Here is a 111,948-nt window from a genome sequence, read left to right on the forward strand (position 1 = left end):
TCCAGCACCGTGTCGTCCAGGTCCACTTCGGCGTATCGCAGCTTCAGCGTGGCTGTCGATGCCCAGCGCACACGTCTCAGGTTCACCTTGCGGGCCGCGATCTCCAGCGTCACCGGCGCACCGAACACCGCTCCGTACAGAAGAACGGTTCCGCCGCTCACCAACGGCCCAAGACGTGAGGCTTCTACGAACCGTGCCTTCAAGAACTTTGCGTCACCGGAGACGGTCACCATGTCGAACCGGGCGATGCTGTAGAAGACCCCTTCGGTGAAGCTGGCGTCACTGTGGAAGACCGCCCCCGTAAAGAGGGCCTCTTTGGCGAAGACCGCCTCGTCGAAGACGGCGTCGAAGTCGAAGGCGGTCTTGTAAAAGATAGCGTGGCCGGTGAAGGCGGCCTTCTTGAAGTTGGTGTTGCTGTGGAAAGTAGCCTCGTCGAAGCCGGCGCTGAGGGCGAAGGTGACACCCTCGAAGCCGGCGTAGCCGCTGAAGGCTGCCCTCATGAATTCGGCGCGGCTGTCGAAGATAGCCCCTTCGAAGTCGGCGTAAGTGGTGAAGCTAGCTGTGCCGAACCGGGCGGCTCCAGCGAAAGTAGCCCCCCTGAATCTGGCGTGGTCGGTGAAGGTGGCACCTTCGAAGTCGGCGTTGCGAGCGAAAGTAGCCCCGTTGAACCGCGAGCTGCCGGTGAAGGTTGTCTCGTTGAAGTCGGCGTTGCGGGTGAAGACGGCTCCGACGAAGTCGGCATCGCGGGTGAAGACCGCCTCGCCGAACCGGGCGTCGCCGGTGAAGACCGCCTCATCGAAGCTGGCGTTGCCGGTGAAGACCGCGTCATCGAACCGGGCGTCGCCGGTGAAGACCGCGCCATTGAAGATGGCTTTGCCGAGTCGGGCATGCCCCGTAGTGCCGTCGGTCAGAGCATCGAGTAGTTGTTCCCCCAGGTCCGGGGTGAAGGGGGTGCCGCGGTGGTCGATGTCAGCGCCAGGGACCAGATCGCTCAAATAGGCATCGCGGTGGGTCTCCTCCAAGTGCGCCAGGCACACGGTGTGTCCAGTGACATGGACTCCCCTGCAGCCCACCGGGTCGCCCGTGGGATCGGCGCCCCGCCCGCAGTACGGCCAGTGCGGGGCGGTTGGCTGAGCGGAACTCGGATGCGTCATGCTCCAAAGACGCCACCAACGCATTTATCAGTTGCCGTCTTCAGACAGCTTCCCGGTCACGACCGGGGCGACGGCTCTCCCGGAACGACCTCGCGTGCGGAGGGCGTGTCGAGGACAACCTGTCGTTCGTCACCAGCAAGCCCACTCCCCCGCGTTACGACCTTCGCCCCGAACCGGCCTGGCCGGCTCGGCCGTGTTTGAGAAGTTGCTGGTGTGCTGGGTGGGTCGTCCGGGGAAGTCGCGGGCGGCCATCCAGATGGTCAGGTCGCGGGTGATCCGACCGATGCTGGTCTCGGTGGCGACGTCGTGTTCGCGGCGGGTGGTGTCGCGTCGGACGACCTCGTAGCCACCGTCCAAGACCGCGACCCCCTCAACCCTCTGACCTGATCGCGGCCAGGATGACATGCGGGGCCGTCACTCCCGGCGGGTCACAGGCGTTCGTTGATCGCGGCGATGAGGACTGTTGCTTCGAAGCGGACAGCGAGCTTGTCGAACCGGGTGGCCACCGCCCGGTTCCGCTTCAGCCGGTTGATGCCGCACTCCACAGCATGCCGGTCCTTGTAGTCCTCACGGTCGAAAGCCGGCGGCCGCCCGCCGGCCGTGCCGCGGCGCTTGCGGTGTCCTGCCTGATCGGCAGGTTCCGGAATCGTGCAGCGGATTCCCCACCGCCGCAGACAGGCACGGTTCGCGCGTGCCAAATAGGCCTTGTCGCCACGGACCCGCGACGGACTAACTCGTGGCCGGAGGCCCGACGCCGGCGAACAACGGTGGACGAGCGCGGACGTCCGCGGACCATTAGCGCAGGTAAATGCCGCTCCAGCGCAGGGTAACGCCCCTGCCCGAGGTGCTTTGGGACGAAGCGGTCGTGGGTTGAAGTCCCGTCACCCCCAACAGCAGAAGCAGATCAGGGCCGGGCTTCCTCGTCGGGAGGGCGGTCCTGAGGCGTTTTCGCGGGTGGTAGTGGTGGGGTGCTGTGGCCGTCTTCAGCGGGCGTGGGGGCGTGGGGCGAGGCCCGTGAGGTTTTGGGGGGTCATTGTGTTGCGGTCCTGGGGGGTGCGGCCCAGGGCGAATTGGGGCCAGATTCCTGCCACTTGGTGGCGGCTGCGTTCGCTCCATTCTCTTGCTGGGGTGCTCCTCGTCTTGTAGTAGTTGAGCGCGTAGCCGCCGGAGTGGATGCGGAGCAGGCAGAAGCCGCCCGGGTACTCCTTGACCGCGCCGACCTCCTGGAGCGTTACGCCGGGGGCCTGGGGGGCGACGGAGCGTTTGTTGCGGTGGGTGTGGCCCGCGTGGTGGAGGAAGACTCCCGGCGCCGCCGCGTAGCTCTCCAGGATCGACCGGGCCTGGCGTCTGTTCAGGCGTTGGCCGCTCGTCACCGGGAACGGTGAGTGCGGTACGGCCAAGGGGTGGTGGCCGAACAGGACCGTGGGCTGGTCCTTGTGCTCTCTCAAGCCGGCCCGGAGCCAGGACAGTTGCTCTTCGGAGAGGCCGCCGGCGTCGCCGCCGTTGCCCGGCTTGTCGTAGGTGTCCAGGCCGACCACGCGCAGACCGTGCAGGTCGCGGGAGAAGTACGTGGGCCCGTCGCCCTCGAAGAAGCCGTCGCGGAAGGAGTCGTGGGCTCCGGGGCGGTCGTGGTTCCCCCGGGCCACGAAGTAGTCCTCGCCGTGGGTGCCGAACCCGTCCAGGATCTCCTTCGCCCTGCCCAGGTCCACCGCCCCGCCCCTGGCTGAGATGTCCCCCGCGGCCAGCAGATAGTCCGCCCCGCGCCGGGCCGCGTCCTCCACCAGGGCCCGGCTCATCACCTCCGGGTACGGGGCGAGGCCCGGGCTCTGCGCAATGCCCCGCAGCAGGGGGACGCCCGCGATCCGGCCCGCGGTGGTCTCCCCGAGGTGGAGGTCGTTGCAGAGCGCGATCGAGAACAGATAGCGGCCCGGCGGGGGTTGGGGGGTGGTGAAGGAGTACGGTCCGGCCGAGCCGAGTCCGTACGGAGAGGTGCCCACCGCGTTGCCCGAGACGAGGTGCAGCGGGGTGGGCGTGGCCGCGCTGCCGCGGGAGCGGGCGCGGTAGTAGTAGGTCTGGCCCGGTTCGAGGCCGGTCAGTTCCACGTAGTGGTACGCGCCGAGGCCCTCCTCCACCGCGGTGCGGTCCAGCCGGGCGGGATGCGTGCCGTAGACGACCTCGCCCTCGGTGGTGGCGGGGAGCATGCGGCCGAGGCCGTCGTCGGTTCCGGGGACGCCCGTGTACCAGGTGACGACGGCGCTGTCCTCGGTGAGCGTGACCAGTTCCAGGTTCACGGCCTTCACCGCGTCGAGGTCCCGGCGGCGGGCGGTTCCCTTCTCGTGGCGGGAGTCGAGGGCGGCCACCAGCGAGGCGGAGGCGATGACCGCGGCCCAGTGGAGGAGTTCCTGTCGGGTGGAGCGACAGCAGCGCATGACTCCGGGGTGCCCGTCAGGCATGAACGCCCGAGAAGCTTCCGTGGGCAGCGTCGCGTATGCGCGATGACATCTCCTTCCGGCCACCGTGCCGCCCGGCCACCCGGCCGACCGCGGGTGTCGCCCCCCGGGTGTCGTCCCCTGACATCGCCCCGTACCGCCGGCGTCGCGGACGCCGCGCTCAGCGCGACCAGCCGCGTCAGGCTTCGCGGTCCGTGAGTCCCGTTGCCGTCAAAGTGAGGTGCTGGACCAGTACCTCCGCCGCCGTGTCCGCGTCGCGCGCGAGCGCCGCCTCCTCGAGCCGGCGGTGTTCGACGACGCCGTCCCGGTCGGGGTTGCGCCGCGCCGACCAGCGGCGGGCCAGTTCGCTCGCGGTCCACATCCGGTCGAAGGTCTCCAGCAGTACGGGGTTCCCGCAGCCGTCCAGCAGGGTGCGGTGGAAGACCCGGTGCGCCTCGGCCCACTCGTCGCTGTAGTACTCCCCCTCGTCCGGCAGATACACCGGCGTACGCGTCAGTCGGTGGTGGGCCGCCCGTACACGGGACTCCCAGTCGATGTCCCCGCGCTCGACGGACATACGCAGCAGGACCGGCTCAATGGTCCGGCGGGCCTCCGCGATCTCCTGCCAGCGGTGGTCGGAGAAGGCCGGGACCGCGAAGCCGCGGTTGGGCAGCCGTTCGGCGAGACCCTCGCCCACCAGGCGTACGAGTGCCTCGCGTACGACGGCCAGGCTGACGCCCTGTTCCCTGGCGAGGTCCTGGGGCTTGAGGGCGTCACTGGGGGCGTAACTCCCGCGCATGATCGCGTCGCGCAGATGCGCGTACACCTGCTCGGAGAGCATCTGCTTCCCGGGCGAGGCCGGGGTGTGGGTCGTCTGCGGCATGCCGCCATCGTAGACGATCCAAGCGATAATCGATTATCTCTGTTATCGTCGATTCATCGGCGGCGCTCCTTCACGGAGCCGCCACCCTTCCCCCGAAAGGAACGGCCCTGATGCGCCCCAACGACCCCTTCGCCCGCCTCCCCGAGGCGGCCTCCTTCACCGTCACCAGCACCACCGTCACCGACGGCGCCGCGTGGGCGCCCGAGCAGCACGCCTCCGGCACCCCCGGCGGCAAGGACATATCTCCTCAACTGTCCTGGTACGGCGCCCCGGACGGCACCAAGAGCTACGCCGTCACCGTCTACGACCCCGACGCCCCCACCGGCTCCGGGTTCTGGCACTGGGCGGTCGCCGACATCCCCGCCACCGTCACCCAGCTGCCCGAGGGCGCCGGCGACGACAGCGGTACGGGCCTGCCCGAGGGCGCCTTCCAACTGCCCAACGACGCCCGCGCCGCCCGCTTCATCGGCGCCGCCCCGCCGGCCGGGCACGGCCCGCACCGCTACTTCGTCGTGGTGCACGCCCTGGACGTCGAGTCCATCGGCGTCCCGGCCGACGCCACCCCGGCCGTCCTCGGCTTCACGATGAGCGGCCACATCCTCGGACGGGCGGTCCTGACCGCCACCGCCGAAACCAGCGCCGAGGCCGCCGCCGAAACCACGGAGGGGACCGGCACCGAAACCATCGCCGAAACCACCCCGGGGACTCCCGTCTGACGGAGCCGCTCGCGCGCCGGCGAACCGGCGGCCTCCCCCTCAGTTCCGGATCTCGGGCGAACACGCGCGTCACAGCTTGTAACTTGAGCGTGACACGCAAGAGTTGGCCTCGCCGGCCAGCCGCCCGAAGGAGCCGACGTGGCCGATGAAGCGTTCAGCATCGACAAGAGACCGCTGCGCGATCTGTTGCAGCAGGTCGAGGTCGGCAAGGCCCAACTCCCCGAGTTCCAGCGCGGCTGGGTGTGGCCCTACCCCAACATCGCGAGTCTTCTGGCATCGATCTCGCTGAGCTATCCCGTCGGCACGGTCATGCTGCTCAAGGCCGGCGGCGACGTCCGGTTCAAGTACCGGCCGATCGAGGGAGCCACCCCTGTCGGTGAGCCCGAGCCGGACTCGCTGGTGCTCGACGGGCAGCAGCGGCTGACCTCGCTGTTCCAGTCCCTGAAGCTCAAGGGCCCGGTGATCACACAGGACTTGCGGAAACAGCGGGTGTCGGGGTGGTTCTACGTCGACATGGTCCAGGCCCTCGACGAGAACGGCGACCGCGAGGACGCCATCCGCTTCCTGCCCGAGTCCCGGAAAGTGGTCAACTTCCGGGGCGAGGTCATCGAGGACTACTCGACCCCCGAGCGGGAGTACGAGGCCCATCTCTTCCCGCTCCACGCGGTGTTCGACGGCGGCGACTGGGGAGACGAGTTCACCGATCACTGGGACGGCGACAAGGTCAAGCGCAAGCTGTGGCGCGAGTTCAACAAGGAATTCGTCCGGCCCTTCGACCTCTACCACGTCCCGGTCATCGAGCTGGGTCAGGAGACCCCGCGCCAGGCCGTGTGCCAGGTGTTCGAGAAGGTGAACACCGGCGGGGTCACCCTGACCGTCTTCGAGCTGCTGACCGCCACGTACGCCGCCGACGAGTTCGATCTGCGCGACCACTGGGAACAGAAGTGCCGCGCGGCGTGGAAGGCACCCGAGTACCGCATCCTGCGCGAGGTCTCCAACACCGACTTCCTCCAGGCCGTCACCCTGCTGGCCACGGCCAGGCGGCGCGGGGACGAGGCCGCGCGCGGGACGGAGGAGGAGCGGCTGCCGCGTATCGGATGCAAGCGCAAGGACATGCTCGCCCTGTCGCTGGAGGACTACGTACGCTTCGCGCCGTCCGTCATCGCCGGATTCAAAACCGCGGCAAAATTCCTCCACCAGCAGTTCCTCTTCGACACCAAGTTCCTGCCGTACGGCACGCAGTTGATACCACTGGCCGCGATCCTGGCCCTCGCCGGGGATACGGCGCAGAGCGCGGGCGCCCAGCAGAAGCTGGCCCGGTGGTACTGGTGCGGGGTGTTCGGGGAGCTGTACGGCGGCTCGACCGAGACCCGCTTCAGCCAGGATCTGCCCGATGTCGTCGACTGGATCCGTGACGACGCCGCCGAGCCCCGGACGGTCACCGCCGCGCAGTTCGCGCCGGGGCGCCTGCTGACCCTCCGTACGCGTAACAGCGCCGCCTACAAGGGGATTTACGCGCTCCTGCTCAAGGCGGGCGCGAGGGACTGGCGCACCGGGGAGAAGGCCGAGGTGATCGGGTACTTCGACGAGTCCGTGGACATCCACCACATCTTCCCCAAGACCTGGTGCGACAAGGCCGGTTACGAGCCCACCGTCTACAACTCCATCGTGAACAAGACCCCGTTGACCGCTCGCACCAACCGGATCATCGGAGGCGCCGCCCCTTCCGACTATCTGGAGCGCCTGGAGAAGACGGCGGAGACCGCCCGTGAGGGCGTCGCCGAGCGCATCCGTTCCCACCTGGCGCACCCGGACCTCATGGCCGCCGACGACTTCGACGGGTTCTTCGCCGCCCGCAGGGCGGCGCTGCTCGGCAGCATCTCGGCCGCGATGGGGAAGGCGATCCTGGACGACGAGTCGGCCGCGGGTGATCCGGGGATCAGCCTGGACGTATCGGACGACACCGACGATCTCTGACCACGGCGCGGCGTGATGTGGCGTGGTGTCCGGCCCGAGCGCAGGGGCCAACTCGGCCCGTTGCCGATACCGCTGACCGACACGACCGGAGGGCCGGCGGGCCGGGCCGACCCGCCTCATGTCCCCGTCGCGCGCTCCACCGCCCGCAGGACCGCCGCCCACGGGACTTCGCGGGCCGGAGGAGCTGCCTGAGGCTCGTGGAGGGGCCAGACGTCCGGGCCCTCGACCAGGTGGACGCCGGCCCGGCGGAGTGTGGCGAGGTGGCCGGGCCAGGCCGGGTGGCGCGCGTGGGCCGCGTTGATGTGCGGGAAGACGATCACCGGCACGCCCGGGGTGCCCAGGGCCTCGGTGAGATGGGTGAGGGCCTGGTTGTCGGCGATGCCCAGGGCGAGTTTGGCGACGGTGTTGGCCGTCGCCGGGGCGGCCACGAAGCAGTCCACCGGCGGGTGCGGGCGGGGATCCGTGGGAAGCCTGGACCGGTCGCGGACCGGCAGGCCGGTCAGGGCCTCCAGACGGGCCGACTCGCCGCTCTCCCCCAGCCATCGGCCCGCGGTCGGGGTGAGGGTCACCGCCACCTGCCAGCCGAGGGCCGTCGCGGGCTCGACCAGCCCGGTACGGAGCGACCTCACCCCGCCCGCCGCCGACGCCACCACTCCAAGGACCCCGCGCGCCGCCCGTACTCCGCTCATCGCCACAGTCTCGCAGGACTGGGGGGACTTCTCCGGGGCACACGGTCGGCAACGACCCAACCACCGTCATTCCGGGTTTGGTTGTCCTTACGTCCGCATAATCGTCAGGAGAGAGCAAATGCTTGCAATAGCGGCGGCTGTGGTCTTTTTCATCGCCTTCATCATCAACGCCACCGAGACGTCGACCGACATCATCTTCCGTACGCCGAGTCTCATGCTCATCGGATTCACCCTCATCTCCCTGCACCTGGCCGGTGTCGGAGCCGGGTGGCAGGCACGCGGGCGCCGACGCTGACGAGCGGGCGCACGCTGGCGGACACGGGCAGGCACGGCAGGCACGGCAGGCACAGGCGAGCACGCGTCCACGGGCGTCAGACCGTTCAAGCCGCGTAACGCCAGAAGTCCCGCAGCAGCGTCGACGGGACCGGGCCGCCCGCCTCCAACTGCGTGAGCAGGATGGTCACCAGGCCCGTGGACGGCGTGATGTGGGCCGCCGTCCCCGTACCGCCGACCCAGCCGTAGCGCCCCGGCACATTCCAGGGGTCGATCGCCTCCACGTCCACCGAGCCCCCGAATCCCCACCCCTGGCCCTCCAGGAACAACGCGCCCGCCTCCCGCTGCGCCCGGGTGAGATGGTCCGTGGTCAACTGCCTGACGGACGCGGGCGACAGCAGCGTACGGTCGCCCGCCCTGCCCTCCGCGAGGAGCATCCGCGCGAAGGCGTACCAGTCGTCCACGGTCGAGACCAGACCGCCGGCGCCGGACGGGAAGGGCGGCACCACGCTCCACTGGCCGTCGGGGGTGTCGATCAGTTCGAGGCCGCCGTCCTCGCCCTTCCGGTAGTAGTGGGGCACCCGGTCGCGCTTGGGGGCCGGCACCTCGAATCCCGTGTCCACCATGCCGAGCGGTTCGAACAGCCGCTCCGCCAGGAACTCCGGCAGGCTCCGGCCCGTGACCCTCGCGATCAGCACACCGAGGATGTCGGACCCGGTGTTGTAGAGCCAGCCTTCGCCCGGCTGGTGCAGCATCGGGATACGGGACAGCGCCGCCGTCCACGCGTCCGGCGCCGGGACGTGCTGCGGCTGCGGAGGCCCCTGTCGCAGCTCGGAGAACAGCGGGGCGACCGCCGGCAGCGAGAAGTCGGACGGGAAGCCGTGGCCGTTGCGGAAGGTGAGCAGATCGGCGACCGTGATCGGCCTGACGGCCGGTACCACGTCGTCGACGGGGCTCCCGGGTGTCCGTACGACCATCGGTTTCGCCAGTTCGGGCAGCCATTCGTCGACCGGGTCGTCCAGGGCGACACGGCCGTCCTCGACCAGCATCAGGACGGCGACCGCGACGATCGGCTTGGTGATCGAGGCGATACGGAAGATCGAGTCCCTGGTCAGCGGGGCGGTGCCGGCGGCGTCGGCCGAGCCGACGTGCGCCAGCTCGATACGGTCGCCCCGGGCCACCATGGCCACGGCGCCCGGCAGCGGGCCCTCGCTCACATGGGCCTTCAGCAGGTCGTGCAGAGTGGTCGCGCCGGTTGCCATGGGTTCGCCTTCCCGTCGGTCGGAGGTCGGATCTGTTCGAGCGGTGGTGCCGGTGAAGCGGTGTCCACCGGTGAAGCACTGATCACCGGTGGAGCAGTGGTCACGCGTGAAGCGACGGTTACTCCTGAAGCGGTGGTCACTGATGAAGAAGACTGCCGACGAGGCACCGACTCATCGGTCCGACGACAGAATTCCCCCGCGCCCGTCAGCGCTTACGCAGACGCAGCGACGTCCAGCTCGCGTCCGCCGTCCAGCCGCCGTCGACCGGCAGGGCGGTGCCGTTGACGAAGCCGCTGCGCGCCGGGTCCGCGAGGAAGGCCACCGCCTGCGCGATGTCGCCCGGCGCCGCGAACCGCCCCATCGGCACCCGCTCCACGATGTCCTCGTCCGTGTAGCCGCCGGACGCCTGGTCGGCGGCGTCCATCTCCGTCTTCACCCACCCCGGACAGACCGCGTTGACCCGTACGCCCCGGCCTCCCCACTCACCGGCGAGCGTGCGGGTGAGTCCGATCAGACCGTGCTTGCTCGCGTTGTACGCGGCGCGGTCGGAGACCCCGTGCAGTCCCGCGATCGACGCGATGTTGACGATCGAGCCGCCGCCCGCGGCGAGCATCGGCAGGCCCAGGGCGCGCGACAGCAGGAAGGGGCCGGTGAGATTGACGTCCAGGACCCGCCGCCACTGGTCGGCCGTGGTCTCCTCGGCCGGTACGAGCAGTGACACACCCGCGTTGTTGACGAGCACGTCCACCCGGCCGAAGGCTTCCTGGACCTGGTCGGCGAGCCGGGTCGCGTACGCCTCGGAGGCGACGTCCCCGACGACGGCCGCCGCCCGCGCCCCGGCCGCGCGCACGGCGGCGAGGGTGTCCACCGGGTCCACGATGTCGGCCAGGACCAGTGCGTAGCCCTCCCCCGCCAGGGCATCGGCCACCCGTCGGCCGATGCCCTGCGCCGCGCCCGTCACCACGGCGACCCGTCCCGGGCCGGCGCTCGCCCCCGCCCCCGGTCCCGTGCCCCTGCCGGTGCCCGTACCCGTATCCGTACCCGTATCTGCGTCCCGCGCGAATTCAGTCATGCGCCCAGCCTGGACCCCCTCGGCCCGTGATCAGCCGCCTTCGACCGGATATCCGCGCCGTCCGAGCAATGACCGCACGGTCGTACGGTTAGTACACTCGGCATATGACAGCCACCAGCACCGACGGACGCATCGCGCGGGGGAACCAGACCCGCCAACTGATCCTGAAGCACACCGTCCGGATCGCCTCGGTCGAGGGTCTCGGGGGGCTGTCGCTCGGCCGGCTGGCCGGTGAGCTGGAGCTGAGCAAGAGCGGGGTGTTCGCGCTGTTCGGCTCGAAGGAGGAGCTTCAGCTCGCCACCGTGCGCGCCGCCGCCGAGGTGTACATCGACCATGTCGTACGTCCCGTCCTCGACATGCCCGCCGGGCTCGCCCGGGTCCGCCGACTCTGCGACGGATGGCTCTCCTACTCGGAGAACCGGGTCTTCCCCGGCGGCTGCTTCTTCTACTCGGTCTCGGCGGAGTACGACGCCCGCGAGGGCAAGGTCCACGACGCGGTGGCCAAGGCCCGGCTCGACTGGGTCGCCTTCGTGAGCCGGAACATCGAGGAGGCCAAGGAGGCGGGCGAGGTACGGGAGGACACCGACGTCCCCCAGCTCACCTTCGAACTCGTCGCGCTCCTCGAAGGCGCCAACGCCGAATCGGTCCTGCACGACGACTTCAGCTGCTACGCCAAGGCCGCGAAGGGCGTCCTCAGCCGGCTGCGGGCTGTGGCGACCGATCCGGCCGCGCCGTCGCTCGCGCCGACCGCTCCCGCACCGTCCCCCGCTCCTGCTCCCGCTCCTGATGCCGCTCCCGCTCCCTGACCACGAAGTCCCTTACGGTGGCCACGACTTGAGGCGCGTCCAGGATCCGCCGATGGCCCAGCCCGCGTGTGACGACCAACTCCGCGCGGTCACCCAGCACTTCGGCGAGCGTGCGCGAGTGGACGGGATCGATCATCTCGTCGTCCTCGTCGTGGACGACCAGGACCGCCTGCGGACCCGCCTCGGCGGCCGTACGCGGGACCGAGAAGCGCGCCCAGATGTCCCCCTCGCCGGGGAACAACTCCCGCTCGATACGGCTCCGAAGCTCCACGTTCAGCCGTGCCCGCAGCCCGAGCAGCGCACAGAACCGGTCCACCAGGAAGGCGAATTCGGGTACCCCGCTGATCGCGACGATCCGCTCCGTCCGCAGATCGCCGCCCCGGAGGGCGAGACAGGTCGCGGTGACGCCCAGCGAGTGGGCCACGACCATCTCGAACGGTCCGTGCTCCGCGTCCAGCGCCTTGATGATGTCGCGCAGATCGACGACCGTCATCCGCTCGCCGGTGGCGTCGCCGTGACCGGGCGCGTCGAAGGCGACCGGGCTGAGGCCGAGGTCCAGCAACTCGGTGACCATCGGGGCGAAACGCGCGCCACGTGACTCCCAGCCGTGCACCAGCAGCACCGGGCGTCTGCCCGTGCCCCATCGGTAACTGACCGCCCTTTCCCCGCCGATGGCGATCCCGCCCACCTCGGCGCGGTCCATCACCGGGCGCTGTTCGGGCCGGAGACGGCTGCGGCCGCGCGGATTACGGAAGAGCCGGAAGGCGGCCTTTCCGGCGAGCCCCGGTGACACGTAGGACAGGCTGTTCAGGGCCGTACCGACAGTTGTCATGGCGAAGCGCATGCCAGGTTCTCCTCGTTGGCCGGGGTAGAGCGACGGACGGGCGACGGACGAAGCGGTGCAACGCATGCGAAGCGATGCGACACATGCACGCGACGCGCAAGACATTAGCACGATCGTTCGGCTAGTTTTATTGAGAAACTGAACGTACGGTCGTGCTTAAGATGCCGCACCGGCGAACCCATCACACCCCGGAGGGCGGGACCACCACATGGGGCCCAATCAGGAGTTCAAGAACGAGCTGGATCTCCTCATCGACCACCATCTGCTCCCCTGCGGAGACGACGTGCTCCTGCGCCACGACCGCGCCGTGGCCCTGGAGACCGTACGCATCCTGGAGCAGGCCGGTCCGGCCGACTGGGAGCGCCCGACCCCCTGCGCGCGCTGGAACCTGCGCGCGCTCGTGTCCCACATGGCCGGCCAGAACGTGGGCTTCGCCGCGGCGGCGGACGGCGACGGCGCCGACCCGCGCCACTGGCAACCGCTGCCGCTCGGCGACGGCGACAGCCCTGTCGCCGCCTACCGGACCACGGTCGGGCTCGTCCTTGCGTCCTTCGCCCGGGCCGGCACCGCGGCACGCCGCTTCGACCTCCCCGAGATCAGCGTCTCCAGGCGTTTCCCCGCCACCGTCGCCATCGGATTCCACTTCCTGGACTACGCCGTCCACGCCTGGGACCTCGCCAGAGCCATCGGCCTCGACTGGCGGCCGGACGACGAGATCGCGGAGGCGGCCCTCGCGCTCGCACGCCTCGTGCCGGACGACGGGAGGCGGCTCGAACCGGGCGCGGCGTTCAGCCCCGCGCGGACAGGGGGTGCCGATCCCGCACGGCCCTTCGACCTCGTCCTGACCACGCTCGGCAGATCTCCCGGCTGGACCCCGTAGGACCTGCCCGGAGACGCAGAATGGGGCGTATGACTGAGAAGAACGCCCACCACCAGCCCGAACACCCGACGGAGCCCGCAGCGGCACCCGACTGGGAGAAGCGCTTCCGGGCGCCCCGCGTCTCGCTGCCCGAGTGGGCCGAGGACGCGCCCGACCGGTCGCTGTTCGTGTCCAACGCGACGGGCACGTACGAGCTGTACGCGTGGGACCGCGCCACCGGCGCCCAGCGGCAGGTCACCGACCGCCCCAACGGCACCATGGACGGCGTGCTGACCCCGGACGGCCGGTGGATCTGGTGGTTCGACGACACCGACGGCGACGAGTTCGGTGTCTGGAGGCGGCAGCCGTTCGACCCCGCGACGGCCGGCACCGAGGCGGACGCCACGCCCGCGGCCCCGGGGACCGGCACCACGCCGAGGGCCGCCGGGACCGGGACCACCCCCGAGCGCGACAGCCGCGACGAGCCCGCCGCCCCGGGCATCCCCCCGGCCTACCCCAGCGGTCTCGCGCTCGGCCGGGACGGGACGGCCGTCGTCGGCTGCTCCACCGACGAGGACGGATCCACGATCCATGTCCTCGCCCCCGGCGGCACCCCGGTCGAGATCTACCGCCACCGCGAGTCGGCCGGCGTGGGCGACCTGTCGCACGACGGCACGCTCATCGCCGTCGAGCACACCGAGCACGGCGACGCGATGCACTCCGCGCTGCGCGTGGTCCGGCCGGACGGCACGACGGTCGCCGAGCTGGACGACACCCGGGGCGGCAAGGTCGAACTGGGCCTGTCCGTCCTCGGTTTCGCGCCGGTCGACGGCGACACCCGCCTTCTCGTCGGGCACCAGCGGCGCGGGCGCTGGGAGCCGGTCGTGTGGGACGTGGCCTCCGGCGAGGAGACCGATCTGGCGATCGAGCTGCCCGGGGACGTATCGGCCGAGTGGTATCCGGACGGGTCCGCGCTGCTGATCGTGCACAGCTTCGAGGCGCGCAGCGAGCTGTGGCGCTACGACCTCGCCACCCGCTCGCTGATCGAGGTCGAGACGCCCGCCGGGACGGTGTCGGAGGCGACGGCCAGGCCCGACGGCTCGGTGGAGTATCTGTGGTCGTCGGCGGCGCACCCGCCGGTCGTACGGTCCACGACGGGCGCTGTTGTGCTCGACCCGCCGGGGGCGAAGGCGCCGGAGTCCGTGCCGGTGACGGACGTGTGGGTGGAGGGTCCGGGCGGCCGGATCCACGCGCTGGTGCAGCGGCCGGCCGGCGAGGGGCCGTTCCCGACGGTGTTCGAGATCCACGGCGGGCCGACCGCGCACGACCGGGACTCCTTCACGGCGGGCCCGGCGGCCTGGGTGGACCACGGCTTCGCGGTCGTACGCGTCAACTACCGCGGCTCGACCGGCTACGGCCGCGAGTGGACGGACGCCCTCAAGCACCGCGTCGGCCTGATCGAGCTGGAGGACATCGCGGCGGTCCGCGAGTGGGCGGTGTCGTCGTCCCTCGCCGACCCGGCGAGGCTCGTTCTCTCCGGCGGCTCGTGGGGCGGGTATCTGACGCTGCTGGGTCTCGGCACCCAGCCGGACGCGTGGGCGGTGGGGGTGGCGGCCGTACCGGTGGCGGACTACGTCACGGCGTACCACGACGAGATGGAGGCGCTGAAGTCCATGGACCGCACGCTGCTCGGGGGTACGCCCGAGGAGGTCCCGGAGCGGTACGAGGCGTCGTCGCCGCTCACCTATGTGGACGCGGTGCGCGCGCCGGTGTACATCTCGGCGGGCCTGAACGACCCGCGCTGCCCGATCCAGCAGGTGGAGAACTATGTGAACCGGCTGGCGGCACGCGGGGCGGCGCACGAGGTGTACCGGTACGACGCCGGCCACGGCTCCCTCGTGGTCGAGGAGCGGATCAAGCAGGTCCGGCTGGAGCTGGACTTCGCGGCGCGCCATCTCCGCTGAGCCCTCTCGCCGGGCGCCGGCGGGGCCGCGCGCACGGCCCCGTCCGGCGCCCGTGCGCGAACCCGCCCCCGGGGCCCGCGCGGGCGCTGCGTACCGTAGAGGGGTGTACCGGTTCCTGCTGACGCCCCGCTGGTGGGGCATCAATGTCTTCGTGCTGCTCGCCATCCCCTTCTGCGTCTTCATGGGGACCTGGCAACTCGGCCGTTTCGAGGACCGCGTCGATTCGCACCGGAGCGCCGAGGACGCGCCCGATCCGGCGAAGCGGGCCGCGGCGCCGTTGGCGGATCTGCTGCCTGTCGACCAGAAGACCTCGGGCCGGCACGCCACGGCGACCGGCAAGTACGCGGACCAACTCGTCGTCCCGAACCGGGAGTTGGACGAGAAGTCCGGCTCGTACGTGCTGGCGCTGCTGCGGACCGACGGTGGCAAGGCGCTGCCCGTCGTACGGGGCTGGCTGCCGGCCGGCAAGGCCGTACCGCCCGCCCCGGAGGGCGAGGTCAGCGTCACCGGCGCGCTCCAGGCGCCGGAGAACTCGGGCACCGACGGCGCCGACTCCCGCGGCGGGCTGCCGGCCGGTCAGGTCGGCATCATCAGCGGGGCGTCGCTGGTCAACATCGTGCCGTACGCGGTGTACGACGCCTGGGTCACGGTCACCGAGCCCGAGGCGGGTCTCACGCCCGTACCGGCGCGGGCTCCGCAGGGCACCGGGCTGGACCTGAAGGCGTTCCAGAACCTCGGGTACACGGGCGAGTGGTTCGTCTTCGTCGCCTTCGTGCTCTTCATGTGGTTCCGGCTGTTCCGGCGCGAGACCGAGGCGGTCAGGGACCGCGCGCTGGGTCTGGAGACGGCCGCGTAAGCGCTGTCGCCCCCGGCCGGTGCCAGGCGGTGGACCGCCCCCGAGCCCCTCGGGCGGGTTCTACGACGCTTCCAGCACACCCGTCCGGTAGATCGTCCCGGCGCACGCGTTGTCGATCGTCGTCGCCGCCGGCTCCGAACCGGCCTCCGGCGTGTGCACGACATCGATGCTGCCGTCCTCGGGCGCCCCGTCGTCGGTGCCGAGCTGCGGCTCGGGCTCCATCGGCGTCGATCCGGTGCCGTTGGTCGCTCCGCCCGTCTCGCCCTCCGTGGGCGAGGGGTCCGGTGACGGCTCCTCGGTCGGGCAGGTGTCGGTCGGCACGAAGGCGAACATGACCTCGTACGCCCCCGAGGGCGGCAGGACCAGGCTGGTCGCCTCCAGCGAGGGGTCGGGCAGACCGTCGGCCGGGTCGCCCGCGGTGTGGTCCAGCACTTCGATCTTGCTGGGGTCCGCGGCGCCCGTGGCCTGGAACTCGACCGATCCGTGACCGCTGACCGAGCAGTCGGAGCCGGAGACGTTGGAGATGCGGAACCTGCCGTAGACCGTGCCGTTGGCCTGCGGTTCGCCGGACTCCGAGCTCACGACGAGCTGGCCAGCGTCACAGGTGTCGGTGGCGCTGGTGAAGCTGCTCTCGGGGTCGTTGTCGATACCACCGGTCGTACCGCCGGTGGTCCCGTCGAGGCCCGTCTCGGGCGAGTCCTCGTCGCCGGGACTGCTCTGCTGGTCGTCGGCCGTGCCTGAGGGGTCGGAGCCCTCCTTCTCACTGTCCTTCGGGCCGCCGTCGGAGCCGGTGCCGCCCTGGACCTGCTCCCCGTGGCCCACGTTGAAAGACTTGCCGTCCGACGAGCCGCCGGTGCCGGCGACATGGACGAAGGCGGGCACGGCCGTACCGAACAGCAGCGCCGCCGCCGCGACACCGACGACGGCCTGGCGCTTGCGCGCGCGCCTCGCGGGCACGGCCCTGCGCAGATGGTCGAGGGCTCCGGGCGAGGGCTCGATCTCCTGGACGGCGCCGTGCAGCAGCCGGCGCAGCGCCAACTCGTCGGGGATGCCCCCGTCGTCGGCGTCACCGTCGCCGGCGCCCGCTCCTCCTCCGACACGGCCGAAGATCGCCGTGAGGGGCTGGGGCGGCGCCGCCTCCGTCTGCCGCGTCACGTCCGTCCGCTGGGTCTCATCCGTTCGGGGGGCGCTGTCGGCCGCGCCTTCCGCGCCCCGCGTGCCGTCGGCCACACTGTGCAGGTCTCCGCCCGGTTCTTCTTCCGGCCCGTGGTTCACAGTTCCATTTCCAGTCGACTCGCTTGTCGGACCGTCCGGCCCCTCCGGCCTTCCGTGGTCCTGGTCGTGCTCGTGCCCGTTCATGCCGTGGCCTCCATGGCGATACGCAGCGCCGCGATGCCTCGCGAGCCGTACGCCTTCACCGAGCCCAGGGATATGCCGAGCGTCTCGGAGACCTGCGCCTCCGTCATGTCGGCGAAGTAGCGCAGCACCAGTACCTCGCGCTGGCGGCGCTGGAGGCCGCGCATCGCCTTGATCAGCGCGTCGCGCTCCAGCAGGTCGTACGCGCCCTCCTCGGCGCTCGCCATGTCGGGCATCGGCTTCGAGAGGAGCTTCAGCCCGAGGATGCGGCGGCGCAGCGCGGAGCGCGACAGATTGACGACCGTCTGGCGCAGATACGCCAGGGTCTTCTCCGGTTCGCGTACGCGGTTGCGCGCCGAGTGCACGCGTATGAAGGCCTCCTGGACGACGTCCTCGCAGGAGGCGGTGTCGTCCAGGAGCAGTGCCGCGAGGCCGAGCAGTGAGCGGTAGTGCTGTCGGTAGGTCTCGGTCAGATGGTCGACGGTGGTACCTGCGGCCATCGCTTCGTCAGCGCTGTCGCGCCGGTCCGGGATGCCGGCCGGGCGTGCCGCCGGCATGGGAGCGATCACCGGCATACCACCGGGCACGCGGGCCCGACGGCCCGGCCGCACCGAAGTGCCGCGAACCGGGACGACCGCTGTGAAATCGAGAACCTCTGCCACGCCTGTTGGACACGCTGCCCCCGCCCAGGGTTGTACGCGTTCGCCACCACATTTGACGATGCACCAATTACCCTCATGCGTAACCGTTCTCCCCCAGATGCCCCTTTTGTCAACGACACCACGGAGGGGCGACCGCATAGACGCTTCCGGTCAACCGTCGGTTGCGACAAGTCGAATGAGCATCGTCCGCCACCGGAACACCCCAGTTCAAGTGGGACTGATCGGCGATTTGCTCACAGGGCGTTCACACACTCTACAAAGCCTCGGACGGCCGGCCCGGGCGGGCGCCCGCTCAATTCCGCGCGGGCCTCCGGCCGTCGGTTCAGCCCATCACGACACCCCGGGCGCCGTCCACGCGCCCCGGTCTACGCGCGGGTGAATTCCCGCGCCACGGCCTCCGCGATCTGCGCGGTGTTCAGGGCCGCGCCCTTACGGAGGTTGTCCCCGCACACGAACAGCTCCAGCGCCCGCTCGTCGTCCAGCGAGCGCCGCACCCGCCCCACCCAGGTCGGATCGGTCCCCACCACGTCCGCAGGTGTCGGGAAGTCGCCCGCCGCCGGGTTGTCGAACAGCACCACACCCGGCGAGGTCGCGAGGATCTCGTGCGCCCTGGCGACCGTGACCGCGCCCTCGAAGCGCGCGTGCACGGCGAGCGAGTGCGTGGTGATCACCGGCACGTGCACACACGTCACCGCGACCTTCAGATCGGGCAGGTCGAGGATCTTCCGGCTCTCCTCCCGGATCGCCATCTCCTCGGACGACCAGCCGTCCTCCATGAGCGATCCCGCCCACGGCACGACGTTGAGCGCCAGCGGCCCGCCGAAGGGCCCGGTGATGTCGCCGACCGCCCGCCGTACGTCGCCGGGGTTGGTCCCCAGCTCCGTGCCGGCCACGACCGACAGCTGCCGGCGCAGCGCCGTGACGCCGTCCTGTCCCGCCCCGCTGACCGCCTGGTACGAGGAGACGACCAGCTCGCGCACCCCGAACTCGGCGTGCAGCGAGCCGACCGCGACGATCATCGAGAGCGTGGCACACCCCGGACTCGCGACGATGCCGCGCGGGCGCAGCCGTACGGCGTGCGGATTGAGCTCGGGCACCACCAGCGGTACGTCGTCGTCCATCCGGAACGCGGCGGACGCGTCCACCACGACGGCGCCCTGGGAGACCGCGACGGGTGCCCACTGGGCGGACACCGCGTCCGGTACGAGGAACAGCGCCACGTCCACGCCCTGGAGCGCGGCCTCGGTGAGCGCCACGACCTCGGTCTCCTCGCCCCGTACGGTCAGCTTGCGGCCGACCGCGCGGGGCGAGGCGAGAAGGCGGATCTCGCCCCAGACGTCCGCGTGCTGCGACAGGATCTGGAGCATGACGGCGCCGACGCCCCCGGTCGCGCCCACGACCGCGAGCGTCGGGCGGCCGTTCATCGGCCCGCGCTTCCCGGATTCCCGCTCATCGCCCGGTGCCTCCGTAGACCACGGCCTCGTCCGTCTCGCTGTCGAGCCCGAAGGCGGTGTGCACCGCGCGCACGGCCTCGTTGACATCGTCCGCACGGGTGACGACCGAGATACGGATCTCGGAGGTCGAGATGAGTTCGATGTTCACGTTCGCCTCGGACAGCGCCTCGAAGAAACTGGCCGTGACACCCGGGTTCGTCTTCATACCGGCGCCGACGAGCGAGATCTTGCCGATCTGGTCGTCGTAGCGCAGCGAGTCGAAGCCGATCGTGCCCTTGGCCCTCTCCAGGGCGTCGATGGCCTTGCGGCCCTCGGTCTTGGGGAGGGTGAAGGAGATGTCGGTCAGCCCGGTGGAAGCGGCCGACACGTTCTGTACGACCATGTCGATGTTGATCTCCGCGTTCGCGATGGAACGGAAGATCGCCGCGGCCTCCCCGGGCTTGTCGGGGACACCGACGACCGTGATCTTGGCCTCGGAGACGTCGTGGGCGACTCCGGAGATGATGGCGTGCTCCACCTGCTGGTCCCCTTGCGGCTCGTTGCTGACCCAGGTGCCGCGCAGTCCGGAGAAGGACGAGCGGACATGGATCGGGATGTTGTATCGGCGTGCGTACTCGACGCAGCGGTGCAGCAGCACCTTGGAGCCGGACGCCGCCAGCTCCAGCATGTCCTCGATGGAGATCCAGTCGATCTTCCGGGCCTTCGGGACGACGCGCGGGTCGGCCGTGAAGACACCGTCCACGTCCGTGTAGATCTCACAGACCTCGGCGTCCAGCGCGGCGGCGAGGGCGACGGCCGTGGTGTCCGAACCGCCCCTGCCGAGGGTGGTGATGTCCTTCTTGTCCTGGGACACACCCTGGAATCCGGCGACGATGGCGATGTTGCCCTCGTCGAGTGCCGTACGGATACGGCCCGGCGTGACATCGATGATGCGCGCCTTGTTGTGCACCGAGTCGGTGATGACGCCGGCCTGGCTGCCGGTGAACGACTGGGCCTCGTGGCCCAGGCTTTTGATCGCCATGGCCAGCAGCGCCATGGAGATGCGCTCTCCGGAGGTCAACAGCATGTCCAGTTCCCGACCCGCGGGGATCGGGGACACCTGTTCGGCGAGGTCGGTCAGCTCGTCCGTCGTGTCGCCCATCGCCGATACCACGACGACCACTTGGTGGCCGTTTTTCTTGGCATCGACGATTCTCTTGGCAACGCGCTTGATGCCTTCGGCATCGGCAACGGAGGAGCCTCCGTACTTCTGCACGACAAGGCCCACGTGCGCTCCTCGTTCACTCATGCCGCAGTCGTTCATCACTGCGGTCGGCTCAGTCTAACGAGCAGCCGCATTCCGCTTGGGAGATATCGCATCGTGAGACACCCGGCTCACACCGTGATCGTTCCGGAAGTCGTTCGCGAGGTCGCCCGGTAAGCGTTGCGGCTGTCCGGTGGACATGCATGCCCGGTATGGGGCGGTCCACGCCGAACGTGGGCCGGGTCACACGACGATCACGCCCGGTTGGACCTGTTCCCCTTCGGCATCCGCTTCCGCTTACGCCTGTGCGCCGTCCGTTCGGTTCGGGGGATCAGCCGCCGAGCCCGGGGATCCGCCAGAGGGAACCGCCGGCGCCGAGGTCGGTGGCGTACGCGTCGCCCCGCTCGTCCATCGTGAAACCGGCGGTGTTCAGGCCCCGGATGTTCGCGAAGTGGACCTTCTCGCGGGTGGCCGGATCCAGCCGGGTCACCTGGTCCGCCACGGCGAAGTAGACCTGCCCGTCGGGACCGACGGAGATCGACGTCGGCTCGTACGTCTCCGAGGCCAGGGTCTCGGTGGCGCCGGTGGCCAGCTCCGTACGCAGCACCCGCCCGGCCATCATGTCGGCGGTGTACGCGTTGCCCCTGCCGTCGAGCGCGATGCCCTGCGACAGCCCGAGCCGCTCGGCGACGACGCGGGGGGCGCCGCTCTCGCGCACCTCCACCAACCGCCCCTCGTTCCCGCTGACATAGGTGCTGCCGCTCGCGCCGTCGTGGACGACGGCCTGGAGCGCGCCGAGCCCGGAGGCGAGGACCTGCCGGGCGCCGGTGCCGAGATCCACGCGCTGGAGGCTCCCGCCGAAGTCGACGACGTACGCGCGGGAGCCGTGGACGTCGATCCCCCGGAGGTTGCCGAGACCGCGCGCGACGACGGTGGACGTGCCGGAGGCGAGGTCCACCTCGCGCAGGTCGCCGTTCTGGTACGTGACGTACGCGCCGCCCTGCCCGTCGGGGGCGACCCGGACGGATTCACCGAGTCCGCTCGCGAGGCGCACACAGGCGGCGGAGGGGCAGGCGATCGTGGCGGGGGCGGCCTTCACGGCGACGTTCACGGCCGGGATCGTGGTGGCGTTCGCGGGGAGGCTGCCGACCGCCGCGAGCCCGCCGGCGGCGACGGCGCCGGCGACGACGCACTGGATGATCTTTCCGAACATGGGGGCCTCCGTAAAAACTCCGATGAACGCCAACGAACGCCGACAGAGGCGTCATTAGGGCTATACGGAGGAAGAGGGCCACAGGTTCAACGCCCGGCGGGCGAAGGCGAGTTCGGTGCGGTGCACGGCGTGGAACAGACCCCCGCGCCGGTGGCGGTCGCGGGCGCGCCGGGGGGCTCGGCCCTCAGGAGCGCACCAGGAGCAGCGCGATGTCGTCGCTGCTCCTGGGCACCACCGTCTCCTCGGCCCGTTTGACGAGGGCGTCCGCGAGGATGTCGAGCGGCGCGTCCCCCGCCTGTTCCAGCTGCTCGGCGAGGCCGTCGATACCAAGCCCGAGGTCGACGCCGGGCCGCTCCACGAGACCGTCGGTGTAGAGGGCGAGCAGGCTGCCGGGCGGCATCGGCAGTTCGACCGACTCGAAGGGCGCGTCCTCCTCCACGCCGAGGAGCAGCCCCGGCGGCAGGTCGACGACCTCGGCGCGGTGGTCGGGGTGGCGCAGGATCGGCGGTGGATGACCGGCGGAGGCCAGCACGACCCGCTGCGCCGGCAGGTCGATGTGCGCGTAGAGGCAGCTGCAGAACATGCTGCCGCTCAGCTCGATCAGCAACCGGTTCGTACGGGCGAAGATCTCCTCGGGGGGCGCGCCCACCCTGGCGTGGGTGTGCACGGCGGTGCGGATCTGGCCCATGAGGGCCGCCGCCTGGACGCTGTGGCCCTGGACGTCGCCGATCACCCCCGCCAGGGACCCCTCGCCGAAGTCGATCAGGTCGTAGAAGTCGCCGCCGACGTCCAGGGCGTGCGTCGCGGGAAGGTATCTCGCGGCGACCTCCAGACCCGGTACCTCGGGCAGGCGGCGCGGCAGCAGCCCGTCCTGGAGGCCGCGCGCCACGTTGGCGTTGACGTCGTAGAGCCGGGCCCGCTCCAGCGCCTGCGCGATCATCCCGGCCAGCGAGGTCAGCTCCGCGCGTTCGTCCGCGGCGAAGACGTGCGGTTCGTCGTATCCCAGCACCCAGCAGCCGAAGGTGCCGCTGGAGACCGTCAGGGGGAGGAAGGCGAACGCCGCCATGGCGCGGTAGTGCTGGTACTGGGGGAAGTCGCGCACCAGCTCACGGTTGTCGGGGTGGAAGCGGGGGACGCCGGTCTCCATGGTCCGTACCCCCTCGGTCCGGGTGGCCAGCGGCAGACCGTCGAAGAACTCCCGCATCCGGGGCGGGAACCCGCGCGAGCCGATCACCCGCAGCCGGCCCTCGTCGGCGGTCAGCAGGGCCAGGCCCTGGGCGTTGAGGGCCGGTCTCATATGTTCGACCAGCGACTCGGTCACCTGTCTCACCCCCGACGCCTCCGTGAGCGCGGAGGTCAGATGCAGCAGGCGGAAGAGGGTGTCGGTGGTGGTCGGGGCGGCGGCCAGCCTGTCCTCCGACTGCTGGGGCGCCCCGGTCGCGCTGTTCACGGGCCTGATCCGCACGCTGATGCCGGTGTCGTCCGGGTAGAGGAGGACCGACAGCTGGGCGCCGTCCGGCCGGCTGGCGGCGAAGCCCGTGGGCTCGCGGCTCATGAAGGCCGAGAGGTAGGCCGTGTCGTGGGCGGGGTCGGCCAGCCAGGGCAGCACATCACCGACCTCGGCACCCAGCAGTTCGTCCGCGTCGCGGCCGAGCAGCCGGGCCGCCCGGGTGGAGACGAACGTCATCCGGCCGAGGAGGTCGAGCGAGACGATCCCTTCGGTGAAGCGCTCCGTGAGCGCCACCGCGTGCCCCTGGTCCGGGACGGGCGGCGGCTCCTGCGCGAGGACCGGCTCGTCCCTCGGGCGCACCGGATGCCCCTGGTCGGCGGCCTCCTTCAGCGTCCGCGCCATCAGCTCCCCGGCCTCGCCGGTGATCGCCAGGTCGGCGGCGGACAGCTCGCCGTGGCTGCCGGGCCAGAACAGCTGCATGACCCCCCAGCAGAATCCGCCGGCCACCAGCGGTACGGCGTAGACGCCCACCGAGTACGGGAACACGAGCGCGGTGTGGGGGAAGCGGCGCGCCATGTCCTCCTGGTCGGTGATGAGGACGGGCTCGTGGGACCTGGCCGCCTCGGCCGCCGGCACCGGCGCCGCCAGCGCCATGTACGACCACGGCTTGGCGAGCCTCGTGGGCCCCCCGATCACGGAGGTCATCTGGAGCACCTGCTGCTCCGGGACGTGCAGGAAGAGGTTCCCCACATGCGCTCCCAGGGCCCGCGCGGTCTGGTCGAACGCGTCGTCGAGGCGCGCCGCAGCCTCGCGTGCCACGGCGCTCTCCTCGTCTCCGTGCACGGTTGTACCGCCCTGAGTCCTCACCTGGGATATGTCTGCTTTACCGGACTATGAGTCCTTTTCGACGCTACAGGAGCGGGCCTGATGCCGGTACCGGTCGCATCACGACGTACTGCACGTACTGGACGTGGCGTACTGGACGTGACGCGCTGGACGCGACGTGCTGGACGGCACCCTCGCGGGAGCCGCCCCGGCCACCGGCAGGGCTCAGGACGCCTCGGCGGCCTTCTTGATGCGCTCGCCGAACGCGGGGGCGTCCTTGCGGGCCCCGCCGAGGGCCAGGCCCACCAGCAGTTTCCCGACGCCGTGGCCCTCCAGGACGTTGAAGAGCCGCACCCGCGTCCTGCCGTCCGGGAGCTCCTCCACGTCGTAGCCACCCTCGCTGGACGTCACCAAGTTCTTCGACGTCTCCGTCCAGCGGATTCTGGTCGGGGCTTCCAACTCGGTGATCCGCAGGTCGCGTTGGGTCTTCATCCCCGCGTCCTTCACCGTGCTGTGGAAGACCGTGCCGACGACCGTGGGGCCCGCCGGCTCCTTGGTGATCTTCTGTACCCGGGGACTGAACTCCCGGTCGTTCGTGCCCTCCGCCAGATACGCGAAGACCTCCCCGACCGGTCGGTCGATCTCGACAATGGTCTCGAACTGTCCGCTCACAACTGTTCACCCCTCGCTGAGTAAAGAAAGGTGCTCAGTCAACCCTGTCCCCGTCGGGAGTCCCGCGCCACTCGAGTCGGTCTGAGCCGCCCCCCGGGGCGCTACGCCGGGTCCGCCACCTTGCGCATGCCCAGGGTGCCCAGCTCCTCCGCCATCACCCGGCCCGCCTCCTCCGCCAGCGCGTCCTCGCCCAGGTCCTGGTCCGTGTCCAGGCCGTCCAGGGCCGGGAGCGGCTGGTCAAGACGGACGTGGGCCACCAGGGACTGGAGGGCGCGGAGGGCGGCCGAGGCCGTGGAGCCCCAGTTGGAGAAGTACGAGAACTGCCACCACCAGAGCGCCTCGGTCGTACGGCCCGCGCGGTAGTGCGCCATGCCGTGCCGCAGGTCGGCGACGATGTCGGCCAGGTCGTCGGAGATCCGGCACGGGACCGGCGCCTTGCGGGGCTCGTACGGGTCGAAGACCTCCGAGTAGACGTCGATCGGCTCCAGCATCACCGCGAAGCGCTCGCGCAGATCGTCGACGTCCGGCTCCGGGCCCAGGTCGGGCTCGTACCGCTCGTCCGGGAGGATGTCCTCGTGCGCGCCCAACCGGCCCCCGGCCAGGAGCAGTTGGGAGACTTCGAGCAGCAGGAAGGGCACGGCGCTGTCGGGCTCGTCGCCCTTCGCCACCTCGGTGACCGCGACGATGAAGCTCTCGACCTGGTCGGCGATCTGGACCGCGAAGTCGTCCGGGTCCTGCGTGGTGGAGTGCAGCGTTGCGTCAGACATCGAGCAGTCGTCTCCCCTCGAAGGCACGCCCCAGCGTGACCTCGTCGGCATATTCCAGGTCGCCCCCCACGGGCAGACCGCTGGCAAGGCGCGTGACCCGCAGGCCCATCGGTTTGATCATGCGGGCGAGGTACGTGGCCGTGGCCTCGCCCTCCAGGTTGGGATCGGTGGCCAGGATCAGTTCGGTGACCGTACCGTCGGCGAGACGGGCCAGCAGCTCACGGACCCGCAGATCGTCGGGGCCCACACCCTCGATGGGGCTGATCGCGCCGCCGAGCACGTGATACCTGCCGCGGAACTCGCGGGTGCGCTCGATGGCGACGACGTCCTTGGGCTCCTCGACCACGCAGATGACCGTCAGGTCGCGGCGCGCGTCGCGACAGATGCCGCACAGCTCCTCCTGCGCCACATTGCCGCACACCGCGCAGAAGCGGACCTTGTCCTTCACTTCGAGCAGGGAGTGCGCGAGGCGGCGGACGTCGGTCGGCTCCGCCTGGAGGATGTGGAAGGCGATCCGCTGCGCGCTCTTGGGACCGACGCCGGGCAGTCTGCCCAGTTCGTCGATGAGGTCCTGGACCACGCCTTCGTACAACGGTCTGCCTTTCCTGATGCTCCGAGGTGCGTATGGAAGTCGTTGATTCCTGCCGCTCGTACGGTAGTTGCCGGGCCGCCCCGCTAGAAGGGCATCCCCGGCATCCCGCCGAGACCCTGGGCGAGCGGGCCGAGCTTCTCCTGCTGGAGCTGCTGCGCGTTCTCGTTCGCCGCCTGGACGGCGGCGATGACGAGATCGGCGAGCGTCTCCGTGTCTTCGGGATCGACCGCCTTGGGGTCGATGACAAGCCCGCGCAGCTCCCCGGAGCCGTTGACGGTGGCCTTCACGAGACCGCCGCCCGACTGGCCGTCGACCTCGGTCGCGGCCAGTTCTTCCTGGGCCGCCGCGAGGTCCTGCTGCATCTTCTGGGCCTGCTGGAGGATCTCCTGCATGTTGGGCTGGCCACCACCGGGAATCACGGTCGCTCCTGGCAAATCGACGTCGGTTGTTCGGCAGGTCGAGCCTACGTGGTCACCACGGTGGCCGCCCTCCCCCACGGGAACGAACTCTTTCGGGTGAGAGTGCCCGCCTCCTCTACCTGATCACGGGGCCCGTGCGGTGGAAGCGCCGGGAATCCGGGCGCACGGCCCACCATTCGGCGGTAGGAAGTGCGGTACGCGTCAGCGTGCGCGTCCATCCCGTCAGCACCTCCGTCCACCTCGACCCCGTTCTCGTTCCCGTCCCCCGTTCCCGCCCCCGTCCATGTCATTCCGACTCTCGTCATGACGTCTCCACATCTCCATCTTCCACTCAGTCGTGCAGCTACGCAGAGGAGTGCCCCGGTGAGCCAGCCGGACATGCAGCCCGGGGGGCCGGCCCGGGACGAGGACGTGCCGCAGGGCGCGCCGGGGCCCGCGCCGGCGCCCCTGCCGACGCCCGCGCCGGGAGGCACCGCCGGGGGCCCGCTCGCCGAGACCTTCCCCGCCGGCGACTGGAACGAGCCCGCCCGGCGGCTCGACGAGCTGTACCGGTGGGCGGAGGCGGACGCGCTGCGCACGATCGCCCGCTACCGCGCGGAGCGCGTGGTCAAGCGCCGCTGCGCACGCGCCCTGCGCGCCCTGACGGCGCTCGGCGTGGTCGTGGGCGCCGCGCTGCCGCTGCTGGACCTGACGGAGGTGCTGGGCGGGACCGCGACGGGGTGGGGGTATCTGTCCCTGCTGCTGGCCGCGGCCTGTCTGGGCTGCGACCGGTACTTCGGGGTGACGTCGGGCTGGATGCGGAACGTCGCGACAGCGCAGGCGGTGCAGCGGCGGCTCCAGACGCTCCAGTACGACTGGGCGTCGGAGTGCGTACGGGAGGTGCTCGGCCCGACGGACGGCACGGCCGGCGAGGCGGCGGAGCGGTGCCTGGGGGTGCTGCGGCGGTTCTCGGAGGACGTCACGGAGCTGGTACGGGCGGAGACGGCGGACTGGATGGTGGAGTACCGGTCCGCGCCCGCGCCGCCGGTGACGCGGCTGTCGGCGCCGGGCGCCACGGGGTTCACGGCGCGTGCGGACGGCGGGGGAGCTCCGCCGGGCCGCTTCCCGCTGCCGCCCGGCACCCGCCCGAACATGCCCCGGCAGCGGCCCCCGGACGTCCGGTAGTGGCGTGAACTGCGGAGCCGCGGGCCGACGCGCGCCGGACGGGCCCTGTGCCCGCCCGGCGCCCGCCTCAGCTGAAGATGATCATGGAGCCCTGGCCGAGGCTCCGCGTCGCCGCCGCGTGCAGACCCAGCCAGACGTGACGCTCGCGGGCGAACGGACTGTCGTCGTACGGGATCGGCCCCGCCGGCTCCTCCAGGGACGTGGGACCCTGTGGCGGCGCCGGCGCGGTCGGGGGATTGGCCGGGTCGATACCGATCGCCGGGGCCACCAGTTCCAGCTCGCGCAGCAGCCCCTGCGTCGAGCCCAGCGGGCCGCCGCCCGCGAGGAGTTCCTCGTTGGAGAGCGGAGACGCGTAGTCCACGGGGACGTACGCGCCCGCGTGGTCGTAGTGCCAGACCAGATGTGACTGCTGGGCCGTCGCCTCGAACATCTCCAGCAACTGCTCGTAGTCACCGCCCAGTTCACCCACGGGCGTCACCGCGAGACCGCAGATCTGGAGCAGATACGCCCGGCGCAGGAAGTGCAGCGCGTCGTAGTCGAATCCGGCGACGGGCGCGACATCTCCGGAGAGACCCGGCATATAGGCGAAGACGGGAACGGATGGCAGCCCGGCGTCGCCGAGTGCCTTGTCGTAGGCCGCGATCTCTTCGGCGAAGGGATTGTCGGGGCTGTAGCACAGCACATCGACGAGGGGGACCAACCACAGGTCACAGGCCAAGGGAGGCTCGCTCTCCAACGAGTTCGAACGGATTCCTTCGGATGATTGGAATGCTTCGGTTTCCATCTGTTCCGTCAGGTTCGTACAGGTACGTACGTACCAGCCGTCGGGCCAGCGTAATGCGGCGGACGCGATCAGCGAAGACGACCGGCACCACCGGCACCGCCCGGCCGGTACCACCGGCGCCCTCCGTTCTCAGCGAGCCGTCGGCATGTCCCATACCCACGCTCCCCCCAATCGCTGCCCCGGCCGCCCCACCAGTTTCGTCACGACCTCGTACAGCGCCGCGTCGTTGTCCTGCGGGGCGAGCACCAGCACGCCCGCCTTCCAGAACGACAGGTCGAGCTTGGCCTGGGCGCGCCAACTCGGGCCGATCTCCGGGATACGGGCGCCGTAACGGATGTCGCGCAGCAGGTTGGAGGTGTAGCGCGGCGCGGCGCCGTAGATACCCATCCGCTCCGGTCCCCAGGGCCCGTTGAAGTACCCGTCGGGCATGGAGAAGCCGAAGCCGGTCGCCGACTGCCAGTGCAGTGCCTCCGCCTCGGCCGGACTCGGCAGGGGTACGGGGACGACGCTCTCGCCCTCGCCGACGTAGTCCCGGTACATGCCGTCCGTGATGAACCGCGGCACGTCCGGCCGCTCCCGTACCGGCTGCGGCGTCGGCAGGATCGGCAGCAGCGCGACGGCGATCGCGGCCAGTCCCACCGTCCGGTGCGTACGGGGTTCGAGGTCCGCCATCCGTTCCGCGGCGAGGGCGAGGAGCATGCCGAGCGCCGGGGCGCAGATCATCGCCACCCGTGACTCGATGACCGATTCAAAGAGGGGCTGATGCGCCAGCGCGCGCCACGGTCCGGTCAGCACCACGTCCGTGAACGGGATCCGGATCCTCTGCCCCATCGACAGCAGGGCGGCCACGAGCACGGTGCCCGTCAGCGCCTTCACCAGCGCCGAACGCCACAGCCACACCACGATCCCGAAGGCGAGCGCGGTCAACGGCCAGCCGTAGAAGGCGTTCTGCTCGGTACGGTTCAGGGCGAGCGTGTCCGCGCGCGACTCGTCGCCGAGCAGCGCGCGGCCCGAGAACTCCAGGAAGGCGAGCGGGCTGTTCCCGGCGTTGTCGCCGTGCAGAACGCTGTGGTAGCTCTGCGGGCCGAAGAACTGCCAGTACAGCGGGAACGCCACCAGCGGCAGACACACCGCCAGCGCCACCCCGAGCCCGCGCAGCAGCGGTCGCAGCGCGGCGCGCGCGACGTCCGGGCGGACGAGCGCGTACGCCCCGGCGAAGATCAGCATCCCCATCGCCGCGAGCAGCAGCGGCTCTTCGCCGAGGAAGATCTGGTACGTCACGAAGAGCCCGAGCAGCGCTCCGTCCCGTACGACGTGCCGGCCTCCGTCGGCGGCCTCGCACAGCCGCAGCGCCCGGTCGATGATCACCGGGACCATGAAGAGCACGAGGAAGTTGGGGTGGGCGGTGCCGTGCGACATCATCGGCGGCGCGAACGCGGCGAGCGCGGCGCCGAGCGCCGCCGCCGGGCGGACGCGGGTGAGCCGGCGCACGAACAGCCAGTACCAGGCGACGGCGGTCGCCGTCAGGCCGAGCGTGAGGACCAGTGCCCAGGTCACCGTCGGGCCGAGGAGAAGGGTGACGGGGGTCAGCGGGACGGACAGCCCGAGCATGACCGTGTTCGCCATCAGATTCACCCCGTCGGGAAAGCCCTGGTACGTGGTGAAGAGCGGGTTGCGCAGATGTGTGACGTTGTCGGCGGTGACGGCGAAGAACCATTCCCACTGGTTCTGGTCCTGCATCGAGTCGGCGAGATACGCGTGGTCCAGGTCGGCCCACAGGCCCTTGTAGAGAAGGACGGACGCGAGGAGGAAGAAGGAGGCCACGGCGAGATCCACCGGGCGTACGCGGGTGCGCAGCCGTACGAGCTCCAGCAGTACGCGGCCGTAGTCCACGGGCCGCACCTTCGAACCGGACTGGTGCGACCAGCGCACCGGCACCTCGGCGACGGGCCAGCCGGCGCGGCGGAAGTGGCGCAGGATCTCGACGTCTATGCCCCAGCCGTCGAGACGGGAGGCCTCGAAGGCGGCACGCGCCTTGTCGCCGTCGAAGAGTTTGAAGCCGCACTGGGTGTCGTACACGCCGCGGACGGCGACGAGCCGTATGAGGCGGTTGCCGAGCCGGCCGAGCCACTCGCGCAGCGGGCGCTGGTGCACGTCGATGCGGGAGCCGGGGAGGGCGCGGGAGCCGATCACGGCGGCGGGAGGATACGCGGGGCCGGTGCCGTCGCCCTCGTACGCCCGGTCCTCGTCGTCTCGCTCGTGCGGGCCGTCGTCTCCGTCGGCGCTGTCGTCCTCGTGCGCGCCGTGGGCGCTGTCGGCGCTTTCGGCGCTGTCCTCCTCGTACGCCCGGTCGCGGCCGTCGTCGCAGCCCTCCGCGAGCAGCGCGTCCAGCCTGTCCAGTTCCTCGATCGGCGTCGCCAGATCCGCGTCCGTGACCAGGACCCGCCGGCCGTACGACGCGAGGACGCCCAGCCGCAGCGCGTGCCCCTTGCCGCGGTTCTCCTCGCTCGTCAGCACATGGATACGGGGCTCGTCCGCCGCGGCCTCCGCCGCGACCGCGCCGGTGCCGTCCGTCGACCCGTCGTCGACGACGATCAGCTCCCAGTCGCCCCAGCGCTCCGGGTCGGCGCGCAGATGCGCGCGGATCGCGTCGAGGGTGGGCCGCAGCCGGTGCTCCTCGTTGTACGCGGGGACGACGACGCTCAGGTCCGCCGCGGCGCGAACCGCGCCCGGTACGCGGGCCGCGGACGGCGCGCCGGGCGTACGCGGCGCGCCCGGACCGGAACCCGCACGCGGCCCCGGCCCGCCTCCGCTCATCACGTACCCGCTCACCTCCGCGGACGTCCCAACTCCGGATCGAGCCGGTCCGCCCACGCCAGCAGGTGCGCGTGGCAGTTGTCGACGACCTCGCGCGCGGCGTCCGCGTCGCCGAGGGTGATCGCGTCGACCAGCTGCTCGTGTCCGTTCCAGAGCCAGTCGCGGCAGGCGTCGTCGGCGCGCAGGAACGGCACGGAGAACACCCACGCCTGGACCCGCATCCGGTGCAGGAAGTCACAGATGTACTGATTGGCGACGAGCGTCGTCAGCTCCCGCCAGAACCGCAGGTCGTACCCGATCAGGATGTCCAGGTCCCCGCCCTTGGCCGCCCGCGCGGCCTCCTCGGCCCGGCGCCGTACGGACACCAGCGCCTCGGAGTTCACCCGCCCGAGCCCGCTCGCCGCGATACGCCGGAAGATGCCGTCCGCGACCAGCGAGCGCGCCTCGACCATGGCGCGGAAGTCGGCGACGCTGAACTGGTGGACGTGGAAGCCGCGGTGCTGGTCGGAGTCGAGCAGTCCCTGTGCGCTGAGGTCGACGAGCGCCTCCCGCACGGGGGTCGCCGACACGCCGTACTGCTCGGCGATGTGCTTGACGGTGAACTCCTCGCCCGGGAGCAAACGCCCTGCCAACACCTCGTCACGCAGTGCGTCCGCGATCTGTTGCCGCAGGGTGTTGCGGGTCACAGCTCCGCTGGCGGGCATTGGTTTTCGTCCCCTCATCCGGCTTCGCACACCTTAAGGCAGGGATGCGCAGGGGCCCTCGCGACCGCCCGGTGCCCGCCGGGCGCTGGCGGCACGGGGGTCCGGGTGGGCGCCGCGGGGCGCGGCGTCCCCTTCCCGTACCGCCGTCATGACGTGGTCGGGCGGCCCGGCGATCACCGGTCCCGCCCGGCGGCGGTGGCAGCGGCCGCCGGCTCCCGGCCGCCGGCCGGCCGCGCGGCGCCGGGGACGAGCGGTGCGCCCGTCCCGTCCGCGCGGCCGGCACCACCGGTCGCCGGGTCCTCCGCCTACCGTGTGTGCTCGTCGGCCACGGCCAGCGCCGCGTCCAGGATCGCCAGCCCCTCCTTCGCCTCCGCCTCGGTGACGGTGCACGGCGGCACCGCGTGCGTACGGTTCATGTTCACGAAGGGCCAGAGCCCGTTCTTCTTGCACGCGGCGGCGAAGGCGGCCATCGGCGCGTTCGCCTCGCCCACGGCGTTGTACGGCACGAGCGGCTCGCGCGTCTCCTTGTCCCGTACGAGGTCGAGCGCCCAGAACACACCGTGGCCGCGCACCTCGCCCACCGACGGGTGCCGGTCGGCCAGTTCGCGCAGACCGGGGCCGAGGACGTTCTCCCCGATGTGCGCCGCGTGCTCGACGATCTTCTCGTCGGCCATCACCCGCAGCGTCGCGACGGCGGCGGCGCAGGCGAGCGGGTGGCCGGAGTAGGTGAGACCGCCGGGGTAGGGGCGGGTGGCGAAGGTGTCGGCGATGGCGGCGGAGATCGCGACGCCGCCGAGCGGTACGTAGCCGGAGTTGACGCCCTTGGCGAACGTCAGCAGGTCGGGCACGACGTCGTAGAGGTCGGCGGCGAACCATTCGCCGGTACGGCCGAAGCCCGCCATGACCTCGTCCAGGATGAAGACGATGCCGTGCCGGTCGCACAGCTCCCGTACGCCGGCGAGATATCCGGGCGGCGGCGTCATGATGCCGGCCGTGCCCGGGATGGTCTCCAGGATGATCGCGGCGACGGTCCCCGGCCCCTCGAAGGCGATGGTCGCCTCCAGGTGTTCGAGGGCGCGCGCGCACTCCTCGGCCTCGGTGGTGGCGTAGAAGGGAGAGCGGTAGAGGAAGGGGGCCCAGAAGTGGACGACCCCGGCGTTGCCGGTGTCGGACGCCCAACGGCGCGGGTCCCCGGTCAGGTTGATCGCCGTGGTGGTGCCGCCGTGGTAGGAGCGGTACGCGGAGAGCACCTTGGGGCGGCCGGTGTGCAGCCGGGCCATCCGTACGGCGTTCTCGACGGCCTCGGCGCCGCCGTTCGTGAAGAAGATCTTGTCAAGGTCACCGGGGGTGCGCTCGGCGATGAGGCGTGCGGCCTCGGAGCGTACGTCGATGGCGAAAGCGGGAGCGAAGGTGGTGAGTCTGGCCGCCTGCTCCTGGATGGCGGAGACGACGACGGGGTGCTGGTAGCCGATGTTGGTAAAGACGAGACCGCTGGTGAAGTCGAGATAGCGGTTGCCGTCGTAGTCCCAGAAGTACGAGCCGTCGGCGCCGGCGACGGCGAGCGGGTCGATCACCTCCTGCGCGGACCAGGAGTGGAACACGTGCGCACGGTCGGCGGCCTTGACGGCGGCCCCGGCCTTCGGGTCGACATTGCCAACAGGGTTGACGTCGAGGTGAGGGGTCATGCGAACAGCGTAGAGAGCGGCGGGCGGGGGCGGGAGCGAACACGATGTCTGGTGTTGCTGGTGTGACTCGGCAGACTGTCGCCCCGCCCGTACCGCCGCCTCACTGGATTGACAGCACGCTGTCGACATGACAGGCTGCTGTCATATAGCCGAGGAGGCCACCATGACCGGCAGGACCGTTTACCTCGCCGTGTACGACACCCTCGCCGACTGGGAGACCGGCTACGCCACCGCGCACCTCACCCAGCACGGCTTCACCGTGCGCACCGTCGGGCCCACCGCCGACGCCGTCACCACCATGGGCGGGCTGCGCGTCGAGCCCGATGTCGCCCTGGACCAGGTCGGCGAGCCGGGCGACACGGCGGTGTTCATCCTCCCCGGCGCCTCCCTCTGGGACACCGGGGACGACCTGGCGCCGTTCGCCCGCGCCGCCGGGCGCTTCCTGGGGCTGGGCCTCCCCGTCGCCGCGATCTGCGGGGCGACGGCCGGGCTCGCCCGTGAGGGGCTGCTGGACGACCGGGCGCACACCAGCGCCGTCGCCCAGTACCTGGACGCCACCGGATATCAGGGCGGCGGGCACTACCGCGAGGCGGACGCGGTCACGGACGGCAATCTGATCACGGCGGGCCCGACCGAGCCCGTCGCGTTCGCCCGCGAGATCTTCGCGCTGCTGGGTGTGTACGAGGGCGAGAAACTGGACGCCTGGTACCGGCTGTTCAAGAACTCGGACCCGAGCGCGTACGAGATCCTCCACTCATGAGCCGGGCGGAGCCCGAGCCGGCCGCGGGGACCGGCTCCCCGGAGCTGCTGAGCAGGACCGCGCTCGGCGTCTTCCGGCTGAACGGCCAATTCCTCTCCGTGGCGGAGGAGTTGGCCGCCCCGGCGGGTCTGACGGCGGCCTGGTGGCAGGTCCTCGGAGCCGTACTGCCCGCGCCGCTGCCCGTCTCCGGGATCGCCCGCGAGATGGGCATCACCCGGCAGAGCGTGCAGCGGATCGCGGATCTGCTGGTCGAGCGCGGACTCGCGGCGTACGAGCCGAACCCCGCCCACCGGCGGGCGAAGCTGCTCGCCCCGACCGAGGAGGGACGGGCGGCGATCCACGAGATCACCCCCGGTCACGCGGCCCTCGCCCGGCGGCTCACGGACGAACTGGGCGCGGAGGGCTTCGCCGAGACCGTACGGGTGCTGGAGCGGCTGTCCCGGGCGATGGACGCGCTGGGCTCACGGCCGGGGTGAGCGGCCCGGCTCCCCCGGGGGGCCGGGAACCGGACGGGCCCGTACGTCAGTCTTCCTGCGTACGGGCCCGTTCCGGTCCGTGCGCCGTGGGGCCGCCTCTCGCTCCGATCGACGGGTGACCGCGGGTCCGCCACCGACCGCGCGAGGCGGCGAACCCGGCACTATCCTCGGCGCGTTGGGCTTGTGCATCTTCTTGTGCATCGCTTGTGCATCGTTGGGGGAGGGCCGTACGGCCATGGAGAAGCTGGCTGCAGGAGATCCACAGCGCATCGGCGCGTACCGGTTGCTGGCCCGCCTCGGTGCCGGGGGCATGGGGCAGGTCTATCTGGCGCGCTCGGACCGGGGCCGTACGGTCGCGGTCAAGCTCGTACGCAGGGAACTCGCCGAACAGGACGAGTTCCGCGACAGGTTCCGGCTGGAGGTCGCCGCGGCCCGGCGGGTCGGCGGCGCCTGGACCGCGCCGGTCCTCGACGCGAACACGGAGGCGCCGGTGCCGTGGGTCGCCACGGGGTACGTCGCCGGGCCCGCGCTCCAGGACATCGTGTCGGGTCCGCACGGGCCGCTGCCCGCGCGCTCGGTCCGGATACTCGGCTCCGGTCTCGCCCACGCCCTCCAGGACATCCACAGCGCCGGCCTGATCCACCGCGATCTGAAGCCGTCCAACGTCCTCGTCACCATCGAGGGCCCGAAGGTCATCGACTTCGGGATCGCCCGCGCGCTGGAGTCGGTCACCGACGCCGGGCTGACGCGGACCGGGGGGCTTGTCGGGTCGCCCGGCTTCATGGCGCCGGAGCAGGTGCGCGGCACGGCGGTCACGCCCGCGTGCGACGTGTTCTGCCTGGGCTCGGTGCTGATGTACGCGGCGACGGGGCGGCTCCCGTTCGGCACCGCGGACACCGCCGTGCACGTGCTGATGTTCCGCATCGCGCAGGAGGACCCGGACCTGTCCGAACTCCCGGAGGGGCTGCGGGAGTTGGTGGGCGACTGCCTGAAGAAGGACCCGGCGGAGCGGCCGACCCCGGCGCAGATCCTGGCCCGGGTCGGCGAACCGGACGAGGACGAGCCCTGGCTGCCGGGCCCGCTCCTCGCCCAACTGGGCACGGACGCGGTGCACTTGCTGGACCACGAGGAGCCCGGGTCCCGTACGGAACTGGCGTTCTCGAAGCCGGCGGGCCCACCGGAGAGCCCCTCGGAGCCCCCCGGTGCGGAGCCGCCGCCCGGACCGCCCCCGCCCGGGGGCCCCGGCACGGGCGGCGGGAGCGCGGTGCACGGGATGGCCACGATGGTCAGCACGCCGTCCCCCGAGGGTCCGCCCCCGCAGCCGGCACCGGGCCCGTACCAGACACCGCCGCCCCCGCCCCAGCAGTACGGCTACCCCCAGCCCCAACCACCGCAGCAGTCCCAGCAGTACGGCTATCCCCAGCCCGGCCAGCCCCCTCTCCCCCCGTGGGGCGCCACACCCCCCTACGGCCCGGCGCCCGCCGGCTACGGCCACCCCTCGCCGTACGGTCCCACTCCCGCCTACGGCCCGGCGCCCGTCCCCCGGCCCGAGCCCCCGCGCCGGGGCGGTCGCGGCACGGTCGCGCTCATCGCCGTCGCGGTGATCGTCGCGCTGGCGGCGGGCGGCTCGGTGTATGCGTTCATGGACAGCGGCAGCGAGAAGAACGAGCCGTCGAACAACCAGGCGGGGGGCTCGGCCGACGACAGGGCCTCGGCGGACGACACCACCCCGTCCGACGACGCGCCTCCCACCAGCCAGTCCCCCTCCTCCTCGCCCTCCGAGGACGCCGGCCCCGGGGACGTACCCAAGAAGTACCTCGGCGCCTGGTCCGGCACGATCGACGGCGCCACGGGGCGCAACACCCGCGAACTCTCCATCCGGCAGGGCAAGGTGGGCGACACCGTGCTCGTACTGACGGCGGAGGGACCGACCGACACCGGCGGCACCTACCACTGCGTCTTCGAGGCACCGCTCGGCGAGGCCCCGCCCAGTGGCCCCCTGAAGATCGGCCCGTCCACGGTCACGACCGGCCGCCCGATGTCCTCCTGCACCCCGGGCGCGTCGACAGAACTGACGATCCTCCCGGACGGCCGCCTCCGCCGCGTGACCACGGCGAACGGCGAATCGGTGACCTACACGAAGGCCGGCTGACCGCCCCTCGACGGCCCACCGCTCCCGCCTGCCGGCACATTTACCTATAGGGTTTAGGTAAGTGCATAATCGACTTAGGCACGCGAGCAGAGGGCAGACGAGGAGACGCATGTCGCCACGCGCAGGACTGAGTACCGAACGTCTGGTCACGGCCGGGGCCGAGTTGGCCGATGAGGTCGGATTCGAGCAGGTGACCGTCTCGGCGCTCGCCCGGCAGTTCGATGTCAAGGTCGCGAGTCTGTACTCGCACGTGAAGAGCTCCCAGGACCTCAAGACCAGGATCGCGCTGCTCTCGCTGGAGGAGATGGCCGACCGGCTCGCCACGGCTCTCGCCGGGCGCGCGGGCAAGGACGCCCTCGCCGCCTTCGCGAACGTCTACCGCGACTACGCCCGCGAGCATCCCGGCCGGTACACCGCGGCCCGGCTGACGCTGGACGCGGAGACGGCCGCCGCCAGCGCCGGGCCCCGGCATGCCCGGATGACACGCGCGATCCTGCGCGGGTACGACCTGACGGAGCCGGACCAGACACACGCCGTACGGCTCCTGGGCAGCGTCTTCCACGGCTACATCAGCCTGGAGACGGCCGGCGGCTTCAGCCACAGCGCGCCCGACACACGCGAGACATGGGTGTGGATCGTGGACCGCCTCGACGCGCTGCTCCGCACCTGGACCGCGCCGGCCCCCGACCGCGCGCCCCGATCGAGAGAGTGAGCCCGACCATGAACACCCCGCACGACGGCTGGACCACCACCCCCCTCACCGCCGGCATCCTGCGGGGCGCCGTCGATCTGGAGCACACCGCGCACGGCGTCCTGCCGCACCGTCTGCCCGCCTGGGCCCGCGCCCAGAGCGCCGGCACGGACCTGGCCATGGTGGAGAACCAGCCCTCCGGCGTCCGGCTCGCCTTCCGCACCCGGGCCACCGCCGTGGAACTGGACGCGCTGCCCACCAAGCGGGTCTACGTGGGCGCCCCGCCCCGCCCCGACGGTGTGTACGACCTGCTCGTCGACGGCCGCCCGGCGGGCCGGGCCACGGTGCCGGGCGGCAACACCCTGACCGTCGACATGACGGCGGGGACCACCGAGCAGAAGCCGGGCCCGCCCGGCACCGTCCGCTTCGACGGCCTGCCCGACGGTGAGAAGGACGTCGAGATCTGGCTCCCGCACAACGAGACCACCGAGCTCCTCGCCCTGCGCACGGACGCGCCCGTCGAGCCCGTGCCGGACTCGGGCCGCCCGGTGTGGCTGCACCACGGCAGCTCGATCAGCCACGGCTCCGACGCGGCGAGCCCCACCACGACCTGGCCCGCGGTCGCCGCCCGGTCCGGCGGTGTGGACCTGATCAATCTGGGCTTCGGCGGCAACGCCCTGCTCGACCCCTTCACCGCCCGTACGATGCGGGACACCCCGGCCGATCTGATCAGCCTCAAGATCGGCATCAATCTGGTCAACGCCGATCTGATGCGGCTGCGCGCCTTCGCTCCCGCCGTCCACGGCTTCCTCGACACCATTCGCGAGGGCCACCCCACGGCACCGCTGCTGGTCGTCTCGCCGACCTACTGCCGTATCCACGAGGACACCCCGGGCCCCGCCGCCCCGGACTTCTCCGCGATGAGCGACGGGCAGCTGAGGTTCCTGGCGACGGGCGACCCCGCGGAGCGCGCGAGCGGGAAGCTGACGCTGAACGTCATCCGGGACGAGCTGGCCCGGATCGTACGGCAGCGCGCCGCCGACGATCCGAACCTGCGCCTCCTGGACGGCCGGGAGCTGTACGGCGAGGCGGACTACGCCGAGACGCCCCTCCCGGACGAGCTGCACCCGGACGCCGCGACCCACCGCCTCATCGGCGAACGCTTCGCCCGGCTGGCCTTCACACCGGCTGTGCTGAACCCGGCGCGCTGAGGCGCCGACCCCGGGACCCGGCCCCCCGGGACCCGGGACCCGGCGCCGGACGTCGGCCTTGAGGCCTCGGCCGACGGGGCGGCTCAGCTCAGCTGCCCCGTCGGCATCAGCGTCAGCTGCTGGAAGTTCACCCGCGCCGGCAGCCCCGCCAGATACCCGACCGCGCCCGCCACATCCTCCGGCGTGAGCCACTCCAGCGAGTCGCGGACCCCGTCCAGCCACTCCAGCGCGCCATCGTCCGTGACATGGGTCTGTAGCTCGGTCTTGACCAGCCCCGGCTCCAGCGTCGACACGCGTACGTTCTTCGGCCCCAGCTCCACCCGCAGATTGCGGGACATGTGGGTGACGTACGCCTTGGTGCCCGTGTAGACGGCGAAGTTGGTGTAGATGTTCTGCGCGCCGATCGACGACGTGTTGATGAGGTCGGCGACGCCCTTCTCGGCGGCGGCCCGCACCAACTGCGGCACGAACGCGCCGATGACATACATCAGCCCACTGACGTTGACGTCTATCTGCCGCTGCCACAGCTCCGTGGTCCGCTCCTCGATCGGCGCGGGCAGCATCACCCCGGCGTTGTTGAACAGCAGGTCGGCGCCGCCGAGTTCGGCCTCGACCCGGTCGGCGGCGGCCTGTACGGCGTCGGGGTCGCTCACATCGGCGGCGACGGCGATCGCGGTGCCGGCGTTCTTCCCGATCCGGGCGACGAGGTCCGTCAGCCGGTCCGCCCGCCGGGCGAGAACGGCGACCGACGCGCCCAGTTCGGCCAGGTGCTCGGCGGTCGCGGCGCCGATGCCGCTGGAGCCGCCGGTGACGACGGCGACGCGTCCGGCCAGGGGCTTGGTGTTCGTGGACATGGCTGTGCCTTTCCGGAAGAAGGGAGAGGGCCGGCCGGCTCGTCCGCTCCGGCCCTTCTCCAGAACACCACCGCGATCGCCCGCCTCGGCCGCCGTAACAGGCCCTGCCCAGGCAGGTACCGGCAGGACCCCCCACACCCCGCCCGCCACCCCGGCGAGCACCGACACTGGAGACATGGACCGCAGGACACGCACCACCCGGGGCACCGAACTGGCCGACTTCCTCCGCTCGCGCCGCGCCCGCATCACGCCCGACGAGGCCGGCCTCCCCACCGACGGCCGTACGCGCCGCGTGCCCGGCCTGCGCCGTGACGAGACCGCCCGCCTCGCCGGGGTCAGCACCGAGTACTACACCCGCCTCGAACAGGGCCGGGCCACCAACCCCTCCCCCGAGGTCGTCGACGCCCTGGCCCGCGCGCTGCGCCTGAGCACCGACGAGCGCGAACACCTCACCGACCTCGTCGCCCGGCCCACCCCCGCCCGCCACACACCCGTGGCCCCGCAGCGGGTCCGCCCCGGCCTGCATCTGATGCTCCAGACGCTCGACCACGTACCGGCCTTCGTCCTCGGCCGCCGTACTGACGTCCTGGCCTCCAACCGGCTGGCCCGCGCGGTCGTCACCGACTTCGACGCGATGCCCGCCACGCGCCGTAACATCGCCCGCTACTACCTCCTGGACCCGGACGCCCGCGAACGCGTCGGCAACTGGGAGCAGATGGCCTCCGAGACGGTGGCCATGCTCCGCCTCGAAGCGGGCCGCTTCCCGAAGGACCGCCAGCTCGCCGACCTCGTGGGCGAACTGACGCTGCGCTGCCGGGAGTTCACCGGCTGGTGGAACGACCACCGCGTCCTGCGCCGTACGCACGGCGCCAAGCACTACCGCCACCCGCTCGTCGGCGATCTGCACTTCAGTTACGAGGCGCTCCAGCCGCCCGGCGACACGGACAAGACCCTGTGCGTCTACAACGTCGAGCCCGGCTCCCCCTCCGCCGAGGCGCTCCGTCTCCTCGACAGCTGGACGGCACCGCAGCACGCGGACCCGGTCCCGGACACCTCCAGCCCCTGACCTCCGGGGCCTCCGGGCCCCCTGCCAAGGCGCATCCTCGGGCCCCCGACCCGGGCGCCCGCCCCCCATACCCGATGCCCGGCACCCATCGGCGGCGCACACGGCGCAGGGGGCGCAAGACGGCGCACACGGCGTATACGCCGCACGCCGTTCGGGTCGGGCTTCGGGACCATCCGGGTGTGCGACCGGTCGCGCCTCAGGGGGCGGACGCCGGGCCTATCGATGATCAGGTGCGGTCCCGCGAGGACGGGTCCGCACCATCACGAGAGGACTTTCCATGCGCCCTAGTCGCGCTCTCCTGACCGCCGCCCTCACCGCCGGTCTCGCAATCACCCCCCTGGCCGCCGCCGCCGCGCCCGTCCAGGAGAACCCGTCCGTTCTGAGCTGGGGCGCCGGCCGTACCGGCCAGCTCGGCAACGGCGCCATGAAGGACAGCTCCACGCCGGTCCCCGTCACCTCCCTCGTCCGCGGCGACGTCGAGCGCATCTCGGCCGGCGGCACCTCGTCGTCCGACTCCTTCGCGCTCGCCCTCACCGACGAGTCCGTCAAGGCCTGGGGCCACAACGGCTCCGGTCAGCTCGGCAACGGCGGCCGCACCAACCGCAACGTCCCGACCGCCGTGTCGCGCCTGACGGACATCAAGGACATCGCCGCGGGCGGCGAGCACGCTCTCGCGGTGGACGGCAACGGCCGCGTGTTCTCGTGGGGTGACAACAACTACGGCCAGCTCGGCAACAACCGTACGGGCGACATGCGCGCCGTCCCGGACGCGATCAAGGGCATGCCCAAGGTCAAGCAGGTCTCCGCGGGCTGCGACTTCAGCCTCGCGCTGACCGAGAACGGCGACGTGTACGCCTGGGGCCGCGGCGTCTACGGCCAGCTCGGCAGCGGCAACCGCGCCACCAGCTCCGTACCGCGCCAGATCAAGGGCCTGCGGAACGTCTCCGAGATCGACGCCGGCTGTCACCACGCGCTCGCGCTGACCGCCGACAAGACGGTCAAGTCGTGGGGCAACAACGCGTCCGGCCAGCTGGGCGACTCCTCCACGAAGAGCAGCGTCCTGCCGGTCGAGGTCGACTGGATCCGGGACGTCACGGACATCGAGGCCGGCGCCAACCACAACTACGCCATGACCGACGACGGCAAGGTCTGGGGCTGGGGCAACAACCAGAACAACCAGCTCCTGGAGGCCGACCCGGCCGCCAAGGACAACCGCCGGTTCACCAACCGCACCGCGCCCATCGACATCCCGCGCCTCGAAGGCGCCCAGCAGGTCGCGGCCGGTGCCCAGCACGGCATCGCCGTCTTCGGCGAGGACGTCTTCGCCTGGGGCCACAACACCGAGGGCCAGCTCGGCAACAGCAGCACCACGTCCAGCATGCAGTCGGTCCACACGCTGAACACCAACCCGGCCGTCCAGCACGTCGCCGCCTCCCTCGGCGGGAACACGAGCTACGCGTACTGATCCCCCTGATCCACCGGGACCAGGCATGACTCCGGCCCTGTGCGGTGACCGTGAAGGTCACCGCACAGGGCCGTACGTACGTTTCCAACCGGTCAGGGAACCTGCTTCACCTCGATGACCTTGTACTCCTTGCCACCGATGACCTTGACCGACTCGCCCGTCTTCACGAACTTGCCGCCGCGCGGGATGAGGACCTCCGACTCCGCGCCCTCGTAGCGGGACAGGGGGTCGATGTTGCGCCCGTTGTCCGTGGTGATCTCCATGATCACGTTCTCGCCCTCCCGGCCGTTGGCCTTCGCGTTCTGCGCGGCGCGGTCGGCCTTCGCCGGGTCGGTGGACGTACTGAGGTACTCGGGCATCTCGATCTCTTCACCGTTGGCGTACCTCTCCAGCATCTCGTCCGTCATGAACGTGCCCCGGTGGAACGTCCCGCTGACGGGCGGCAGATGCTCCAGCGCCTTGTCCATCTTCTCGATGAACTTCGGGACGGAGTTCTTACGGCTGCCGGGGATGCCCTGACCGCGCAGGTACTTGTTCGCGTCCTCGGCCCAGGAGCCGGTGTAGTCGGCGACGATGAGCGCGTCCTCCGCGGTGAAGTCCTTTGTCAGCGGGTTCTTCTTGGCGATCTCCTCGACCTTCTCGGACCACGTCTTCCTGTCGTACTCGCTGTACTTCGGAACGTCGTCCAGGGCGGTCATCGGGTTCTTGACCGGGCAGCCCTTGAGGTGCGGGGGCTTCGGCTTCGTCGGCGGCTTGTCCTTCGGGTCGTCCTTGACCGGCGGAGGAGGCGGGTCGCTGAGGCCGAGGGCGTTGCTGATCTGGTTCTCGATGTCCTGGTACGTGTCGACACCGGCCATGGCACCCGCGGAGAGCGACATCGCCATCTCGGCGGCGGAGTTGTCCCCGGGGGCCGCGAGGAGTACGGAGCCGCTGCCGCCGGCCCGGAAGACGACGGGGTTACGCGTACCTGCCGAGGCGAGCGTGTAGCGCCCGTCGCCCGCGGCGCCGGTGGTCACCGGTCCGAAGTAGGCGACGTTGGTGTTCTCGCAGTCGTCCTTCTTGTCGTCCTGGTCGTCCTTGTCCTTGTCGTCCTCGTCGTTGTCGTCCTTGTCCTTGTCCTTGTCGTCCTCGTCCTTGGTGTCGTCCTTGTCCTTGTCCTTGTCGTCGTCCGGCTTGGGCCTCTCGGTGCAGTACTGGGTCATGCCCCAGGGAGCCATGACCGGATTGCAGACGGTCTCGACCTCTTCTTCGCCGTCGTCATCGCCGTCGTTGTCGTTCTCCGAGCCGCCGTCGGAACCACCGTCGGAGCCACCGCCGCTGGAACCGCCACCGTCCGAGCCACCGCCGTCCGAACCGCCGCCATCGGAGCCACCGCCGTCCGAACCGCCACCGTCCGAACCACCGCCGTCGGAACCACCGCCGTCGGAGCCACCGCCGCTGGAACCACCGCCGTCGGAGCCACCGCCGTCCGAACCGCCTGTGCCTGTCTCGGTGCAGTGCTGGGTTATGCCCCAGGGGGCCATGACCGGATTGCACTCGACGCCGTCGTCGTCCTCGCCGCCCGAACCACCGTCGGAGCCACCCCCGCTGGAGCCACCGCCGTCGGAGCCACCGCCGTCCGAACCGCCGCCGTCGGAACCACCACCGTCAGACCCGCCACCGTCGGAACCCCCGCCGTCAGAGCCTCCACCATCGGAACCACCACCGTCAGACCCGCCACCGTCGGAGCCGCCGTTGTCCGAACCACCGTTGTCCGAACCACCGTTGTCCGAACCACCGTTGTCGGAACCACCGTCGGAACCCCCGCCGTCAGAGCCTCCACCATCGGAACCGCCGCCATCAGACCCACCGCCGTCGGAGCCGCCGTTGTCCGAACCACCGTTGTCGGACCCGCCATCGGACCCACCACCGTCCGACCCACCGCCGTCGGAACCACCGTTATCCGAACCACCGTTGTCGGAACCGCCGTCGGACCCACCACCGTCAGAGCCACCGCCGTCTGACCCACCACCATCAGAACCACCGTTGTCCGACCCGCCGTCCGAACCGCCGCCATCAGAGCCACCGCCGTCCGAACCGCCACCGTCCGAACCACCGTTGTCCGACCCGCCACCGTCCGAACCACCGTTGTCCGACCCGCCGTCCGAACCGCCGCCATCGGAACCGCCGTCGTCCCCGCCGCCGCCGTTGTCCCCGCCACCGTCGGACTCACCACCGTCGGAGTCCCCACCGTCGGAGTCGCCGCCACCGCCGTTGTCACCCCCGCCGTCGGACTCGCCTCCGCCCGACTCCCCGCCGCCCCCGGCAACCGAGTCGCTCTCGCACTCACCGCCGAGGATGTTGCAGACCGCGGTCTGGAGACCGTTCGCGATCTGGGGTCCCACGCCCGTGAGAACAAGCGCGCCGATGATCAGAGCGACCACGCCGACCATGCCCGCGTACTCGACCGTCGACTGACCGCGGTTCCGCCGCCACCCGATCATGTGCGGAATCGACGGGACCGCGCGGCGCAGCCGCTCGCTCGTCCAACGCGGCCTCACGGCCCGCTGCTCCGCCGGCAGTTCGAACCACGTCCGGCTCGCACCCACACTCACCAGCCCCAACAGGAGCCCCGGCAGCAGCAGTTGGCTGACCCCGCGCGCCGAACCGCCGTACAGATTCACGACGCTGCCGACCAGCAGCCATGCCTGGAGACCGATCAACGCCAGCCAGACGACCTTCCCACCGGTCCAGAGACGCCGCGCCAGGATTACGGCGGCGACGCCCGGCGCCGTCGCGTAGAGCGCGGCAAGGGTGAGGGCTGGCGTGATGTGGCTGCCGAGCTCCAGCAGGGAGCTGAGTACGCCGAAGGCACCCAGCACCGTGAGCGCGAACATCAGGTACAGCAGGATGCGCGTCGCGGCGAGCGATCTCGGCAGCTCCCAGCGGCGCTGGGGCATCCCGACCTCGATCGCCAGGCCCTGTGAGTCCAACAACGGAAACCCCTCCGCCAATCTGCTGAAGATCCGGCCCAGGTGTCCACCCGCGGCGCGTCCCTCGGAACGCTACGGAGGGGCGAGACCCAATCCGAAGGGTCCACGGACCCACCGCGGGCCCAACCGGAACAGGGGCCACCGGGCCGTGGAATCCACCGCCCCGGTGGTGGTCATGGGCCCAGCCAGGAGGCCCACGACGCGTCGCGCCGGGCTTCAGCAGGTCTCGCCCATCCCGAACGACATCGGGTGACCGAACAGCGCGGCTGCCGCGTTCCGCAGGATCGCCGGATGGACGAAGCGCTCGGGGTGCGAAGGGGGGCAGTACCAGAACAGCGGCCAGGTCTCACCACCGAGCGCCGGCACCGGTACGTAACTCACGGTCCCGCTCACGGAATTGAACCGGGTCACCCCGGGCGCCCAGACTCGGTTCGCGGTGCTTCCGGGCGGGAGATAGAAATACACCGCCCGCAGCCCGTTCGATTCCGTCGCGATCGGACCGGGATCACCTGCCGTGATCGAGTCCATCATGTCCGCGAGCCGGCGCCCTTCGTCCCCGTCGACGCGTACGGCGTCGAACAGCACCCCCGCTTTTCGGAGCTGGAATCCCGTCTTGGGGAGCCAGTGCTGCGTTGAACGCTCATTCTCTGTATTCACGCGGACATTCTGCGTAATCACCGCTAGCGTTTTCCATGGCGGCACGGGAGCCGTCGGACAGGGGTTGACCTGCGACAACTCCCGTTACGTGAGGTCGAATTCCGGCGAGATCAGTTGTGACCGGTTGAGTCCGGTCGAGTCGAAATGGTGGTCGCAATGGCGCGAGCGGAGAACAAGGTAACGGCCGGCCCGGCAACGCGATTGGTGGCGGACATCGCCCGCGCGATGCGGTTGGCGAAGGGAATGACGCAGGAACAGGTGGGCACGGAATCCGGCTTCTCGGCGGCGGCCGTGAGCGCGATGGAGACCTGCGCGCAGCCGGCGAGCGACGAGATGCTGGTGGCCCTGGGGCGGGTGCTGGGCGACGACATCGTCTTCGAGCGGGCGCGGGAGTACGTACGACTGGACAAGTACCCCGAGCAGTTCAAGAACTACGTGCTGCTGGAGCAGAAGGCGGTGGGCCTCTGTCTGTACGCGACGCTGGTGGTCCATGGCCTGTTCCAGACGGAGGCGTACGCACGGGCGTTGATCGGTGGCGGATACCCGCCGTTGCCCGACCATCGGGTGGAGGAACTGGTCGAAGTGCGGATGGCGCGGAAGGCACTGTTCGACCGGGAGCCGATGGCGCTGATCGAGCTGATCGTGGAGGAGTCGGTACTGCGTCGGACAATCGGCGACGAGGAGGTCATGCGCGGCCAGCTTTCGTACTTGGCGGAGTGCGCGAAGCGCCGTAACGTAACGCTGCAAGTGCTCCCGCTTGATTGCGGCTTGGGCGGCGAATACGCAGGCGCCCGAGGCGGGATGACACTGGTCGAGACCCCGGAGCACGACCGTCTGGTCTATCTGGAACCGCAGGACGAGAGCCTGCTGATCTCCGACCCCGCAAAGGTGAGCACCTACACCCAGCGTTATGCGAAGATCCGATCACAGGCCCTGGGGCCGCGCGAATCACTGGGCCTCATCGAACGGTTGGCGGGAGAACAGGAATGACCAGCACCCTGCGGTGGTTCAAGTCCAGCTACAGCGACAGCGGTGGCGGCAACTGCGTCGAGATCGCCTTCGACTGGCACAAGTCCAGCTACAGCAGCGACAGCGGCGGCGAGTGCGTCGAGGTGGCCACCTGCCCCCACGCCGTCCACGTCCGCGACTCGAAGGTCATCGAAGGCCCCACCTTCGCCGTGGCCCCGACCGCCTGGGCGACGTTCCTCACCTGGGCCGAGTAACCACCGACGACCTGGCGGCCGGGCGCGCCCACGCCCGACCGCCGTTTCGTCGTCGGTTCGTTCGCTCAGTCCAGGTCCACGCACAGGACAAGCAGGCACAGACCGGCATCGTCCGTCGGTTCCTCGGTGGTGGGAGGCGGGTTCTCCGGGGTCGGTTCCGTCGGCTTGTTCGGCTGCTGGCTCGGGGTTTCGGCCGTGGGCGGCGGGGAGTCCGGCGTCTCCGGCGAGGCGGACGACTCCGGCTGCGTCTGGGTGTCCCCGGAGGAACGCGACTCCTCCCCGTCCGACGTCTGCGGTGAGCTCTCGCGCTTCGCGGGCGCGTCCACCGGCGTGATCGCGGTCGCGCTGCCCGGCGCGTTGGCGTCCTTCGCGTCCTTGGAGTCCTTGGACGCGCGGCCCGTTCCGCGCTCCGCGTGCTTCGGGTCGTGCGTGCGCTGCCGCTCGGCCTCCGGCTCCGAGCCGGCGTCGACGGAGCCGCCCGAGGACGTCGACGGGGCCGTCACCGGTTCCGGCGTCGTGGACGCCTGGGCCTGGCTGGCGGAGGGCCGGGACGACGGCATGAACGCGAGGGTCAGACCACCGCCGACGAGGGCGACCGTCGACGCCACGACCGCCCGGCGCCGCTGCTTCTTCCAGTCCGCCAGCCGGCGCCGGCGCGCCGCGCGGCCGGTCGCCGAGCGGGTCGCGGGACCTACCGGCGCGTCGGCGGGCACGGCGACGTCCCCGCCCGGGTCGGAGAAGCCGGGGAACGCGTCGAACTCCCGCGTGTGCGAGATCTCGGACACCGCGGCGACGGTAGCCGGAGCGAGCTGGAGTTGTGAGCCGGTGGGTGCGATGTCGGGGGCGTAGGCACCACAACCGGGGCAGACGAAAACCCCGTTGAGCGTCCGACGGCACGTAGAGCAGTAGTCCATCCGCGATCTTTCTGTGCTGACTGTGCCGCCTGGAAGCCGACGACCTGTCTCAATTTCGCACTCAGGATCGAGCGCGCAACAACCTAACGGTTCCTGCGGGAGACCGTGCGAACCCCATGTGGCGCTCCTGCGAAGATCGCGAAACCGTGCACGGCCGACGGTCACCGCCCGCGCCTCGAAATGTGGTGTTCCGGCCGTCCGGCCACCTACACCTTCGTGAACTTCTCCAGCCCTCGTTGAACGGCAAATGCCATGCGGGGAACGGCTGGTGAACATCCGTCACCAAACCTCTGCGCTGTACTCCCGTCCGCCGAATCCCCACCTACCGTCACCTCACGGGGTCGGAGAGTGCCGGGGGGCAGCAGATCATGGAGTGGTTCAGCGGAGAGAACGTATTTGCGATCCTGGCCATGGTGCTGGGTGTTCTGACGTCTGCGGGGCAGGTCTGGTACGAGCGCCGGGCGCCGAGCAGCAAGCGGATCGGCTACCGCGTCCAGATGGACACGGCCATCGGCCACGACGCTCCCACCGGTGAGTCGAACGTACGGCTCGGGCTCTTCGACGACGATCCCGACATGGCCGACGCGACGCTCGTACTGCTGCGTCTGGAGAACGACGGCTCGCAGCCCATCACGCCGGAGGACTACACGTCGCCCAACACCCACGGTCTGACCGTCAGGTTCGCGCACCGCAGGATCAAGGCCGTGGCTGTCACCGTGCCGTCGGACGACGCCGATCTGATGGAGAACTTCACCCGCCTCAGGGGCTTCCACGAGTCGGGCGACCGGCTCACCGTTCCGAAGATCCACCTCAACAAGGGCAAGCACTTCAAGCTGCTCGTGCTGCTGACCGGCGGCAAGGTGGGCGACGAGGTCACGGTCAGCGGCGGGATCTCCGGCGGGAAGGTGGCCGTCAACCGGGCCGTCACGCTCGACGAGGCCCCGCCCAAGTTCAGCCGTCCGGCCCGCCTCATCACGGTGCTGCTGACGGCCTGCCTGATCGCGCTCTCCACGATCGTCATCGTGCGCGGCGACGGTCACTCCGGCCCGATGGGCTGCGAGAAGGGCACGCTGACCGTCACCGGATCGACGGCGTTCGCGCCCGTGGCCGAGAAGTTGGCGACGGCGTACGAGAAGGACTGCCCGGGCTCGACCATCGAGGTGGACGCCAACGGCAGCGCCGCCGGGGTGCGCGAACTGGACACCGGCGCCTCGAAGGCTGTCCTGACCCTCTCCGACGGGGAGAAGGCCGTGGGGTTCCCGGAACTGGAGGAACACCGCGTCGCGGTCTCCGTGTTCACGCTGGTGGTCCACGACGACGTGCCGTTCAAGGGGCTCAGGACCGCACAGGTGAAGGACATCTACAGCGGCAAGGTGAAGAACTGGAACCAGGTCGAGGGCCCCGACGGCAAGCGCGGACCGGACCTGCCGATCAAGCTCATCAGCCGCTCGGACGGCTCGGGCACCCGCGGCATCTTCGAGCGCAAGATCCTCTTGGGCGACGAGGAGCGGCAGGAGGTCCATACCGTCAACGACTGCCGTCAGAAGGTCGACCCGGCGCAGCGGACGTTCCGCTGCGAACTCGACTCCACGCAGCAGGTGCTCGACACGGTGAAGGATGTCGAGGGCGCGATCGGCTACAGCGAGCTGCGCTCCAGCACGGGTGTGGACGGTCTGCACCATCTCTCGCTGGACGAGCAGGCGCCCTCGGTGGACGACATCGAGAAGAGCGACTATCCGTTCCGGGAGATCGAGTACGGCTACACCTACGGCCAGCCGGAGCCCGAGACCCTGGCGTCCAGCTTCCTCAACTACATGATCCGCACGGGCGGAACGGACGTGGTCCGCGCAGAGGGCCACATGCCGTGCAGCAAGCCGGAGGCCGTGAAGATCTGCGCGGAGGGCTAGGGGGTCCCTCGTGAAAGTCCCGTCGGCATGACTTCGCCCCGGCAGCCGTCCGGCGGCCGGGGCGGGGTCGCGACGCGATGCGGGTGCTACAGGAACGAGTTGATCTGGATCGTCTCCGTGCGGCCCGGGCCCACGCCGATCGCCGAGATCGGGGCTCCCGACATCTCCTCCAGCGCCTTCACATAAGCCTGCGCGTTCTTCGGGAGGTCGTCGAAGGTCTTCGCCCTGCTGATGTCCTCCGTCCAGCCGGGCAGGTACTCGTAGACCGGGGTGGCGTGGTGGAAGTCGCTCTGGCTGTACGGGAGTTCCTCGACGCGCCTGCCGTCGATCTCGTACGCCACGCACACCGGGATGCGCTCCCAGCCGGTCAGCACGTCCAGCTTGGTGAGGAAGAAGTCCGTCAGGCCGTTGACCCGGGTCGCGTAGCGGGCGATCACCGCGTCGAACCAGCCGCAGCGGCGGTCGCGGCCCGTCGTCACGCCGCGCTCGCCGCCGATGCGGCGCAGCGCCTCGCCGTCCTCGTCGAGCAGTTCCGTCGGGAAGGGGCCCGCGCCGACGCGGGTGGTGTAGGCCTTGAGGATGCCGATGACCCGGCTGATCTTCGTGGGGCCGACGCCGGAGCCCGTACAGGCGCCGCCCGCCGTCGGGTTGGACGAGGTCACGAAGGGATACGTGCCGTGGTCGACGTCCAGGAGGGTGCCCTGGCCGCCCTCGAAGAGGACGACCTTTCCGGCGTCGATCGCGTCGTTGAGGACGAGCGTCGTGTCACTGACGTAGGGGCGCAGCTTGTCCGCGTAGCCGAGCAGCTCCTCGACGATCTTGCCGGCCTCTATGGCGCGCCGGTTGTAGAGCTTGGCGAGGATCTGGTTCTTGAAGTCGAGGGCCGCGTCGACCTTCTGGGTCAGGATCGACTCGTCGTACAGGTCCTGGACTCGGATACCGACCCGGTTGATCTTGTCGGCGTACGTCGGCCCGATGCCACGGCCCGTCGTGCCGATCTTCCGGGAGCCGAGGAACCGTTCCGTCACCTTGTCCATGGTGGTGTGGTACGACGTGATCAGATGGGCGTTCCCGCTGATCAGCAGTTTCGACGTGTCGACGCCGCGGTCGTTGAGCCCACTCAGCTCGGAGAGCAGGACGGCCGGGTCGATGACAACGCCGTTGCCGATCACCGGCGTGCAGTCAGGCGAGAGGATTCCGGAAGGGAGGAGATGCAGCGCGTATTTCTGGTCGCCTACGACGACGGTGTGGCCGGCGTTGTTGCCGCCCTGGTAACGCACCACATAGTCCACGGATCCACCGAGCAGGTCGGTGGCCTTTCCCTTGCCTTCGTCACCCCACTGAGCACCGAGCAGCACAAGTGCGGGCACAGGCGTACACCCCTTCCGGGCGGGGCATGTCCAAGGCCAGGGGACGCACATACGTAGGACGCACGCGTGACAGATCGCACGACGCTGTACGACGCAGCCTGAGCCGTCGGACCGGTTGCCCCGGAATAGACCAAGCCCCTGGCGCAATAGCGCAAGGGGCTCTTGCACAAAGATGCTACCCGAGGAAGGACCGAGGTGTCGGCTCCAGAGCCCGCCGAGAACGGTGCCCAGCAGCTTCTGGTGGTCATCGACCCGGTCGCGCGCCGGACCGACGGCGAATCAGTGCGTATCGCGAAAGACGTGTTGAGCGCGGGTGCGACGGCGAAGATCTGTCTGCCCGACGGCCCCGCGGAGTTCGCGCGGGTGCTGGCCCGCAGAGGCTCACGGCGGCCGGTGGTGGTCGGCGACGACCGCGCGCTGCTGCGGACGGTCGCCCTGCTGCACCGGGAGCGCGAGCTGGCCGCGGGCGCGCTGTCGCTGGTGCCGGTCGGGGTGTCGGTCGACCTGGCGCGCTCGCTCGGTGTGCCGACGGGGGCCGTCGCGGCGGCGCGGGCGGTGCTCGACGGGGTCGTACGGCGGCTGGACCTGCTGGTCGACGACAGCGACGGCGTGGTGCTGGGGGATCTGCGGATCCCGGCGCCGCCACCGGCGGCGGGCGGCAGGGCGGGGCGGGGTGAGGGGGCGGGCGGCTCGTCCGTCTGGCACACCTGCCGGTCCCTGGTCCGGACGCTGGTCAAGCCCGTTCCGCAGGTGCTGGCCGTGCACACGCACCGTCTGCGGGTGGAGGCGGACGGCGTGGTGCTGAGCGATCTGGACGAGCCGGTCGAGGCCGTGACCGTACGGTCGGTGGGCGGGCGTGCGGAGATCGTGATCCGTACGAGCGCCTCGGCCGAGCCGATCACGGCGAGCGCGCTCTCGGTGACGGTCTCGGGCGCCGACTTCCGCTACCGGGCCGACGCCGCCTTGACGGGGCCCGTGCGGACGCGGACCTGGACGCTGCGGGCGGGGGCGTGGGGGCTGACACTGCCCTCGACCTTCAGCCCGGCCGGCGGCCTTCAGCCGGGGCGGTGAGCGAGGACCGGCCGTTGAGCGAGGACCGGCCGTTGAGCGAGGGCCGGCCGTTGAGCGAGGGCCGGCCGTTGAGCGAGCAGGGCCGGCCCCGGCTCGGCGGACCTCTCAGTCGCGGATGTGTTCCGCGCGGTAGGTCTTCCAGCGAGCCATCATCGAATCGAACTGCTCCTCCAGGAACAGGAAGAACTGGAGCGTCTCGTTGATCCGGCGCCCCTGCGGGGTGTCGATCCCGAAGAAGGCGACCCCCTCGCGCATCGTCTCCTGCCAGCGCCTGAGCATGATGTCGCGGTTGGTCAGCGTCTCGTACCATTGGTTGTCGAGGACCCGGTAGCGCTCGCGGCGCGAGCCCGGCTCTCGTTCGCGGGTGACCATGTTGACGTTGGCCTGGGAGAGATAGCGGACCGCGCCGGAGACGGCGGCCGGGCTGACCTGCAACTGCTCGCCGAGCTCGGCGGAGCTCATGACCCCCTTCTCGGAGGCGAGCAGCGCCACGAAGACCCTGGCCGGCATGCGCGCCATACCGGCCTCCGTCAGCTGGGCCGCGAAGGCTTCGACGAACTGGGAGACGGCGGCCTCGTCACGATCACTCCTGTGTTCGTGTCCCGTGTCACGGCTCTCGTCACGGCCGTCTTCCTGCCGCCGCTCGCTCATGTGCTGACCTCAGTCTCTGTCTCTGTGCGCCTGGCGTCCCGGTCCTGTCGACGCCCGACACAAGTCTACCGAGCCCCTTTTATACGATTCCTTAACTTCACAAGTTTCTGAAAGAAGCGTACGTTCAGAACCATGAAGAAGGCAATCACCGTCGCCGGACTGCACAAGTCGTTCGGTCGGACGCACGCACTGGACGGCCTCGACCTCTCCGTCGACTCCGGCGAGGTCCACGGCTTCCTCGGCCCCAACGGCGCCGGCAAGTCGACCACCATCCGCGTCCTGCTCGGGCTGCTGCGCGCCGACTCCGGCGCCGCCCAGCTGCTCGGGAAAGATCCGTGGAAGGACGCCGTCGCCCTGCACCGGCGGCTCGCCTACGTACCCGGTGACGTCGAACTGTGGCCGAACCTCACCGGCGGCGAGGCCATCGACCTGCTCTCCACACTGCGCGGGGGACTGGACCGGCGGCGCCGGGACGAGCTCGTCGAACGCTTCGACCTCGACCCCACCAAGAAGGGCCGCGCCTACTCCAAGGGCAACCGGCAGAAGGTCGCCATCGTCGCCGCGCTCGCCTCCAACGCCGAACTGCTGCTCCTGGACGAGCCCACGGCCGGACTCGACCCGCTGATGGAGGTCGTCTTCCAGGACGTCATCACGCAGGCGAAGGAGGACGGCAAGACGGTACTGCTCTCCAGCCACATCCTCGCCCAGGTCGAGAAGCTCTGTGACCGCGTCAGCATCATCCGCCTCGGGAAGAACGTGCAGTCCGGCACGCTCGGCGAGATGCGGCACCTGACCCGTACGACGGTGGAGGCCGAGACCGAGCGCACGGCCACCGGGCTCGACACCCTGCCCGGCGTCCACGGGGTGCGGCTGACCGACCGCAGGGTGCACTTCGCCGTCGACGGCGCGCACCTCGACGCCGCGATCCGCAAGCTCGGCGAGTTCGGCATCCGGTCCCTCATCAGCCACCCGCCGACCCTCGAAGAGCTGATGCTGCGTCATTACGGGGACGAGCTGGCCGCCAACGGCCACTCCGCGAACGCCGACGACTTCGAGGACCCGGCCGCCGGCCCCGGCGCCGTGGCACCGGCCGGCGGCGGCAGTGGCACGGGCGGGGTCGCCCGATGACCGCCGTCACCGCGCCCGCGGCCGGCCGCACATCCGCGCCGGCCGAATCCGGCGGCGCCTTCGCCGGCACCGGGACCCTGATCCGCTTCGGGCTGCGGCGCGACCGCGTCCGTATCCCCGTCTGGGTGCTGGCCCTCGCCCTCGGCTGTCTGACCTCGTCGAGCAAGTTCGAGACCCTGTACAGCACGGCGGAGGACCGCGCCAACGCGGTCGACTCCATGGACAGCCCCGCCGCGCTCGCCATGACCGGCCCGCGCCACTATCTGAGCGACTACAACATCGGCTCGATGATGGGCCACCAGCTGATCGGCTTCATGGCCGTCCTGGTCGGTCTCATGAGCGTCCTGATCATCACCAGGCACACCCGCAACGAGGAGGAGACCGGCCGCGCCGAGCTGATCCGCTCCACCGTCGTCGGGCACCACGCCCAGCTCGCGTCCGCGCTGGTCGTCGCCACGGTCGCCAACCTCGTACTCGCCGTCCTGCTGGCGCTCGGCGCCCTGTCGACCGGCGGCGAGGGGGTCACCACCGGCGGGGCGCTGCTGTTCGGCCTCTCGCTCGCCGCCGTGGGCCTCGTCTTCGCGGGCGTCGCCGCCATCACCGTCCAGATCACCGCCCACACCCGGGGCGCGTCCGGCATGGCGCTCGCCGCGATCGGCGTCGCCTACGTGCTGCGCGCCTCCGGCGACGTGGGCAACGACGCGCTGTCCTGGCTCTCCCCGATCGGCTGGGCCCAGCGGACGTACGTCTTCGTCGACAACCGCTGGTGGCCCCTGCTGCTCTGTCTGGTCCTCGCCGGGCTGACCGCCGCCACCGGCTTCACCCTGAGCACCCGGCGCGACGTCGGCGCGGGGCTGCGCTCCGCCGGACTCGGCCGCCGTACGGCCTCCGACGCGCTCACCCATCCCCTCGGCTTCGCGCTGCGACTGCACCGGGGGACGCTGCTGGGCTTCGCCGCCGGGCTGTTCGTGATGGGCGTGATGTACGGCTCCATCCTGGGCGACGCCGAGGACATGCTGAAGGACGTCGACGAGATCCAGGACGCCCTGGCGAAGGCCGGCGGCTCGTCGATCGCCGAGTCGTTCGCGGCTTTGGTGATGGTCGTCATCGCCGTGGTCGCCGCCGTGTACGTGGTGATGGCCACGCTCCGGCCGCGCGCCGAGGAGAACGCGGGGCGCGCCGAACCGGTGCTGGCCACCGGTCTCTCCCGCGACCGCTGGGTGGGCAGCCATGTGGCCGTCTCGCTGGCGGGCGGCACCGCGCTGCTGCTCCTCGCCGGTCTCGGCTTCGGCATCGCGGGCGCGGGCTCCACCGGCGACGGGGGACTCGTCCTGCGGCTGACCGGCGCCGCCCTCGCCTACGCCCCCGCGCTGTGGGTGACGGTCGGGGTGGCCGTCGTGCTCTTCGGCTGGTACCCCCGCGCGGGCTCCGCCGCCTGGGCCGTGCCCGTCTACGCGTTCGTGGTCGGGTATCTCGGCCCGATCCTCGATCTCCCGGACTGGTTGAACAACCTGTCTCCCTTCGGCCATGTGCCCCAGCTCCCCGCCGCCGACATGAGCTGGACCCCGATGGCCGTACTCACCGCCGTCGCGGCGGGCCTGATCTGGCTGGGGCTCGCGGGCTTCCGCCGCCGGGACCTGGAGACCAAGTGACGGCCGGGCCCTCCCCCGGCCCCCGGGGCGGGCCCGGCGACCCAGGTGTGACGCCCTCCCCCGGGGAGGGCGTCACACCTCCACCAGCAGCTCCTTCATCCCCCGGATCACGAATCCCGGCTTCCACTCCGGCTCCTCGACGAGCCGGAGTCCCGGCGCCTGCCGGAGCAACTCGCCGAAGGACGCGCCCAGTTCGAGCCGCCCGAGCGCCGCGCCCAGGCAGTAGTGGATTCCGGCGCCGAACGTCACATGCGGATTGTCGGCACGCGTGAGGTCGAGCGTGTCCGGGCGGTCGAACCGCGACGGGTCGCGGTTGGCGGAGCCGAAAAGAAGGGCGAGTTCGGCGCCGCGTGGCACGACCGTGCCGTCGATCTCCAGGTCGTCGAGCACCCACCGCTCGAAAAGCTGGAGCGGGGTGTCGTACCGCAGCAGTTCCTCCACAGCTGTGGACAGCTCCGCCTCACCGGACCGCAGGGCCGCGAGCTGTTCGGGGTGTCTGAACAGCGTCCACCACCCGTTGACCGTGCTGTTGACCGTCGCCTCGTGCCCCGCGTTGAGCAGAAGCGCGCAGGTGGATATCGTCTCCTGCTCGCTCAGCCGGTCCCCCGCGTCCTGCGCCGCGATCATCGCGGAGAGCAGGTCGGAGCCGGGCGCGGCCCGCCGGTCCGCGATCAACTCCCGCAGATAGTCGGTGAATTCGACCGACGACCGCACCGCCCGCCGCGCCGCGTCCTCCGTCGGATTCAGCTCGTACATCGCGCACATGTCCGCCGACCAGGGCCTCAGCAGCGCCCGGTCCGCCACCGGGACCCCCAGCATCTCGGCGATGACGGCGACCGGCAGCGGCTCCGCCACCTCCGCGAGGAGATCCCCGCCGCCCGCCGCGCACAGCCCGCCGACCAGCTCGGCGGCGAGCCGCCGCACGGTCGGCGCGAGCGCCTCGACGGTACGCGGCGTGAACGCCTTCGAGATCAGGCGCCGGATCCTGGTGTGGTCCGGTGCCTCCAGATCCAGCAGCCCGCTGCCGTTGAGGATGTGGAACGGCTCGTGCGCCTCGGGCGTCGGCGGGCGCCCGAACTCCTCGTGCGTGAAGCGGTGCAGATACGTCCGCCCGAGCCGCCGGTCCCGCAGCAGCGCGGACACGTCCGCGTGGTGCGGCACGAGCCACTGCCGCGAGGGCTCGAAGTAGTGCAGCCGGCCCCGCTCCCGCAGCTCCGCGTAGGCGGGATACGGATCGGCGACGAAGCCGGGCGACCACGGGTCGAAGGCCCCCGACGGCGGCGAGGACGCGGAGGAGGACGCGGGGCGGGACTCTGCCATGGACGAAACCTACTGACCGGGCCGCCGGAGCGCACCCACCCCACCTCCGGCCCCGCTCCCCCTCCCCGGCTCAGCCAGGAGTGACGAGCCTTGCCTCGTACGCGAACACCGCCGCCTGCGTACGGTCACGCAGCCCCAGCTTCACCAGGATGCGGCTCACATGCGTCTTGATCGTGGACTCGGCGACGACGAGATGACCGGCGATCTCCGCGTTCGACAGCCCCTGCGCGATCAGCACCAGGACCTCCGTCTCGCGCTCCGTGAGCTCTCCCATCTGTGCCATCGCGGGCTGGCGCGGAGACTCCGCCAGCTTGGAGAACTCCGTGATCAGCCGGCGCGTCACCGTGGGCGCGAGCAACGCCTCGCCGGACGCCACCACCCTTACCCCGTCGGCCAGTTGCCGCGCCGACGCGTCCTTGAGGAGGAAGCCGGAGGCCCCCGCCCGCAGCGCCTGGTACACGTACTCGTCCAGGTCGAACGTCGTCAGCACGAGCACCTTCGCGTCCGCGTCCGCCGCCACGATCTCGCGCGTCGCCTCGATGCCGTTCAGCTCCGGCATCCGGATGTCCATCAGGACCACGTCCGGGCCGAGCGCCGCGACCTGGCTGACCGCCTCCCGGCCGTTCACCGCCTCGCCGACGACCTCGATGTCCGGCATCGCGTTCAGCAGGACCGAGAAGCCCTCGCGGACCATCACCTGGTCGTCCACGATCAGCACACGGATCGTCATGACCGCTCCCCGTCGGGCGCCGGGGCCGCGCCCGTACCCGCGTCCTCGGGCTCGTCCTCCTCCTGGGCGGCGACCGGTATGTACGCCGCGACCTCGTAGCCGCCGTCCGGCAGCAGCCTCGCCGTCATCTCGCCGTTCAGCATCGTCACCCGCTCCCGCATCCCCGTGATGCCGTGCCCCGCGCCCGGCGAAGGCTTCACCAGGCCCTGCGGCGGCGTGTTGACTATCCGCAGACCGAGCCCGCCGAGCACGTACGAGACCTCCACCTTGGCCGTCGCGCCCGGCGCGTGCCGCAGGACGTTGCTGAGCGCTTCCTGGATGATGCGGTACGCCGACAGCTCGACGCCCTGCGGCAGCTCCCGCACCGCTCCGGTGACCGCCTTCTCCACGGTCAGACCCGCCTCCCCGACGTTGGAGAGCAGCCCTTCGAGATCCGCGAGGGTCGGCTGCGGCGCGTCCGGGGCGTCGTAGTCCTCGGCCCGGACGACCCCGAGCACACGGCGCAGCTCGGTCAGCGCCGCGACGGCGTTCTCCCTGATGGTGGCGAACGCCTTCTCCAGCTCGGGCGGCGGATTCTCCACCCGGTAGGGCGCGGCCTCCGCCTGGATCGCGACCACCGACATGTGGTGCGCGACGACGTCGTGCAGCTCGCGGGCGATGGTGGTGCGCTCTTCGAGGAGCGTGCGACGGCTGCGCTCCACCGCGTTCACACTGAGCTGCACCGCCACCTCCTTCTTCGCGTCCCGGCGGATGTGCACCGCGGAGACGGTCAGCAGGCTGAGCGCGGAGACGAAGAGCATGGGCGCGGCGGTCGAGCTGTACATGTACGGGCCGCCGAAGAGCGTCTCGGCGACCGTCGAGTACAGCAGCGTCACGACCCACATCCAGCCCGCCGCGCGCGGATTCGTCCGTATCGCGACGATCGTCATCACGGCCAGATACGAGGCGAAGGCGGACGGCGACCACGGCCAGTCGCCGAAATACGAGCCCCCCATCCCCGTGATCGCCGTGACCACGAGAGCCAGCCAGAAGGCCGCGATGGGCCGGACGAGAACCAGCAGGAGCGGCGCCACCGTTATCAGGTCCAGCCCCGTGCCGTTGGCCGTCCCCACGGCCAGCGCGAACAGCACGCACACCGCGATCGCGAAGTGCAGGAGCCATCCCGCGTACTCACGCAGCCGCTCCGGCAGCCGACTCGTGATCACACCGTCGGTCGCCATGGGCGGCAGCGGCCGATAGGCGAAGGCGTCGTGGAAAAGTTCCTTCCGCAGGCTCCCGATCAGGCCCGCGACCCATCGGACCTCGGGGCTCCGGGCTTTCCCGGTCGCGGTCTTCGTCTCTGTCTTGGTCACGTTTTCAAAGGTAAGGGGAGGGCCGGGCACCGGTCGTCACCTGTGATAGGGATCCTTTCCCGTCCCTCCCAAGTACTACATGCGCACTCCCGAGAGCTACCCGAACGCGTCCGCGTGCTCGGCCGCCCACCGCGCGAACGTACGCGGGGGCCGCCCCGTGACCTCCTCCACCGTGCCGATCGGCGTCCGGCCCTCGGGCGGAGTGTTCCCGTACACCTCCAGCAGAAAGCCGATCACGTTCTCGGGGTGCCCGGCCGCCCGCCACTCCTCCACGGCCTGCGCCTCGGTCAGCTCCACCACCTTGATCTCCCGTCCCCGGGCACCGGCAAGTATGTCCGCCTTGTCCTGGATCGTCAGCGCCTCGGGCCCGGTGATCACGTACGACCTGCCGCCGTGCCCGTCCTCGCTCATCGCGACGGCGGCCACCGCCCCGATGTCGCCCTCGTGGACCATGGCGCTGAGCCGGCCCACGAACGGCTCACGCACCGTGTCGCCGGCCCGTATGCCCTCCGCCCACTCCAGCGCGTTGGCCATGAACTCGACCGGCATGATCACGGTCCACGCGATGTCGTGCGCGGCCCCACCCGCCTCGACCGCGTCCTGGAGCGGAGTCGCGCCCCCGCCGTGCAGCACGGTGATCCGCCGCACCCCGGCCTCCGCCGCCAGCTCGACGATCTCCGGTCCCGTCCGCAGCTCGCCGAAGCCCCCGCCGTCGAAGGTGATCAGGTGCAGCCCGGTGACGCCCACCAGAGCCGGGACGAGTGACGCCGGATCCGCGAGGTCCCCCCGTACCACATCGACGCCGTCGGGGAAGTCGGCCTTCGCCGGGTCGCGGGTCAGCGCCCGCACGGCGCGGCCACGGTCGAGCAGTTCGCGGACGATCTCCCGGCCCACGGTGCCGGTCGCGCCTGTCACAAGATTCACGTTCGCGTTGTCGGTCATGCGCCCAACGTAGGAGGGCTTGCGGTCACCTTCCGTCCGCAAGCCCCGCCCTCAGTACGCGAGTTGCGCCAGTTCCTCGGCCACGACGGCGCACGCGTCGGCGCCCGGGTCGACCGGCGGATAGTGCCCGACGTCCTCCAGGAGCGTCATGCCGACCATCTCCCCGGCCTTGGCCGCCGCGTCGACGTACGCCTCGGCGACCGCCTGCGGCACGACGATGTCCTCCCGGCCGTGCACGATGGCCGTGGCGATCCCGGTGGGCAGCAGCACCGACGGGTCCGCGCTGTCCCGGCGCGCCTTCAACTCGGCCTCCCCGCCCAGGAGTTGTACGACGGCTCCGCCGCACACACCAAGCTCCACGGCGGACGTGAAGTCCGCGATGGGCGCGATGGCGACGACGCCGCGCAGCAGCGGGGGCGCGTCCAGCCGCCACGGCGAGCCCGCCGGCAGCACGTGCCGCGCCGCCGCCCAGAGCGCGAGATGGCCACCGGCGGAGTGACCGGTGACCACGATCCGGCGCGGGTCGGCCTGTGGAAGGGCATCGGCGACGAGCGCGGGCAGAGCGTCCATCACCGCGGCGATGTCGTCGAAGGTCTCGGGCCACCGCCCGGCGACAGGCTTACTCCCGCCGGCCTCGACATCCCCGGAGCCATCCCCGGAGCCATCCGCGGCGACACCCTCGGACGCGCTCCCCCGCCGGTACTCCACGTTGGCCACGGCAAACCCCCGCCTGGCCAGGAACCCCGCGAACGGCGTCAGATGCCCCCGGTCGTAGGGCGCGCGCCACGCCCCGCCGTGCAGCACGACCACCAGCGGCACACCCTCGCGCCCGCCACGCGGCGCGTAGAAGTCGACCACCTGATCAGGGTGATCCCCGTACGCCGAGGTGACGTCCGGCTCCACCCTCGGACGTGACAACATCGCCTCGAACTCGGCGAGGTCACGGGCGACCGCAGCGGCATCGGCGGAGCCACGGGCGGCGGAATCCGTCATGCTGCGCCAACCTTTCGATGAGAGAGCCGAATTGACCTGATCAGCGGGGACGCTATCAGCATCCACGCCACAGGTTTACGGCCCCGTCCCACCGTCGACGGCCCCGCCGCCACGACACTCCGCCGCCGCGCGTCGGCGCTCCCGCGACGGCCGTCGCCGCGTCAGCGCCCGCCGCCGCAGATCGCACGGTCGAGCAGCGCCTGGACGGCCTTCTCCGCGGCGAACAGCGACGCGTCGTCGGACTTCTTCCCGGTCGAGTTGACGACCACCGTGCGCTGTCCGCCCTCGCTGACCGCCGTCCGCACGGTCTGCCCGTCGAGGTCACCGCCGTGTCCCCAGCGGTACCCGCCGCAGGTCAGCGGCTGCCGCATCACCCCGAGCCCGTAGTGCAGTCCCGGGAAGACCTCCTGGAAGTCCGCGCCCGCCGGGACAGTCCTGCGCAGTTCGGCCATCTGGGCGGGCGGCAGCAGCCGGCCGCGCTGGAGGGCCGTCAGGAAACGGTCCAGGTCGCGCTCCCCGCTGATCAGCTCCCCGCCGGCGGACGCCCACGTCAGGTTCTGGAAGCTCGTGTCCGTCCAGCCGGTGGAGCCCGGGAACTGCTTGTACGTGTGCGTGTACGGCCCCTTGAGCGTCGGGTCGTCACCGGGCGCGTACGTCTGCGTCAGCCCCAGCGGGCGGACGATACGGTCGCGGACCTCCGTGTCCCACGACCTGCCCGTGGCCTTCTCGATGATCATCCCGAGGAGGGTGTAGCCGGTGTTGGAGTAGTTCCAGTCCGGCTCCGGGTCGTCGGGGTCGGCCGGATCGAAGTCCGGCTCGTGCCTCATCGCGGCGGCGACGGACTCCTCGGGGTCGTGGTGGTCGTATCTGGTCCGCTCGAAGTCCGCGGCCGTGTCGCCGGTGTCCTCGGTGAAGTCGTAGTTGTAGATCCCGCTGGTGTGCTGGAGCAGATGGCGCAGCGTGACGCGGCTGCCGTCGTTGCCGTTCCCCGCCACGACGCCGGGCAGCCAGTCCTCCGCGGTGTCGTCCAGCGACAGCCGTCCCTCGGCGACGAGTTGGAGGACGACCGTCGACACGAACGTCTTGGTGACGCTGGCCGCCCGGAAGGCCGCCGCGTGCGACACCTTCCGGCCGGTGCCCAGCTCGGCCTCCCCGGCGACGGCGTACGTACGGCGCTGCCCGTCACGCACCTGTACGGAGATACCCACGTACCCGGCCTCCCTCAGCGTGCGGTCCACCTCGCGCTGCAACTGCTTCTGCGAGAGCGGGGCGCCCGGGTGGGTCCCGCCGCCTTCGGTCCCCCGCGCGGGCGCGGGCCCGGCGGACACCCCGAGGGAGACGGCGCAGACGGCGGCGGTGACGAGCGCGGTGACCACGGGCAGGCGCGAACGGCGTGAGTTCTTCGCGTAAAGGCTCATGCCCATCAGCCTGTTGGATGCCGGGCCCCGATCCCATGACGGAAGCACCCATCCGGGCGGTGGGGGTATCCCCAGAGAGTGGGTGGGGTTCCTCGGCCACGCGGCCGGCGCACCGCCGACCGGTGGCGGGGCTCACGCGCCTCCGCCGCCCCCCGGCACCTCCCGCAGGACGTCCCCCAGCACCCGCGCCGCACGCTCCGCGTCGCGGAAGCCCACGTACAGCGGCGTGAAGCCGAACCGCAGCACGTCGGGCCGCCGCAGATCCCCGACCACTCCGCGGGCGATCAGCTCCGCCATCACCGCGGGCGCCTCCGCACAGCGCAGCGAAACCTGGCTGCCGCGCTCCGCGTGGGCCGCGGGAGTCATCGAACCGACCCTCCCCACAGGGGCGTACGCCTCCACGCACCGCAGGAAGAAGTCCGTCAGGGCCAGGCTCTTCGCCCGCAGGACGTCCAGCGACACGCCCTCCCACACGTCGAGCGCCGCCTCCAGCGCCAGCATGGAGAGGATGTCCGGTGTGCCGACCCGGCCGCGCGTCGCGCCGTCGGCCGCCGCGTAGTCGGGCGTCATCCCGAACGGGTCGACGTGCGAGGTCCAGCCCGGCAGCGGGGAGTCGAAAGCCTCCTGATGACGCTCGGCGACGTACAGGAAGGCCGGTGAACCCGGCCCGCCGTTCAGGTACTTGTACGTACAGCCGACCGCCAGGTCCACGCCGTGCGCGTCCAGCGCGACCGGCAGCGCGCCCGCGCTGTGGCACACGTCCCAGATCGCCAGCGCGCCCGCGTCGTGCAGGGCGGCGGTGATGCCGGGAAGGTCGTGGAGCCGGCCCGTACGGAAGTCGACGTGGTTGACGAGCGCGGCGGCCGTACGCGGCCCGAGCGCGTCCCTCAACTCGCCGACGGCGACGGGCACCAGACGTTTTCCGGTCATCCGCGCGGCCGACTCCGCGATGTACCCGTCGGTCGGGAAGGTCGCGGCGTCGACCAGGATCTCGTCCCGGTCCTCCGGCGCGATGCGCGTGGCCGCCACAACCGCCTTGAAGACGTTGACACTGGTGGAGTCACCGACCACGATCCGGCCGGGCGCCGATCCGACGAGCGGCGCGATCCGGTCGCCGATCCGCTCGGGCGACGTCCACCAGCCGCCCTCGGTCCACGAGCGGATGCGCAGCTCGCCCCACTGCCGGGTGATGACGTCCTGGACGCGGTCGGGTACGTGGCGGGGAAGCGCGCCGAGCGAGTTGCCGTCGAGATAGACGGAGTAGTCGTCCAGCACGAACAGCTCGCGCCGCGCGGCCAGTTCATCGGCGGCGTCGAGTTCGGCGGCGCGCTTCATCAGCGCCTCCGAGGTCTCCGACTCCGTCGGCAGGTCCGGGATCGGGGAGGCGTCAGACATGGCTGCGCGCCGTCCACAGTTCGGGGAACACGTTCTTCTGGGCCCGCTTCTCCAGCCACGCGACCCCGGCGGAGCCGCCCGTCCCGGTCTTGGACCCCATCGCGCGGCGCGTCGCCACGAGATGGTCGTTGCGCCAGCGCCACACCAGCTCGGCGACGTCCGTCAACGCCTCGCCCAGCCTGATGAGTTCACCGTTCTGGTCGGGCTCCGCGTAGATCCGGGCCCAGAGCTCCTCGACCGCCGTCGACGGCTCGTACTTCTGGGTGAGGTCCCGGTTCAGCGCCGACGCGGGCACGGGCTGCCCCCGCCGGGAGAGCAGGCCCAGCACCTCGTCGTACAGGCTCGGCTCCTGGAGCGCCTTCTCCAGCTCGGCGTGCACGCGCGGCGCGCCCCGGTGCGGTACGAGCATGGACGCCGACTTCTCGCCGAGCAGGAACTCCATTCGCCGGTACATCGCCGACTGGAAGCCGGAGCCGTCACCGAGCGCGCTGCGGTAGGAGTTGAACTGCACGGGTGTCAGCTGGGCCAGCGGCGTCCAGGAGGCGTTCAGCGCCTCGAACTCGCGCACCGACCGCTTGAGCGCGTCGACCGCGACCGGCACCCGGTCCTCGCGCAGCGCGCGCGACGCGGTCTCCCACTCGTGCACGATGACGGTGAACCACAGCTCCATCACCTGGGTGGTCACCAGGAAGACCATCTCGCCCGGGTCGTCGGACATCGGATGCTGAAGATGGGTGAGGACGTCCGCCTGTACGTAGTCCTCGTACGGGGTCGTACCCGCGAAGTCGAGGTTCGGGGCATCCGAACCGGCTCCGGAGGCATCGGGGTGCTGCGACATCTCTGTCTCCTCGATATTGCTACCGGGTAGCGGTCCGCCCCTTCCAATCGGCATCGGAGCTCCGGTCCCCTGGTCGCATCATAATCCCGTCTTCACGGCACCGCCGGGCCTGTGATGTACGTCCCGCCCTCCGAGTAGGGCCATGCATTCGCAACACAGCCGTGCAAGCCCTTTATCTGCTGCATCATCGCCGGAGCGGGCTCACCGTCCCCGCCGCAGGTGACATGGCCACGTCCGAGACGGTGGCCGACCTCGTGATTGATGATCAGCGCGCGGTACTCCGTGACCGGGCCGTCGAACTGCTCGGACCCCAGCACCCAGCGCTTGAGGTTCACCACGACGGTGCGGCCGACGGTGCAGTTCACCTCGCCCCGCGTGAGCAGGCCCGCGGCGCCGCAGATCTCGTCGACCGTGCCCGGCGTCGCGATCTTCACGTCGAAGTCGGCGGGCCCCGAGGCGACGAGCTGGAAGGAGTTGCGGCCGTCGGAGGTCCAGCCCTGGGGATGCCCGAGGATTGTCTCGATCTCGACGGCGGCCTGGCGCGGGGAGAGGTCGATGCCCTCCTCGACCTGGACCCTGTAGCGGCGCACCGTGTCGCCGGAGCCGACGGGCGAACCGGAGGACCGCGCGGTCCTGAAGGTGCCGGGGCCGTCCGACGGGACGGGGATACGGCGTGCCGCCTCGGGGGAGTCGCCGGGGGCGGGGTCGACGTTCGAGCCCCGGGGGGCCGTCGTGGGCTCCTCCGGGGAGGACTCCGCGCTGTCCGCGGCGTCCTCGGCCGCGTCGTCGGCCGCCTCGGCCGTCGGGCCGCTGTCCGGCCAGCCGACGAGGGCGGCTCCGCCTCCGACGAAGACGGCGGTCAGGCACACACCGATGAGGACGGCGCGGACGGTCGGACGGCGTCGGGCTTCGACACGCTTGCCCAAGACGGACTTCTCCCCTGCTTCGGCCGGAGTCGGGGAGAGGGTGCCGGGGCCTCGTACCGGATTCGATGGCGTGTGCAATCGTATCGACCGCGCACCGCAGGTCCGTACCCTTTCGGACGGCCACGGACCTGCGGCGATTCACTCTGTTACGGACAAACTCCCCGTGCGTGCGACAGCGTACGTCGCAGATGCCACGGTCACGATCACGTGCGCGTGCGCGTGCGCGTGCGCGTCCCGGCTCGTCTCGCGTCCCGGCTCGTCTCGCGTGCCGCTCGCGCCCCTCGCGCCTCACGCGCTGCGGTGCCCGCGTCGGACCGGCGCTCAGCCGAGGGTGTCGGCCGCCACCGCGGAGGAGTCCCGCAGGAAGACCGAGCAGCGCTCGTACTCCTCCTCCTCGCCGATCGCCTGCGCCGCGCGGGCGAGGGCGTGCAGGGCGCGCAGGAAGCCACGGTTCGGCTCGTGCTCCCACGGCACCGGGCCGTGTCCCTTCCAGCCGCTGCGGCGCAGGGAGTCCAGGCCACGGTGGTAGCCGGTACGGGCGTAGGCGTACGACTCGACGATCCGGCCGTTCTCGAACGCGTCGTCGGCGAGCTGGGCCCAGGCGAGCGACGAGGTCGGGTACTTCGCCGCGACGTCGGCGGGCGCCGTCCCGTTCGCGAGGAGCTCTCGCGGCTCGGGGTCGTCGGGCAGGTGCGTGGGGGGCGGTCCCCCAAGAAGATCTTTGTGGATGGCCATGCCTCCGAGTGTCCCAGGTCGCGTCGGATTCCGTGGCAGTGGTGCGGGTTTGCCACCGGCAATCGCCGGCGCGTGGCCGGAACCCGAGGACGTACGGTCACGACCCCTGCCGCACCCGCCTCCCAGTCCGCCGCACCTGCCTCACAGTCCGCCGTAACCGCCCTTGCTCACACGCCCGCCGTGGACGCCTCGCCTCCCGCCCCCTCGCTCTTCTGCTTCCGTACGGTGGTGGGCTCCAGCGGCGGCGCCGACAGCCCGCAGTTCACCTTGCACTCCGGCAGACTCGGCGCCGCGGCCTCGGCGGTCTTGTCCTCGGGCTTCGGCGTCCGCACGGTGGCCCAGGCGATCACCGACGCCACCACCAGGATCGCCGCGCACAGGGGCATGGCCCGGTCGAAGGCCGCGTCGAACTGCGTCGCCGACCGGTACACCTCGGGCCCCGCGCCCGCCAGCAGCGGCAGCGCGGCGACCGCGAGCAGACCGGCGGCCCGCGCGGCGGCGTTGTTGATGCCGCTGGCGAGGCCGGCGCGCGAGCTGTCGACGGACGCCAGGACCGTCGCGGTCAGCGGCGCGACCAGCGTCACCATGCCGAGCCCCATCACCACCAGCGCGGGCAGTACGTCCCGTACGTACGAGGCGTCCGGGCCGCCGCCCACCCGCAGCATCAGCAGCAGCCCGGCGGCGCAGAGGAGAGGCCCGACCGTGAGCGGGATCCGCGGCCCGATCCTGGCGCCCAGCTCGCCCGACCTGGCGGAGAACAGCAGCATCAGCACGGTCGTCGGCAGCAGCGCGGTCCCCGCGCCGAGCGCCGAGTAGCCGGCGACGACCTGGAGCTGCAACGTGGTCAGGAAGAAGAAGCCGCCGAACGCCGCGTACACGCAGAGCGTCACCACGTTGACGGACGTGAACTGCCGTGAGGCGAAGATCGAGGGCGGCAGCATCGGATCGGCCCGTCGCCGCTCCAGCACCACGAACGCCACGCCCACCAGCACGCCCGCGGCCCCGGACCACCACACCTTCGCGATCAGGGCGTACGTCACCAGCCCCAGCGCGACTGCGCCCAGCACCGCGCCGAGCACGTCGAACCGGCCGTGCGAGGCGGGATCGCGCGACTCCGGTACATGCCGCAGGGCGACCGGCCCGCAGATCGCGGCCAGCGGCACGTTCAGCAGGAAGACCCAGCGCCAGCCCGGCCCGTCCACCAGGAACCCGCCCAGGAACGGCCCGACGGCCGCCCCGACACCCCCGAACCCCGACCAGAGCCCCACCGCCCGCGCCCGGTCGTCCGGATGGAAGCTGGCCTGGATCAACGCGAGCGACCCCGGCACCAGCAGCGCACCGCCCACCCCCTGCAAGGCGCGCGCGACGATCAGCACCTCGGCGGTGGGCGCGAGACCGCACATGAGCGAGCCGAGGGCGAACCACACGATCCCGATGACGAAGATCCGCCGCCGCCCGTACCGGTCCCCCAGCGAGCCCCCGAGCAGGATGAGCGCGGCGAGCGTGAGCATGTACGCGTTGACGGTCCACTGAAGATCGGCAAGGTTCGCGTTGAGATCGTCACCGATGTGCGGCAGGGCGACATTGACGACGGTCGAGTCGAGCAGCGCCATGCTGGAGCCGAGCACCGTAGTGAACACGATCCACCGGCCGACGGCCGTGCCCAGCCTGATATCCATAGGTGGATCATCCCCGCCCAGGGGCTACGTGGCGAGCCGGGTGAGCGCGCGAATCAGAGCGTCGGTGCCCAGTTCCGCCTTGGCGCGCGGACAGCCGACGTTGAGGCGGACGAAACCCTCGCAGCCGTACGTCGTTCCCGGCATGATCGCGACCCTCTCGCGCTCGATCAGTTCGCGCTGGAGCGCGTCGTCGGCCACGCCCAGGGCCCGCAGGTCCATCCACGCGAGGTAGCCGGCCTCCGGCGGTCGCCAGGCGAGTTGGGGGAAAGCCTCGTCCAGGCGCCCGGCGAGCATACGGAGGTTCTCCGCGACGTACGTGTTGAGCGCGTCCAGCCAGGGGGCGCCGTGGCGGTACGCGCTGATGTGCGCCGTCAGCGCGAGGACGGCGGGCGAGGCGAGGCCCTCCGCCGTCAGCATCCGGCGCATGAACTCCGCGTGGTCGTCCGGGTCGCCGATGACACCGTACGAACCGCTGAGCGCGGGGAAGTTGAAGGACTTCGACGCGGAGGTGACGACCGCCCACCGGCCCGTGCCGAACCGGGTCCACGGCAGATGGCGGCGGCCGGCCGGGACGAATTCGGGGTGCACGAAGTCGGCGTGGATCTCGTCGCTGATCACCGCCACGTCGTACGCCGCCGCGAGCTTGGCGAACCCGGCCAGCTCCCCCTCCGTCCACACCCGGCCCGTCGGATTGTGCGGCGAGCACAGGATCAGCACCCGGCTGTCGGCCCGCGCCAGCTCCCGCTCCAGCGCCGCCGCGTCCCCCACCGGCACCCCGCGCAGCTCGCGGCCGAGCCCGGTGACCGCCTTGCGGAAACCGTCGTACGTGGGGGTGTGGACGACCACGCCGTCGCCGGGGGCGCTCCACATCCGCAGCAGTTGCGACACCTGGTTGAGCACGGACGGCGCGTACACGACGCGGTCGGTGTCCAGCTCGGTGTCGTAGCGGGTGGCGAACCAGTGCCGCAGCGCGGAGAGGAAGTCCTCGTGCCGCCAGTCCGTGTAGCCGAGCACACCGTGCGCGAGGCGCTCCTGGAGGGCCCCGAGCACCTCGGGCGCGCAGGCGAAGTCCATGTCGGAGATGGTGAAGGGGAGCAGTCCGTCGACGCCGAAGCGGTCGGCGACGCCGTCCCACTGGACGCTCCAGGTGCCCCGGCGGTCCACGGGGGTGTCGAAGTCGTAGTCCAAGTCCACAGCTGTCCTCCTCGGGCCGGACGCCGAGCGGGCGGTGCCGGGCTGCCGGGCAGCCGATCCAGCCATGCGGCCGGGCGGCCGGGCAGCACGCGGGCCCGGCACCCCGAGAGGGACCGGGCCCGCCGCGTCACGCCTTCGCGTACGGCCGTTCCTTACTTGATCTTGCCGCCCGCCGAGCGCAGCGCGCCGCACGCCTCGGTCACGCGCTTCGCCATGCCCGCCTCGGCGGCCTTGCCCCAGGTGCGGGGGTCGTACGTCTTCTTGGAGCCGACCTCGCCGTCGACCTTGAGCACACCGTCGTAGTTCCGGAACATGTGGTCCGCGACCGGCCGCGTGAAGGCGTACTGCGTGTCGGTGTCGAGGTTCATCTTCACGACGCCGTTCTCCAGCGCCGTCGCGATCTCCTCGGCCGAGGAGCCGGAGCCGCCGTGGAAGACGAAGTCGAACGGCTGGCTGCCCGCGGGCTTGCCGTACTTCGCGGCCACGCCCTCCTGAAGGTCCTTCAGCAGCTCGGGACGGAGCACGACGTTGCCCGGCTTGTAGACGCCGTGCACATTGCCGAAGGACGCGGCCAGCAGGTAACGGCCCTTGTCACCCAGGCCCAGGGCCTCGGCGGTGCGCAGCGCGTCGTCGACGGTCGTGTAGAGGGAGTCGTTGATCTCGTGGGTGACACCGTCCTCCTCGCCGCCGGTCGGGGTGATCTCGACCTCAAGGATGATCTTCGCGGCGGCGGCCTGCGCCAGCAGCTCCTCACCGATGGTGAGGTTGTCGGCGAGGGTCTCGGCGGAGCCGTCCCACATGTGGGAGTTGAACAGCGGGTTCCGGCCGGCCTTGACCCGCTCGGACGAGACCGCGAGGAGCGGACGGACGTAGGTGTCCAGCTTGTCCTTGGGGCAGTGGTCGGTGTGCAGCGCGACCGTGATGTCGTACTTCGCGGCCACGATGTGCGCGAACTCCGCGAGCGCGACCGCGCCCGTCACCATGTCCTTGTTGTACTGGCCGCCGAGGAACTCCGCACCACCGGTGGACATCTGGATGATGCCGTCGCTCTCGGCCTCCGCGAAGCCGCGCAGCGCGGCGTGCAGAGTCTGGGACGAGGTCACGTTGATGGCCGGGTAGGCGAACTTGCCTGCCTTCGCCCGGTCGAGCATCTCGGCGTAGACCTCGGGGGTTGCGATGGGCATCGGGCCGCTCCTTGTGATGTGCGGGTTGAGGTGCTTTGTCCCTGACCTGGGGGCGACGTCATTGTCGCCCTCATCCTTCCAGACTCTCGTCCGTACGGTGAGGCTCAGGCCAGCCCGAGGTCGGGCAGGGTGTACGCGCTGACGTAGCGGAGCCCGGCGGCCTCCACGGCTGCGGCGGCCCCGCGGTCGACGATCACCGCGACGGCGACGACCTCGCCGCCGGCCTCCCGTACCGCCTCGACCGCCGTCAGCGGCGAGCCGCCGGTGGTCGACACGTCCTCCACGACCAGACAGCGGCGGCCCTTGACGTCCGTGCCCTCGATACGGCGCTGCATCCCGTGGGCCTTGCCCTGCTTGCGTACGACGAACGCGTCCAGGCGGGCGCCTCGCGCGGCGGACGCGTGCAGCATCGAGGTCGCGACGGGGTCGGCGCCGAGGGTCAGCCCGCCCACACAGTCGTAGTCCAGACCGGCGCCGGCGGCGGTGTCGAGCATGACCTGCCCGACCAGCGGCGCGGCCTCGCCGTCCAGGGTGATGCGGCGCAGATCGATGTACCAGTCGGCCTCGATGCCGGACGACAGGGTCACCTTGCCGTGCACCACGGCCTTGTCCTTGATCTGCTGGAGCAGCTCAGCACGTACGTCAGTCATGGGCCTGAGCTTACGGCGGGGCTGCGGGGGCCCCGCCGGGAGCCTTCTCGGGGCGGTGCGGGGCCGCCTCCGTCAGTGGGACCTCTCAGAGCCGGCGCCAGCTCCAGGTCGCCCGGATCTCCAGGGGGTCGATCGGTGTGACCAGGCGCGGCAGGGTGTTGAGCCCGTTCGGCGGACCGGTCTGCGGCTCCACGCAGACCGCCTCGGCCTGCTCGTCGTAGACGACGGCCCATTCGGCGGTACTGGTCACCTTCAGCTCCAGCCGCCCCGGCCAGGTCAGCGTCGCCGCCACGCCGTCGGGCATCCCGAAGCAGTCGTCCCACGGGCCGGGCTGCGGCTCGATACGGCGGCCTGTCGGCAGATGGTCGTCGCCGCGCTCCTCCTGCCAGGCGGGCGAGAAGTCGAGGCGTACGGCGTCCTCGTCGGCCGTACCGCCGTCCAGGTGGCGCAGGAACCACGGGTGCCAGCCCGCCTGCGCGGGGAAGGAGTCGTCGTACGTCTCGACGCCGAGCGTCAGCGTGAGCGAGTCGGGGGTCAGCTCGAAGAGCTGGGTGACACGGCCGGTGTACGGCCAGGGGTCGGCCAGCTCGTAGGTGAACGCCGCCTCGGTGTCCCCCTTGCGGGCGGTGCGCCAGGAGGTGTCGCGGCCCGTGCCGTGGATGGCGTGCGGTGGGGAGTTGAGCGGCAGTTGGTGGGTGAAACCGCCGTTGCGGAACTGCCCGTGCTCGGTCCGCCCGCAGAAGGGCACCATCGGGAAGCAGCCGTACCGGTCGCCCTGGCGCAGCAGCTCGGTACCGCCGACACGCAGGCTCGCGGCGCGGCAGCCGTTCGTCGGATGGATCGTCAACTCGGCGTCGCCGGACGCCAGTCGGATCTCGCGCTTATGGTCCGTTTCCGTACTCACGCCATGACCCTAACCGGCGGGGCCCGGCGTCCGGCTCAACGCCTGCGCCGCAGCGCGCGCCCCACGACGACGGCCCCGGCGATGGCGAGCGCGGCGGCGGGCGCCACCCACCGGAGCGCGGCACCGGCGCCGCCGGAGTCCGGGGCCTGCTCGGGCGCGTAACGCCCGCGGGGCGGCGCGTGGTCGACTTCCTCGGCACTCCGCCCGATCATGGTCCGCCGGGCGTGCGCGGCCTCGGCGGGCGGATCGAGGGGTACGAGGAAGTCCCCGTCCCCGGAGGCGGTGTCCCCGAACCTCTCCGACTCGGGGATACCAAACGGATCGTCGACCTCGTCACCCCCCTCCACGTCCCACGAACGCGCCCCCCCGTCCTCGAAGGAGCCGCCCCCGCCACCTGCCGCGGCCACGTCCTGGTCATCCCCCCGTCCGGGGACACCAGGCCGGTCGCCCGCGTCCCCCGCCGCCGCCACGTCCTGGTCGCCTTCCCCGCCCTCACCGGAGCCGACGCCGGAGGCGTCCGGCCCATCGCCCGCGCCGGCCGACGCCGCAACGTCCTGTTCGCCCTCCCCGCCGTCACCGACGCCGGAGACGTCGGGCCGGTCGCCCGCGCCGGATGCCGCCGCAACGTCCTGGTCGTCCCGCCCACCTGAACCGGCACCGATGCCGGAGGCGTCCGGACCGGCGCCCGCGGCGGCCGACGTCGGCGCGTCCTCGTCATGGCCGGCACCGGCACCGGGCGACGGGTCGGCCGCGCGAGACGGCTCCTCGTCGGCCGCGCCGGGCAGCGCCTCGCCGTCCCCGCCCGCACCCGGGGCATCCGGTCCCGCGCCGGAGGTGGTCGGTAGCGCCGTCGTGAAGCGGTCCAGGAGTCTTCGGGCCGTTGCTTCCGTTGTCGTCGCGTCGAGCTCCGACAGGCGGCCCTCCGACGTCGCCGTCGCCGTGAAGGTGACCTTCGTGCCGTCCGCCGTCTCCGTGAGTCTGACGCGGACGTTCACCTTCGCGGAGCCCGTACCCCGTACCTCCGCGCCCTCGCCCTTCGCCGTGAAGCCGCCCGCGCGTTCCGTGAGCGTCAGCGCGCCCCGGTACGTGATCGTGTGGCCGCCCACGCGGACCTTCAGACGGCCCGAGAGCGGGCGGGCCGATTCGTCCGCGTCCTGCTGGAGGCCGGGGACGCAGCGCGCGACGCGGGCGTGGTCCCTCAGCGCCTCGCGGAGGGTCTCAGCCGGAACCGGAATGAACACCTCATGCTCCATGGGATCCGAGCCTACTCAGCCCCGCCGACTCAGGCGCCCCTCCGCGCACAACCTCTGTCCCGGCCGACACGCCGCACCCCGTCAGCCCGCGTACCTCGGATGCACCAGCGTCGACGGGGGCAGATCGCGCAACCGGGTGCGTTCCGCGCCGAGGACCCCCGCTTCGAGCACGGGCGCGGCCAGCGAACGCAGCCGCGGCGCGTCCGGGGCGAGCTCCACCGCCGGGCGGCGGCCGACCGCCGCCAGGACGAAGCCCCAGTCCGCCGTGGAGGCCCCCGCGTCCCCCTCGTCCGCGTCCTTCTCGTCGTGCGACCGGTCCGGCCCCGCCTCGAAACCGGACACCCGCCCCGTCGCGCTGTACGGACTCGTCCCGAAGCCGGCCGCCCGCAGCGTCGCGTCCACCGTCCAGTACGTACGCGGCCGGACGGCCGGCGGCCCCGCGTGCACCGCCAGCCGCCCGCCCTCCGCGAGCACCCGGGAGGCGAGCCCGTAGAACTCCTCCGAGTAGAGCTTGGTGCTCGGGGTGATGCCGGGGTTGGGGAGGTCCGAGACGACCACGTCGTACGCCCCCCGCTCCGCCGCCGACAGGTCCCCCTCGTGGCCCCGCAGCCACGCGAACGCGTCCGCGTGCTCCACGCGCAGCCGAGGGTCGTCGTACGCGTGCCCGTTCAGGCTCGCGAGCGCCGGGTCCGTACGCGCCAGGCGCGAGACACCGGGGTCCAGCTCGACGAGCGTGACCGACCGGACATCCCGGTAGCGCAGCACCTCCCGCGCCGCGAGCCCGTCGCCGCCGCCCAGGATGAGCACCCGCTCGTGCCGCCCGCTCATCGCGGGATGCACCAGCGCCTCGTGGTAACGGAACTCGTCGCGCTCGCTGACCCGCAGCCGCCCGTCCAGATACAGGTCCAGCGGGCCGCCCCGACCGCCCGTGAGCACCACTTCCTGGACGTCGGTCTGGACCGCCACCCGCACCCCGTCCCCGTACACCGCCCGCCTCGCCGCCCGCTCGAAGTCGTCCACCATGACCGCCGCCGCTCCCAGCACCGCCAGCACCGTCACGTTCACGAGCAGCAGCAGCCCCCGCTCGCGGCCCGTCAGATCGCGGCCGAAGACCCAGAGCACGAGCGCGCCCCCCGCCACCACATTGACGGCGCCGGTCAGCAGCGCGCCTGTGAGCTGCCCGAACCACGGCAGCAGCAGGAAGGGGAACGCGAGCCCGCCGACCAGCGCGCCCACATAGTCCGCGGCGAAGAGATCCGCGACGGTCCCGCCCGCGTCCTGCCGGGAGACGCGCTGGATGAGCGTCATCAGCAGCGGGATCTCCGCGCCGATGAGGACCCCGATGGAGAGCGAGAAGCCGATCAGCGCGTACCGCGACTCGCCCATCCAGGCGAACGTCGCGTACAGCACCATCGCCGAGGAGCCCCCGATCAGCGCGAGCGCCGCCTCCACCAGGCCGAATCCCACCGCGGCCCGGCACCGCAGCCGCTTGGCGAGCAGCGACCCGAGACCCATCGCGAAGACCATCAGGGACAGGACCACCGAGGCCTGGGTGACCGAGTCCCCGATCAGATACGACGCGAGGGCGACCAACTCCAGCTCGTACACCAGTCCGCAGGCGGCGCAGACGAAGACCACGGCGAGGATCAGGAAGCGACCCGCGCTGGGTCGGACGGGCAGTCGCGGCGCGCTTTCCGCCGGCGCGACCACAGACTGGTCGATCATTCCAGTAACGCTACGTCACGACTTCCGTGCGGCTTGTCACCCACAAGGGTGGTAACCCGCCCTCACACCTCACCCCAGGACCCCGGTTCCCACCGCTACAGCGCGACGGGAACCCGCACCCCCACCCGTGTCCTGGTCACCACCAGCGCGCCCTCCTGCGGATACGCGTGCCAGGTCCGCCAGGACACCTGCCCCTCGTGCCGCTGCACGAGCATCGCCGTGAACGCGTGCGGTTCTCCCGGGAACGTGCCCGCCAGTCCGTTCGGGTGGTCGGCGACCAGCGCGAGCAGTTCCTGCGCGCGCCCCGCGAACGAGCCCTGCGACAACGTCTCGACGCGCGCCGCGAACTCGTACTCCCACTCCCCCACGCGCTCGGCGACACCGAGCGGAAGCGGCGTGCTGCTGCCGGGGATACAGGCCACCGTCTCGGAGCAACTACCCCGCTCCTCCTCAAGAAGCACCTGGTGGGAGGCGCCGAGCAGCCTCAGCTGGAGCTTGGCGCCGGTGAGTTCGAGATCGAGGACGGCGAGAGCGGGGAGCGGCTCACGCCCCAACGCCCAGGCCAGATCGGCGGCACGGGTGTCGGTGTAGGTCGTATTGAGGGTTCTGAGCATGGGTCGGCTCCGCAAACACGCTTGGCAAAGTGGACCGGGTGGCGTCCCGGAGGATGAATGGGGAGATCTGGGATCTGGGATCTGAGATCTGTGAAGAGAGATCAGTGAGGTGTGAGCTGCGAACTGTGAACCGAGGAACTGGAGAACTTACGAGTGGAGAAGTGAGAACCGAGAACGGTGAACCGGGAAACGGGAGTTGCGAGAAGGGAACGGTGAGCTGGAATTGCGATCCGGGGACTGAGGGAACTGAGGGAGCCGAGGACTGACGGAAGTAGGAGATCGTCTACTCGGCTCCGCGCGAAAGTCCGAGGTTCGAGGCCCAAGGTCCGGGGGCTGGAAAATCTCAACAGCGAGGGAATCACGAAGTAAGGGGCTCTCACAGCGTTTTTACCCAACTTGACTGGGTTTCCATCCCCTCGGGGGTGCCACAGTTCAACTGTTCAACCCGAAACGGCTCAACGCCCGGGCGTCCAGAGCCGTTTGACCAACCCCGGCGATCAACATGAAGGTGCCCGGCGGGAGTTCGTCCCGCCGGGCACCTTCATTGGCCGCGGACCAGCTGCCCCGTGTCAGCTGCCTCCGCCGCCGCACCCCCCGCCGCCTCCGCCGCAGGAGGAAGAACCTCCACCACAGGACGAGGAGCCGCCTCCGTCACCCGTGGAGAACCAGCTCGCTCCTTCCCCACCGCCTCCGCCTCCGCCCGCGCGGGACCGGCGGCCGCCGGAGAAGCGGACACCGCGATTCCGGTTCCCCGCGCGCCGGCGGCTCGAATTGGAACGCAGGGCGGCGATGCCGCCCCCGACAACCAACAGTGCGAGAAGCCCGAAGGCCAACCCCACAACGTTCATCGTCTTCACCGTCTTTCTGTTCCCCCGAAGCGAGGCCTCCGCGCCATCGCGTGACCGGCTTCGCCAGTGATCGGCTTTCGTGCCGTCTTCTCGTGTGACTAGGGAATGCCCTCACCCCACGAACGCAAAGCAGACTTGAGCAAGTCCAGAGCTTCGGCGCAGGATGGCCGCCATGACCGCCACAAATCCCTCGACTCCCCCGACTCCTCCGACTCCGGAGACCCCTCCGACCCCAGCGGCACCCGCGGCACCGGCCTCGGGCGACGGCCCCGCGGGCCGCCGCCCGCTGCTCAACCGGCGCCTCGCGGAGTTCGGGACGACGATCTTCGCCGAGATGTCGGCGCTGGCCGTCCGGACCGGCGCGATCAATCTGGGCCAGGGCTTCCCCGACACGGACGGCCCCGAGGAGGTCAGGGAGGCGGCGGTACGGGCGCTGCGGGACGGCCGGGGCAACCAGTACCCACCGGGCCCCGGCGTCCCCGAGCTGCGCGCGGCGATCACGGACCACCAGCTGAAGCGGTACGGCCTGGCGTACGACCCCGACACCGAGGTCCTCGTCACGGCCGGCGCCACGGAGGCGATCGCCGCGTCGCTGCTCGCGCTCGTGGAGCCGGGCGACGAGGTGATCGCACTGGAGCCGTACTACGACTCGTACGCCGCCTCCATCGCCCTGGCGGGCGGCACCCGCGTCCCCGTCACGCTGCGGCCCCGCGAGGGCGCCTACCACCTGGACCTGGACGAGCTCCGCGACGCCGTCACCCCGCGCACCCGGCTGATCCTCCTCAACAGCCCCCACAACCCGACCGGCACCGTCCTCACGCGCGAGGAGCTGGCGGCCGTGGCCGCGCTCGCCGTCGAACGGGATCTGCTGGTCGTCACCGACGAGGTGTACGAGCACCTGGTCTTCGACGGCGAACACCTGCCGATCGCGTCGTTCCCGGGGATGCGCGAGCGGACGGTCACCATCTCCAGCGCGGGCAAGACGTTCGCGTTCACCGGCTGGAAGGTGGGCTGGCTGACGGCCACGCCCGAACTGGTGAGCGCGGTCAGGTCCGCCAAGCAGTTCCTGACGTATGTGTCCGCGGGGCCCTTCCAGTACGCGGTCGCCGAGGCGCTGCGGCTGCCGGACGGCTACTTCGAGGATCTGCGCGACGATCTGCGGGCCAAGCGCGATCTGCTGTCGGCCGGGCTCGTGGCGGCCGGGTTCGAGGTCTACCGGCCGGCGGGCACGTACTTCGTCACCACCGACATCCGGCCGCTCGGCGAGAGCGACGGCTTCGCCTTCTGCCGGGCGCTGCCGGAGCGGTGCGGTGTGGTGGCCGTACCGAACGCGGTGTTCTACGACCACCGGGAGCAGGGCGCGCCCTTCGTACGGTTCGCGTTCTGCAAGCGCGCGGAGGTGCTGGCGGACGCGGCGGCCCGGCTGAAGACCCTCGCCGCCGGGTGAGACGCCGCCGCTGGTCTCAGGGGCCCGCGTGGACCTGGCAGGCCCAGAGGCTGGGGGTGCGGGGGTACTCGGCGCGCAGCTCGCGCACCGCGTGGTGCAGGGCGCGTGCCGTGAGGGCGACGGAGAGGGGGCCGTCGGGCCGGGTGTGCAGCTGCTCGTACACCCGGCGGGCGACCCTGGCCCCGGTCCTGTCGTCGACCGGCCAGAGCGAGCCGACCACATGGGGGAAGCCCGCCATCTGGAAGGCGCTCGCGATGTGCACGGACTCGTCGGCGAGTTCGGCGCCGATACGCATCGTGTCGCACGCGGAGAGATAGGCCAGGCCGGCGCCCGGAAGGCGCAGCCGGGCCAGGTCGCGAACGGTCGGCGAGGCGTCCGGCGGGCCGTGCAGCACCAGCCGGCCGTTCGAGGGGCGCAGCGGATCGCTGACGGCGTGGCAGGCGAAGTGCACGTGCGCGTGGTCGCGCAGCCGGGTGTCGACGGCCGCGCGGGTCGCGGCGCCGTCGGCGAGGAGCGTGGCGCGCGGCAGCCGCCGTGCCAGCCAGTCGGCCTCCTCGCGCGCGCCGGGCAGCGGAGGAAGCCCCTCCGCGTCCGGGACGGCGACGATCAGCACGGAGTCGTCCCGGGCGCCGGCGCCGGAGGGTCCGGGGGCGCGCGTACGGGCGTGGTGGAGCGTACGGAGCGTGGGGGCGTACGAGGACACCACCCGGTCCAGGGCGCCCGGTCCGCCGCCGTCCGGCTCGGCCGCGTGCAGGGGCAGGGTGCCGAGCAGCCCGCCCGGCGACCACCAGATCCGCGGCGGCGCCTCCCCCTCCGGAGGGACGCCGAGGCCCAGCCGGTCGAGCACGGGGCGGGTGACGGCCGACCAGAGCCAGTCCAGCGTGGCCCGCACCTCGCCCTGGGCCCGCAGCACCTCCGGGTGGTCGGTCCCGGGCGCGTTCAGCCGGGCGAGCGCCGCGTGGAAGCGCTCGGTGCGCGCGGCCACGTCGGAGGCGGTGAGCAGCGGCAGCGGCAGGGCCTCGACGGACCGCGCGGTCACGAGGAGGGCGCCGCCGCCCGCCTCTCCGCCGGCGGTGTCGGCACTGTCGTCCGGCGGTACGTGCACCAGGACCACGGGGCCCTGGTCGGCCGCCGCGAGCAACTCGGCGTCGTCCCAGTCGCGTACGGAACGGAAGAGCCGCAGCTCCGGATGGTCGGCGCGGATCCGGGCGGTCAGCTCGTCCCACCGGGCCGTCAGCCGCTGCCGTCGGTCGCTGGCCGGAGCAGCCGGCGCCGCCGGGTCGGCCGAGGGGTCCTCCAGGCTCTCCGGCTCCAGCTCGGACGTCGACGCGTCGAGTCCCCGCCGCAGCCGGACCAGCTCGTCCGCCGACTCCGGCGCCCTGCGGGCCAGTTCGGTGAGGTCACTGTTCGCGTCGAAGGCCTGCGCCAGCAGCACCCCGCGCGCCTGCTCCAACAGCCGTACCGCGAGGGCCGGTTCACCGCACCGGACGGCGCACGCCGCCGCCTCCGCGCCCAGCCCCGTCATCCCGCCGAGCCGGAACTCCTGGTCGTCACGGAGGAGATGGCGCGGCGAGACGACCGGCATCAGGTCGACGGCGACCACGTACCCCTTGAGCGCGAGATCGGGCCGTCCGAGCCTCGTCCAGGCGCGCGCCCACCGCCAGGCGGCGGCGACGCGTTCGGAGGGCGGGCACTGCGGTTCGAGCGCCGCCTCGCGGAAGGCCGCCGCGGACTGCCGCAGATCGTCCGGCGCGCCGGTACGCGCGTGCCGTTGGTCCAGCAGTTCACCGAGGATGAAGAGCCGGGTGGTGAGATTCGGGTGGTCGGGCGGCGTCGCGTCGACAGCCTCCCGCAGCTGCCCGATCACCTGTTCGTGCGCGCCGGGGAACCAGTCCGTGCGGAAGAGCGCCCGCTGCACGACGGCGTCCGTGACCAGGAAGTTCGGCCTCAGCGGCGAGCCCTCGGGCAGCGCGGCGAGCGCCGACTCCAGGACCGTGCGTGCCTCGCGCAGATCCCGGCGGCGGCGGGTGAGGCCGGAGCGGGAGACCAGGATGACCGCCAGCGACAGCTGCCTGGTCGGCCGGAGCGGATCGGTCGCGCCGGTCAGCTCCAGCGCGGCTCTCATCTGCTCCACCGCCTCGTCCAGGGTGGCCACGTCGTTCGTCCGTTCGGCCGTACGCATCAGGGCGGCGCCGGTCGCGGAGAGGATCGCCGCGCGCTTCGACGCGGACGCGCCGGGCAGCGAGGCGGCGCGCCGCCGGCACTCCAGTGCCTCCGCGAGGTCGGCGGAGTCCTCCAGCCTGTTGTGCCGGAGCATCAGCGCGGCGCTGAGATTGATCAGCCGGCCGCCGAGCAGATGATGGCCGGCGGGGGTCTCCCGGACGGCCTCGCGCAGCGCGTCGACCGCCTCCGTCAACACCGCGGTCCCGGTGGACTGTTGGTGGAGCGAGACCAGGACCATGCCCAGGTTGGTGAGCACGCCGGGACGGGAGGCGTGAGCGGCGGGGATCGCCGCGAGCGCCTCGCGCATCCTCGCGGCGGCGGTCACCAGGTCCTCCGGAGCGCCGAGGCCCCGCTCGAACCGGCCGCGCAGCTCCAGGGCCGAGTTGACCAGCCACTCGACCGTCCGACCGGCCGACGGGCCCGCCTCGGACGTCTCCTCCTCACCGATGAGCCGACGCGCCTCCGCCAGGTCGCGCAGGTCGCCGAGGCGCGCGTGCCGCATTCTCAGCGCGAGTCCCAACTGCCGCTCGGCGTGCCCGCGTTGGTCCGGAGAGCTCCAGGTCTCCCGGCACGAGCGGGTCAGCAGGGCGATGGCCTCCTCCAGATCGGCGAGCCCGCCCGTCCGCTCGTACCGCTTGACGAGAGCGAACGCCACGCCGGTCAGGGCCGGGCCCGGGCCGTCCGGGTGACCGGAGGCCGCGCCCCTGCTGAGCGCGACGGCCTCGTCGAACTCCTCGACCGTGCCGCCCCACCGGTCGAGCCGCAGACTCAGCGCCGCCCCCAGGACGCCCCGGTGGCGGGCGAGGTCGGGGTGGTCGTCGGCCGACTGGGCCAGTACGTCGCGGGCGATCCCGATCGCCTCGTCCAGATCCTCGGGGTCGGACGTCCGCTCGTACCGCCCGACCAGCGACACCACGTGATCGCCGAGCCGGGTCAGACGGTCCGGGTCGCCGGCCGGGGTGAGCCGTAGGGCGCGGCGTTCGAGGCGCAGCACCTCGTCGGCGAGCCGCGCCGACTCCTCCCGCAGGGTGTCGTCGTCCCAGGCGCGCGCCGCGGCGTCCAGGGCGTCGGACAGCCGGGAGAGCCGTACGGGGAGCGCCGGGTCGTCGTCCGCGGTGGCGAGCACCGAGAGCCGGCCGGTGCCGATCGCCTGGGCGCGCAAGAGGTCGGGGGTACTGCCCGGGCTCGCGAGGAGTTCCGTCGTCCCCGCCGGCTGACCCGGCAGTCGGCGGCCCTCACCGGCGGCGGTGGCGGCCAGACACACCATGCTCCACACGTCCGGCCCGCCCGCGTCGGCGGGGTCGGGCCGGGACTCCGGGGGCAGCGGGGCCCAGAGCTCCGCCAGCTCCGGTGGTACGGCCTGACGGTCGACCACCCAGACCGGGAGCAGCAGCATCCCCGCGCAGGCACCCTCCTCCCCGCCCTTTCCCTCGCCCAGCTCGCCGCAGCGTGCCCAGTAGAGCCAGCCGGCCACCTGCCGGGCGTCCATGTCCGTACCGAAGTCGCAGCCGCGCAGGAGCGCCTTCAGTTCGGCGTCGGCCGCCGGGCCGAACAGCAGGGCCCCGTCGCCCAGTTGAACGGCCCGCTCCAGCCGTCCCGCGACCGCTCTCAGCAGGTCGTCCCGGCTCGCACCCCGCACGCTCACACCCGCCCCGCTCACATCCGCCCCGCTCACATCCGACTCCTCACCAGCCTCACTCATTGTCGTGGAGAGGGAGCCAAGCGTGGCCGCCCGAGGCACACTTGACGCCATGACCGCATCAGACAGGGCGTACGAGGAGCGTCGACACGCCGATTCCGTCGCGGCCCTCTGCGCACTCCTCGCACAGCGGGACGGCCTCTGGCGCACGGACGAGGACGTCGCGGCGGCCACCGAGCGGGCCAGAGGACTGCTCGCCCCCGGCACGACCGCCGATCCCGGGCAACTCCAGCAGGCGTTGCGGGAGTTGGACGAGGCGCTGCTCCGGGCGGGCGACCCGCGCGGCCTGGGCGGCGCCCTCCGGGTGGGCGCGGGCTCGGTTCCGGGGATTGGGTCCCGCCCCGACGTCCCCGGCGTCCGCCCGATGATCAAGGTCGCGCTCTGCCCGGGTACGGCGCCCTGCACACGCCGTGAGCCCGCCAAGGACCTGTGGCCCGCGCCGCCGTGCGCGCTCAACGGCGTACGGATGCGCAAGGAGCGCCTGCGCCGGGACCCGACGGCGTGAGCGCGACCCCACGAAGGCGCGCGCGCCGGTGAACCCGCTCCTGGTCACGCTCGGCACCAAACTCACCGAGCGCTGGCTCAACCTCCTCGTGCTGCCCGGCGCGCTCTTCCTGGGAGTCGTGGCCGCCGGCACGACCCTCGGGCACAGCCACTGGCACGACATCGACCGGCTGCGCGCGGCGCTCGACGACCTGACCGCGCGGCCGGTCCTGGACCGTACGGGCACGGCGGCGGTCGCCGTGGCGGCGCTCCTGCTGCTGTCCTCGGCGCTGTCGCTGGCCGCGCAGTTCGTCGGGACCGGGATCGAGAACTTCTGGATGCGCGAGAGCCGCTTCCCCCTCGGGCGCCGGCTCCAGCGCGGACGGCACACGGCCTGGCGGCGCCTGGACGGCGAACGGACCGAGGCGATCCGCGACCCGGCCACCCCTGCGGCGGAGATCGAACGCCTCACCCGGGCCCGGGACCGTATCGCCCTGGTCCCGCCGGGCCGCCCCTCCTGGTACGGCGACCGGCTGGCGGCGACCGCCGCCCGGGTCCACGCGGCGTACGGCATCGACCTCGCGGCCGTCTGGCCCCGGCTCTGGCTGATCCTCGCCGAACCGGCCCAGCGCCAGATCGAGTCCGCCCGCCTCGGCCTCGCGACGGCGGCACGTCTCGGCGCCTGGTCGGCCGGCTACCTCGTCGTCGCCGCCTGGTGGTGGCCGGCCGCCGTGATCGCCCTGGGCTGCGCGGCACTGGCCCGCGCCCGGGCCCGCGAGGCGGTGGAGTCACTGGCCTCACTGATGGAGGCGGCGGTCGACGTCCACGCCCGTGACCTGGCGGTCCTGGTGGGCCTGCAACCACCGGACGCCACGGGCCTGTTGTCGCCGGAGACCGGCGAGGGCCTGTCGGAGATCTTCCGCAAGGCGGACTAGGGCATGCCCGCGGGGCCCACGGCACGCCGACGCCACCGCCGCCGTGGGGTCCGCGTCCGGCATCGGCGCCGCGAGCAGGGTCCCGCCCGCTTCGCGGGCCACGACAAGGACGGGCCGGTCCTTGCCGCACCCGTCGTTCCCTCGCCCGACCGCGTCACGCCCGACGCGCCGGCGCCCGACGGCGAGTCGTCGTCCGGGAGCCTGGCCGGGCCCGACTGCACCACGGCGTACCCGAGCGTCCGTCAGCTCTGCCCGCTGCGCTCCTTCTCCCGCAGTGCCTCCTCGACGGCGTTCAGTACGCGCGCGTCCTCACGTTCCTTGCGGCGTGCGCGGGCGCGGCGGCGGAGCAGGAACGCGCCGACGAGCGCCGCCACCAGGACGACGACGATCAGCAGCAGCGTCCAGGGGACGGCCCAGCCGTGTGCCGTGGCCTCGACCGGCTTGAGCGCGGTGGTGGAGCCGGAGGCGTCGATGAGCAGGGGGGTGAGGGTCGCGGTCGCCGTCAGGCCGAATCCGGGCGTCACGCCGTGGACGGGCACCTTCATCTTCCAGGTCTCGTCCGGGAGCAGGTCCGGCGGCGGGGCAATGTCGCCCGCCTCGGCCCGCAGCCGGCCGAACGGGCCGGAGACCGATACCGACTGCCGGGCGGACAGCAGGGCGTTGCCGGTGTTGTGGATCGTGTAGGTGACCGTCGCGTCCCCCTTGGCGAACGGGACGAGGGAGCCGTCGTAGTCGACGCGCAGGTCCTCGACCGCCAGCCTCGGCTTCAGCTCGCCGCTGACGCGGAGCTTGACGCGGATGCCGAGGCGCCGGTCGACGTTGATGCCCGCCGCGTCGTCGGCCTGCTTGAGGGAGGTGAGAACCCCGCCCACGTAGTCGCCGGGCGTGGCATTGGCCGGGACCTCGACCGTGAAGGGGACCTCGGCGGTCTTGCCGGGCTTGATCAGGACGCTGTCGCGGGCCGCGTGGGTCCAGACGCCGATGCCGACGGACTTCTTGTCCTTGGTGAGCAGGTCGAGTTGGCCGGTGCCGGTGGTGTAGCCGTCGGCCGCGTAGACGGTGAGTTCGAGCGGGGAGTCGCTGCGGTTGGCGACGACCATGGCGTCCTTGACCTGGCCGCCGGGGTTGACGGTGTAGCTGTAGCTGGACCGGTCGTCCCCGTACCCGTTCGCGGCCGTCCTGACCGTCCAGGTGACGTCGCCGTCGGCGGCCCGCGCGGGGCCGGCGCCGAGGCCGGCGATCGCGAAGGCCATGAGCAGCGGCAGGGCGGCGACGGTCCGGCGGAGGGCGGTTCGACGAGCGGCGATTCGCCGGGCGACGGCACGGGGGGTGCCGGCACGGGGGGCGCCGGCAGGGAGGAGGGCGGTGCGGAGGGAGGCGGCGACGCCGTTCCTCCGGCGCGTTACGGGCGTGGGCATGGTGGGTCTCTCCTGGAACGGGAGGCGGGGCAGATCACCCGAAGGCGCCTGCCCCGCCGGTGGAACGGGTCGGATCAGCTGCTCAGCGCGGTGATCGTGAGAGTGGCGCGGTAGCCGCCCTTCTCGACGCTGTCCGGGATCTTCAGCCCCAGGTCGGCGCCCAGCTTGGCCGTACCGCGGGCATGGCCCTGCTCGGCCGAACCGAGGCCGCGCGAGACGGACAGTCCCTTGCCCTGATCGTCGTAGCCGGAGGCAACCTTCGCGCCCGCCTTCGACCCCGCGCCGTTCACGAGCACGCGCGGCGTCCAGCCGAGGTAGGAGCCGGAGAACGTCTTGCCGGCGTCCTTGAAGTCACCCACGTTGGCCGAGATCGACCAGGGCGCGAGCGAACGGCGGCTGTCCGAGACGGCGATGGGGTTGATCTTGCCGTTCGCCTCGAAGTGGGTGCCGTTGGTCTCCTTGGCGGTGCCGAGGTCCACCAGCCCGTTGTAGCCGTCGATCGTCCAGCCGAACTCGCCCGGAGCGACGTCGGGTACGTTGACCTGGAGGTCCTGGCCCTCGCCGTGGTACGGGTGGACCGTGACCTTGTCGACGAGCGAGCCGACCGGCTGGCCCTCAGCGGTGTTCTCGCACCAGCTGCCCTTCTCGACCGCGGCGTTCGGAGCGGCACAGGTGCCGCTGCGGACGTTCTCCACGACGAGCTTGTCGTCGCGCACCTGGACCTTGACGTAGGTGCGGACGTGCTCCTGGTTCTGGACGGAGTTGTACCAGTAGCTGTCCGGGTTCAGCGGGTCCGCACCGTTGCCGGCGCCGCTCGTACCGCTGCTGTCCGGCTTGGTGATGTCGTAGTACTTCGAGCCCGACGCGGAGTTGCCCGTCACGTACAGGACGCCGCCGGGGCCGGGGTACACGTCGGAGGCGCCGGGCTGCTCGTCCGGGTTCTCCTTCTGGCCGTTCTTGTTCAGGTAGCTGCGTGAGTAGCTGTGGTCGTGGCCCTGGAGCACCAGGTCGACGCCGAGCTTGGAGAAGGTGGTCGGGAAGTCCACGCGGCGGACCTTGTTGTCGCTGTCCTGTGCGTGGGCGGCCGGCGAGTAGATCGAGTGGTGGTAGGTGAGTACCTTCCACTTGGCCTCCGCGCCGTGCTTGTTGATGACGTCGGTGACGTAGTCGAGGTGCGCCGCGTCACCGCCGCCGCCCTGGGAGGTGGCGTAGCTGTTGCTGTTGAGGTCGATGAACAGCACATCCTTGTAGATGTACCAGTAGTCACCGCCGGAGGTGTTGGACGCCGGGTTGCCGTTGGAGTAGTACGGCGCCGAGCGGTCCGTGTTCGGGGTGGTGAAGTGCTGCTCGTACGCCTTGCCGCCGACGTCGTGGTTGCCGATGGTGGCCGCCCACGGGTACTGACGCAGCTTGTCGGGCGCGAGGAAGGCGCTCCACTGCGACTCGTTGTTCGCGGTCTCGACCTGGTCACCGCCCGACACCAGCAGTTCGGCGTCGGGGTTGGCCGCCAGCGAGACGTCCACGGTGTCCTGCCAGCCGGCCTGGTCCTTCGCCAGATCGCCGGACGAGCCGATCTGCGGGTCGCCGTAGAACAGGAAGTCGTAGTCGCCCTCGAAGTCCTGCGTCTTGAAGGCGTACGTCGAGGACCAGTTGCCCTCGGTGCCCACGCGGTACGAGTACCCCGTGTGCTCCTTGAGGCCGGTGATCGTGGCGTGGCGGTTGAAGCCGCCGCTCGTGGCGATGTTCGCCGCGCCCATGGCGTCGAAGGTGGCGGCGCCGGCCGGGAACTCGCCGTTGACGAGCTCCGCGGTCGGGGCGACCTGGAGCTTCTGCGCGGTGTCGGTGGAGGAGTACCAGGTCACCGTGCGCTGGGACTCGTTGGCGCCGACACCGAGGACGATGCCGGTGAGGCCGGCCGGCTCGGCGGCACCGGCGGGGGACGTCATGCCTCCGCCGAGGGCCACGGCCAGGCCGAGGAATGCCGCCGCGGCGCCTGTGGCGACGCGGCGTCGCGCGGGCCGGGAGGCCCGCGCAGATGGTCTGAGTGTCATTTTGCGTTCCTTTTACCCACATGGGTGGATGTATTGGGCATCCATAACTTCGTGGGCGTTGGTGAACCGGAGACGGCTGCGACTCACGAGTCAGTTGAACTCTTGACTTCCAGGGCTCACCTGGCGACCGGCTCCCGGGATCAGAGCCCGAACAGCCGCTGGGTGAACCACACCAGCCCCATCACGCACACACCCGCGGAGATCACCGCGGTCGCCCAGAGACCCGCGGTCGGCGCACGGCGCCGCAGCACGGTCAGCAGCGGGAAGACCAGGGCGATGATGGCCAACTGCACGGCCTCGATCCCGACGTTGAAGACCAGGAGCGACCAGAGCAGGGTCCAGGAGAACGCCTCGTCGATGCCCAGCGCGCCCGCGAAGCCCAGGCCGTGCACCAGGCCGAAGCAGAACACGACACCGAGGCGCAGCCTGCCCGCCCGGTCCAGACCGAGACGACCGCGTGCCGCCGTACCGTCAGGGCCGGGGCCGGGGACCGGGTCGAGGCCGGCGGTCCGGCCGCCGCCCGGGCGGATCTGCCAGAGGTACCACCCGGCCACCACCGCGATCGACAGCGCGATGACCGGCTCGACGACGCTCGACGGCACGTCGACCAGACCGAGGGCGGCGAGCATGAACGTCACCGAGTGCGCCAGGGTGAAACTGGTCGCCGCGAGCACGATCTCGCGCAGCCGCCGCGACCCGGCGATGAGCGCGAGCAGGAACAGGATGTGGTCGATCCCGCCCAGCAGATGCTCGGCGCCCAGCCGGAAGAACTCCCAGAACCGCTCGTACCACGCCTGCCCCAGCGAGAAGGACGGATGCCCGGCGTCCAGCGCGGCGCTGCCCGAGCGGCCGTCGATCTCGTACGTGACGATCGTCTTGGTGCCGCTGACATAGGTCTCGGCGTCGGGGAACAACTCGCTGCGCACCTCGGGGTCCCCGCCCCCCTCGGGACAGGACCAGTCGAGCAACAGGACCGCGTACGGCACGCCCTCCTGGCGCCCCATCGTGAAGTCGCCGACGCGGGCCGGTGTGCAGTCGGCGCCGTCCGCGCCGACCGAGAAGCGCTCGGTGACGTAGGAGAGGGCCGACGTCGCGTGGCTGTTGAGCGCCTCGCCCTGTGCGGCGGTGTCACCGGACTCGAACGCGGCGGTCCCGGTCCGGAAGAGGGGATCGTCGCCCTCCGCGTCGGCGGCGGAGACGATGAACAGGTCGTATTCGAGCTGGAGTCGGGTCCGTATATGACCGTCCTCGCCCGAGGTGACGTCGGCGTAGACGGTCGAGGTGAATCCGTGGGCCTGCGCCGACGGACCGAGGCCCAGGAGAGCGATCACCGCGGCGGTGATCACGAGCAGGGCGCGGCGGAGGTGTCGTGACATGTGGCTGGCTCCTTCAGGTTGCCAGTGCACGGTGTACGTCACCGGTGAACACGGCCCGGCCGATCGGCGAAGAACGCAGAAACAACCACGATGAAGACACCTGCGCATGTATGGAGGCAGAAGCCGGGATAGCAGGATGTAGGCGCACCGTCCCTCATCACTCGGAGGAAGATCGCCTTGCGCTCCCCGCTTAGGGCCGCCGCCGCACTGGCCGCGGCAGCCGCGCTGGTCACCGGATGCAGCTCCGGCGACGACTGGTCACGGCCGCACCCTGAACCCACCGCCGTCGGCACGCTCGGCCGGGGGTTCGTCGACCCCTCCGCCTCACTCGCCCCCGAGGCCACCGCGACGCCGCGGCCCGGCTCCTGGGCGGGGGTCCACCCGTCCGAGGGCTACCGCGTCGTACTGGTCACCGCGGGGGACGACCGTCCGACCAAGGCGCTGGTGAAGGCCGTCGAGGAGTGGGGCCGGGAGGAGCACGTCGATCTCAGGACGGTCGCCGCCGAGAACGCGCACGACCTCATACCCGGCATCACCCGGGCCATGGAGATGCGCCCCGACCTCATCGTCAGCGCGGGCAACGACCTCGTCGACCCCCTCGCCACCATCACGCCCAACCATCTGGCACAGCGGTTCCTCGTGGTGGGGGCGGAGCTGGCCGAGCCGACCGACAACGTCACGGCGGTCGACTGGTCGGGCGCGTCCTTCCGCGGCGAGGGGCTCGGCGCCTCCTCCACGTACGACCCCGACTCGTTCACCCCCGAGCGCTGCGCGGCGGCCATCAGGGCGGGCACGGCGGCGGTGCTCAACGACCTGACCGGAATAGTGATCTGGCTCGACAAGCTCTAGAGCGGCGCGGTCCGGCGGATCGCCGTGGGCCCCCGGGACGAGGCGGGCGACCGCGCGGCCCGCACCACCCGCTCCCTGTCACGCCGACACGCCGCCGCTCCCCCCGCGCACCCCGTACGGCGCCCCTTCGTACCCGGTCGGCCGGGCCCCGGTCGCGCGCTCCGCACGCGCGACGGAAGGTCGGTCCGACCCGTCACGCGCGCCCGGAGGTGCCCCCTGTCCGCCGACACGCTCGACACCGTCGACGCCCAAGACGCCCCCGGCACCGCCGGCACCGCCGCGAAGTCCCCGGCCCCACCGCCCGCCCGCACCTCCACGGCCGTCGTCACCTCTCACGACGCTCACGCCCCTCATGCCCCTCACGCCCCTCGCACTCCCCGCGCTCCCCGCCTCGTCGCGGCCCTGCGCCGCGCCGCCCCCGCGCTCGGGCTGTTCGCCGCCGCGCGCCTCACCGGGCTGCTCGTCGTCTGCCTGTGGGCCGAGCACATCGGCCGCTCCCCGGGCCAACTCCTCACCCGGAGCTGGGACTCCACCTGGTACACCCGGATCGCCGCCGAGGGCTACGGCCACACGCTCCACTTCGCGGACGGCGCCGTCCACAGCGACCTGGCGTTCTTCCCGCTGTACCCCGGTCTCGTCCGCGCCGCCACCACCGTGCTCCCGGTCGGCGGCGGCACCGCGGCGCTGCTGATCTCCTGGGCCGCCGCCGCGGTCGCCGCCTTCGGCATCCATCTGCTCGGCGAACGCCTGCACGGCCGGACCGCCGCGACCGTCCTCGTACTGCTGTGGGGGCTGCTGCCGCACTCGGTCGTGTTCTCCATCGCGTACACGGAACCGCTGCTCACCGCCTGCGCCGCCCTCTCCCTGTACGCGGTGCTCACCGGCCGCTGGCTGTGGGCGGGTTCGCTGGCGGCCCTCGCGGGCCTCGCGCGGCCGAACGGGGTCGCCGTCGCCGCGGCGGTGTGTGTCGCGGCGGCGTACGAGCTGTGGAGGCGCCGGGGGGACGCGCCCGGCCGGCTCTGGGCGGGGGCGATCGTCGCGCCGCTCGGCTGGGGCGGCTATGTGCTCTGGGTGGGCGTGCGCACCGGCGATCCGCTCGCCGGCTACTTCGCCGTACAGCGCGGCTGGCGCTCCCGCTTCGACTTCGGCGTCGACGCCCTGCGCACCGTACGGGACATCGTGCTCCGCCCCGCCGAGCTCGCCACCACTGCGACCGCGCTCCTCGTCGGCGCGGCGGTGCTCCTCTTCGCGCTGCTCGTCGTGGACCGGGAGACCCGGCCGCCGCTGCCGGTGCTGGTGTACACCGGCGTCCTGCTGCTGATCACGGTCGGCGGCGCGGGCTTCTTCGAGTCCAAGCCGCGCTTCCTGCTGCCCGCGTTCCCGCTGCTGCTCCCGGCGGCGTGCGCGCTCGCGAAAGCCCGGCCGAGAGCGGCGATCGTGGTGATCGCGGCCCTCGCCGGGCTGTCGTGCTGCTACGGGACGTACCTGCTGACGCTGGCTCCACCGCCGCTGTAGCGCCGGGCCGGTGTCCGCCGGCCCCGGCCGTCAGGCCTCGTCGGCCGGCTTCTGCTCGGCCGCCTGGCCCTCGGCCGGCTGACCCTCGGCCGACTTGTCCTCGGTCGGCGTCAGCCCGAAGGTCTCCACGAGCCACTTGTCGAACTCGATCGACGCCCGCACCCAGCTGACGGTCGACGACACGAAGTGCTCCAGGCTGACGCCGGTACCGATCAGCATCTGGGCCTCGCCGATGAGCCGGACGGTCGTGGGGCCGTCCTCCTCCTCGTGCACGTGGCTGTAGACCTTGGGCCACAGCGTGCGGCGGTTCCAGTCGTCGATCGCTTCGAGGATCTTGGGCTTGTCCTCGATGGCGTGCGGCCGGTCGTAGAAGGTCCGTACCGAGAAGACCTGCTGGTCGTCCTCGCCACGGAACATGAAGTACGTACGGAAATCCTCCCACGGCGCCGCGAGGTCACCCTCGTCGTCGACGACGTACTTCAGCTCCATCTGGTCCAGGAGCTGCTTGACCAGATCCTGGTCGGGGACGACAGGGCCCGCCGGTCCCGCAGCCTGCGGTTGGGGCTGGGCCCCGAAGTTCGGAATCGAGGACGGGTCGATAGTCATCGCTGGATTCTCCTGAGGAAGGCATGCCGTTGTCTGACAACGACCCTAGCCGCGATCCCCCTGTGGCAACCGCGCACCCCGTCGACAATCCGGCGGAAGCCCCGACGGGGTCCGCCACCGGCACGGTGACGGACCCCGGGTCGGACCGGACCGGGCGGCCCTACGGCGTCTTCTCCAAAGAAGGCGCCCCCGCGCCCGGCCCAGCGCCGGCCTCCGCAGGGCCCTCCGCGCCGTCCCCGGCCTCCGGCTCCCGCACGCGCGGCGCCGGCCCCACGATCAGCCCGTCGCCCGCGCGGTCGACCCGTACCGTGTCGCCGTCCACGACCTCGCCCGCGAGGATCTCCTTCGCCAGCCGGTCGCCGATCGCCGTCTGGATCAGCCGGCGCAGCGGCCGTGCCCCGTACGCGGGGTCGTTCCCCTTGTCGGCGAGCCAGGCCAGCGCGTCGGGCGTGATGTCGAGGGTCAGCCGGCGGTCCGCCAGCCGCGCGGCGAGCAGAGCGATCTGGAGGTCGGCGATCCGGGCCAGCTCGTCCTTGGAGAGGGCCGAGAAGACCACGAGATCGTCCAGCCGGTTGAGGAACTCCGGCTTGAAGGACGCCCGTACGGCCTCCAGGACCTGCTGCTTCTTCGTCTCCGCCGAGGGGATCGGGTCGACCAGATACTGACTGCCGAGGTTCGAGGTGAGGACCAGGATGGTGTTGCGGAAGTCCACCGTCCGCCCCTGGCCGTCGGTGAGCCGGCCGTCGTCGAGGACTTGGAGCAGTACGTCGAAGACCTCCGGGTGCGCCTTCTCGACCTCGTCCAGCAGGATGACGCTGTACGGCCTGCGGCGGACGGCCTCGGTGAGCTGGCCGCCCTCCTCGTAGCCGATGTAGCCGGGCGGCGCCCCGACGAGCCTGGCCACCGAGTGCTTCTCGCCGTACTCGCTCATGTCGATGCGGACCATGGCCCGCTCGTCGTCGAAGAGGAAGTCCGCCAGCGCCTTGGCCAGTTCGGTCTTGCCGACACCGGTCGGTCCGAGGAAGAGGAACGAGCCGGTGGGCCGGTCCGGGTCCGCGATGCCCGCGCGGGTGCGCCGTACCGCGTCCGAGACCGCCTCGACCGCCTCGGTCTGGCCGATCAGCCGGCGGCCCAGCTCCGCCTCCATACGGAGGAGCTTGCGTGTCTCCCCCTCCAGCAGCCGCCCGGCCGGAATCCCGGTCCACGACCCGACGACGTCGGCGATGTCGTCCTCACCGACCTCGTCCTTGACCATGGTGTCCTGGGCGGTCCCCGCCTCCGCCTCCGCCATCGTGGCCGCGGCCAGCTCCTTCTCCACGGCCGGGATCTCGGCGTGCCGCAGCTTGGACGCGGTCACGAGGTCCTGCTGGTCGGTGGCGTCCTGCGCCCGCTCCAGCTGGGAGAGCAGTTCGTCCAGCTTCTTCTTCAGGTCACCGACGCGGTTGAGACCCTGCTTCTCCTTCTCCCAGCGCGCCTCCAGCCCGCGCAGCTCCTCCTCGCGGTCGGCGAGGTCGCGGCGCAGCTTCTCCAGCCGCTGCTTGGACGCGGCGTCCGACTCGCTCTTCAGCGCGAGCTCCTCCATACGGAGGCGGTCGATCGTCCGCTGCCGCTCGTCGATCTCGACCGGCTTGGAGTCGATCTCCATACGGAGGCGGGACGCGGCCTCGTCCACGAGGTCGATGGCCTTGTCGGGCAGGAAGCGGGAGGTGATGTAGCGGTCGGAGAGCGCGGCGGCGGCCACCAGCGCCGCGTCCGCGATCTGCACCTTGTGGTGCGCCTCGTACCGGCCCTTGAGACCGCGCAGGATCGCGATCGTGTCCTCGACGTTCGGCTCCGCGATCAGGACCTGCTGGAAGCGCCTCTCCAGCGCGGCGTCCTTCTCGATGCGCTCGCGGTACTCGTCCAGGGTCGTGGCGCCCACCATGCGCAGCTCGCCGCGGGCCAGCATGGGCTTGAGCATGTTGCCCGCGTCCATGGCGGAGTCGCCGCCGGCGCCCGCGCCCACGACGGTGTGCAGCTCGTCGATGAAGGTGATGATCTGCCCGTCGCTGTCCTTGATCTCGGACAGGACGGTCTTCAGCCGCTCCTCGAACTCGCCGCGGTACTTGGCGCCCGCGACCATCGCGCCCAGGTCCAGCGAGACCAGCTTCTTGTTCTTCAGGGACTCCGGCACGTCGCCCTTGACGATGCGCTGCGCGAGCCCTTCCACGACGGCCGTCTTGCCGACGCCGGGCTCGCCGATCAGTACGGGATTGTTCTTCGTACGGCGCGACAGCACCTGCACCACACGGCGGATCTCCTGGTCCCGGCCGATGACCGGGTCGAGCTTGCCCGCACGCGCGGCGGCCGTGAAGTCGGTACCGAACTTCTCCAGAGCCTTGTACTGGCTCTCCGGGTCGGGTGTGGTCACCCGGCGTCCCCCCCTTGCCTTCTCGAAAGCGGCCTGCAACTTCTTCGCGTCGGCGCCCTGCCTCGTCAGCAGTTCTCCGGTCCTGCCGCCCTCCGCCGCGATCCCGATGAGCAGATGCTCCGTCGAGACGTACTCGTCGCCCAGCTTCCTCGCCCGCTTCGCCGCGTCGCCGACGACGGCGAGCAGCGCGCGGTCGGGCACCGGGGGCGCGACGGTCGAGCCTCGCACGCTGGGCTGGGCGGCCAGCAGCCGGTCCGCCCCGGAGCGCAGTTCGGCCTGGTCGGCCTCGACCTCGACGAGCAGATCGGTGACGTTCTCGTTGTCCTCGCCGCCGAACAGCGCCAGCAGCAGGTGCGCGGGCGTCAGGTCGGCATGGCCCGCCGACTCCGCGCGCTCGGTGGCGGCGTGCATGGCGTCTTTGCTCTTGTTCGTCAGCGCGGCGTCCACGTGCGGTCTCTCCTCCTCGGCGCGGGGCCCGTCCCCAAAGAACCTGACCCACCCAACGTACGTAAAGTTGAGTCTATTCCACTCAAGCCGGATCGGGGTACGTCCACCCACCGAGCAACTGCCCCCGACCCGCGCCCCGGAGGCCAATACGCGCCTATTCTTCCGGCATGACCCAAGACGTACGCGATCCCGACGCCGACTATCTCGCCTTCTGGCGGGAGCGCCACCTGTGCACCCTGACCACGCTCCGGCCGGACGGCACACCGCATGTGGTGCCGGTGGGTGTGACGTACGAGCCGGAGACCGGACTGGCACGTGTCATCACCGGCAAGAACTCCACGAAGGTCGCCAACATCCTCGCGGCGGGCCCGGACGGGGCGCGGGTGGCGGTCTGCCAGGTCCACAAACGCCGCTGGGCGACGCTGGAGGGCCTCGCGACGGTACGGACGGAGGCCGACCGGGTCGCGGACGCGGTAGGCCGTTACGCGGCCCGCTACGAGCGCACGCCGAAACCGAACCCGGACCGGGTCGTCATCGAGATCGCCGTCGACCGCACGCTCGGCAGAGGATGATCCGCGCCCCGCGAACGCCGCCTTCCCGCGGCGCGCGGCACAGCGACGGCCGGCCCGCACGCGGGCAGCACAGCGGCGCCATCGCGTTTCAGGTCCACGATGGCGCCGCTGTGTGGGGGAAGCGCCCGAGCGATCTACTACGACGGGGGAATCGCTCAGGCACTGCGGGGGGTGGCGGAAATGGTCTGTGGTTCGACCAGCTGGTGGTCACGCTGGTCGAGGTTTACGAAAATCATGTCGTACCGAATCGCGCAGCGTACGGGCTGCGGCGCCCCCCGAGGCTTCCTCAGACACCGGTAGGCACGGACGTCCTCGTCCTCCTCGCGGACGACGACCACGGGCTCTCCGAACAGCGTGACCATCAACGAGTCACCACGGTGAGGGATCGCCGTGACGAGATCGATGAAGTGCCATCCCGACCGGTAGGCCGAAGCCATCTCTCGCCGAAAGACCCTGTCGTCCGGCGGGACAGTCATGCGCCCAAGTCCACCGGTGCGCTGTCCCAGGAGGGATCACTCGGCAGAGCCTGGACGGCGGACACAGACGAACTGTCCGCCGAGGGGGTGCCACCCGCGACGAGCGAACCCGTCACGGCCACCGCAAAAGCAAGTACGCAAAACGCGCGAGCCATCCTCTTCATGGACGATCTCCACCCCATTCTGATCACTATCCTCCCCCCGCGACTAAGACGATGGCCCACGTCGAACGCTTCCACCAGCGAGCACAGGCATCATGTTCCTGTAATTCAGGACCCTGAGGGGGTGTCAAATGCAGTCAAGTCAGGGAATTGACGGACATAGGCATGGGCCTGGCGAACTATGCGAAGCCGGCAAAAATCTCTACGCGGCAGCTCTACGTTCCGGCCGGCTGTCCCGGTCCGAGGTGGAGGGCGCGCCCTGCCTGCTCGCCCTGGCGCTCCTGCGCCCGGACCCGGACGATGCCCAGTGGCTCCGTCCCGTATCCCCGTCGATCGCGCTCAATCAGCTCACGCATCCCCTCGAGCGGGAGATCCAGGAGCGGCGGCAGCTCGCCATGTCGCTCGCGGAGACCTTCGAGCCGTTCATGACGCTCACCGCCATGGACCCCTCGGCCACGCACGCGATCACCGTGCTGGAGGGGCTGAGCCTCATCAACTCCACCCTGGACCGCGTCACCGCGGAGTGCACCGAGGAACTGCTCACCGTCCAGCCCGGCAGCGGACGGAAGCCGGGCGCCCAGGAGGAGGCCCTGCGCAGGGTCCGGCCCTTGATAGACAACGGCGTCAAGATGCGGACCCTCTACCAGCACACGGCCCGTCACCACCCCGCGACGCTCGCCTACGTGGAACTGGTCGCGCCGCACGGGGTGGAGGTCCGCACCCTTGAGGAGATCATCGAGCGCCTCATCATCGTCGACCGCAAAGTGGCCTTCGTGCCCGCGCGCAGCGACCGCAGGATCGCCCTGGAGCTGCGCCACGAGGGGCTCGTGCAGTATCTCGTCGGCGTCTTCGAGCAGTTCTGGCTCCACGGCACCCCCTGGGACGAGCAGTTGTCGTACGCCCCGGAGATCGACGGCATCACCAGCATCCAGCGCTCCATCGCCAAACTCCTGATCGACGGGCACGTCGACGAGGCCATCGCACGCCGGCTCGGTATGAACGTCCGTACCTGCCGCGCCCACATCGCCAAGCTGAGCACCACCCTGGGCAGTGGCAGCCGGGCCCAACTCGGCTACCTCATCGCCCAGTCGGGAATCCTGGACCACGACCACTGAGCACTCCTCGGCAACCCTCCTCCACCAGCTAGAGTCGCACCACCGTCATCTTGCTGCATTGCAGAAAGCGGAGGGTGCCGAAATAGGCGAAACCGGAGAGAACCAGACGCATCATCCCCACGGCGAACGGGAACTGTGCGAGACGGCCGTCGGTCTCTACACCGAGGCGCTGCGCGGCGGGCGGATCGCTCGCGCCGCCCTCGCGCCGGCACCCTGTCTGCTCGACATGGCGCTGCTGTACCCCGACCCGCTGGACGCCGCGTGGATGTGCCCGGTGCTGCCGTCCGCGGCTCTGGCGCATCTCCTCCAGCCCATCACGCGTGAGATCCACGAGCGCGTGCAGCTGACCACCTCCCTGGTCAACTCCCTCGCGCCCCTGAGCGCCGTGGTCGCCGAGGACCCGGGCCTCTCGCTGACCGTGCTCGACGGGCGCGTACTGATCGACGCGAAGGTCGGGGAGGCCGCCAGGGCGGCGACGAAGGAGATCCTGACGGTCCAGCCGGGGTTCAGCAGGGAGCGCACGCTCATGATGGCCGGGCTGGACCGCTCCCTGGCCGCCATCGAACGCGGGGCCCGTCTGCGGCACCTGTACCAGCACCCGGCGCGCTACAGCCCGCACATCAAGGAGTACCTGGCGCAGGTCCCGGCCGACCGGCTGGAGGTCCGCACGGTCGAGCAGACCGTCGAGCGGCTGGTGATCGTCGACCGCGCGGTGGCGTTCATCCCCGCCAGCGCCGACCGCCGCACGGCCCTGGAGATCCGGCACCCCGCCCTGATCACCTACCTGGTGCAGGTCTACGAGGTCCTGTGGGCCCAGGCCACGCCGATGACGGAACGCCCGCCCACCTCACCGGACGCGCCGGTCACCCCGGTCCAGCAGAGCATCGCCCGCCTCCTCGTGGAGGGCACCACCGACGAGGTCGTGGCCCGCAGGATGGGCATCAGCGTCCGCACCTGCCGCTCCCACATAGCCAAACTCATGCAGGCCCTCAACGCCTCCAGCCGCACCCACCTGGGCGCCCTTCTGGTCCAGTCGGGCCTGGCCGAGCCCCGGACGAACACCCGCCCCTGAACCGCGCTCGCGCGAGGAGGGCCTGTTCGGCCCCGGAAATGTCCCGGGGCCGAACAGGCCCTCCGTCAAGCTCCGGAAGCTAGTCCGACGACAGCTTCGGCTTCGGCCGCCACACCACCAGCGCGCTCGTCTGCTGCACGTCCTGGTAGGGCACCAGGTCCCGGCGGTACGACGCGTGGACCTGGGCCTCGCGCTGGCGCATCGCCGCAGCAGCGCCGTCCACCGCCGCGCCCAGTTCGGCGACGCGCGCCTGGAGCGCCGCGACCTGGTTCTCCAGCTCGATGATGCGCTTGATGCCGGCCAGGTTGATGCCCTCGTCCTGCGACAACTGCTGCACCTGGCGGAGCAGTTCGATGTCGCGCGCCGAGTAACGCCTGCCTCGGCCCGCCGTACGGTCCGGCGAGACGAGGCCCAGCCGGTCGTACTGGCGCAGGGTCTGCGGGTGCAGACCCGACAGCTGGGCCGCCACCGAGATGACGTACACCGGCGACTCTTCGGTCAGTTCGAAGGCCGGGTTGAACGATGAGTGCGGTCGACGCCGCCCGACCCCGTCCATTGGAGTCACGCTCCCTTCGCTGCCTGGAACAGCTCGTCCCGCGGGTTCTCCCCCGCGGTCGCCTTCCGGTAACTCTCCAGCGCTTCACGGGCCTCGGCGCCGAGATCCTTGGGAACGGCCACCTCGACGGTGACGAGGAGGTCGCCGCGCGTGCCGTCCTTACGGACGGCACCCTTCCCCCGGGCGCGCATCGTACGGCCGTTGGGCGTGCCCGCGGGCAGTTTCAGGGTCACCGGCGGCCCGCCCAGCGTCGGGACCTTGACCTCGCCGCCGAGGGTCGCCTCCACGAAGGTGACCGGCACCGTGACGGTGAGGTTGTCGTCCCTGCGGCCGAAGACCGGGTGCGACCCGACGTGGACCACCACGTACAGATCACCGGCCGGACCGCCGCGCTCACCGGGCGCGCCCTTGCCGCGCAGCCGGATCCGCTGGTTGTCGCTGACGCCCGGCGGGATGCGGACCTGCATGGTCCGCGAGGACTTGGCCCGGCCGCTGCCCTTGCAGACCTCGCAGGGGTCCTGGGCGATCAGCCCACGGCCCTTGCAGTCCACGCACGGGTCGGTCAGCGAGAAGCCGCCGCCCGTGCCGCGCGACACCTGTCCGGTGCCGACGCAGGTCGGGCAGACCCGCGGCGAGCCGTTCTTGTCGCCGGTGCCCGAACACGCCTTGCAGGGCGCCTGGCTGGACATCCGCAGCGGGACCGTGGCCCCGTCGACCGCCTCGGTGAAGCTGAGCGTCACCTCGGACTCGATGTCCTGGCCCCTGCGCGGCTGCGTACGCGTGCCCGTACCGGCGCCGCCCCGGTTGAAGAGGCCGCCGAACACGTCCCCGAGCCCGCCGCCGAAGCCGCCCGCGCCGCCCTGGCCCTGGGGCCCTCCGCCGCCGCCCTGGGGGCCGCCTCCGAAGAGGTCGCCCAGGTCGAAGTTGAAGGACCCGCCACCGGCCCCGGGGCCGGCCCGGAAGCCGCCCCCGTTGCCGAAGAGCGAGCGCGCCTCGTCGTACTCCTTGCGCCGCTTGGGGTCGCCGAGCACGTCGTTGGCCTCGGAGATCTCCTTGAAGCGCTCCTCGGCCTTGACGTCACCCTTGTTGGCGTCCGGATGGAACTCGCGGGCGAGCTTCCGGTACGCCTTCTTGATCTCTGCTTCGGTGGCGTCCTTGGGGACGCCGAGAACCTTGTAGTAGTCCTTCTCCACGAAGTCCTTGGTACTCATTTCCCGACGTCCCTCCTCACTGCCCGTGATACGTACTGCTCGTCATGCGTGCTGCCCGTCCGTACCGGCCGCGCGCACCTCAGCCCTCGTCCGGGCCACCGCTCTCCTCGTCCGTGTCCGGCTCGTCGGCGCTCTTCGCCTTCTCCCCGGGCTGGACCCCCGGCTGGGGCTCCGCCACGGCGACGCGGGCGGGCCTGATGGTCCGCTCGCCGAACCGGTACCCAGGCTGCAGGATCGCGACGCACGTGTCCTCGGTGACATCCGGCGCGTAGCTGTGCATCAGGGCCTCGTGGATCGTCGGGTCGAAGGGCTCGCCCTCCTTGCCGAACTGCTGGAGGCCCATCTTCGCGGCCACCGTCTCCAACGATTCCGCCACCGACTTGAACCCGCCCACCAGCTCGGCGTGTTCCCGGGCGCGCCCGATGTCGTCGAGCACGGGCAGCAGCTCGGTCAGGAGGCTCGCGACGGCGATCTCCTTGACCGTGACCCGGTCCCGCTCGACCCGGCGGCGGTAGTTCTGGTACTCGGCCTGAAGCCGCTGGAGGTCTGCCGTGCGCTCACCGAGCGCCGTACGGACCTGGTCCAGCTGTGCGATCAGGGCGATCTGTGTGGCGTCCTGCTGTACGTCCCCGGCCGGGGCCGCCGGGCCCGGCTCCTTGGCGGAGTCCGGCTCGGCGGCCTTCGGCGCGGCGTCTTCGGGGGTGGCGCCGGAAGGGACGTCGGGCTCCTCCTCGAAGCCCGGAGTCTCCTCCGTCACGCGGCACCGTCCTTCTTGGGCTTCTCGTCGTCGACGATCTCGGCGTCCACGACGTCGTCGGCGCCGTCGGGGCCGCCGGCGGGACCGGCCTGCTCCGTGCCCTGGGCGTCGTTGCCGGCGCCCTCGGCCTGCGCGTTGGCGTACATGGCCTGGCCGAGCTTCTGCGAGACGGCCGCGACCTTCTCGGTGGCCGTGCGGATCTCGGCCGTGTCCTCACCCTTGAGCTTCTCCTTCAGCTCGCCGATGGAGGTCTCGACCTCTTCCTTCACGTCACCGGGGACCTTGTCCTCGTTGTCCTTGAGGAACTTCTCGGTCTGGTACACGAGCTGTTCGGCCTGGTTGCGGGTCTCGGCGGCCTCGCGACGGCGGTGGTCCTCGTCCGCGTACTGCTCGGCCTCCTCACGCATCCGGTTGACCTCGTCCTTCGGCAGCGAGGAGCCGCCGGTGACGGTCATCTTCTGCTCCTTGCCGGTGCCGAGGTCCTTCGCGGCCACGTGCATGATGCCGTTGGCGTCGATGTCGAAGGCGACCTCGATCTGCGGCACACCGCGCGGGGCGGGCGGCAGACCGGTCAGCTCGAACATTCCGAGCTTCTTGTTGTACGCCGCGATCTCGCGCTCGCCCTGGTAGACCTGGATCTGGACCGACGGCTGGTTGTCCTCGGCCGTCGTGAAGATCTCGGAGCGCTTCGTCGGGATCGTCGTGTTGCGCTCGATCAGCTTGGTCATGATGCCGCCCTTGGTCTCGATACCCAGGGACAGCGGGGTGACGTCGAGCAGCAGGACGTCCTTGACCTCGCCCTTGAGGACACCGGCCTGGAGCGCGGCACCGATGGCCACGACCTCGTCGGGGTTGACGCCCTTGTTGGCGTCACGGCCGCCGGTGAGCTCCTTGACGATCTCGGCGACGGCGGGCATACGCGTGGAGCCACCGACCAGGACCACGTGGTCGATCTCGGACAGCGCGATGCCGGCGTCCTTGATGACGTTGTGGAACGGGGTCTTGCAGCGCTCCAGCAGATCGGCCGTCAGCTGCTGGAACTGCGAGCGCGTGAGCTTCTCGTCCAGGTGCAGCGGGCCCTCGGCGGACGCCGTGATGTACGGCAGGTTGATCGTGGTCTCGGTGGAGGACGACAGCTCGATCTTCGCCTTCTCCGCGGCCTCGCGGAGACGCTGGAGAGCCATCTTGTCCTTGGACAGGTCCACGCCGTGACCGTTGGCGAACTGCTTCACCAGGTAGTCGACGACGCGCTGGTCCCAGTCGTCACCACCGAGGTGGTTGTCACCGTTGGTGGCCTTCACCTCGACGACGCCGTCACCGATCTCCAGGAGCGACACGTCGAAGGTGCCGCCGCCGAGGTCGAAGACGAGGATCGTCTGGTCGTCCTTGTCGAGGCCGTACGCCAGCGCGGCGGCGGTGGGCTCGTTGACGATACGCAGGACGTTGAGGCCCGCGATCTCGCCGGCCTCCTTCGTGGCCTGGCGCTCGGAGTCGTTGAAGTAGGCCGGCACGGTGATGACCGCGTCGGCGACCTTCTCACCCAGGTAGGACTCGGCGTCGCGCTTCAGCTTCTGAAGGACGAACGCGGAGATCTGCTGCGGGTTGAAGTCCTTGCCGTCGAGGTTGATCTTCCAGTCGGTGCCCATGTGGCGCTTGACCGACCGGATGGTCCTGTCGACGTTCGTGACTGCCTGGCGCTTGGCGACCTCTCCGACGAGCACCTCGCCGTTCTTGGCGAAGGCGACGACGGACGGCGTGGTCCTGGCGCCTTCGGCGTTGGTGATGACGGTGGGCTCGCCGCCTTCGAGAACGCTGACGACGGAGTTAGTCGTGCCCAGGTCGATGCCGACCGCACGTGCCATTTCGATTCCTCCAACTGACTTGAGTGGAACAGGCTCAAGGATGCACGACTGATCCCCGGCCGTCAACAGAGCTGAGTCGAGGCGACTCAACTATCGTGCGGCCCGACTTCCGGACACCGCCCGGGAACCACCCGGTTCCCGCAGGTCCGCGCGCCTTCGGAACTTCTCTCCCGCGCTGCGTCACGATCGACCGGCACCCGCTTCGCAAAAGCCACGATGCCGTCACAGTCACCCACAACGGTCGGGGGTACCCCATGGTTCCGCGCCCGGATCACGACCCGACGTCCCACGCCATGGACCGAGCACCGGAACAGGCCACGCCGCACGCCACGGACAGGGCTCCGGACCGGCCCCTGGAGGCTCCGGCGGACCGGCCCCCGGAGCACCTCCCGGACCCCGCCCCGGAGCACCTCCCAAGCCACGCGTTGGAGCACCTCCCGCGCCGCGCCTCGGAGCACGCCCCGCGCCGCGTCCTGGACCGGGTCCTGGATCGGGCCCTCGACCACGTACTCGACCCCAAACGCCTGCTGGACCTGACGCTCGGCTCGCTCCTGCTGGCCCTGCTCTCACCCCTGCTGGCCGCCGCCGCCCTCACCCTCACCCTCTCCAGAAGGCACCCGGGCGGCGCCTTCACCCACGGACCCCGCGTCGGCCTGGACGGCCGGATCTTCACCGTCCACTCCCTCACCACCCGCCGTTACCGGCTCGACCTGCTGTCCCGCCTGCCCCATGTCGTACGGGGCGAGATGTCCCTCGTCGGCCCCGCACCGCTCGCACCCGGCCACCCCGGGGCGGCCCCGCCCTGGCGGCGGTCCGTACGGCCCGGACTCACCGGCCTCGCCCAGGTGCGCCGCCGCTCCCCGCTCCCCTGGGACGAGCCGGCGCTGCTCGACCAGCACTACGTGGAGCACCACTGGATCGGCCTCGACCTGCTGATCCTCCTCCGTACACCGGCCGCCGCCTCCGCCCCGTACGGTGCGGGCGCCGCCGCGCCGCGGATCCCGGCACAGGGTCACCTCAGCGACACAGATCACCGGCCCCGCGGCTACAGTGCGGCGGGATAACTGGGTACCCTCAGCACAAACCGATTAAGTTACCGCTTAGTAGTAGCCGTCTCAGAAGCCGTCGCCGAAGCCACCGGCGTGGTGCTGTTCTTCCACCCTCGCAGGCCCGAGGAGCCCCCAATGCAACTCGCCGCGATCATCGTGTCGCTGGTGCTGACCGTCGTCGGCGTCGCTCTCATCTCCCGAGCCGTCGTCGAGATCTACCGGTTCGTGAAGCTCGGCCAGCCCGTCCCGGCCGGCAGCCGTACCGACGACCCCCGGGCGCGCACGATCACCCTGGCCAAGGAGTTCCTCGGCCATACGCGGATGAACCGCTGGGGCGTCGTGGGCTTCGCGCACTGGTTCGTCGCGATCGGCTTCCTGACGCTCGGACTGACGATCGTCAACGCGTACGGCCAGCTGTTCCAGGCCGACTGGATCATCCCGGGCATCGGCACCTTCCTTCCGTACGAGGTGTACGTCGAGTTCATCGCGCTCGCCACGACCGTCGGCATCCTCGTACTGATCGCGATCCGGCTGCTGAACCTGCCCTCGCGGGCCGGCCGCAAGTCACGCTTCACCGGCTCCAAGGCCTGGCAGGCGTACTTCGTCGAGTACGTCATCCTCGTCATCGGCCTGGCGATCCTGACCCTGCGCGGCCTCGAAGGCGCCCTGCACCACGTCGACAGCTACGACCCGGCGTACTGGGTCTCGTATCCGCTGGTCCTGGCCTTCAAGGGGCTCAGCCTCGGCACGCTCCAGAACCTGGTCTATCTGACCGCCATGATCAAGCTCGGCGTGACGATGATCTGGGCCATCACCATCGGCCTCAACACGAACATGGGCGTCGCCTGGCACCGCTTCCTGGCCTTCCCGAACATCTGGTTCAAACGCGAGGCCGACGGCGGTACGGCGCTGGGCGCGCTCCGTCCGATGGTCTCGGGCGGCAAGGAGATCGACTTCGAGGACCCGCGCGAGGACGATGTCTTCGGTGTCTCGCAGGTCGAGCACTTCTCCTGGAAGGGCATCCTCGACTTCTCCACGTGCACGGAGTGCGGTCGCTGCCAGTCGCAGTGCCCCGCCTGGAACACCGGCAAGCCGCTCTCGCCGAAGCTCCTGATCATGTCCCTGCGCGACCACGCGCACGCCAAGGCGCCGTATCTGCTGGCCGGCGGCGGGAAGACGCCCGAGGGCGAGGAGAAGGCCTCCCCGGAGCAACTGGCCGGTGTCCCCGCGGCCGCCCTCGCGGAGGCCGAGCGCCCGCTGATCGGGACGCTGGAGGAGAACGGCGTCATCGACCCCGACGTCCTGTGGTCCTGCACCACCTGCGGCGCGTGCGTCGAGCAGTGCCCGGTCGACATCGAGCACATCGACCACATCCTCGACATGCGGCGCTACCAGGTGATGATCGAGAGCTCGTTCCCCTCCGAGGCCGGGACGATGCTCAAGAACCTGGAGAAGAAGGGCAATCCCTGGGGGCTCCAGAAGAAGCAGCGCCTGGAGTGGACCAAGGAGCTCGCGCGCGAGGCGGGCTTCGAGGTGCCGGTCGTCGGCCAGAACGTCGAGGACCTCTCCGAGGTCGACTACCTGTACTGGGTCGGCTGCGCGGGCGCGCTCGAGGACCGGGCCAAGAAGACCACCAAGGCGTTCGCGGAGCTGCTGCACATCGCGGGTGTGAAGTTCGCGATCATGGGCGGCGACGAGAAGTGCACGGGCGACTCCGCCCGCCGCCTGGGCAACGAGCCGCTGTTCCAGCAGCTCGGCCAGGAGAACGTGGCGATGCTGAACATGGCGTACGGGGAGGACGACGACGATCCGGAGACGAGGAAGCCGAAGTCCTCGAAGAAGATCGTCGCGACCTGCCCGCACTGCTTCAACACCATCGCCAACGAGTACCCGCAGCTCGGCGGCGAGTACGAGGTCATCCACCACACCCAGCTGCTCCAGCACCTCGTCGACGAGGAGAGGCTGATCCCGGTGACCCCGGTCGAGGGGCTGATCACCTACCACGACCCCTGCTACCTGGGCCGGCACAACAAGGTCTACACACCGCCGCGCGAGATCATCGCGAAGGTGCCGGGCCTGCGTAACGAGGAGATGCACCGCCACAAGGAGCGCGGCTTCTGCTGCGGCGCCGGCGGCGCGCGGATGTGGATGGAGGAGCGGATCGGCAAGCGCGTCAACAACGAGCGGGTGGACGAGGCGCTCTCGCTCAATCCGGACATCGTGTCGACGGCGTGCCCGTTCTGCCTGGTGATGCTGACCGACTCGGTCAACGGCAAGAAGAACGACGGCAAGGCGAAGGAGTCGCTCCAGGTCGTGGATGTGGCGCAGCTGCTGCTCGACTCGGTACGGACACCGGCGGATCCGGAGGACTCCTCGGAACCGGCGGCCGAACCGGAGCCGGAGCCGGCGACGTAACGCCCTCCTCAGGAGGCCAAGGCCGGACCTGCCTCGGGGGCGGGTCCGGCCTTCGCCGTTGCCGCGTTCGCCTCACCGGCCTTCGCCGCACCGGCGTTGCGGTCCCGACTCTGCCGTCTCGGCTCTGTCGTCCCGGCTTTGCCTTCTCGGCTTTGCCTTCTCCTGAGCCGATCGGTCGGTGATCGCTATCGGTCCGTTTCCTTACCGCGACGCGCGAACTGGAGCATCATGTGGCAGCGGACGTCACGTGACTGGACCGAAGCACCGGACAGAAGTAGGGGGATGAGGTCGTGCGGATACGTACCGGCGCGTCGACAGCGGTGATGACCGGCGCCGGCCTCTGTACGGCGCTGGCCCTGCTGCTGACCGGTTGCAGCGGCTCCGGCCCGGACGGCGAGCAGGGCGGCGGCAAGGCCAAGAACGGCGACACCGCGCCCCTGGCCGGCCACGCCTCCGTACCGAAGCGACCCGTCCCACGCGGCGACGGCAGCGACGTCCCCGCCGACTTCAACGGCGACGGCCACCGCGACCTCGTCCTGAACGACCTGGTCAAGGCCCCCGACGCGATCCAGGGCGACGACGCGGGCATCGGCATCGTGTACGGCTCCGACTCACCGCGCGGTGTCGACCCCGCCGTACGCCAGACGCTGAGCCCCGGCGCCAACGGCGCGGCCACCGACGGCGTCCTGCCCGCCGCCTTCGACGCGGCGGCGTCCTGCGACCTGGACGGCGACGGCTACGCCGACCTGGTCGTGAGCACGGACCCGCCGTACGACGGCCTCGGCCGCCCGCCCGTCCCGCTCCAGCTGCTCTTCGGCGGCCCGCAGGGCATCACCGGCAAGGCGGTCGTCCTGAAGATCCCCGCGAAGGCGCGGTACGGCAACGAGTGGCCCGACCACCCGGTGTGCGGCGACTTCGACGGCGACGACAAGCCGGACCTCGCCGTCTCCGCGAGCGCGGGCCAGGTCAGCTATCTGCGCGGCCCCTTCAGCCGCGCGGGCGCACCCCGCGCGGCGGCGGCTCCCATCCCCGGCGGCGGCCCGGTCCTCTACGCCCCCACCGGCAAGGCCGACACGGACGGCGACGGCTACGACGACCTCGTGCACGCCACCCGCACCCACGAGCCCGGCAAGGCGGCCAAGGGCGAGCTGCTGCTGGGCGGCCCGCAGGGACCGGACGAGGCGGGCGGCAGGTACACCTTCAAAGCCGTCGGGCTCCCGCCCGCCCCCAAGCTGCCGGGCGCGGACGGCAGGACCACGACGGACCTCCTGGAAGCGGCGGAGTTCATCGTGACCCGCACACACCAGGGCGAGGAGAAGGATCTGATCGCGCTCTACCCGTCGGGGAAGGGCGGGAAGGCGGCTCAGCGCCCGGTGATCAGCTTCAGTACGTCGATCTTCCTGAAGTAGGATCAGCTTTCCCCCTGCCCAGGTGTGGCAAGCCCCCCAGGGTCCCCTTAGGGGATGTCACAGCTCGGCCGCAAGGCTGGCCTGTTAAGGCTCCTCCGGCCCCGCGCCCGCCCGAAACGGGTACGTTCGGTGACGTGGCTGGATTCAGGATCGGACGCGGCCGGGACAACCGCACACGTCAGCAAGAACCGCAGCAGCAGCCGTACGGACGGCAGGCGGCGCCCCCACCGCAGTACGGAGGCGGGCAGCCGGCACCCCCGCACGGCCGGCAGCCGCGCCCTCCGCAGCAGCAGTGGCCCCCGGCGGGCGGCGGACACCCCGGCGCGCAGGGCGGCTACGGCTACCCGGGACCGGGTGGCCAGGGCGGCGGGCACGGCGGGCACGGCGAGCCCGAGTACTTCGGCGACCCGTACAACCAGCAGCACGGCGGTGGCGGCGCGCAGGACCCGTACGCCAACAACCCTGGTCACACGCAGCAGTTCAGCGTGGACGAGAACGGTTACGGCGACGGCGCGACGTACCACCCGGGCGCGGCACCCGCCCCGCCCGCCGGCCCGCGCCTGCACTGGAAGCAGCTGCTGAGCGGCATCGTGCTGCGCCCGAACGGCACGTTCTGGCAGATGCGCGACTACGCCGTCTGGGGCCCGGCGCTGGTCGTCACGTTCCTCTACGGTCTGCTCGCCATCTTCGGCTTCGACGGCGCCCGTGAGGAGGCGATAAACGCCACCCTCTCGACGGCCATCCCGTACGTCCTGACGACGGCGGTCGCCTTCGTGATCGGCGGACTGATCCTGGGCGCGGTGACCCACACCCTGGCCCGTCAGCTCGGCGGTGACGGCGCCTGGCAGCCGACGGTCGGCCTCTCCATGCTGATCATGTCGATCACGGACGCACCGCGCCTGGTCTTCGCGCTCTTCCTGGGCGGCCAGAACTCGCTGGTGCAGATGCTCGGCTGGATCACCTGGATCGCGGCGGGCGCGCTGTTCACGATGATGGTGAGCAGGTCGCACGACCTGCCGTGGCCGAAGGCGCTGGGCGCCTCGGCGATCCAGCTGATCGCGCTGCTGTCGCTGATCAAGCTGGGCACGATCTGACGACCGGAGCCCGCCGTCGAGGGACGGCGGGCTCACGGGTTCCACTCCGAGCGGCCTTGCGGATACCTCTCCAAGCCCCTCAGGCGTCGAGAACCTGTCCGCCGCGACGGACGACGGGGGGCTCGACGCTCCACGGGAAGTTGATCCACTCGTCGGTGCGCTTCCAGACGTACTCGCATTTCACGAGCGAATGCGTCTTCTCGTAGATGACGGCGCTGCGGACCTCGGCGACGTGATCGAGACAGAATTCATGGACGAGTTTGAGGGTGCGCCCGGTGTCGGCGACATCGTCGGCGATCAGGACCCTCTTGTTGGAGAAGTCGACGACGTTGGGCACGGGCGCGAGCATGACCGGCATGTCGAGCGTCGTACCGACTCCGGTGTAGAACTCCACGTTGACCAGATGGATGTTCTTGCAGTCGAGGGCATAGGCGAGCCCGCCGGCGACGAAGACCCCACCACGCGCGATGCTCAGGACGACGTCGGGCTCGTACCCGTCGTCCGCGACGGTCTGCGCGAGTTCCCGCACGGCCGCGCCGAAGCGCTCGTAGGTCAGATTCTCGCGTATGTCGTCCACCCCCACCGTCACACCTGCGTCCGGTGGAAGTTCAGGAAGGAACGGGAGGCGGTGGGCCCCCGCTGCCCCTGATAACGCGACCCGTAACGATCGGAACCGTACGGGAACTCCGCCGGCGAACTCAGCCGGAACAGACACAGCTGCCCGATCTTCATACCGGGCCAGAGCTTGATGGGAAGAGTCGCCAGATTCGACAGCTCCAGCGTCACGTGCCCGGAGAAGCCGGGGTCGATGAACCCGGCGGTCGAGTGTGTGACGAGCCCGAGCCGCCCGAGACTGGACTTCCCCTCCAGCCGGGAGGCGATGTCGTCGGGCAGCGAGATGACCTCGTACGACGAGGCGAGCACGAACTCCCCGGGATGCAGGATGAACGCCTCGTCCCCGGCCGGCTCGACCTTGCGGGTCAGGTCGCTCTGCTCGACGGCGGGGTCGATGTGGGGGTAACGGTGGTTCTCGAACACGCGGAAGAACCGGTCGAGCCGTACGTCGATGCTCGACGGCTGCACCATCGATTCGTCGTAAGGGTCGATACGCACGCGCCCGGAGTCGATCTCGGCCCGGATGTCCTTGTCAGAGAGCAGCACGCCCCGAGGATACGCAGAACGCGCGGGCCCACCCCAACCGGGCAACCCCGCGCGCCCCCGCCGACCAACCGCGTCAGCGCCGCCCGACCTCCACAGGCACGGCATGCCGCAACCGAGCACAACGCGGACACCGAATCAACCGCCCGGGCCCGAGCCGCCCGGCGTCAAGCTGCTGCATCGGGAACGACGTAGTACTGAACACATGCCCTTCGGCACAGCGGACGACGGTGCGATCCATCAAGTCCATCAGGTCCCTTCCCCAAGAACGCGGACGAACCCACACATTAGGGGATGACCCACCCCCACCCAGAGGCGGCACTCCGATGACGGAGGCTACCCCCCACCCCCAACTCCCGGGACCAAGAGCCACGTCGAGCGACGGGAGTCGACAATGGGGTAGAGTGTCCCTGGAAGCGCCACTGATCACGGCGGCTCCAGGCGGGTGTAGTTTAATGGTAGAACATGAGCTTCCCAAGCTCAGAGCGCGAGTTCGATTCTCGTCACCCGCTCTTGAAAAAGGGCCCAGGTCAGCGACCTGGGCCCTCTTCGTTGTCCCTTCGCCGAGCGACGTGTCAGCCGCGTTTCTGACGCAGGTGGCGAGAGGCCGCGAGGCACGAGGACAGCCACGTCGCCTCAGCGCGATTGATGATCAGGTCGCCCACGGTGACCACCCCGTCCATCACGCTGCCGACCCGTATGGAATGGACGCCGACGCGGAACAGCTGCCAGTCGGCATCGCTGTGCCAGAGCCGACCGGTCTTCTCTCCCCGGCGCTGGGCGAAGACGAGTTCTTCCCCGTGCTCGTTGAGGAAGTAGCCGACGTAATCCTTGTCCGTGATCACGCCACCGCACAGGCTGGCCAGCAGCTGTTCGATCGCGGGACGCGCGTCTTCGGTCATGCCGTGGGCTCGGTCTGGTGTGCAGGGTCCTGCTGCGCCGACGCGAGGGCCAACATCCGGGCTGCTGAGTCCAGCAGGGTTCCGTACGTGATCACCTCAATGCGTGCCGCGTGCGTGTTGTAGGTGCGCAGTGTCTCCGCGATCTCCTGGGAGGTGACGCCCCCACTCACGAACCTCGGATGCCCGATCACAACCGTCGCCGAGGCCCTACGAGTATCGACGCCATGGCGCGCGAGGATCTCCTTACGGTTCTCGTCCATGGTGCGGAGGTAGTTCTGTGCCTGCGACACCGCGTGGTGGGCTGCGGCACCTAACATGAGGTGGCCGCTGCAGCGTATCACCAGGTCCTTGATGTTGGCACGCTTGAGTTCCACCACATGAAGGGACCCGTCACCACGCAGAAGGGGGATGTCCAGAATCGTGTCCGAGGTGTACTGCCGACCTGCCAGCTCTGACACATAAGCACCGCCAAAGATCCACTCCTGATTCTTCAGACGGGCGTGGAGTGCGCTCTCGGAGCTCGTCTCGTCCTCCACCGCAACCCGGAGATCGTCGAGACCTGCTCTCCGGGCCCTCAGCTCGAGCAACTGGGCGAGCAACCCCGCGTCGGCGTCCGCCAGGAGGTCGCCTACCATTCGCGCGGCCTCGGCTGAGGCCGGTCGTGGCAGGTTCCTCAGGACCAGCTCCATGTGCCCGTACTGCTGGAGTCGTCTCCTCTCTCGAGTGGGCAGCCGAATCCCACCTTCCCCCATACCGAGGCCCAAGTGGTCCACGGACAGGGCTATACCGCGAAAGAGGTCCCGAGCATCGCCCACCGTCGATTCGGGGTTGTCCTTGGAGAGGGCGTCCAAAACGGCCACGGCTCGATCGGCGCCCATGGCCACCAAGCTGCGCATGCCCTCCTCGCTACGATGCCGGGCATTCTCGTCGTAGTAGTTCTCCAGGATTTCGAGGAACAGTTCGCCGCCGGCGTAGGCGGCGAAGCGCTGGAACCGCTGCGCAAGAGCAAAGTCTCCGAGCAAGAGGGATTCTTGGGCAACATCCTCCAAGGCATTCACCAACGGTCTGCCCTTGCCGTACCCCGTTCCGCCGAAGGCAGGACCCATGATGCGCAGCACTACATCGATGCGCTCCAGCACGCTCGGGTGCTCAGTGAGCTCCCGAGCTCCGCTGACCATCTGCCAGAGCGTAAAACCGGAACGGAAGGTCGTCATGCGGTGACCTTAGAAGGAGGCACTGACAACGACCCGGGGCGAGTGGATCGTGGCCGGACCGTCTCGATCAAACGAGTCTCCGCAGGGTGAGGCGGCCCTCCGCGCTCCGTGCCCCAACCGTGGCCCTGGGAGCGGTGCACAGCAGCCCCAGGTCCGAGACCTGAGACCCCGTCGTTGTCTCGATCTGACCTATCGCCCCGGCAGGATGTGGTTTCCGACGCACGCGCGCGCCGCCCAAGGCGACGTGCCACTATGTGCCAGTAGAGGCGGTGAACAGCGGACAACAGGGGGTCGCCAAGACGCTGAAGAGACGGGACCGAGTTGGCATTTCCGCAGGTCAGAAGCCATTGCACAGGGCAGACGCCGGGTGATTCCCAAGCTCAGAGCGCGGGTTCGATTCTCGTCACCCGCTCCACGACGAAGGCCCAAGTCAGCGACTTGGGCCTCCTTTGTTGTCTAGACCATTTTCCGGGCGCGTGCCATTCGCGTGCCACATCGGCCCCTCCGACCAGGGCGAACGTCGCTGTCGGACTTCCTCAGGCAGCACCTGACGCCCTATTGTCTCATTTGGCGAGGCAGGCCTCAGGTAACCCGCCTCACAGAGGACGGATCGGGCCGGACCCTGCGGGGGCGAATCCGCTGCGGGGCGGCTGCTCTTGTGTGCATCAGCCGCAGCGAGGGGGCAGGCCCTTGGCGTCCACGAACTGGTGCCATCAATTCCGACCGAGAGATCCATTTACATGATCGCGGGAGTTGAAGCCTGCGAAATTTGAGGTTGGATTATTTGCGGCATTTTCTCACAGTATTGAAAATCAATACATCGCGACTCCTCTGCGTGTATTGCCGTCGAGGGAGAATTCATGCGTAATCTGCCCGCGACAGAATGAAGGCTTTCCGGGCGATCGGTAGCGGCCCGGCGGGCCCCCCGACTCCCCCTGAGAAATGGTCTCGATGA

93 protein-coding genes, 1 tRNA gene and 3 pseudogenes (1 of these 97 cut by a window edge) are annotated in these 111,948 nt (G+C 70.9%); 34 read left to right on the forward strand and 63 right to left on the reverse strand.

Annotated features, from left to right (window positions below):
- From ACFWU9_RS12435 to ACFWU9_RS12455, 5 genes and pseudogenes are all read right to left on the reverse strand, one after another.
- Positions 1 to 1,022: the 5' portion of a pentapeptide repeat-containing protein gene (locus tag ACFWU9_RS12435; protein WP_384317070.1), read on the reverse strand. Its footprint begins 919 nt before the window's first position; the window shows 1,022 of its 1,941 coding nt (coding positions 1-1,022); the start codon lies at positions 1,020 to 1,022; its stop codon lies beyond the left edge, outside the window.
- Positions 1,023 to 1,283: 261 nt separating this feature from the next.
- Positions 1,284 to 1,511, reverse strand: coding sequence for a hypothetical protein (locus ACFWU9_RS12440; RefSeq protein WP_384317311.1), 228 nt, complete (start codon positions 1,509 to 1,511; stop codon positions 1,284 to 1,286).
- Positions 1,512 to 1,582: 71 nt separating this feature from the next.
- Positions 1,583 to 1,897: pseudogene (locus ACFWU9_RS12445) on the reverse strand (IS5/IS1182 family transposase); the annotation flags it as partial.
- Positions 1,898 to 2,137: 240 nt separating this feature from the next.
- Positions 2,138 to 3,583, reverse strand: coding sequence for a metallophosphoesterase (locus tag ACFWU9_RS12450; protein WP_384317073.1), 1,446 nt, complete (start codon positions 3,581 to 3,583; stop codon positions 2,138 to 2,140).
- 199 nt (positions 3,584 to 3,782) lie between these two features.
- Complete coding sequence (locus ACFWU9_RS12455) at positions 3,783 to 4,466, reverse strand: GntR family transcriptional regulator (RefSeq protein WP_384317076.1); 684 nt, start codon at positions 4,464 to 4,466, stop codon at positions 3,783 to 3,785.
- Between the two features lie 110 nt (positions 4,467 to 4,576).
- Here ACFWU9_RS12455 and ACFWU9_RS12460 point away from each other — a divergent pair, with 110 nt between their 5' ends.
- Both ACFWU9_RS12460 and ACFWU9_RS12465 read left to right on the forward strand, forming a co-directional pair.
- On the forward strand, positions 4,577 to 5,182 hold the full coding sequence (locus tag ACFWU9_RS12460) for a YbhB/YbcL family Raf kinase inhibitor-like protein (RefSeq protein ID WP_384317078.1): 606 nt from the start codon (positions 4,577 to 4,579) through the stop codon (positions 5,180 to 5,182).
- Positions 5,183 to 5,320: 138 nt separating this feature from the next.
- Entirely contained in the window at positions 5,321 to 7,159 is a 1,839-nt protein-coding gene (locus ACFWU9_RS12465; protein ID WP_384317081.1) for a DUF262 domain-containing protein, read from the forward strand.
- 116 nt (positions 7,160 to 7,275) lie between these two features.
- On the opposite strand, the gene ACFWU9_RS12470 is transcribed toward ACFWU9_RS12465, so the two are convergent.
- The gene (locus ACFWU9_RS12470) at positions 7,276 to 7,848 is read right to left on the reverse strand and encodes a flavoprotein (RefSeq protein WP_384317084.1); all 573 of its coding nucleotides are present in this window, start codon (positions 7,846 to 7,848) and stop codon (positions 7,276 to 7,278) included.
- Positions 7,849 to 7,966: 118 nt separating this feature from the next.
- On the opposite strand from ACFWU9_RS12470, the gene ACFWU9_RS12475 reads away from it, so the two are divergent.
- Positions 7,967 to 8,143, forward strand: a complete 177-nt coding sequence (locus ACFWU9_RS12475; protein WP_384317087.1) for a hypothetical protein — start codon at positions 7,967 to 7,969, stop codon at positions 8,141 to 8,143.
- An 85-nt stretch (positions 8,144 to 8,228) separates the two neighbouring features.
- Here the strand turns inward: ACFWU9_RS12475 and ACFWU9_RS12480 are convergent, their stop codons facing one another.
- Together ACFWU9_RS12480 and ACFWU9_RS12485 are read right to left on the reverse strand one after the other, a co-directional pair.
- Positions 8,229 to 9,383: a serine hydrolase domain-containing protein gene (locus tag ACFWU9_RS12480; protein WP_384317089.1), complete on the reverse strand. Its 1,155-nt coding sequence runs from the start codon at positions 9,381 to 9,383 to the stop codon at positions 8,229 to 8,231.
- A gap of 205 nt (positions 9,384 to 9,588) precedes the next feature.
- The gene (locus ACFWU9_RS12485) at positions 9,589 to 10,455 is read right to left on the reverse strand and encodes an SDR family NAD(P)-dependent oxidoreductase (protein WP_384317091.1); all 867 of its coding nucleotides are present in this window, start codon (positions 10,453 to 10,455) and stop codon (positions 9,589 to 9,591) included.
- 104 nt (positions 10,456 to 10,559) lie between these two features.
- Between ACFWU9_RS12485 and ACFWU9_RS12490 the strand changes: the two genes are divergently transcribed.
- The gene (locus ACFWU9_RS12490) at positions 10,560 to 11,261 is read left to right on the forward strand and encodes a TetR/AcrR family transcriptional regulator (protein WP_384317093.1); all 702 of its coding nucleotides are present in this window, start codon (positions 10,560 to 10,562) and stop codon (positions 11,259 to 11,261) included.
- Here ACFWU9_RS12490 and ACFWU9_RS12495 read toward each other — a convergent pair.
- Complete coding sequence (locus ACFWU9_RS12495) at positions 11,149 to 12,105, reverse strand: alpha/beta hydrolase (protein WP_384317096.1); 957 nt, start codon at positions 12,103 to 12,105, stop codon at positions 11,149 to 11,151. The genes ACFWU9_RS12490 and ACFWU9_RS12495 overlap by 113 nt on opposite strands.
- A gap of 208 nt (positions 12,106 to 12,313) precedes the next feature.
- On the opposite strand from ACFWU9_RS12495, the gene ACFWU9_RS12500 reads away from it, so the two are divergent.
- From ACFWU9_RS12500 to ACFWU9_RS12510, 3 genes are all read left to right on the forward strand, one after another.
- Positions 12,314 to 12,985 (forward strand): TIGR03086 family metal-binding protein, encoded by a 672-nt coding sequence (locus ACFWU9_RS12500; protein WP_384317099.1) that lies wholly within the window; start codon positions 12,314 to 12,316, stop codon positions 12,983 to 12,985.
- Positions 12,986 to 13,014: 29 nt separating this feature from the next.
- Positions 13,015 to 14,928 carry a S9 family peptidase gene (locus ACFWU9_RS12505; protein ID WP_384317102.1) on the forward strand — a complete coding sequence of 638 codons (1,914 nt, stop codon included), beginning with the start codon at positions 13,015 to 13,017 and terminating at the stop codon, positions 14,926 to 14,928.
- 103 nt (positions 14,929 to 15,031) lie between these two features.
- The gene (locus ACFWU9_RS12510; protein ID WP_384317105.1) at positions 15,032 to 15,784 is read left to right on the forward strand and encodes an SURF1 family protein; all 753 of its coding nucleotides are present in this window, start codon (positions 15,032 to 15,034) and stop codon (positions 15,782 to 15,784) included.
- 60 nt (positions 15,785 to 15,844) lie between these two features.
- Here ACFWU9_RS12510 and ACFWU9_RS12515 read toward each other — a convergent pair whose 3' ends face one another.
- From ACFWU9_RS12515 to ACFWU9_RS12560, 10 genes are all read right to left on the reverse strand, one after another.
- A complete protein-coding gene (locus ACFWU9_RS12515) occupies positions 15,845 to 16,939 on the reverse strand; it encodes a hypothetical protein (RefSeq protein ID WP_384317107.1) in 1,095 nt (364 codons plus the stop codon).
- A 200-nt stretch (positions 16,940 to 17,139) separates the two neighbouring features.
- On the reverse strand, positions 17,140 to 17,802 hold the full coding sequence (locus ACFWU9_RS12520; RefSeq protein WP_384317110.1) for a SigE family RNA polymerase sigma factor: 663 nt from the start codon (positions 17,800 to 17,802) through the stop codon (positions 17,140 to 17,142).
- A gap of 365 nt (positions 17,803 to 18,167) precedes the next feature.
- Positions 18,168 to 19,226 carry an aspartate-semialdehyde dehydrogenase gene (locus tag ACFWU9_RS12525; protein ID WP_384317112.1) on the reverse strand — a complete coding sequence of 353 codons (1,059 nt, stop codon included), beginning with the start codon at positions 19,224 to 19,226 and terminating at the stop codon, positions 18,168 to 18,170.
- Between the two features lie 25 nt (positions 19,227 to 19,251).
- Positions 19,252 to 20,523, reverse strand: a complete 1,272-nt coding sequence (locus tag ACFWU9_RS12530; RefSeq protein ID WP_384317299.1) for an aspartate kinase — start codon at positions 20,521 to 20,523, stop codon at positions 19,252 to 19,254.
- A gap of 307 nt (positions 20,524 to 20,830) precedes the next feature.
- The gene (locus ACFWU9_RS12535) at positions 20,831 to 21,712 is read right to left on the reverse strand and encodes a hypothetical protein (RefSeq protein WP_384317114.1); all 882 of its coding nucleotides are present in this window, start codon (positions 21,710 to 21,712) and stop codon (positions 20,831 to 20,833) included.
- Positions 21,713 to 21,896: 184 nt separating this feature from the next.
- The gene (locus tag ACFWU9_RS12540) at positions 21,897 to 23,981 is read right to left on the reverse strand and encodes a SpoIIE family protein phosphatase (protein ID WP_384317117.1); all 2,085 of its coding nucleotides are present in this window, start codon (positions 23,979 to 23,981) and stop codon (positions 21,897 to 21,899) included.
- Between the two features lie 231 nt (positions 23,982 to 24,212).
- Positions 24,213 to 24,659: an SRPBCC family protein gene (locus ACFWU9_RS12545; RefSeq protein WP_384317120.1), complete on the reverse strand. Its 447-nt coding sequence runs from the start codon at positions 24,657 to 24,659 to the stop codon at positions 24,213 to 24,215.
- A 101-nt stretch (positions 24,660 to 24,760) separates the two neighbouring features.
- Positions 24,761 to 25,426 (reverse strand): DUF5063 domain-containing protein, encoded by a 666-nt coding sequence (locus ACFWU9_RS12550; protein ID WP_384317123.1) that lies wholly within the window; start codon positions 25,424 to 25,426, stop codon positions 24,761 to 24,763.
- A complete protein-coding gene (recR, locus tag ACFWU9_RS12555) occupies positions 25,419 to 26,018 on the reverse strand; it encodes a recombination mediator RecR (RefSeq protein WP_384317126.1) in 600 nt (199 codons plus the stop codon). Before recR ends, ACFWU9_RS12550 begins: the two co-directional genes overlap by 8 nt.
- Positions 26,019 to 26,101: 83 nt before the next feature.
- Positions 26,102 to 26,437, reverse strand: a complete 336-nt coding sequence (locus ACFWU9_RS12560; RefSeq protein WP_078075883.1) for a YbaB/EbfC family nucleoid-associated protein — start codon at positions 26,435 to 26,437, stop codon at positions 26,102 to 26,104.
- Between the two features lie 363 nt (positions 26,438 to 26,800).
- On the opposite strand from ACFWU9_RS12560, the gene ACFWU9_RS12565 reads away from it, so the two are divergent.
- Entirely contained in the window at positions 26,801 to 27,601 is an 801-nt protein-coding gene (locus ACFWU9_RS12565; protein ID WP_384317129.1) for an SLATT domain-containing protein, read from the forward strand.
- A gap of 67 nt (positions 27,602 to 27,668) precedes the next feature.
- Here ACFWU9_RS12565 and ACFWU9_RS12570 read toward each other — a convergent pair whose 3' ends face one another.
- The 4 genes from ACFWU9_RS12570 to ACFWU9_RS12585 form a co-directional block, all read right to left on the reverse strand.
- Positions 27,669 to 28,319, reverse strand: coding sequence for a hypothetical protein (locus tag ACFWU9_RS12570; RefSeq protein ID WP_384317301.1), 651 nt, complete (start codon positions 28,317 to 28,319; stop codon positions 27,669 to 27,671).
- Positions 28,320 to 28,514: 195 nt separating this feature from the next.
- Positions 28,515 to 31,202 carry a glycosyltransferase gene (locus ACFWU9_RS12575; RefSeq protein WP_384317131.1) on the reverse strand — a complete coding sequence of 896 codons (2,688 nt, stop codon included), beginning with the start codon at positions 31,200 to 31,202 and terminating at the stop codon, positions 28,515 to 28,517.
- An 11-nt stretch (positions 31,203 to 31,213) separates the two neighbouring features.
- Positions 31,214 to 31,906 carry a GntR family transcriptional regulator gene (locus tag ACFWU9_RS12580; RefSeq protein WP_384317133.1) on the reverse strand — a complete coding sequence of 231 codons (693 nt, stop codon included), beginning with the start codon at positions 31,904 to 31,906 and terminating at the stop codon, positions 31,214 to 31,216.
- 305 nt (positions 31,907 to 32,211) lie between these two features.
- Positions 32,212 to 33,591 (reverse strand): aspartate aminotransferase family protein, encoded by a 1,380-nt coding sequence (locus ACFWU9_RS12585; protein WP_384317136.1) that lies wholly within the window; start codon positions 33,589 to 33,591, stop codon positions 32,212 to 32,214.
- 163 nt (positions 33,592 to 33,754) lie between these two features.
- Between ACFWU9_RS12585 and ACFWU9_RS12590 the strand changes: the two genes are divergently transcribed.
- The 5 genes from ACFWU9_RS12590 to ACFWU9_RS12610 all read left to right on the forward strand — a co-directional run bounded on the left by ACFWU9_RS12590 (position 33,755) and on the right by ACFWU9_RS12610 (position 38,881).
- Positions 33,755 to 34,351 carry a type 1 glutamine amidotransferase family protein gene (locus tag ACFWU9_RS12590; RefSeq protein ID WP_384317139.1) on the forward strand — a complete coding sequence of 199 codons (597 nt, stop codon included), beginning with the start codon at positions 33,755 to 33,757 and terminating at the stop codon, positions 34,349 to 34,351.
- The gene (locus ACFWU9_RS12595; protein ID WP_384317141.1) at positions 34,348 to 34,827 is read left to right on the forward strand and encodes a MarR family winged helix-turn-helix transcriptional regulator; all 480 of its coding nucleotides are present in this window, start codon (positions 34,348 to 34,350) and stop codon (positions 34,825 to 34,827) included. The genes ACFWU9_RS12590 and ACFWU9_RS12595 overlap by 4 nt, the downstream gene beginning before the upstream one ends.
- A 235-nt stretch (positions 34,828 to 35,062) precedes the next feature.
- Complete coding sequence (locus ACFWU9_RS12600) at positions 35,063 to 36,979, forward strand: serine/threonine-protein kinase (protein WP_384317144.1); 1,917 nt, start codon at positions 35,063 to 35,065, stop codon at positions 36,977 to 36,979.
- A 109-nt stretch (positions 36,980 to 37,088) separates the two neighbouring features.
- A complete protein-coding gene (locus ACFWU9_RS12605) occupies positions 37,089 to 37,691 on the forward strand; it encodes a TetR/AcrR family transcriptional regulator (RefSeq protein WP_384317146.1) in 603 nt (200 codons plus the stop codon).
- Positions 37,692 to 37,699: 8 nt separating this feature from the next.
- The gene (locus ACFWU9_RS12610) at positions 37,700 to 38,881 is read left to right on the forward strand and encodes a GDSL-type esterase/lipase family protein (RefSeq protein ID WP_384317149.1); all 1,182 of its coding nucleotides are present in this window, start codon (positions 37,700 to 37,702) and stop codon (positions 38,879 to 38,881) included.
- Positions 38,882 to 38,964: 83 nt separating this feature from the next.
- On the opposite strand, the gene ACFWU9_RS12615 is transcribed toward ACFWU9_RS12610, so the two are convergent.
- Positions 38,965 to 39,735: an SDR family oxidoreductase gene (locus ACFWU9_RS12615; protein WP_384317152.1), complete on the reverse strand. Its 771-nt coding sequence runs from the start codon at positions 39,733 to 39,735 to the stop codon at positions 38,965 to 38,967.
- 175 nt (positions 39,736 to 39,910) lie between these two features.
- On the opposite strand from ACFWU9_RS12615, the gene ACFWU9_RS12620 reads away from it, so the two are divergent.
- Together ACFWU9_RS12620 and ACFWU9_RS12625 are read left to right on the forward strand one after the other, a co-directional pair.
- Entirely contained in the window at positions 39,911 to 40,801 is an 891-nt protein-coding gene (locus tag ACFWU9_RS12620; RefSeq protein ID WP_384317154.1) for a helix-turn-helix transcriptional regulator, read from the forward strand.
- A 277-nt stretch (positions 40,802 to 41,078) separates the two neighbouring features.
- Positions 41,079 to 42,266, forward strand: coding sequence for an RCC1 domain-containing protein (locus ACFWU9_RS12625; protein ID WP_384317156.1), 1,188 nt, complete (start codon positions 41,079 to 41,081; stop codon positions 42,264 to 42,266).
- A gap of 92 nt (positions 42,267 to 42,358) precedes the next feature.
- Here ACFWU9_RS12625 and ACFWU9_RS12630 read toward each other — a convergent pair whose 3' ends face one another.
- Together ACFWU9_RS12630 and ACFWU9_RS12635 are read right to left on the reverse strand one after the other, a co-directional pair.
- A complete protein-coding gene (locus tag ACFWU9_RS12630) occupies positions 42,359 to 45,241 on the reverse strand; it encodes an ADP-ribosyltransferase (RefSeq protein ID WP_384317158.1) in 2,883 nt (960 codons plus the stop codon).
- 213 nt (positions 45,242 to 45,454) lie between these two features.
- The gene (locus ACFWU9_RS12635) at positions 45,455 to 45,895 is read right to left on the reverse strand and encodes a hypothetical protein (protein WP_384317160.1); all 441 of its coding nucleotides are present in this window, start codon (positions 45,893 to 45,895) and stop codon (positions 45,455 to 45,457) included.
- A gap of 156 nt (positions 45,896 to 46,051) precedes the next feature.
- Here ACFWU9_RS12635 and ACFWU9_RS12640 point away from each other — a divergent pair, with 156 nt between their 5' ends.
- Both ACFWU9_RS12640 and ACFWU9_RS12645 read left to right on the forward strand, forming a co-directional pair.
- Complete coding sequence (locus ACFWU9_RS12640; RefSeq protein ID WP_384317162.1) at positions 46,052 to 46,885, forward strand: helix-turn-helix domain-containing protein; 834 nt, start codon at positions 46,052 to 46,054, stop codon at positions 46,883 to 46,885.
- The gene (locus ACFWU9_RS12645) at positions 46,882 to 47,118 is read left to right on the forward strand and encodes a DUF397 domain-containing protein (protein WP_384317164.1); all 237 of its coding nucleotides are present in this window, start codon (positions 46,882 to 46,884) and stop codon (positions 47,116 to 47,118) included. The genes ACFWU9_RS12640 and ACFWU9_RS12645 overlap by 4 nt, the downstream gene beginning before the upstream one ends.
- 65 nt (positions 47,119 to 47,183) lie before the next feature.
- Here the strand turns inward: ACFWU9_RS12645 and ACFWU9_RS12650 are convergent, their stop codons facing one another.
- Positions 47,184 to 47,903, reverse strand: a complete 720-nt coding sequence (locus ACFWU9_RS12650) for a hypothetical protein (RefSeq protein WP_384317167.1) — start codon at positions 47,901 to 47,903, stop codon at positions 47,184 to 47,186.
- A 497-nt stretch (positions 47,904 to 48,400) separates the two neighbouring features.
- Between ACFWU9_RS12650 and ACFWU9_RS12655 the strand changes: the two genes are divergently transcribed.
- The gene (locus ACFWU9_RS12655; protein ID WP_384317169.1) at positions 48,401 to 49,939 is read left to right on the forward strand and encodes a PstS family phosphate ABC transporter substrate-binding protein; all 1,539 of its coding nucleotides are present in this window, start codon (positions 48,401 to 48,403) and stop codon (positions 49,937 to 49,939) included.
- A gap of 86 nt (positions 49,940 to 50,025) precedes the next feature.
- Here the strand turns inward: ACFWU9_RS12655 and ACFWU9_RS12660 are convergent, their stop codons facing one another.
- Positions 50,026 to 51,309 (reverse strand): adenylosuccinate synthase, encoded by a 1,284-nt coding sequence (locus ACFWU9_RS12660; protein WP_384317171.1) that lies wholly within the window; start codon positions 51,307 to 51,309, stop codon positions 50,026 to 50,028.
- A 195-nt stretch (positions 51,310 to 51,504) separates the two neighbouring features.
- Here ACFWU9_RS12660 and ACFWU9_RS12665 point away from each other — a divergent pair, with 195 nt between their 5' ends.
- Positions 51,505 to 52,380: a diacylglycerol kinase gene (locus tag ACFWU9_RS12665; protein WP_384317174.1), complete on the forward strand. Its 876-nt coding sequence runs from the start codon at positions 51,505 to 51,507 to the stop codon at positions 52,378 to 52,380.
- Between the two features lie 105 nt (positions 52,381 to 52,485).
- Here the strand turns inward: ACFWU9_RS12665 and ACFWU9_RS12670 are convergent, their stop codons facing one another.
- Positions 52,486 to 53,031, reverse strand: a complete 546-nt coding sequence (locus ACFWU9_RS12670; protein ID WP_384317176.1) for a GbsR/MarR family transcriptional regulator — start codon at positions 53,029 to 53,031, stop codon at positions 52,486 to 52,488.
- 132 nt (positions 53,032 to 53,163) lie between these two features.
- On the opposite strand from ACFWU9_RS12670, the gene ACFWU9_RS12675 reads away from it, so the two are divergent.
- On the forward strand, positions 53,164 to 54,159 hold the full coding sequence (locus ACFWU9_RS12675) for an ABC transporter ATP-binding protein (protein ID WP_384317179.1): 996 nt from the start codon (positions 53,164 to 53,166) through the stop codon (positions 54,157 to 54,159).
- Positions 54,156 to 55,811 (forward strand): ABC transporter permease, encoded by a 1,656-nt coding sequence (locus ACFWU9_RS12680; protein ID WP_384317181.1) that lies wholly within the window; start codon positions 54,156 to 54,158, stop codon positions 55,809 to 55,811. Before ACFWU9_RS12675 ends, ACFWU9_RS12680 begins: the two co-directional genes overlap by 4 nt.
- Before the next feature lie 72 nt (positions 55,812 to 55,883).
- Here the strand turns inward: ACFWU9_RS12680 and ACFWU9_RS12685 are convergent, their stop codons facing one another.
- The 18 genes from ACFWU9_RS12685 to ACFWU9_RS12770 form a co-directional block, all read right to left on the reverse strand.
- Entirely contained in the window at positions 55,884 to 57,131 is a 1,248-nt protein-coding gene (locus ACFWU9_RS12685; protein WP_384317184.1) for a cytochrome P450, read from the reverse strand.
- Between the two features lie 70 nt (positions 57,132 to 57,201).
- Positions 57,202 to 57,861, reverse strand: coding sequence for a response regulator (locus ACFWU9_RS12690; RefSeq protein ID WP_384317188.1), 660 nt, complete (start codon positions 57,859 to 57,861; stop codon positions 57,202 to 57,204).
- Entirely contained in the window at positions 57,858 to 59,213 is a 1,356-nt protein-coding gene (locus ACFWU9_RS12695; protein ID WP_384317191.1) for a sensor histidine kinase, read from the reverse strand. The genes ACFWU9_RS12690 and ACFWU9_RS12695 overlap by 4 nt, the downstream gene beginning before the upstream one ends.
- A 96-nt stretch (positions 59,214 to 59,309) precedes the next feature.
- On the reverse strand, positions 59,310 to 60,155 hold the full coding sequence (locus ACFWU9_RS12700; RefSeq protein WP_384317193.1) for an NAD(P)H-binding protein: 846 nt from the start codon (positions 60,153 to 60,155) through the stop codon (positions 59,310 to 59,312).
- A 51-nt stretch (positions 60,156 to 60,206) separates the two neighbouring features.
- Complete coding sequence (locus ACFWU9_RS12705) at positions 60,207 to 61,148, reverse strand: alpha/beta hydrolase family protein (protein ID WP_384317196.1); 942 nt, start codon at positions 61,146 to 61,148, stop codon at positions 60,207 to 60,209.
- 161 nt (positions 61,149 to 61,309) lie between these two features.
- Entirely contained in the window at positions 61,310 to 62,566 is a 1,257-nt protein-coding gene (locus ACFWU9_RS12710; RefSeq protein ID WP_384317199.1) for a serine hydrolase domain-containing protein, read from the reverse strand.
- Between the two features lie 132 nt (positions 62,567 to 62,698).
- The gene (gene kynU, locus ACFWU9_RS12715; RefSeq protein ID WP_384317201.1) at positions 62,699 to 63,961 is read right to left on the reverse strand and encodes a kynureninase; all 1,263 of its coding nucleotides are present in this window, start codon (positions 63,959 to 63,961) and stop codon (positions 62,699 to 62,701) included.
- A complete protein-coding gene (locus tag ACFWU9_RS12720; RefSeq protein WP_384317203.1) occupies positions 63,954 to 64,799 on the reverse strand; it encodes a tryptophan 2,3-dioxygenase family protein in 846 nt (281 codons plus the stop codon). Before ACFWU9_RS12720 ends, kynU begins: the two co-directional genes overlap by 8 nt.
- A 92-nt stretch (positions 64,800 to 64,891) precedes the next feature.
- A complete protein-coding gene (locus ACFWU9_RS12725; RefSeq protein ID WP_384317206.1) occupies positions 64,892 to 65,725 on the reverse strand; it encodes a DUF3152 domain-containing protein in 834 nt (277 codons plus the stop codon).
- Between the two features lie 321 nt (positions 65,726 to 66,046).
- Entirely contained in the window at positions 66,047 to 66,460 is a 414-nt protein-coding gene (locus tag ACFWU9_RS12730; protein WP_384317209.1) for a DUF3151 domain-containing protein, read from the reverse strand.
- Between the two features lie 167 nt (positions 66,461 to 66,627).
- Positions 66,628 to 68,139, reverse strand: a complete 1,512-nt coding sequence (locus ACFWU9_RS12735; RefSeq protein ID WP_384317212.1) for an MFS transporter — start codon at positions 68,137 to 68,139, stop codon at positions 66,628 to 66,630.
- 24 nt (positions 68,140 to 68,163) lie between these two features.
- Positions 68,164 to 69,333 carry a MalY/PatB family protein gene (locus tag ACFWU9_RS12740; protein ID WP_384317214.1) on the reverse strand — a complete coding sequence of 390 codons (1,170 nt, stop codon included), beginning with the start codon at positions 69,331 to 69,333 and terminating at the stop codon, positions 68,164 to 68,166.
- A 152-nt stretch (positions 69,334 to 69,485) separates the two neighbouring features.
- Positions 69,486 to 70,517 carry a class II fructose-bisphosphate aldolase gene (fbaA, locus tag ACFWU9_RS12745; protein ID WP_384317217.1) on the reverse strand — a complete coding sequence of 344 codons (1,032 nt, stop codon included), beginning with the start codon at positions 70,515 to 70,517 and terminating at the stop codon, positions 69,486 to 69,488.
- 104 nt (positions 70,518 to 70,621) lie between these two features.
- Positions 70,622 to 71,167, reverse strand: a complete 546-nt coding sequence (gene pyrE, locus ACFWU9_RS12750; RefSeq protein WP_384317220.1) for an orotate phosphoribosyltransferase — start codon at positions 71,165 to 71,167, stop codon at positions 70,622 to 70,624.
- Positions 71,168 to 71,252: 85 nt separating this feature from the next.
- A complete protein-coding gene (locus ACFWU9_RS12755; protein WP_384317223.1) occupies positions 71,253 to 72,071 on the reverse strand; it encodes an aldose 1-epimerase in 819 nt (272 codons plus the stop codon).
- Between the two features lie 35 nt (positions 72,072 to 72,106).
- Positions 72,107 to 73,324 (reverse strand): SRPBCC domain-containing protein, encoded by a 1,218-nt coding sequence (locus tag ACFWU9_RS12760; RefSeq protein WP_384317226.1) that lies wholly within the window; start codon positions 73,322 to 73,324, stop codon positions 72,107 to 72,109.
- Between the two features lie 81 nt (positions 73,325 to 73,405).
- Positions 73,406 to 75,049: a polyamine aminopropyltransferase gene (locus tag ACFWU9_RS12765; protein ID WP_384317229.1), complete on the reverse strand. Its 1,644-nt coding sequence runs from the start codon at positions 75,047 to 75,049 to the stop codon at positions 73,406 to 73,408.
- Between the two features lie 95 nt (positions 75,050 to 75,144).
- Entirely contained in the window at positions 75,145 to 75,663 is a 519-nt protein-coding gene (locus ACFWU9_RS12770) for a DUF2617 family protein (protein ID WP_384317231.1), read from the reverse strand.
- Between the two features lie 1,020 nt (positions 75,664 to 76,683).
- Between ACFWU9_RS12770 and ACFWU9_RS12775 the strand changes: the two genes are divergently transcribed.
- Positions 76,684 to 77,958 (forward strand): pyridoxal phosphate-dependent aminotransferase, encoded by a 1,275-nt coding sequence (locus ACFWU9_RS12775; RefSeq protein ID WP_384317234.1) that lies wholly within the window; start codon positions 76,684 to 76,686, stop codon positions 77,956 to 77,958.
- Between the two features lie 16 nt (positions 77,959 to 77,974).
- Here ACFWU9_RS12775 and ACFWU9_RS12780 read toward each other — a convergent pair whose 3' ends face one another.
- Positions 77,975 to 81,856 (reverse strand): CHAT domain-containing protein, encoded by a 3,882-nt coding sequence (locus ACFWU9_RS12780; protein WP_384317237.1) that lies wholly within the window; start codon positions 81,854 to 81,856, stop codon positions 77,975 to 77,977.
- Between the two features lie 76 nt (positions 81,857 to 81,932).
- Here ACFWU9_RS12780 and ACFWU9_RS12785 point away from each other — a divergent pair, with 76 nt between their 5' ends.
- Positions 81,933 to 82,385: a hypothetical protein gene (locus ACFWU9_RS12785; protein ID WP_384317239.1), complete on the forward strand. Its 453-nt coding sequence runs from the start codon at positions 81,933 to 81,935 to the stop codon at positions 82,383 to 82,385.
- A gap of 28 nt (positions 82,386 to 82,413) precedes the next feature.
- Positions 82,414 to 83,298: a hypothetical protein gene (locus ACFWU9_RS12790; RefSeq protein WP_384317242.1), complete on the forward strand. Its 885-nt coding sequence runs from the start codon at positions 82,414 to 82,416 to the stop codon at positions 83,296 to 83,298.
- A gap of 60 nt (positions 83,299 to 83,358) precedes the next feature.
- On the opposite strand, the pseudogene ACFWU9_RS12795 reads toward ACFWU9_RS12790, so the two are convergent.
- The 4 genes and pseudogenes from ACFWU9_RS12795 to ACFWU9_RS12810 all read right to left on the reverse strand — a co-directional run.
- Positions 83,359 to 83,436 (reverse strand): annotated as a pseudogene (locus ACFWU9_RS12795) (type II toxin-antitoxin system PemK/MazF family toxin); the annotation flags it as partial.
- Between the two features lie 104 nt (positions 83,437 to 83,540).
- Positions 83,541 to 84,716, reverse strand: coding sequence for a WxL protein peptidoglycan domain-containing protein (locus ACFWU9_RS12800; protein ID WP_384317244.1), 1,176 nt, complete (start codon positions 84,714 to 84,716; stop codon positions 83,541 to 83,543).
- 74 nt (positions 84,717 to 84,790) lie between these two features.
- Positions 84,791 to 86,767: a fibronectin type III domain-containing protein gene (locus ACFWU9_RS12805; protein ID WP_384317246.1), complete on the reverse strand. Its 1,977-nt coding sequence runs from the start codon at positions 86,765 to 86,767 to the stop codon at positions 84,791 to 84,793.
- Positions 86,768 to 86,907: 140 nt separating this feature from the next.
- Positions 86,908 to 88,143: a HupE/UreJ family protein gene (locus ACFWU9_RS12810; RefSeq protein WP_384317249.1), complete on the reverse strand. Its 1,236-nt coding sequence runs from the start codon at positions 88,141 to 88,143 to the stop codon at positions 86,908 to 86,910.
- Positions 88,144 to 88,320: 177 nt separating this feature from the next.
- Here ACFWU9_RS12810 and ACFWU9_RS12815 point away from each other — a divergent pair, with 177 nt between their 5' ends.
- Together ACFWU9_RS12815 and ACFWU9_RS12820 are read left to right on the forward strand one after the other, a co-directional pair.
- Entirely contained in the window at positions 88,321 to 88,992 is a 672-nt protein-coding gene (locus ACFWU9_RS12815) for a hypothetical protein (RefSeq protein WP_384317252.1), read from the forward strand.
- Positions 88,993 to 89,394: 402 nt separating this feature from the next.
- A complete protein-coding gene (locus ACFWU9_RS12820) occupies positions 89,395 to 90,507 on the forward strand; it encodes a hypothetical protein (RefSeq protein ID WP_384317303.1) in 1,113 nt (370 codons plus the stop codon).
- Positions 90,508 to 90,537: 30 nt separating this feature from the next.
- On the opposite strand, the gene ACFWU9_RS12825 is transcribed toward ACFWU9_RS12820, so the two are convergent.
- Positions 90,538 to 91,113 (reverse strand): YbjN domain-containing protein, encoded by a 576-nt coding sequence (locus tag ACFWU9_RS12825; RefSeq protein ID WP_384317254.1) that lies wholly within the window; start codon positions 91,111 to 91,113, stop codon positions 90,538 to 90,540.
- A gap of 262 nt (positions 91,114 to 91,375) precedes the next feature.
- Positions 91,376 to 93,970: pseudogene (clpB, locus tag ACFWU9_RS12830) on the reverse strand (ATP-dependent chaperone ClpB); the annotation flags it as partial.
- 167 nt (positions 93,971 to 94,137) lie between these two features.
- Here clpB and ACFWU9_RS12835 point away from each other — a divergent pair.
- A complete protein-coding gene (locus tag ACFWU9_RS12835) occupies positions 94,138 to 94,542 on the forward strand; it encodes a pyridoxamine 5'-phosphate oxidase family protein (protein WP_384317256.1) in 405 nt (134 codons plus the stop codon).
- A gap of 155 nt (positions 94,543 to 94,697) precedes the next feature.
- Here the strand turns inward: ACFWU9_RS12835 and ACFWU9_RS12840 are convergent, their stop codons facing one another.
- Positions 94,698 to 95,018: a hypothetical protein gene (locus ACFWU9_RS12840; protein WP_023539836.1), complete on the reverse strand. Its 321-nt coding sequence runs from the start codon at positions 95,016 to 95,018 to the stop codon at positions 94,698 to 94,700.
- 292 nt (positions 95,019 to 95,310) lie between these two features.
- Here ACFWU9_RS12840 and ACFWU9_RS12845 point away from each other — a divergent pair, with 292 nt between their 5' ends.
- Complete coding sequence (locus ACFWU9_RS12845; protein ID WP_384317259.1) at positions 95,311 to 96,294, forward strand: helix-turn-helix transcriptional regulator; 984 nt, start codon at positions 95,311 to 95,313, stop codon at positions 96,292 to 96,294.
- Positions 96,295 to 96,376: 82 nt separating this feature from the next.
- Entirely contained in the window at positions 96,377 to 97,366 is a 990-nt protein-coding gene (locus ACFWU9_RS12850; protein ID WP_384317306.1) for a LuxR C-terminal-related transcriptional regulator, read from the forward strand.
- Between the two features lie 79 nt (positions 97,367 to 97,445).
- On the opposite strand, the gene ACFWU9_RS12855 is transcribed toward ACFWU9_RS12850, so the two are convergent.
- From ACFWU9_RS12855 to dnaK, 4 genes are all read right to left on the reverse strand, one after another.
- Complete coding sequence (locus ACFWU9_RS12855) at positions 97,446 to 97,922, reverse strand: heat shock protein transcriptional repressor HspR (RefSeq protein WP_189111065.1); 477 nt, start codon at positions 97,920 to 97,922, stop codon at positions 97,446 to 97,448.
- A gap of 5 nt (positions 97,923 to 97,927) precedes the next feature.
- Positions 97,928 to 99,133, reverse strand: coding sequence for a molecular chaperone DnaJ (gene dnaJ, locus ACFWU9_RS12860; RefSeq protein ID WP_384317261.1), 1,206 nt, complete (start codon positions 99,131 to 99,133; stop codon positions 97,928 to 97,930).
- 79 nt (positions 99,134 to 99,212) lie between these two features.
- The gene (gene grpE, locus ACFWU9_RS12865) at positions 99,213 to 99,890 is read right to left on the reverse strand and encodes a nucleotide exchange factor GrpE (RefSeq protein ID WP_384317264.1); all 678 of its coding nucleotides are present in this window, start codon (positions 99,888 to 99,890) and stop codon (positions 99,213 to 99,215) included.
- Positions 99,887 to 101,752 (reverse strand): molecular chaperone DnaK, encoded by a 1,866-nt coding sequence (gene dnaK / locus ACFWU9_RS12870; protein ID WP_384317267.1) that lies wholly within the window; start codon positions 101,750 to 101,752, stop codon positions 99,887 to 99,889. The genes grpE and dnaK overlap by 4 nt, the downstream gene beginning before the upstream one ends.
- A gap of 293 nt (positions 101,753 to 102,045) precedes the next feature.
- Here dnaK and ACFWU9_RS12875 point away from each other — a divergent pair, with 293 nt between their 5' ends.
- From ACFWU9_RS12875 to ACFWU9_RS12890, 4 genes are all read left to right on the forward strand, one after another.
- Positions 102,046 to 102,816, forward strand: coding sequence for a sugar transferase (locus ACFWU9_RS12875; RefSeq protein ID WP_384317270.1), 771 nt, complete (start codon positions 102,046 to 102,048; stop codon positions 102,814 to 102,816).
- A gap of 120 nt (positions 102,817 to 102,936) precedes the next feature.
- Complete coding sequence (locus ACFWU9_RS12880) at positions 102,937 to 105,216, forward strand: heterodisulfide reductase-related iron-sulfur binding cluster (RefSeq protein ID WP_384317272.1); 2,280 nt, start codon at positions 102,937 to 102,939, stop codon at positions 105,214 to 105,216.
- 290 nt (positions 105,217 to 105,506) lie between these two features.
- A complete protein-coding gene (locus tag ACFWU9_RS12885) occupies positions 105,507 to 106,625 on the forward strand; it encodes an FG-GAP repeat domain-containing protein (RefSeq protein ID WP_384317275.1) in 1,119 nt (372 codons plus the stop codon).
- A gap of 134 nt (positions 106,626 to 106,759) precedes the next feature.
- Positions 106,760 to 107,719 (forward strand): Yip1 family protein, encoded by a 960-nt coding sequence (locus ACFWU9_RS12890; protein ID WP_384317277.1) that lies wholly within the window; start codon positions 106,760 to 106,762, stop codon positions 107,717 to 107,719.
- A 79-nt stretch (positions 107,720 to 107,798) separates the two neighbouring features.
- Here the strand turns inward: ACFWU9_RS12890 and ACFWU9_RS12895 are convergent, their stop codons facing one another.
- Together ACFWU9_RS12895 and dcd are read right to left on the reverse strand one after the other, a co-directional pair.
- Entirely contained in the window at positions 107,799 to 108,287 is a 489-nt protein-coding gene (locus ACFWU9_RS12895) for a phosphoribosyltransferase (RefSeq protein ID WP_384317308.1), read from the reverse strand.
- Positions 108,288 to 108,304: 17 nt separating this feature from the next.
- Entirely contained in the window at positions 108,305 to 108,880 is a 576-nt protein-coding gene (dcd, locus tag ACFWU9_RS12900; RefSeq protein ID WP_384317279.1) for a dCTP deaminase, read from the reverse strand.
- A 438-nt stretch (positions 108,881 to 109,318) separates the two neighbouring features.
- On the opposite strand from dcd, the gene ACFWU9_RS12905 reads away from it, so the two are divergent.
- Positions 109,319 to 109,389 (forward strand) — tRNA-Gly (locus ACFWU9_RS12905).
- A 63-nt stretch (positions 109,390 to 109,452) separates the two neighbouring features.
- On the opposite strand, the gene ACFWU9_RS12910 is transcribed toward ACFWU9_RS12905, so the two are convergent.
- Together ACFWU9_RS12910 and ACFWU9_RS12915 are read right to left on the reverse strand one after the other, a co-directional pair.
- The gene (locus ACFWU9_RS12910; protein WP_384317281.1) at positions 109,453 to 109,779 is read right to left on the reverse strand and encodes a hypothetical protein; all 327 of its coding nucleotides are present in this window, start codon (positions 109,777 to 109,779) and stop codon (positions 109,453 to 109,455) included.
- Positions 109,776 to 110,993 (reverse strand): Shedu anti-phage system protein SduA domain-containing protein, encoded by a 1,218-nt coding sequence (locus ACFWU9_RS12915; protein ID WP_384317284.1) that lies wholly within the window; start codon positions 110,991 to 110,993, stop codon positions 109,776 to 109,778. The genes ACFWU9_RS12910 and ACFWU9_RS12915 overlap by 4 nt, the downstream gene beginning before the upstream one ends.
- Positions 110,994 to 111,948 lie beyond the last annotated feature (955 nt).

The organism is Streptomyces sp. NPDC058653, assembly GCF_042716895.1.
Taxonomy (GTDB): Bacteria; Actinomycetota; Actinomycetes; order Streptomycetales; family Streptomycetaceae; genus Streptomyces.

Bases quoted from the DNA above. Each gene is read 5' to 3' on its own strand.
- ACFWU9_RS12655 (WP_384317169.1), top strand. From the start codon at position 48,401: ATGGAGTGGTTCAGCGGAGAGAACGTATTTGCGATCCTGGCCATGGTG.
- ACFWU9_RS12840 (WP_023539836.1), bottom strand. From the start codon at position 95,018: ATGACTGTCCCGCCGGACGACAGGGTCTTTCGGCGAGAGATGGCTTCG.
- ACFWU9_RS12550 (WP_384317123.1), bottom strand. From the start codon at position 25,426: ATGTCTGACGCAACGCTGCACTCCACCACGCAGGACCCGGACGACTTC.
- ACFWU9_RS12585 (WP_384317136.1), bottom strand. From the start codon at position 33,591: ATGACCCCTCACCTCGACGTCAACCCTGTTGGCAATGTCGACCCGAAG.
- ACFWU9_RS12500 (WP_384317099.1), top strand. From the start codon at position 12,314: ATGGGGCCCAATCAGGAGTTCAAGAACGAGCTGGATCTCCTCATCGAC.
- ACFWU9_RS12615 (WP_384317152.1), bottom strand. From the start codon at position 39,735: ATGTCCACGAACACCAAGCCCCTGGCCGGACGCGTCGCCGTCGTCACC.
- ACFWU9_RS12640 (WP_384317162.1), top strand. From the start codon at position 46,052: ATGGCGCGAGCGGAGAACAAGGTAACGGCCGGCCCGGCAACGCGATTG.
- ACFWU9_RS12490 (WP_384317093.1), top strand. From the start codon at position 10,560: ATGACAGCCACCAGCACCGACGGACGCATCGCGCGGGGGAACCAGACC.
- ACFWU9_RS12710 (WP_384317199.1), bottom strand. From the start codon at position 62,566: ATGAGCCTTTACGCGAAGAACTCACGCCGTTCGCGCCTGCCCGTGGTC.
- ACFWU9_RS12690 (WP_384317188.1), bottom strand. From the start codon at position 57,861: ATGACGATCCGTGTGCTGATCGTGGACGACCAGGTGATGGTCCGCGAG.
- ACFWU9_RS12685 (WP_384317184.1), bottom strand. From the start codon at position 57,131: ATGGCAGAGTCCCGCCCCGCGTCCTCCTCCGCGTCCTCGCCGCCGTCG.
- ACFWU9_RS12485 (WP_384317091.1), bottom strand. From the start codon at position 10,455: ATGACTGAATTCGCGCGGGACGCAGATACGGGTACGGATACGGGTACG.
- ACFWU9_RS12525 (WP_384317112.1), bottom strand. From the start codon at position 19,226: ATGAACGGCCGCCCGACGCTCGCGGTCGTGGGCGCGACCGGGGGCGTC.
- ACFWU9_RS12645 (WP_384317164.1), top strand. From the start codon at position 46,882: ATGACCAGCACCCTGCGGTGGTTCAAGTCCAGCTACAGCGACAGCGGT.
- ACFWU9_RS12805 (WP_384317246.1), bottom strand. From the start codon at position 86,767: ATGACACTCAGACCATCTGCGCGGGCCTCCCGGCCCGCGCGACGCCGC.
- ACFWU9_RS12460 (WP_384317078.1), top strand. From the start codon at position 4,577: ATGCGCCCCAACGACCCCTTCGCCCGCCTCCCCGAGGCGGCCTCCTTC.
- ACFWU9_RS12700 (WP_384317193.1), bottom strand. From the start codon at position 60,155: ATGACCGACAACGCGAACGTGAATCTTGTGACAGGCGCGACCGGCACC.
- ACFWU9_RS12675 (WP_384317179.1), top strand. From the start codon at position 53,164: ATGAAGAAGGCAATCACCGTCGCCGGACTGCACAAGTCGTTCGGTCGG.
- ACFWU9_RS12720 (WP_384317203.1), bottom strand. From the start codon at position 64,799: ATGTCGCAGCACCCCGATGCCTCCGGAGCCGGTTCGGATGCCCCGAAC.
- pyrE (WP_384317220.1), bottom strand. From the start codon at position 71,167: ATGACTGACGTACGTGCTGAGCTGCTCCAGCAGATCAAGGACAAGGCC.
- dnaK (WP_384317267.1), bottom strand. From the start codon at position 101,752: ATGGCACGTGCGGTCGGCATCGACCTGGGCACGACTAACTCCGTCGTC.
- kynU (WP_384317201.1), bottom strand. From the start codon at position 63,961: ATGTCTGACGCCTCCCCGATCCCGGACCTGCCGACGGAGTCGGAGACC.
- ACFWU9_RS12450 (WP_384317073.1), bottom strand. From the start codon at position 3,583: ATGCGCTGCTGTCGCTCCACCCGACAGGAACTCCTCCACTGGGCCGCG.
- ACFWU9_RS12620 (WP_384317154.1), top strand. From the start codon at position 39,911: ATGGACCGCAGGACACGCACCACCCGGGGCACCGAACTGGCCGACTTC.
- ACFWU9_RS12535 (WP_384317114.1), bottom strand. From the start codon at position 21,712: ATGTTCGGAAAGATCATCCAGTGCGTCGTCGCCGGCGCCGTCGCCGCC.
- ACFWU9_RS12845 (WP_384317259.1), top strand. From the start codon at position 95,311: ATGCAGTCAAGTCAGGGAATTGACGGACATAGGCATGGGCCTGGCGAA.
- ACFWU9_RS12835 (WP_384317256.1), top strand. From the start codon at position 94,138: ATGACCCAAGACGTACGCGATCCCGACGCCGACTATCTCGCCTTCTGG.
- ACFWU9_RS12810 (WP_384317249.1), bottom strand. From the start codon at position 88,143: ATGTCACGACACCTCCGCCGCGCCCTGCTCGTGATCACCGCCGCGGTG.
- ACFWU9_RS12735 (WP_384317212.1), bottom strand. From the start codon at position 68,139: ATGGATATCAGGCTGGGCACGGCCGTCGGCCGGTGGATCGTGTTCACT.
- ACFWU9_RS12625 (WP_384317156.1), top strand. From the start codon at position 41,079: ATGCGCCCTAGTCGCGCTCTCCTGACCGCCGCCCTCACCGCCGGTCTC.
- ACFWU9_RS12705 (WP_384317196.1), bottom strand. From the start codon at position 61,148: ATGACGGATTCCGCCGCCCGTGGCTCCGCCGATGCCGCTGCGGTCGCC.
- ACFWU9_RS12590 (WP_384317139.1), top strand. From the start codon at position 33,755: ATGACCGGCAGGACCGTTTACCTCGCCGTGTACGACACCCTCGCCGAC.
- ACFWU9_RS12480 (WP_384317089.1), bottom strand. From the start codon at position 9,383: ATGGCAACCGGCGCGACCACTCTGCACGACCTGCTGAAGGCCCATGTG.
- ACFWU9_RS12610 (WP_384317149.1), top strand. From the start codon at position 37,700: ATGAACACCCCGCACGACGGCTGGACCACCACCCCCCTCACCGCCGGC.
- ACFWU9_RS12910 (WP_384317281.1), bottom strand. From the start codon at position 109,779: ATGACCGAAGACGCGCGTCCCGCGATCGAACAGCTGCTGGCCAGCCTG.
- ACFWU9_RS12760 (WP_384317226.1), bottom strand. From the start codon at position 73,324: ATGGAGCATGAGGTGTTCATTCCGGTTCCGGCTGAGACCCTCCGCGAG.
- ACFWU9_RS12800 (WP_384317244.1), bottom strand. From the start codon at position 84,716: ATGCCCACGCCCGTAACGCGCCGGAGGAACGGCGTCGCCGCCTCCCTC.
- ACFWU9_RS12600 (WP_384317144.1), top strand. From the start codon at position 35,063: ATGGAGAAGCTGGCTGCAGGAGATCCACAGCGCATCGGCGCGTACCGG.
- ACFWU9_RS12770 (WP_384317231.1), bottom strand. From the start codon at position 75,663: ATGCTCAGAACCCTCAATACGACCTACACCGACACCCGTGCCGCCGAT.
- ACFWU9_RS12470 (WP_384317084.1), bottom strand. From the start codon at position 7,848: ATGAGCGGAGTACGGGCGGCGCGCGGGGTCCTTGGAGTGGTGGCGTCG.
- ACFWU9_RS12505 (WP_384317102.1), top strand. From the start codon at position 13,015: ATGACTGAGAAGAACGCCCACCACCAGCCCGAACACCCGACGGAGCCC.
- ACFWU9_RS12455 (WP_384317076.1), bottom strand. From the start codon at position 4,466: ATGCCGCAGACGACCCACACCCCGGCCTCGCCCGGGAAGCAGATGCTC.
- ACFWU9_RS12580 (WP_384317133.1), bottom strand. From the start codon at position 31,906: ATGCCCGCCAGCGGAGCTGTGACCCGCAACACCCTGCGGCAACAGATC.
- ACFWU9_RS12680 (WP_384317181.1), top strand. From the start codon at position 54,156: ATGACCGCCGTCACCGCGCCCGCGGCCGGCCGCACATCCGCGCCGGCC.
- ACFWU9_RS12595 (WP_384317141.1), top strand. From the start codon at position 34,348: ATGAGCCGGGCGGAGCCCGAGCCGGCCGCGGGGACCGGCTCCCCGGAG.
- dnaJ (WP_384317261.1), bottom strand. From the start codon at position 99,133: ATGAGTACCAAGGACTTCGTGGAGAAGGACTACTACAAGGTTCTCGGC.
- ACFWU9_RS12875 (WP_384317270.1), top strand. From the start codon at position 102,046: ATGGACCGAGCACCGGAACAGGCCACGCCGCACGCCACGGACAGGGCT.
- ACFWU9_RS12495 (WP_384317096.1), bottom strand. From the start codon at position 12,105: ATGCGCTTCGCCATGACAACTGTCGGTACGGCCCTGAACAGCCTGTCC.
- ACFWU9_RS12765 (WP_384317229.1), bottom strand. From the start codon at position 75,049: ATGATCGACCAGTCTGTGGTCGCGCCGGCGGAAAGCGCGCCGCGACTG.
- ACFWU9_RS12785 (WP_384317239.1), top strand. From the start codon at position 81,933: ATGACCGCATCAGACAGGGCGTACGAGGAGCGTCGACACGCCGATTCC.
- ACFWU9_RS12475 (WP_384317087.1), top strand. From the start codon at position 7,967: ATGCTTGCAATAGCGGCGGCTGTGGTCTTTTTCATCGCCTTCATCATC.
- ACFWU9_RS12855 (WP_189111065.1), bottom strand. From the start codon at position 97,922: ATGGACGGGGTCGGGCGGCGTCGACCGCACTCATCGTTCAACCCGGCC.
- ACFWU9_RS12775 (WP_384317234.1), top strand. From the start codon at position 76,684: ATGACCGCCACAAATCCCTCGACTCCCCCGACTCCTCCGACTCCGGAG.
- ACFWU9_RS12730 (WP_384317209.1), bottom strand. From the start codon at position 66,460: ATGGCCATCCACAAAGATCTTCTTGGGGGACCGCCCCCCACGCACCTG.
- ACFWU9_RS12670 (WP_384317176.1), bottom strand. From the start codon at position 53,031: ATGAGCGAGCGGCGGCAGGAAGACGGCCGTGACGAGAGCCGTGACACG.
- ACFWU9_RS12880 (WP_384317272.1), top strand. From the start codon at position 102,937: ATGCAACTCGCCGCGATCATCGTGTCGCTGGTGCTGACCGTCGTCGGC.
- ACFWU9_RS12605 (WP_384317146.1), top strand. From the start codon at position 37,089: ATGTCGCCACGCGCAGGACTGAGTACCGAACGTCTGGTCACGGCCGGG.
- ACFWU9_RS12575 (WP_384317131.1), bottom strand. From the start codon at position 31,202: ATGAGCGGAGGCGGGCCGGGGCCGCGTGCGGGTTCCGGTCCGGGCGCG.
- ACFWU9_RS12825 (WP_384317254.1), bottom strand. From the start codon at position 91,113: ATGACTATCGACCCGTCCTCGATTCCGAACTTCGGGGCCCAGCCCCAA.
- ACFWU9_RS12915 (WP_384317284.1), bottom strand. From the start codon at position 110,993: ATGACGACCTTCCGTTCCGGTTTTACGCTCTGGCAGATGGTCAGCGGA.
- fbaA (WP_384317217.1), bottom strand. From the start codon at position 70,517: ATGCCCATCGCAACCCCCGAGGTCTACGCCGAGATGCTCGACCGGGCG.